This window comes from Antarctobacter sp. (assembly GCF_034670325.1).
Taxonomy (GTDB): domain Bacteria; phylum Pseudomonadota; class Alphaproteobacteria; order Rhodobacterales; family Rhodobacteraceae; genus Antarctobacter.
In genome coordinates this window covers 112,424-224,658 of record NZ_JAXMNR010000007.1, presented here as the reverse complement: position 1 = coordinate 224,658, position 112,235 = coordinate 112,424, and the positions used below count along the sequence as shown (strand labels likewise).

Below are 112,235 nucleotides of genomic sequence, written 5' to 3'. Positions count from 1 at the left end.
ATGGCACCGGTCCGCGGCTTGTCTGGGATGCCGAGACCAAGGCGTTGGAACTGCGGCTGGACGCCAGCACGGCACCGCTTTACGGCGAGGTCGGTGAGGTCCGGCTGAAGTCGCTGGCAGATGCCTTGGGGGCGGACAGCCGTGAGGTCAATATCGGCTGAGGCGGGGCGTTACAGGTCGATCTTGTCGCCCGGCACGTTCTTTGGGTCAGGTTTTGGCACTGGTTTCAGCTTGGGCGCGTCCGGCTCTAGCAGTTCACGGCGGCGAATGATTATGTCGCCGTTTTCCAGCATCTCGGGCGGGTAATAGACCGTCCAGTCCTCGACCTTTTCCAGCAGGTCGGCCAAGGCCGGTCCCATCTCGACCGCGAAATCGCGCAGCAAGGGCTGCATCTCGCGCGTGACCTCATCCAGTTCCTTCAGCGCCGGTTCCATTTCGGTCATCAGCCCGCGCAGGAACAGCCTTGCCCCCTCTTCCATCAGGTTCAGGCCGTCATCCTGATCCTGCGCGGCAACGGGCGCGGCGACCGGCGCAGCAAGGAGCGAAAGCACAAGGGCGGGCATGGCGAGCTGTTTCATAGTCCGAATATAGGCGCACGCGGCCCGTCTGAGAAGATGTCAGAGATCGATATCCAGCGTCACCGGAAAATGGTCAGAGGCCACCAGCAACGCGCCGCGCAATGCCTCATCCTGCCAGCATTCGGCGTCATCGAACGGGTGCCAGATGCGCCAGCCGGGGGAAAGATCGCACAGCGCGGGCGAGATCATGACATAGTCCAGCAGCGCCTGAAGATAGCGTTTCTCTTCATAGAGATAGAACCGCGCCGTGGTCGGCTGCGCGCCCAGACGGCTTTGCAGCGCCTCTGCCGCGTGCGGATCGTACAGCAGCATGTCCGGCCCGTTGCCAGCGCCCAGCAGGATCTCGACCGAACTGCGCCCGAACAGCCCCTCATAGGCGTCAAGGCCCGGACCATCGTTCAGATCCCCCATCAGGATCAGGTCCTCACCCGCTGTCAGATGCGACTCGACCCGGCGGCGCAGCCAGACCGCCTGGGCCAGTTGCTTGCGCCGGTTGGCGATGGCCAGTTTCATGATCGCGTCATGCCCGCGCGCACCATGCGGGGCCTTGGATTTCAGATGCGCGCCGATGATCCGCAATTTGTGCCCGGATGTGGTTTCGACCGACAGTTCCAGCGGCGGCTTGGAAAACTCCACCGTGTCGGCGCGGGCGTCGATGTCGAGGTCGATCTGGAACACGCCGTCAAAGCGCGGCGCGTTTGTGCTGGCTTGCGGGTCGTGGCGCACGCGCAGCACGTCGGGGTCAAACAGCAGCGCGATTTCCTGCTGGGTGTCGTTGACGAACCCAGTCACCACGTCGCGGGTGCGCAGGTCTGCGGCCTCGGCGAAACTGGCAAGCGCGCGGGTGGTGGACCGGCGGCGGCTGGTGTCGGGGGCCTCGATCACCATGATGGCGTCGGCGTTGATGGTGCGAAAAACATGGCCCAGCGCCTCTAGCTGGTCGCCGCGGGTGATCTGGTGCCGCCCGCCCCGCTCACTGTCGATCAGGGGGCGGCCCTTGTTGTCAAACAGGGAATCGAACCATTCGACGTTGTAGCTGGCCAGCCGCACGGGCGGCCTCAGGCGGTTTCGCGCGCGGCGGCAGAGATTTCCTCCCACGCGCGGTTGATGTCGATCAGGCGTTTCTCGGCGATCTTGACCGCCTCCTGCGGCACCCCGCGCGCGATCATCACGTCGGGGTGGCTGTCGCGCACCAGCCGCCGCCACCGGGCACGGATCTGGTCCAGCGGTGTGTCAGGCGCGACGCCCAGCACGCTATAGGGATCGGGGACCGCATCGGGGACAAAGCGCGCCCTTAGCGCGCGGAACTGATGGTCGTCCAGCCCGAAGATCGCCGCCACGTTGGACAGAAAGGCATCCTCGGCGGGATGATAAGTCCCATCCGCCATGGCGATGTGGAACAGCCCCTCCATCAGGTCGCACAGTGTGCCCGCGCTGTCGCCGAACATCTTTTGGATGCGGCGGGCGTATTCCTCATAGCCCGCCACGTCCTGCCGGGCGAGGTTGAAGACCCGCGCGGCACCGGCCTCATCCTCGGCCGCGATCTGGAACACCTCGCGAAAGGCGGTCACCTCGTCGCGGGTCACCAGCCCGTCGGCCTTGGCCATCTTGGCCGACAGCGCGATGACCGCGATGGTAAAGGCGACGCCGCGTTCGGGCGGCGCGCGCAGCCGGTCGAAAACGGCGGCCAGCCCTTCGCCCGAGGCGAGCGCCTGAATGGCCAGTGATATGCGGGACCAGATCGACATGGGATCAGTTTACGCGGTCCGGCCCGGAGTGTCAGGGGCGGATCAGAGAATTTTCTGCAACAGCACAAGGTCCATCCAGCGGTCGAACTTGCGTCCCACCTGCGGCAGGCGGGCGACCTCTGTATAGCCCAGCCGCGCGTGGAAAATCACGCCGCCGGGGTTCTCTCCGCTGACCCCGGCCCAGAGGCTGTGGACCCCTTGCTGGCGCGCGACCTCCTCCAGCGCGGCCAATAGCGCGCGGCCTGCCCCGCGACCGCGCGCCTGCGGCGCAAGCTGGATCGAATGCTCCATAGTGTGGCGATAGCCCGGACCGCCCCGGAACTGGAAATAGGTGGCAAAGCCGATCACGGTGCCGCCTGTTTCGGCGACCTGAAAGGCGGGGCCGCGCGCCGCGATGTCAGTTGCGATACCATCGGGCGTCTTGAGCTGGCTGGTAAAGGTGGCGGCCGTGTGCGCGATCACCTCGTTCCAGATGGCGCAGATCGGCACGGCATCGCACGCCTTTGCGGGGCGAATGGTCAGCCCTGTCACAGGCTCAAAGCGCCGTTTGGTCCGCTCAGACGCGCGGTCAGCCCCGGCTGCGGGGCCGCCTCGAACCGCACTAGAGGCGCGTTCAGGTGCGGGGCCAACGCGGCCTCCAGCGCGGCGGCCTCGGGGTGTGCCACGGTCAGCCGCTCCAGCGTCAGGCCCGTAGGCGGCAGGCTTTGCCCCGGCGGGCTGTCAACGTGCCACTGGATCAGCGCCGGGAACATCCCGTCAAAGGGCAGCGCGCCGCCGTCCGGCACCGCCATCGACCAGCGTAACCCGTCACGTTCCAGATCAACCCGCCGCCCCGCCATGGGCAGGGCCGCAATGGCAGCGTCGATGTCGGGCACGCGGGCAATCCACTTGTCCAGCCGCGCCGGCCCCTCAAAGCTGTCCAGCCCGAACCAGCGCGCATCGGGCGGCGCGGGGGCCTCCGGGTCGATGGCAATGGCCTCAAGGTAGACCTCCGGCGCAAGCCCGATCAGCCGGTTGTGCGTGCCATAGCGTGCGTGACGCCCACCCGGCCCCATCGACAAGCCAAGGGCCGACTCCACATGGGCCACGGCCTGCGCCAGCGTGCCGCCCAGAACGGCGATGTGATCGAGTTCCAACATAATGCGCCCCTCGCTGCGGTCTGACCGGACCCTAGCCGCGCGGCGGGTCGATGAACAGAGCCTCAGAACGCCTGTTGCACGCCCTCGCGCAGCACCAGCAGGGCGGCCAACACCGTGGGATAAAACGTAGCGGCAAAGCCGAAGGCGCGCAGCGGCGGTGAGACGTGATACCCGATCCAGAATCCCAGCCGCGCCAGCACAAACCCGCCCCCAAGGCTCAGCACCGTGCCGCTGCCCAGCACCAGCCCGGCCAAGGGCCAGATGCAGACCGCCAGCAAAGCCTGCTCGACCGTGTTCGACAAGACGCGCGCGTCGATCTCTGCCGCGCCGGTCAGGCCTTGCCCGTCGATGATGGCATCGTCAAAAAACCGCCGCTGCGCCAGCCGTCCGATCATGGCCATCAGCGGCACCCCGATACAAAAGCCCGCCATTGCCAGCGCAAAGACCAGGCCTGTGTGTTTCCACACAGGCCCCAGCCAGATCGCCACGCCCGCCCAGACCGCCCCCAGAGCCATGCCGATCAGGATCTTCACGCGTTTGGACATCAGCGCCCCGCCCTGGCTTCTTCTTGGGACAAATACTCAAACCCGGGGGCGCAGCCCCCGATGCGCGCGCCCGGCACGGGCGCGCGCCGGTCGGCGCGCATCAGCGCGCCGAAACCGCTCAGGCCGCGTCGGCGCTGGCGGCGCGGATCAGGCGCAGGATGTCCTGTGCCGCTTCGGGGATATTGGTGCCCGGACCAAAGATTGCCTTTACCCCGGCGTTGTACAGGAACTCGTAATCCTGATGCGGGATCACCCCGCCGCAGATCACAAGGATATCGCCCGCGCCCTGCTTTTTCAGCTCTTCGACCAGTTGCGGGGCCAGTGTCTTGTGGCCCGCCGCCTGAGACGAAATGCCGATCACATGAACGTCGTTGTCGATGGCGTCCTGCGCCGCCTCTTCCGGAGTCTGGAACAGCGGGCCCACATCGACGTCAAAGCCGATGTCGGCAAAGGCGGTGGCAATCACCTTGGCCCCCCGGTCATGGCCATCCTGCCCCATCTTGACCACCAGCATGCGCGGACGCCGCCCCTCGGCCTCGGCGAAATCCTCGACCGATTTCTGGATCGCGGCAAAGCCTTCGTCGCCTTCGTAGGCGGCACCGTACACCCCGGCGAGCGTCTTGACCTCGGCCCGGTGGCGGCCAAATTCCTTTTCCATCGCCATGCTGATTTCCCCCACGGATGCCCGCGCGCGCGCCGCCTCAACAGCGGCCTCCAACAGATTTCCGCCCGCTTTGCAGCGGCGGGTCAACTCGTCCAGCGCCGCCTGACAGGCGGGCTCATCCCGTGTGGCGCGGATTTTCTCCAGCCGGGCGACCTGCCCGTCGCGCACCTTGGCGTTGTCGATATCAAGGATGTCGAGGTCATCCTGCTTATCCAGCTTGTACTTGTTCACGCCGACAATCACGTCCGTGCCGCGGTCAATCTCGGCCTGCCGCTGGGCGGCGGTTTCCTCGATCCGCAGCTTGGGCATGCCGGATTCCACGGCGCGGGTCATGCCGCCCATCCCGTCGACCTCTTCGATCAGCTTCCACGCCTCTTCCGCCAGATCATGGGTCAGCTTTTCGACGTAATAAGACCCGGCCAGCGGATCGACGACCTTGGTCACCCCCGTCTCTTCTTGCAGGATCAACTGGGTGTTGCGGGCGATGCGGGCCGAAAATTCGGTCGGCAGGGCAATCGCCTCATCCAGCGCGTTGGTGTGCAGCGACTGGGTGCCGCCCAGCACCGCCGACATCGCCTCATAGGCGGTGCGGATGACGTTGTTGTAGGGGTCCTGTTCGGCAAGGCTGACACCGGAAGTCTGGCAGTGGGTGCGCAGCATCTTGGAGCGCGGGTTTTGCGCGCCAAGGTCGGTCATGATCCGGTGCCAGAGCATCCGGGCGGCGCGCAGCTTGGCCACCTCCATGAAGAAATTCTTGCCGATGGCAAAGAAGAACGACAGGCGACCGGCGAATTTGTCGATATCCATGCCCGCCTCGATGGCGGTTTTGACGTATTCCTTGCCGTCGGCCAGCGTAAACGCAAGCTCCTGCACAAGGTTCGCGCCCGCCTCTTGCATGTGATAGCCAGAGATCGAGATCGAGTTGAATTTCGGCATCTCGTTCGACGTGTATTCGATGATGTCCGAGATGATCCGCATCGAAGGTGCGGGAGGGTAAATGTAGGTGTTGCGGACCATGAACTCTTTCAGAATATCGTTCTGAATGGTCCCGGACAGGATGGATTTGTCGTGGCCCTGTTCCTCACCGGTGACGATAAAGCTGGCCAGCACCGGGATCACCGCGCCGTTCATGGTCATCGACACGCTGACCTTGTCCAGCGGGATGCCGTCAAACAGGATCTTCATGTCCTCGACGCTGTCGATGGCGACACCGGCCTTGCCCACGTCGCCGACCACGCGGGGGTGGTCGCTGTCATAGCCCCGGTGGGTGGCCAGATCGAAGGCGACAGAGACACCCTGTTGCCCGGCGGCCAGCGCCTTGCGGTAAAAGGCGTTGGATTCCTCGGCGGTCGAGAACCCGGCATACTGACGGATCGTCCAGGGCCTGCCGGCGTACATGGTGGCCTTGACGCCCCGGGTAAACGGCTCTGCCCCCGGCAGCGTGCCCATGTGCGGCAGGCCCTCGGTGTCGGCAGCGGTATACAGCGGTTTGACCGCGATCCCCTCAAGCGTCTTCCAGGTCAGATCGTCCAGCGGGCGGCCGCGCAGTTCCTTTTCGGCATCAGCGCGCCAGCTTTCGGGCAGGTCCGTCATCGGTGTTTCCTCTCTTCATGGCAGCCGCGGCCAGGTTCAGCCTAGGTCGCGCGGGCTCCGGGTCCTCTGTCAGTCGGGCCAGACCATCCGCCCCGGCGCGCAGCCAGAACAGATCGTCGGCATAGGTCTCACGCAGGCAGGCGGCCTGGGTGTCGCTAAACGGGGTCCACCGCGATTGCGGCGGCGGGGTGGGCAGCGTATCGCCCCGGTCGGCCAGCACCGCGCGCAGGGCGGCGGCGTCCGGGCGGCGGTTCTCGGCAAAACTGCCGGGTCGGGCCGGTGGCACGGCGCGACGGTCGGTCAGCACGCTGAGCAGCAGGTCGGGCCGGTCGCCGAACGCCTCATAGGCGGTGACCTGAAGGTCGGTGCCGGGACAGGCGCAGGCGATGTCGGTGATCACGTCGCGCCAGCTGCGCGGCGCGCGGCTGATCGCCTCAATCGTGTCAGGATCTGGCAGCCCCTCGCCGCGCGGCACCAGCCAGGCGATGGACGAGGCCCACCATGCGTCCAGCGCGCGGATCTGCAAGGTGACGCGGGTCGGCCTGCCAAAGGCCGCCGACAACCGTGCCAGACGCTCGCCAACGCCGGGATAGACGCCGCGCGCCCGCAGGCAGCGACGCGGGGTGCCGGCCATGTTCTCATCGGTGACGACCAGAGCCCCGATCCCCTTGCGGCGCGCCCCTTCGAGGTTCAGCGCGACACGCCCGGTGGCGCGGCGGGTATCCTGGCTGGCCTGTGGCTGGTCGGCGATACCGTTCAGCAGCCCGCCCCGGGTGCGCCAAGGCGCCCAAAAGCCGATCCCCTGCGCCTGCAACTCTGTCCGGTTGGCACGCAGATAGCTTTGGAAACTGGTCGTGGCGGTGCGATGCGCACCGATATGCAAAATGACATCCATCGTGTCGCGGCCCCCATGGCGCAGCCCGCAAACGCGCAGCGCGCGCGGGCGTTCAGACAGCGGAGACCCTGCGCAGGACCGGGTTGGGATGCCGTTAAAGATAAAATTTTTGCCGATGGATTGGCGCGATGGCTGTGCAGCGCGCCGGAGGCGACTTATATCGTATTGTATGAAAATGGTAAAACGACTGATCGCGGCGGCCCTGATGGGCGGCTTTGCCAGCATCTCGGCGGCACAGGGGGCAGAGACCTCGGACGAACCGTTCGAGATGATCCGACCCGCCTCGGAGACCACGCTGGAGGACTGGCTGTGGCTGAAACGCCCTGTGGTGGTCTTTGCCGACAATGCGGCGGACCCCCGGTATGTCGAGCAGATGGCCCTGCTGTCAGAACGGCTGGACGCACTGGATGAGCGGGACGTGGTGATCATCACCGACACCGACCCGGCGGCGCGGACATCGGTGCGGCAAACCCTGCGCCCGCGCGGTTTCATGCTGGCGATCATCGCAAAGGACGGCACCATTGTGGCCCGCAAACCGGCCCCGTGGTCCGAGCGTGAAATTTCACGCTCGATCGACAAACTGCCGCTGCGCCAGCAGGAAGTGCGCACCAAGTAGGGCACACCGGCGGATTCAGTGTCGGGAAAAGGCGTCGGGACACGCCTTTGCCCAGCGGTTTGTCCCGGCGTCAGACGTTGCCGCGCAAGTAAAAGGCGATTTGCGACGGTCGGTGCAGCAGCAGCAGCGCGTTGCGGGACGGATCGTAGATCATCACCGTGTCGGGCGACATCAGCGCAAGGTAAACGTCGTTCTGGAACGCCTCTGTCATGCAGGTCAGTGACGGGCCCACAAAGCTGGAGATCAGGCCAAGCCCCTCGGAGAGATTGACCGACATCAGCGCCTCGGAGACCATGTTGGGGGTCAGCCCCGGCAGTTCGAAGGCCACCGCGCGCCCCTCTGCCAGCAGGCGTTGACCGCTTTGCAGGTCCGCGACCCGGCGCACCGGCCCGCTTCCGCGCAATTCGCCCGAGATCGTGTCGAAGATCGCCGCCGTGCAGGTCGACCGCGAGGTAAAGTGCCGTGTCTGCGCCAGAAACACCCAAGTCTTGATGTGGGCGCGCACACCGGCCTCTGTGTCCAGCCGGGAACAGCCCGTCAGCAACCCGGTCAGCGCCACCAGCGCCATCACCTGTCCGAACCTTCGCGCCAAACCGCCCTGCCCCGTTCCACCCTGCCGTTGACCGCAGCCTAGCGCCAAGGGGTTGAGGATATGTTGCCACCGCACATCTCACGGCGCGTCCTCCACCTCTCCCAGTCCGGCGACCAGCCGGTGCAGCGCGCCGCCGCCGCCCAGATAGAGCAGCGCATAGCCCAGCAGGCTGCCGCTGCCTGCCGCAAGCAGCCCGGAATAGACCGCGCCAAAGACCAACCCCATGACACATAGCACCAGCATTGGCCCGAACAGGTAAAACCCCCAGCCCGGCACCACCCCCAGCAGCGCCGCCACAAGAGTGAGATAGACCGCGTATCCGGTCCCCACCGAGATGATGGAGACCCCAAGTGCGGTGCCGATCAAAAGCGCATTGCCGCCTTGGGTCGGCACCAGAAACCACAGACCCACCGCCACGACCCCCGAGACCACCAGCCCGGCCACAAAGGCAAGGCTGTGCATAAGCCAGATACGGAGGGCGTGGCGCAGCATGGGTTATTCGAACTCCATGATCACTTCGTCGACGGCAAGGCTGTCGCCCGGACCTGCGTTGATCTTGGCCACCACGCCCTTACGCTCGGCCCGCAGGATGTTCTCCATCTTCATGGCCTCGATGGTGCAGAGCGCCTGACCCTCTTGCACCTCTTGCCCCTCTTCGACGTTCACCTTGACCACAAGGCCGGGCATCGGGCAGAGCAGCATCCGCGAAGTATCGGGCGGCAGCTTTTCAGGCATCAGCGCGGCCAGTTCCGCCTGACGCGGCGACCGCACGTTCACCTTGAGATCGGCGCCGCGCGTGCGTAGGCGGAACCCTTGGGTGATCTTGTCGACCTTGAGCACCAGCGGTGCGCCGTCCACGGTCATCCGGGCAAGACTGTCGCCCGGGGTCCAGTCGCCTTCGACACGCAGGGAGGTGCCATCGGAAAAGGATACGGTGGCACCATCGTGGTCGGCGTCTATCGCGGTCTCGAACTGCTCGCCTTGCAGGCTGACCATCCAGTCGGTGCCGACACGGCGTTCGTGATTGCCCAGACGTCCGGTGACACGGGTGCGGCGAATCTCTGCCACGCGGTTCATCGCGGCGGCGGCGGCGGCGACGCGCTTCAGCTCATCCTCGGCCAGCGTCACCCCTTCAAAACCGTCGGGATATTGCTCTTCGATAAAGGCGGTGGTCATCTCGCCGGCAATAAAGATCGGGTGATCCATGACGGCGGCCACGAAAGGCAGGTTGTGACCGATGCCTTCGACCTCAAAGCTGTCGAGCGCGTTGCGCATGACCTCTATCGCGGCTTCGCGGGTGGGGGCCCATGTGCAGAGCTTGGCGATCATCGGGTCGTAATACATGCTGATCTCGCCGCCCTCATAGACGCCGGTATCGTTGCGCACGATCCCCGCGCCCAGCGGGCCCTCGACGGGCGGGCGGTAGCGGGTCAGACGGCCGATGGAGGGCAGAAAGCCGCGATACGGGTCCTCTGCGTAGAGACGGTTTTCAATCGCCCAGCCGTTGATTTTCAGGTCGTCCTGCGTGATCGACAGCGGCTCTCCGTTGGCGACGCGGATCATCTGCTCGACAAGGTCGATGCCGGTGATCAGTTCGGTCACGGGATGTTCCACCTGAAGGCGGGTGTTCATCTCAAGGAAATAGAAATTCCGGTCGCCATCGACGATGAATTCCACCGTGCCCGCGCTGGCATAACCCACCGCCTTGGCCAGCGCGACCGACTGTTCGCCCATCGCCTTGCGGGTCGCCTCGTCAAGGAAGGGGCTGGGGGCCTCTTCGACCACCTTTTGGTTGCGGCGCTGGATCGAGCATTCGCGTTCGTGCAGGTAGACGCCGTTGCCATGGGCATCACACAGCACCTGAATTTCGATGTGGCGCGGCTGTGTGACGAATTTCTCGATAAAGATGCGGTCGTCACCGAAAGAGTTGGCCGCCTCGTTCTTGGACGACTGAAAGCCCTCGCGCGCCTCTTCGTCGTTCCACGCGATGCGCATGCCCTTGCCGCCGCCCCCGGCGCTGGCCTTGATCATCACCGGATAGCCGATCTCACCGGAGATCTTGACCGCCTCATCCGCGTCACCGATCAGGCCCATATAGCCCGGCACGGTGGAGACATTGGCCTCCTGCGCGATTTTCTTGGAGGTGATCTTATCCCCCATCGCCTCGATCGCCTTGACCGGGGGGCCGATAAAGGCAACGCCTGCCGCCTCCAGCGCGAGGGCGAATTTCGGGTTCTCCGACAGGAACCCATAGCCCGGATGCACCGCCTGCGCGCCGGTCTGCTTGATGGCGTCCATGATCTTGTCGATCACGATATAAGACTGGTTCGCGGCGGGCGGGCCGATGTGGACCGCCTCATCCGCCATTTCCACGTGCAGCGCGTTCTTGTCCGCGTCGGAATAGACGGCGACCGTCTTGATGCCCATCTTGCGGGCGGTCTTGATGACCCGGCAGGCGATTTCGCCCCGGTTCGCGATCAGGATCTTGTCGAACATGTCTGTCCCTTCTTCTTGGCGGCGCTTTGGCGCGCATCTGCACATGCAAACGCCGCCCGGACCCTGCGGTCCGGACGGCGTTGATACGGTACGGGGGCGGCGCCGGTCAGGCGCGCGCCGATGATCTGGTTACTTGCACAACTCCGGTGTGACGTCGTCACAGACGACACCTGCCGCGCCGCCGATGGCCGCGCCCGCAGCGACACTGCGCCCGGTTGCTGCGGCACTGGCCGCGCCAATGCCCGCGCCCATGACGCCGCGTTCAAGGTCTGTGCCTTCGCAGGCCGCAAGGCCAAGGGTTGCAGCGAGAGCGGCGGAAAGGGTGATGATACGCATGAGGAAGCCTCCTTGTCCCATGTCAGAACGACAGGATGATGGAGGGCAAACGTGTCAGGTGAAAGATCGTTCCGCGCTGCAACTTTCCGGTTGGCAGGTTCCAGCGCATGATGCGCGGCAACCCGCCGGAGCGCCGCGTCAACAGCGCGAGGGGTAGGTGCTGCAATAGGCGATGTTGGTCGCGACACCGACGGCCGCGCCGGTGAGGACATTGGTGTCCAACGCAACAGCAGAGGCCGCGCCAGCCCCCGCGCCATAGGCTGCTTGCTCGCCAAGGTTGTCGCCGCAGGCCGCCAGCACAGAGGCCGCGCCAAGGCAGAGGGCAAGGTGGTAACGGGTCGTGGTGTGTCTGCACATGTGAGGTTCTCCTCATCTCTGGTCGACTGCTCGGAGACGACACAACACCATTGGGACGGGAATTGCCAGCGCCATTCCCCTGCTCCGCAACCAAGGCGCGAAAATCCGCCAACCCCTTGGCAGAAGACAGGTTTTTCAGACGTGGAAAGAAGATGGGGCGACCGGGCCGGGGACAGACCCGGCCGCCCCGAGGGGGGTTGGGATGCGCGGGGACGAAGGGACTGTATGGGACCCGGGCCGCGACCCAAGGTCACGCTTACAGAATCTTGCGGCCCTGCAAAGCCCGCAATGCGCGGAAAGAATCCATCGGCAACGCCCCGCGCAATCTGGCCGGGAACTGGCAAGATTACGCCCAATATCATTCCCAGTCCTCCGACTCGTCGAAGGCCTCGGGAAAGGCGGCGCGGGCGGCCTGTTCGTCGATGACCAGAAGCGCCTCGTAGCTCTCTGGATCGAACGGGTCGTCAACGGGCAAAACCTCACGGCCAAACAGCCACGACAGGCGGCCTGCGTCCAGATTGCCCCGCTCAAACGGTTCGGTCCCGAAGTGACGCCAAAGCGCGGCCATAAAGGCGGTATCGGCGCGGCGGTCCGGCGGACGACGGTCGCGATAGCGTTCGCGGCGCGTGATCGGCGAGACGCCCTTGGGATTGGCGCGGCGGATGACAAACTGATAGTCGGTGCCGCTCAGGCGGCCGGGAAATCCGCGATGCTTCAGCATGTGCCGACCTCCGGCACATGGGCGCGCTCAAGACCGTGGCGCGAGAGAAGACCGATATTCGAAAGGGTTCCGCGCGCCGCCAGGGTCGTGCGGGAAAGCGGGACGGACGCACTGGCCCGCCCCGATAGGTTCTTACTTGTACTTGCCTGTGTAAACCGGCTCGACCGAGATGGGCTCGGGATCGACGACGATATACTCTTCTTCTTCTTGCTGCGCGCAAGCCGAGACGCCTGCGATGACAGCGAACATGGCAAGCAGTTTGATGCTCTTGGACATCGTCTACTCCTGTCTAGTGCAATGAAACATTCAGCGCGCAAGCGCCCTGCCTGTCCCCATTCTGAGGTTTCGATTGCTTGGGTGCAATCACCAGCGAACCTAACCGAGGGTTGTGGAAAAAGATACGCCGCCCGTGGCAACGATTCGCGCTGTGACACAGAAGCCGCAAATACTTGTCCACATGAGAGTCGAGCCGCAAGATATTGTGGAGTCATTAAAAAGCTTCCCAAATGCAGAGGTCGCTTTCGACCATGTAACTTTCGAAAAATTGGGTAACGCCGGGTGTCATGACGCCGAATTCCACCGGGGCGGACATCAGCGTGATCACGATTTGCGACGGCGCGCCGCCTTCTTCGGTGATGCGATGCAGCGCGTCTTGGGTACACAAAAGCTCCATATCCCCGGCCACATCGGCAAACGGCAGATCGTCCCGCGCCAGATTTGGCGCGATGTAGCGCACCCGCCAGACGGGTGGTTGCGCGATGATGTCGTGCAGTTCGATCTCAAGGCCCGAGGTCGGCAAGAGCTGCGGGGCCGCGGCCAGCGGCCCGGCAAACAGACCTGCGATGACGGCAGCGCCCAGCCTTGCAACGTTCGGATATGTGAAATCTAGGCGGCAGCCCCGGTACCAGCGGGTTTTGACACCCGCGGCTCCTCCCACCGGGGCCGCCTTGACCCCGGGCGCGCCCGGGGCTGTATTCCGTGACACCCGCATCAGGCGTCCTCCCCCGCACAGACCATCCAGCGCGCGCGATGCGCAGGACTGTCGAGCAGATCGCGGATGCGGCCCTCTGTGCCCGGCGGGGTCCGCCCCGAGAGGCGACCGCCGGCGCGCACAATTACGCCGTCTTCCGTCGCGGCAACTTCTACCACGGGAGAAAAACCGCGCAAGTGCTGAAATTTGCGCCAGAGATCCTGCCGGATCTGCCGCGCGAGTCTGGAGGCGCGTGCCGGTGGAAATCCGCTGACCGCCGCCACGTCAAAGAGCGGCGGCCAATGGCGGGCCAGCACATAGCAGCCGTCTTGCTCATGGGTATGCCAGCCGTTCCGCCTCATTCGGACACCCGGGCGTTGGGCCCGCACTGGCCCGCTGCAGGCCACGAATCAACGCCCGCCGCCAGCGCGACAGGTGTGACCGTGTGGAACGCCATGATTTGACCGGGGGCCATACCGCCTCTCCCTATGCTGTCAGAGCGGGATGTTGTTGTGCTTTTTCCAAGGCATGCTCTGCTGCTTGTTGCGCAACATCGCAAAGGCCTTGGCCACCCGCCGCCGGGTCGAGCGCGGCTGGATCACCTCGTCGATGAACCCGCGTTCCGCCGCGATGAACGGGTTGGCAAAGCGGTCTTCGTATTGATCCGCATGGGCCTGAATCTTGGCCGGATCGCCCAGATCGGCGCGGTGGATGATTTCTGCCGCGCCCTTCGCCCCCATCACGGCGATCTGCGCCGTTGGCCATGCATAGTTCACATCCGCCTTCATGTGTTTGGAGGCCATGACGTCATAGGCCCCGCCATAGGCCTTGCGGGTGATGACAGTCACCATCGGCACCGTCGCCTCGCCATAGGCGAACAGCAGCTTGGCCCCGTGCTTGATGACGCCGTTGTATTCCTGCGCCGTGCCGGGCAGGAAGCCGGGCACATCGACAAGGGTCAGGATCGGAATCTCAAAGCAGTCGCAGAAGCGGACAAAACGCGCGGCCTTGCGGCTGCTGTCGATGTCCAGCACGCCCGCCAGCACCATCGGCTGGTTTGCGACAACGCCCACGGTCTGCCCTTCGAGGCGGATAAAGCCGGTGATGATGTTGCCCGCGAAATCCTGCTGGATCTCGTAGAAATCGCCCTCATCCGCGACCTTGGTGATCAACTCCTTCATGTCATAGGGCATGTTGGGGTTGCTGGGGATCAGGGTATCAAGGCTGGCCTCGATCCGGTCGACCTCATCGAAGAAGGGGCGAACCGGGGGCTTTTCGCGGTTGTTCAGCGGCAGGAAGTCGACAAGGCGGCGCACCTCTGCCAGCGCCTCGACGTCATTTTCGAACGCGCCGTCCGCGACAGAGCTTTTGCGGGTGTGCGTCGATGCCCCGCCCAGTTCCTCGGCGGTGACGATCTCATTGGTCACGGTCTTGACCACGTCAGGACCGGTGACAAACATGTAGGACGTGTCCTTCACCATGAAGATGAAGTCGGTCATGGCGGGCGAATAGACCGCGCCGCCCGCGCAGGGGCCCATGATGACGGATATCTGCGGGATCACGCCCGAGGCCTCGATGTTTTTCTGGAAGATGTCGGCATAGCCCGCCAGCGCGTCCACGCCTTCCTGGATGCGGGCACCACCGGAATCGTTCAGACCAATGACCGGCGCGCCGTTCTGCATCGCCATATCCATGATCTTGCAGATCTTCTGCGCATGGGTGGCCGAGACCGACCCGCCCAGCACGGTAAAGTCCTGAGAAAAGACATAGACCATACGACCGTTGATCGTGCCCCAGCCGGTCACGACCCCATCGCCATAGGGGCGATTCTGTTCCATGCCGAAATCGGTGCAACGGTGGGCAACGAAGGTGTCGTATTCCTCGAAACTGCCCTCATCGAGCAAAAGCTCGATCCGTTCACGCGCCGTCAGCTTGCCCTTGGCATGCTGCGCATCGATCCGCTTCTGCCCGCCACCGAGACGTGCGTTCTCGCGGCGGTCATGCAATTCCTGGATAATGTCTTTCATCTGCGACCCCTTCCGGTTTGGGCCGAAAATACAGGGGAAACGCTGCGCCTCAAGGGTTTCCTCGCAAATTTGCAAATAGGCAAACCCATTATTGATGCATAGTGCAAATTAGCGAACCGCCTCAAAAAGCCGTGCAAGCATTGGACAATCCCCAAATCGAGGCATACCGATGCAGCCATGCAATCCACAAATCAGGTGCGGTTCCTCGACCGCAGCACCCCGCCTCATATTGTCACACTTGTTCTGCTCGCCGGCATGTCCGCGCTGGTGATGAATGTTTTTGTGCCGTCGCTGCAGATCATGGCCGAATGGTTTGAGACCGATTACGCGGTGATGCAGTTTTCGGTGTCCGGGTATCTGGCCGGGAACGCCCTGCTGCAACTCTTTATCGGCCCGATCTCGGACAAACTGGGGCGCAGGCCGGTGATCCTTGGCGGTCTGGTGATTTTCGCACTGGCCACCGTTGGCTGCCTGCTGGCCACAAATATCACGGTGTTCCTGATCTTCCGGATGCTACAGGCCAGCGTCGTCGTTGCCATGGTCCTCAGCCGCGCCGTGGTCCGCGACCTCTATCCGCCGAACGAGGCCGCCTCGATGATCGGCTATGTGACCATGGGCATGTCACTGGTGCCGATGCTGGCCCCCATCGCGGGCGGCTGGCTGGCGCAAAATTTCGGCTGGCACGCAAATTTCTGGTTGATGCTGGCGCTTGGGCTGGCGCTGATCGCGCTGTGCCTGCGCGATCTGGGTGAGACGACAACCGCCAGCGGGCTGACCCTTGGCCAGCAGTTCCGCGAATACCCCGAACTGTTCCGCAGCCCGCGTTTCTGGGGCTACGCCTTGGCCTGCGCGTTCTCCTCTGGCGCGTTCTTTTCCTATGTAGGTGGCGCGTCCTACGTCGGTATCGAGGTCTTCGGCCTGTCAACCACGGTGCTGGGGTTCTTCTTTGGCGCGCCCGCGGTCGGTTATGCGCTTGGCAACTACCTGTCGGGGCGGTTCTCGTCCCGCTACGGCATCAATTTCATGGTGCTCTGGGGCGGCGCGATCGTGACCGGAGGCATGGCGCTGTCGCTGGCGATCTTTGCGGTGGGGCTGGGCACTGTCTGGGTTTTCTTTGGCTGCATGACCTTCGTTGGGTTGGGCAACGGGTTGACGATCCCCAACGCCACCGCGGGCGCGCTGTCGGTCCGGCCCGGCCTGGCGGGCACCGCCTCTGGTCTGGCGGGGGCCATCATGTTGGGCGGCGGCGCGGCGCTGTCGCAACTGGCCAGCGCGCTCCTGCAACCGGGCAGCGGGGCATGGCCACTGTTGTGGATGATGTTCTTTTCCGGCCTTGCCTCTGTTGTGGCGATTTTGGTGGTGATCCGGCGCGCCCGGCAATTGCGGGGGCTGGACGCCGCCTGACAAAATTTGCATCTTTGCGCGACGAAAAAGCAAAGATGCAAAACCGGGATTCCCGAATGGCCACGCAGAAACTTTACGCCGGCGCCAAGCTGCGCGACATCCGCACCCGTTTGCACCTGACGCAAAAGGATTTCGCCGCCAAGCTGGGGATCTCCCTGCCCTATCTCAACCAGATGGAGAACAACAATCGCCCGGTCAGTACCACGGTGGTGTTGGCCTTGGCGCAAGAGTTTGGTTACGACGTGACCGAACTGGGCCAGGGCGATGCCGAACGGCTGGTCACCGACATGCGCGAGGCGCTGGCCGATCCGGTCTTTGGCGAGACCACGCCACAACTGGCCGACCTGCGCCTGACCGCCTCCAATGCGCCGGTACTGGCGCGCGCCTTTCTTGCCCTGCACCGCGCTTACCGGCAAACCCACGAACGGCTTGCCTCACTGGATGAGGCATTGGGCCGTGAAGGCGCACAGCTACAGCCAAGCCCGTGGGAAGAGGTGCGCGACTTCTTCCACTACTGCGATAATTACATCGACGCGGTGGACCGCGCCGCCGAACATTTCGCCCAGTTGCACGGCGGTGAGACCAATATCCGCAGCGCCTGCATTGATAGGCTTGAGGCGCGCGGCATCACCGTCCGCCTGTCACAGACGGCACCGATGCGCGCCTTTGACGAAGAGCGTCAGGAACTGATGCTGTCCTCGCTATTGCCGGTGGAAACCCAGACCTTTCAACTCTTGGTGCAGGTGGCGCTGTTCCGCCAGAACCAACTGCTGGAGGCGACGCTGGACCTTGCCCGGTTCCAGTCCGAAGAGGCCCGCGCCATCGCCAAGCTGGGCCTTGCCAACTATTTCGCCGGGGCCGCCATGATGCCCTACAAGGCGTTTCTGGCTGCCGCACAGGAAACCCGCCACGATCTGGAACTGCTTGCCGCGCGCTTTGGCGCTTCGGTCGAACAGGTGGCGCACCGGCTGTCGACCCTGCAACGCCCCGGTGCCAAGGGCGTGCCGTTCTTCTTTGTCCGGGTCGATCAGGCGGGGACAATCACCAAACGCCACTCGGCCACGCGGCTGCAATTTGCCCGCTTCGGCGGCGCCTGCCCGCTCTGGAACGTGCACCGAGCGTTTGAAACCCCCGGCCGTTTCCTGCGCCAACTGGCGGAAACGCCGGACGGGGTGCGCTATATCAGCCTTGCGCGCGATGTGTCCAAAACCGGCGGTCACTTTGGCGCGCCGGTGCGCCGCTACGCGATCTCGATCGGCTGCGAGGTGCGACACGCCGCTGCCCTCGTCTACGCCGACGATCTCGATTTCACCCGCGCCAGCGCGTTTGAACCCATCGGCATCAGCTGCCGCATTTGCGAACGCACCCATTGCCACCAACGCTCTGTCCCGCCTTTGGAAAAGCGCCTCACCACCACCCCCAACCGCCGCGACGTGCTGCCTTACGGGCTGGAATAAACCCGCCACGCCGGTCGCGATCTTCGTTCCGGTGAATTCAAAAGCTACGCGCTCTCATCGCCCGAACCGCCGGTGGGACCCATCACCTCGCCAAAGGCGAAATCCAGCGCGCGGTCGCGCTCATCTGGATCACGCCCCCGCCGGAACCCGACAGGGATAGCGTTCGGCGAGATCCGCCATGATCGCACAATCTGTCCCGTCCAACGGCCCTGCCCCACCAGGGCGAAACCGCAGCCGGACGGCGGCCAGAACATCGGCCTTGGTCTCGGGCGTCACATCATAGCCAAACGCCGCGCAATCCTGCCAGAACCGCGCCTCATCCAGCGCCGCGTTCCGCGCCTTTGGCCAGACCGCCAGGCCGCGCCGCGCCAGTCGTTGCCAGTCGAACCGGCCTCCGGGGTCGATCTTGCGGCCCAGCGCGGTGTCGGAATGGCCAACAACCCGCTCCGGCGGGATGGTCCAACGGCTAAAGATGCCTGCAAGCACCGCCTCCAGCACTGCCATCTGCGGCTCGGGGAATGGATGGAATCCGGTGTTCGCCAGTTCGATGCCGATGGACTGCGAATTCACGTCGGCCATTGCGCCCCATGTCCCCTGCCCGGCGTGCCAAGCGCGATCACCTTCCTGCACCAGTTGCCACAGGCGCCCGTCTTCGGCGATCACGTAATGGCAGGACACCTCGCTTTCGGGGGCGCACAGCCAGTCGCGCGCGGCCCCTGCCGAGGTCATGGCAGTGTAATGCAGCAAAACCATATCCGGCACGGTTGGTCCGCGCCGGTCACCGAAGTTCGGCGAAGGATGCCAGATCGCCTCCGGCGTCATGTTAGGTTAACCGCCGCGCACCGCGCGGAAAGGCGCCGGATTCCAGCTACAGGCAAAGCCGTCACCATCCGGGTCCAGCCCCTTGCGGTCTTTCTCGGGGCCGCCCAGCGCCAGAAATTCTTCCTGTGCAAGATCGGCAGAGGCATAGGACGCGCAGGCCCGCTGCGACCGCGAGCCACCGTTGAAGGACGATCGTTTGTACAGCGCCGTGCCCACCGGGTTGGTGGTCCGCAGGGCGTATTCCACGATGTTGGGCGCGTCAGAGCCGGGCCGCTTGGGCAGAGCCTCTGGTTGGATAACAGAGTATTGCGCGCGGTTGCGCTGAATCAGAGCAGCATCCGCCGCGATGTCGCGGGTCGCGGACACGGCGGTAAAGTCGTTCTCGCCGGAAATGCCGCGCGCATTGGCCACAACTGGCGGCGCCGGATTGCCGGGGGCCGCATCGACAGGGGCCACACCGGAATTGAGCGCGCGGGCCGCAGCGGCGGCGACGACGTCACTCTCGTCGATCGGGCCGGATTGCACGGGCGTGGCCGCCGGGATCGATGCCGTCTGCCCGTTCAGCTGCGCCTCGCGGCGCGCCGCGTAATCGTCGTAGCTGCCAAAGCCCACGCCCGCGCCCGGATCGGGCACCTTCGCGCCGCTGTCGGGAACGCTGGGTTCGCAAGCCGCCACCACCAGCGCCGCCAAAATCAGGAATTGGGTCCGCATCATTCGTCCTGTCTGCTCTTTTGCGGCCCGCCCTACCACCATTTGACCGGTTTGGCCACAAATCCTGCGGCCTGCTCCAGCGCATAGGCGCAATTCAGCAGATCGCCCTCTTCCCAAGGCCTGCCGATCAGTTGCAACCCCAGCGGCAGCCCCTGTTTGCTCACCCCCGCAGGCACCGAAATGCCCGGCAGACCGGCAAGGTTCACCGTCACGGTGAACACATCATTGAGGTACATCTGCACCGGGTCCGCCTCTGTCATCTCGCCCAGGCCAAAGGCGGCAGAGGGCGTGGCAGGCGTCAGGATCGCGTCCACGCCTTGGGCAAAGACATCCTCAAAGTCCTTCTTGATCAGCGTCCGCACCTTGCGCGCGCGGTTATAGTAGGCGTCATAAAAGCCCGCCGACAGGACGTAGGTGCCAACCATGATACGGCGCTTGACCTCTTCGCCAAAGCCTTCGGCACGGGTCTTTTCGTACATCTCGGTGATGCCATCGCCCTGGCTTAGCTTGGCCCGGTGGCCATAACGCACCCCGTCATAGCGCGCGAGGTTCGAGGACGCCTCCGCCGGGGCGATCACGTAATAGGCGGGCAGCGCGTATTTGGTGTGCGGCAGGCTGATGTCGACCAGCTTGGCGCCGGCGTCCTGCAACATCCTGCGCCCATCGGCCCAGAGCACGTCAATCTCCTCGGGCATCCCGTCCATATGGTATTCGCGCGGAATGCCGATGGTCTTGCCGTTGATGTCGCCGGTCAGCATCGCCTCGAAATCCGGCACCGCCAGATCCGCGCTGGTGCTGTCCTTGGGGTCATGCCCGCACATCGCCTGCAACATGATCGCCGCGTCGCGCACGTCCTTGGCCATCGGTCCCGCCTGATCCAAGGATGACGCAAAGGCCACGATCCCCCAGCGAGAGCAACGTCCGTAGGTCGGCTTGATGCCGGTGATGCCGGTAAAGGCCGCAGGCTGGCGGATCGACCCGCCAGTATCGGTGCCGGTCGCCCCCAGACACAGGTCCGCCGCCACCGCAGAGGCAGAGCCACCGGACGAGCCGCCCGGCGTCAGCGCCGCGTCATCATTGCCGCGCCGCCACGGGTTCACCGCGTTGCCATAGGTGCTGGTCTCATTCGATGAGCCCATGGCGAATTCGTCCATGTTCAACTTGCCGAGCATGACCGCGCCCGCATCGAACAACTGGGTCGTCACGGTGGATTCGTATTCCGGCTTGAACCCTTCAAGGATGGCAGAGGCCGCCTGCGACGCCACACCCTTGGTGCAGAACAGGTCCTTGATGCCCAGCGGAATACCGCACAGCGACGGCGCATCGCCTGCCTTGATCCGCGCATCGGCGGCGGCGGCCTGTTCCCGCGCAATCTCTGGCGTCTTGTGGACAAAGGCGTTCAGCGCATCGGCCTTGTCGATGGCGCTCAGGCAGGCCTCGGTCAGTTCGACGCTGGTCACGTCGCCCTTGCGCAGCGCATCGCGCGCCTCGGCGATTTTCATCTTCGTGAGATCGGTCATTCCACCACCTTCGGAACCGCAAAGAACCCTTCGCGCGCGTCGGGCGCGTTCGACAGGATCTTGTCCTGCATATTGCCGTCCGTCACCCCGTCCTTGCGCCGCTTGAGCCGCATCGGCGTCACCGACACCATGGGCTCGACGCCCTCGACATCTACCTCGTTCAACTGCTCGATGAACCCGAGGATGTCGTTGAAGGATTGCGCCAGCGCGGGCAGATCTTCGTTTTCCACCTTGATGCGGGCAAGTTTTGCCACGCGCGCCGCTGTCTCGATGTCGATCGACATGGGGGCCTCATTCGTTTCCGGATCAAGGGCAGGCTTTAGCGCCCCGCCTGCCGCGCCGCAAGCACATGGCGCGTCCAGACCGCGATCATCCAGCCCAGCATCACCGCATTCAGCAGATGCCACAGGAAATGCGTGCCGATTGGCAGTGCGGCACACAATGGCCCATCAAGGATGCGGGCCGACATGGACACCAGCAGGATCGCCACGCCAATGGCCAATCCACGCGCCGTTTCCGGCGCGCGGCGGCGCAGCAGCAGGGCATAGATGGCAATCAACAGCGGAACCGGCGCATAGCTGGCCGTGCTGCCCAGTCCGGGGAGCAGACCAAACAGCGGTGCCGTGACCGCGGCAAACGGAATGAACAGCACCGTCAGCCCCAGCGCGGGCCAGACCGACAAGCCCCAGAAATCGCGGTTTGCCGCGTAGATGTAGACCAGCACATAGATCAGGATCGGCACCACGTCCGCGATCCCCGCCCAAGGCTGCGCAAAGGTGTGAAACAGGAACGACCCACAGCCGATCACCCCGAGGATCAGGCAAAGCACCCGCCCCAGCCCAAAGGTGCAACGCCATAGGACCACCGCCGCCAGCACAAAGGCGGCGTTGGTCACGGCGTTCAGCGGCTCTGACCAGAACTCTGGCCCCAGCCGCTCGCAATATCCGTCGATGGCCTGCGTCCAGTCCATGTGTCTTCTCTGTCCAAATTCCCTGAGAACAACACCTGCCACAGAGCAAGACCTTCAGCAATCTGGCCTCCCGCTGCTGACATGCTAGGGTTTGCGCCGCAGACAACAGGGAGAGACCCATGCAGATCATCTGGCTAGGCCACGGCAGTTTCCGCATCGAGATCGGCGGCGAGGTGCTGCTGATTGACCCGTGGATCAACGGCAATCCGATGATGGAGGGTCAAGACGCAGAGGCCGCCGTCGCAGGCGCGACCCAGATCCTCGTGACCCACGGCCATTTCGACCACACCAATGATATCGTCGAGATCAGCCAAAAGACCGGCGCGCCGGTGTCGGGCATGTATGAACTGGCAACCGCGCTGACCGGGATGGGCGCGGTTGAGGGCAACGCCTTCAACAAGGGTGGCACGGTGCGGTTTGGCGCGGTGGCGGTGACCATGGTCCCCGCCTCGCACAGCTCCTCGATGGCGGTGGACGGGGTGGCCCGCTACATGGGGATGGAGACGGGGTTCATGATCGCGGGCGAGGGTCACACGATCTATCATTCCTCCGACACCGCCATCATGGCCGACATGGGCTGGATGGGGGCCTATTTCAAACCCGACATCGGCATCCTGTCGGCGGGCGGTTATTACACCATGGACATGAAACAGGCGGCATGGGCGGCCAAGGAATACTTTGATTTCAAGACGGTGATCCCCGGGCACTACCGGACCTTCCCCGCGTTGGAACAATCGGCCGAGGTGCTGGCAGAGGGCCTGCCGGGGGTGGATGTGATCGAGCCGCAGGTCATGCAGCCGATCACGGTCTGACACCCAAGCCTGTTCCTTGGTGAGAGCCGAAGCAAGGGAACCGCGCTAAAGGCGCGGCGCGACAGGGTCGGTGGGCGGGCGATGCGGCCCGCAGGGACGCGAGTCCCGTCCCCGACCCGCTCAGGGAATCATGGCGCCCCGACGGTCAAAGCTGACCTTCTCGGTCGTCAGGTCGTCATAGATCACCTCCACCGTCATGCTCTCGACCGACTTCAGCGGGAAGGCGCGATAGGGCAGCCCGTCGTCGGGCAGCATGGCGTTGGGGGCATTGGTCTCCTCGTGGCAGGCGGGCAGCGGCCAGGGTTCCGGCTCTGCCCCGTTGAGACCCACATGGATCGCCACCAGACCGCAGCGCCACGCCCAAAGGTGGGTGACATAGACAAGGTCCTGCCCGTCGAACTCGCGCACCGCGATCCAGTTGGCGCGGGTCGCCCCCAGAATCGGTTTGACCTCGACCGCAGTGGTAAAGCGGCCCGTGGCGACCTGTTGTTCGGCTGTGTAGGGCAGCACGCGCTCCGGCCCCGGATCGGCTTCGGAACTGGGCGGCGGCGCTTCGTCAGAGTAACTCAGCGCATCGGCGGCCTCGACCTGTGGCGCGGGTGCGGTGTCAACCCGCTCGGCGGCCCCGTCTGGTCCGCCACTGGCGATGGCAATGACGATTAGAATGAGATCAAGCATAAGGCGCGTCCTGTCTGAAATTCCCGGGTCAGGCCGCTTTCGGTGCGGCCCCCGCCCGCCTATAGTGCCGACAAAAGGTCAACTGGCAGGATCACCATGACACGCGAGTGCGGCGCGGCTCAAACTGTAAATATCCTGATCGTCGCACAGGCCGGTCGGCTGTCCTATGAGGCGGTGCTTTTTGCCGCCTCTTTGCAGGCGCAGGGTGAGGACCGCTTTCGCCTGATCGTGGCGGAACCCGCGCCCGGGCCGCTGTGGGAGTCCGATCCCCGCATCCGCCAGCCTGAGGTGCGCGCCCTGCTAGAGGATCTGGGCGCAGACATCCGCCCCTTTGAGGCACAGCACTTTGGCGCATCCTATCCATATGGCAACAAGATCGAGGCGCTGCGCGTCTTGCCAGAGGGAGAGCCGTTTGTCTTTTTCGACACCGACACGCTGATCCTTGACCGCCTGTCGCGGGTGCCCTTCGATTTCGACCGCCCCACCGCGTCGATGCGACGCGAAGGGACATGGCCGCAAATAGAGCTATACGGGCCGGGCTACACGCAGATCTGGAAGGCGCTTTATGACCGGTTCGGACTGGACTTTGACAGCAGCCTCGATCTGAGCTGGCCCGATGAATACTGGCGGCGGTATCTCTATTTCAACGCCGGGTATTTCTTCTACAAATGCCCCCGGCTGTTCGGGGATCGCTTTCTTGAATACGCTCTGACGGTGCGCGACGACCCGCCCGCCGAACTGGTCTGCCAAAGCTTTGACCCATGGCTGGATCAGGTGGTCCTGCCGCTGGTGATCCATGGGCTGGGCGGCGCGCGCGACACCCTGCCCGAGGGCTTGCTGGACGGCGAGGTCAGCTGTCACTACCGGGTGCTGCCCCTGCTCTATGCGCGCGAGGCGGACCGGGTGGTCGAAGTGCTCGAAGAGGTCACAGCCCCCAACCGGGTCAAGAAAGTGCTCAAGGGTTATGACGCGATCAAGCGGATGATCTATCAGGAGCGCGGTCAAAAGGTGCGCGCGCTGTTCGACCGGGACGACCTGCCCCGCCGCGAGCAGGCGATCCGCAACAAGATCAAGCGCGAAGGATTCTGGATGCGCTAGGCGCAGATTTGACGCCGTGTCATTGCCGCCCCGTGGTATGCTGCTACAGCGATCAGGACGAGGTGATTTGATGTCAGATTTTGTCACGGTGCTGGTAGGCACCACCAAGGGTCTGTTCCTGCTGCGCTCTGACGCCGCGCGGTCGGACTGGACGGTCAGCGGGCCGCTTTGCGACGGCTGGTCAATCAATCACGCGATTGGGGACGCGACCAGCGGCGCGCTCTGGGCCGGGGGTGGCAATGAATTTCACGGGGCGGGTGTCTGGCGGTCGACCGATGGCGGCGAAAGCTGGGCTATGACCAAACTTGCCGACGGCACCATGGATGAGTGGATCCGCAACGATCCCGACACCGCCGCCTTTTTCGGGGCGGAACCGCAGCCGCCCGCGCCCTTTTCTGGCCGGGTCCAGTCGATCTGGTCGCTGGGGCGGGTGAATGACAAGCTCTATGCCGGGGCCAAACCGGCGACCCTGTTTGTCAGCGAAAACGGCGGCGAGACGTGGGACGCGGTCGAAAGCCTGACGGATCACCCCTCGTCCGACAGTTGGCAGCCCGGAGGCGCGGGCCTGACGCTGCACACGATTGTCAACAGCCCGGACGATCCGGCGAAACTGTGGCTGGGGATTTCCTCTGCCGGAGTCTTTGCCACCGAGGATGGCGGCGGCAGCTGGGAGCGGCGCAACCGGCTGTCCAATGCCGAGGCCTGCGGCCATCACCATCACCCGGCGGCCCCGAAGGACGGGGAGACCGGGCATTGCGTCCACAATCTGGTGCGGGCGGGCGGTGCGGGCGACCTGTTGTACCAGCAAAATCACCACGGGGTCTGGCGCTCTGCCGATGGCGGGCGCAGTTGGGATGACATCACCGAGGGGCTGCCCTCGACCTTTGGGTTTCCGGTGGCGGTGCATCCCGATCAGGCCGGTACGCTTTGGGTGCTGCCCCTGAACGGGGACAGTGCCGGGCGATATCCGCCCGACGCCTCGGCGGCGGTCTGGCGGTCGCGCGATGGCGGCGATAGCTGGCAGGCGTGCCGCGCTGGTCTGCCGCAGGCGCATTGCTTTTTCACCGTGCTGAGGCAGGCGATGGCCACCGACCGGGCCGCCGCGCCGGGGGTCTATTTCGGGACCAACTCGGGCTCGATCTTTGCCAGCTTTGACGAAGGCGACAACTGGTCCGAGATCGCGCGGCATCTGCCCACGGTGCTGTCTGTGGAGACCGTGACGGCGGTGTAATCCACCCTTGTCCGCGCGTGGACAGAGGTCACCCCTAGAAAAATCAAGGGGTTACAGAGGCACTTTTACCTTTGGGTAACGATTGGCCGGTCCGGGCGCACCGTACGATCCGGCCATTTTCCATGCTTAGTTCAGCGTATAACAGGCCGGGTCCGAGGCACAGCGGCCAATGGCGGCGCGCAGGGCCGGTGACTTGCCGTCTTGATACTGGTTGTACCCGGCAGGCAGCATGTCGTGGCGTTCAAGCTGATGCTGGTAGAGGTCGAACACCCGCGCATTGGCGGAAAAATCGCTGGTGACATTGTCCAGCCGGTCGTAGTGGGACAGCCATACGCGCTCTGCCTCGGCATTGCGGCCCAGCGCCGCCAGCGCCAGACCGCGATAGAAATCGGCCTGATCCATGTAAGAGCTGGTGAACCGCGCCACCTCCAGCAGCGCGTTGTCTGGCTGATCCGCCATCAAGAGCAGGCGCACATACCAATCCCTGTCATAGCTTTGAAATCCCGTCATCCGAAGCGACTCTTGGTAGTCGGCGAGCCGCTTTTGCGGGGCATCCCTATGGGCATCCGACCGGGTGCGATAGGCATTGACGGCTTCGGTTGTCAGCAGCCATCCGGTGTCGATCGCGCGGGTACACTGCTCTATCGTGTCGTCCTGATAATATTCGCACTCTGCCATCGCGGCCTTGGCGTGCTCGCGCCGCGCTGTGTCAAAATATAGCGGCCCCTCGGGCAGATTTACGACATAAGACAGGCCAAACGCCTCACTGTAGTCGTCATAGCCGATCCGACCGGAAATCACGCAGTCGGTGGCGGCGGCGCAGGCCGCAAGGGCGGCGCGTGACCCGGCACCGAACTTGCCGTCAATCGCGCCCGTGTAGAAGCCTGACCTTTGCAGAAAGCCTTGCAGGTCTTTGGCGCTGGTGTCGGTTTCGTCCTGATCCTCTTCGAAGATCGCCCCCATCCATGCCTCGACCGCCTCATCCGCGCGCCCGAGGCGGGCAAGGATATTGCCGTACACCACATCTGTCTCCCGTTGAAAGAAAGAGCGCGACCATTGGCTGGTGACGGCCCGCACCGCCTCCACGTCGTCAAGCGCGCCCGCGTAATCGCCTTTGCGGTAGCGGATGGCGGCGCGATTCTTGAATAGACTGTGGTCCGGGGGCACCGCGTCGATGAGCCGGGTCATGACGACTTCAGCCTCTTCAAACGCCTCGATTGCGGCATATTGCACGGCAAGGAAATTCGCGATTTGCGTGCGCTCCTCAGCGTCGAAATCGCCCTCCTGCAACATCGCCTCACACAGATGGATGTTCATTTCCGGCTGGCCCTGATTGCAACTGCCCTGCCCGTCCGGTTCGCCCAATGCCACCAGAAGACTGCTGGAGGCGCTGCGGCTGAGATCCAGCGAAGTGTCGGAGACCGGCACCGGCAACAGGTCTGGCGCGGCATCCGTGTCCGGCGGCAGGCAGTCGCTTTCATAGCTGCACCGTTGCACGGCGATGCGGGTCAGCGCGGTATAGCGGCCGTCGGCGGCCTGATCGAGATAGCCGGCGCTGGCCAGCGCCTGTTGCCATGCGCGCACCCGGCTGTCGCCCTGTGGCCTGTCGGACAACAGGTCATCCCAGACCTGAAAGGCGGTGTTCACATTGCCCGCCGCGCGTTCGAACAGGCCCAACCGGGCAAGGAACCGTTCGGGGGGCGCGGATGTAGCGTCAATGGCGGCGCGCATGGCCAGCGCCGCGTCCGCGTGCCGCCCCAGCGCGTCCAGCGCCAGCGCGCGGTTTTCCAAAAGCGCCGGAGTGTCCGGGCGCAGCGTCAGCGCGGCCTGAAACGCCTCATGCGCGGCAAAGGCGTCTCCGGTGGCGAAAAACGCGGCCCCCACGGCGTTTTGCAGCGCCGCCGCTTCGGTATCGTCCCACTCGCCAGAGGCCAGCGCGGCGCGGCAGACGCGCAGGATCTGCTCCCACCCGTCGGCCTCGGTGCAGGCGCGCGCGGCCCCTTGCGCGGCGGGGGCCTTGGCGGTGTCTTTGGCGGTCCCGGCGGCGTCGGGGGCCAGCGCGATGGCCAGTTGCCGTTCGGCGGCCTGCGCCGTCGGGCAGTTGGCAAAGCGTTGCAGATGCAGGCGCAGCCCCTCCGCGCCCAGTGCGGTGATCCGGTCCAGATGCGCCTGCGCCCCGGCGCAGGGGGCGGCATTGACGATGCCCAGCGTCGCCAGTTCCTGACCGGTAAAGACATACATGTCGTCCGCCGGGGTCAGCAGCATCTTGTTGACCACGGCCCCGTGGACCCCGAAATCGTCATAAGCGGTCATGATGTCGGCCAGCGCAACCTGCCCGGACCGCAGGCTGTCGCTGTTCGAGGCCAGTTGGTGTACGCCCAGCGCGCCATCAGCGGTGCGGGCGACCCCGGCAAAGAACAGGTAGGAACAGGCGGAAAAACAATCTGCGCCTTCGGGGATCACCGTGCTCAGGCCCGCCTCGCGGACGGTATAGGCCATGGTCAGTGCCGAATGCACCGACCCGCCGCGACTGGACAGCGACAGTTGGCTGACCTGCGGATAGGTGCTGAGGGCGCGGTTTAGCAGAACCGGCGTGCGGATGTCGATGGCATCGACCAGCGACAGGACATGCGGAGTGTCGGTGTCGTAAGTGATTGGATAGAATTCGGTCTTCTGTTCTGCCGCCGCTGTTTGCGCGCCGATCATCAGCGCAACGGTCAAAATGCGGAAATTGGCGGGACAAATCATGCCAGCAAACCTCATGAACGGGTTCCGGACTGGCGCGGGAATTGCGCCGGAACAGGGGCAATCCTGCACGAAACCGGGCCTGATCTCAATGATTTTGCACGGAGGGCGGCCTTGGCGGTTCTTGTCGAAGCCCGCTGGAAGAACCGCTTTCAATCCCCTACTGCTAAACGCACAGGACATTAGGGAGAGACAAATATGACTCAGGAAGAACCCAGCTACGGTTTTGACACGCTTCAGATCCACGCAGGCGCGCGGCCCGATCCGGCCACCGGCGCGCGGCAGGTGCCGATTTATCAGACCACAGCCTATGTGTTCCGCGATGCCGAACACGCCGCCGCGTTGTTCAACCTGCAAGAGGTCGGATACATCTATTCGCGCCTGACCAACCCCACCGTTGCCGCCCTGCAAGAGCGGGTTGCGGTGCTGGAGGGCGGCGTGGGCGCTGTCTGCTGTTCCTCGGGTCACGCGGCGCAGATCATGGCGCTGTTTCCGCTGATGGCGCCCGGGCGCAATGTGGTGGTGTCGACGCGGCTGTACGGTGGCTCGATCACCCAGTTCAGCCAGACCATCAAGCGCTTTGGCTGGTCCGCAACCTTTGTCGATTTTGACGATCTGGATGCGGTGGCGGCGGCGATTGATGACGACACCCGCGCGGTGTTCTGCGAGAGCATCGCCAACCCGGGCGGCTATATCACCGATCTGGATGCAATTTCCGCGATTGCCGACAAGGCGGGTCTGCCGCTGATCGTCGACAACACCTCGGCCACGCCCTACCTCTGCCGCCCGATTGATCATGGCGCGACGCTGGTCGTGCATTCGATGACCAAGTACCTGACCGGTAATGGCACCGTGACCGGCGGTGTGGTGGTGGATTCGGGCAAGTTCGACTGGTCCGCCAGCGACAAGTTCCCGTCCCTGTCGGAGCCGGAACCGGCCTATCACGGGCTGAAGTTCCATGAGACTTTCGGCCCGCTGGCGTTCACTTTTCACGGCATCGCCATCGGGTTGCGCGATCTGGGCATGACGCTGAACCCGCAGGCGGCGCATTACACGCTGATGGGGATCGAGACGCTGAGCCTGCGGATGGAGCGCCACGTCGAGAACGCGATGAAGATCGCCGCATGGCTGGAGGGACATGACGCGGTGGCGGGTGTGACCTATGCCGGGCTACCGTCGTCGCCCTATAACGACCGGGTGGCGCGGATTTGCCCGAAAGGCGCGGGCGGTCTGTTCACCGTGGCGCTGAAGGGCGGCTACGAGTCCTGCATCAAGTTTGTCGACGCGCTGGAGATCTTTAGCCATGTCGCCAACCTTGGCGATACCCGCAGTCTTGTGATCCACTCGGCCTCGACCACGCACCGGCAGTTGTCCGAAGAGCAGCAGGTTGCGGCGGGGGCCGCCCCCAACGTGGTGCGCATCTCCATCGGGATCGAGGATGCGGACGATCTGATCGCCGACCTCAATCAGGCGCTGAACAAGGCCAAGTAAAACGACAAAGGGCGGGGAATTCCCCGCCCTTTCCTGTTACGTTGCCCGGTGTCCCCGGCGTCCCCGGTGACCAAAGCGTCAGTCGGCGATGGTAAAGACCATTGTCACCTCGGCGCGCACCTCCAGTTCGCCCGCCGCGACCGGCACGTCCTTGGCGACAACCGCCTCTTCCATTATCATCGGTTCCGCCCGCGCGATGGAGCGCACCAACGGCTCTGCCGTATCGCGCAGTTCCAGCACCGGGCCAAGCGTCACCCCCGCCGCGTCGGCGTAAAGCTTGGCCTTGGCGATGGCGTCGGCCACCGCGCGGCGACGGGCCTCATCCTCGATCGGGCGCGGCTCTTGCACGCTGAACGACAGGTTTTGCAGTCGGTTGGCGCCATCGTCCAGAACCGCCGACAACAGCGCGCTGATCCCGTCAAGGTCACGCACCCGCACGCTGACCGTGTTGGTGGCGTAAAAGCCCAGAAAGACGTCCTCATTGCGATTGTTGTCCCAGCGGGTCTGTTCATTGACCCGCAATTGGGTGGTCTGGATGTCGCGCGTTTCGACCCCGAGACCGGCAAGCCGGGCAAGAATCGCCTCGACCGCGTCGGAGGTGGCGTTCATCGCCTCGACCGCCGTGGGACCGCGCCCGTCGGCCCCCAGCGTGATCACCGCCATGTCCGGAACGACCGCCAGATGGCCCTCGCCCGAGACGCTCAGGCGGCCCTCTGCCGCCGCGACATGCGGCAGCGAAAGCGCCACTACCGTCAAGAATGCCAAAATTCGCATAAATTGCCTCACAATCTGTAGGATTCTGTAATGACTGTCTCGCGATCGGGTGAAATCGGCAAGGGTGCAACAGCTGCTTTCTTTTCTTCGGCAAAGAGTTGCCTTATATAATTTAGACGCTGCGCAAGGACTCCCGCAGTGATGGCAGGCCTGATAAGAACCGCTCATGACACCAAATTTTGCGCTCTCGCTCTCTTTCGAAGGTATCAGCCTGCTCCGGCGGATGGGTCCACGTTGGGCCCTGATCGACGACGTTGCTCTGGATCATGATGACTTTGACGCGCAGGTCCTGAACCTGCGCGACCATGCCGAACGTCTGGACCCGACCGGCGCGCAAGTCGCGCTGATCATTCCGAACGAGCAGATCCGTTATCTGGATCAGCCCGACCTTGGGGGGGACGAAATCAGCCGCGATGTGGCGATCCGCGCCTCTCTGGACGGGGCGACGCCCTATGCGGTGTCGGACCTTGTTTTCGATTACGTGGTCAGTGGTGGGCGGCTGCAAGTTGCGGCGGTGGCACAGGAAACGCTGGACGAGGCGCAGAGCTTTGCCCGCGAACACGGGTTTGAGCCGGTCTGCTTTCTGGCCAAAGCGGCAAGGGACGCCTTTGACGGGCCGGTGTTCTTTGGCAAGACCGGGAACTGGAACCGCGTTGTCACGCGCCCGTCCCGTGCCATCGACATTGTCCCGGCGGATGAGGCCGCGTTGCGCCCGCTGCCGAAACCGGAACTGGTGACCCCGCCCGCGCCGAAACCCGCCGCAGCGCCCGAGCCTGTGGCCGAGCCAATTGCGCAGCAGTCGCCACAGCCCGAGGCCGCGCCGGAGCCGCTGGTGCAAACGACCCCAGCGCCAAAGCCGGTGCCGCAACCGGCGTTCCACCAGCGACCAGAGCCCGAGGTTGAGGTCCAACCGGACCCGCCCGCGCCGCAGATGCCGGTGACCCCGCCTGTCGCCGCGCCAAAGGCCCCGGCCCAAGCAGCGCCAAAGGCCCCTCCAAAAGCACCGGCAGCGGCGAAACCGCTGGCCGCACCGACCGCCTCCGCAGCACCGGTGGCGACGAAACCTGTGCCCTCTCCGGTCGCCGCCAAGGCAAAAACGCCAGAGACGCCGCGCGCAGACAGCGCCCCGGTGGCCCCGGCCCCCACGACAGAGACGGACACACCCCCGGCCTTTTCGACCATCCGTGCCGGGCGCGGTCTGCCGGACGGCGCCGCCCCTGCCCTGACCGGCGCATTGAAATCGCGGTTCACGCCCGTCACCCCTCACGGCTCTGACGTACCCGCAGCCGATCCCACGCCGGAAGAGAAGAAAGCCTCTGGCAAGACAGGGTTTTTCGCCACGCCTGCGGCCTCGGCGCTGCTCGCGCAGGCGGCTGCCGCCGTCGAGGCGACAGAGATCGCCCAGCGAGACAAACCCGCAAAACCGGACGCGCCGAAGCGCCCGGAGCTGCCACCCAGGCTGAAAGCCAAGACCAAGGCAAAGGCCCCGGCAAAGGCCGGCCTGAAAGCCCTGCCCAAGATGGCCGCCGCGCGCGTCGCCGGTCTGGCGGCGGCCCCGCCGCGCGCCGCAAAGATGGATGAGACCATCGCCCCGCCGGTGGCGGCGCGTCAGGCAACGCCCGCACCCACCCGCGCCGCGCGCCCCAATCCTCTGGCCAAGCTGGCCGCCCTGCGGGGACCGCGTCCGAACGCCGAAATCGGCGGTCCGGCCTTTGCCACCGGCGGGGCCGCAACGGCCACCGCAAGCCCCGCCCATGCGATGTTCGGGTCGTCGAACGAGCGGGACCGGATGACCGTCTTTGGCGCGCGCGACCGCGGCGAGACCGGCGGCAAGCCCCGCTACCTTGGCCTCTTGCTGACCGCACTGCTGTTACTGTTCCTCGCCGGGGTTGCGGCATGGGCCTCGGTCTTTCTGGAGGACGGGCTTGCGCGGCTCTTCCGTTCTGGGGATGAGCCCCCGGCCAGCGCGGTTGCATCGCTTCCCGATGGCGCGGATGCGCCGGATGCGCTCGACAACGGGGTTGTTCTTGAATCCGCGTCGCCCGCCGCCATCTCTCCTCCGGCGGTGTCGTTGCGGCCCGTGGCCCGGCCCGCCGAGGACATTCGTCTGGCCGCCTTCGATACCCCCGATGTCGTTCCTGACGCGCCGGTGCCGCCCTTGTCGGTTCCGCTTGACCCGCGCCAGTTGACCGCCGAAGAGGCCGCCGCCACCTATGCCGCCACCGGCATCTGGCAGCGCGCGCCGGTCAAGCCGATGACACCGCCCGCAGATGGCGTCGATGACATCTACGCCGCCTCGATCGACCCCAGCATCCAGATTTTCGACGCCGTGGCCCTGCCCGACGCCAAGGAACTGGAGCGGGAGCCGAGCCTGCAAGACCCCGGCCTGCCGCCGCCTGCGGGTCTGACCTTTGACTTTGACCAGCGCGATGTTGTGCGCGCCACCCCCGAGGGCGCGCTGACCCCGGATGGTTTGCGCATTTTCACCGGCCGCCCGCCGGTCATCCCGCCGCTGCGCGGCGAAAGCACCTCGGCCGGGCCGGTTGTCCCGGAGACGCCGGATGGCACAACCACGGTGCCGCGCCTGCGCCCGCAAGCCCGCCCGAGCGACATCATCGAACAGCGTGAGCGTAGCCAGTTGCGCGGCATCACCCGCACCGAACTGGCCAGCATCCGCCCGACCATGCGCCCCGTCACCGTACAGGAGCAGGCCGAGGTGGACGCACCCGACGCCACCGATCAGGCGGTGGCGCGGTCCTTGGTGCCGGTCGGTCGCCCGCGCAACATGGAGGCCATCGTGGATCGGGCCGACCGCAGCATTGCGCCCAGCCCGGTACAGACCGCCGCCGTCGCCGCTGTTGCGCCCCGCACCGTCGCGCCCAAGATCCCGTCAAGCACCAGCGTCGCCCGCTCTGCCACGCTGGAAAACGCGATAAACCTGAAGAAGATCAACCTGATTGGGGTTTATGGCGCTTCCGACAACCGCCGCGCCTTGGTGCGTCTGGCCAATGGCAAATACCAGAAGGTCAAGGTTGGCGATCGGCTGGATGGTGGTCAGGTGACGGCCATCGGCGATGAGGACCTGCGCTATTCCAAGGGCAGCCGGAACGTGACGTTGACGATTCCGCGCGGCTGACCGGCTATCGAAACATTGGAACGCAAAAGCCCCGCCAGAGACTGACGGGGCTTTTTTCGTCCTGTGTTGCGGTGGTCAGGCGACGTCGCCCAACTCTCCGCTTTCGATCTGCTCGCGTTCGATGGATTCGAAGAGCGCCTTGAAGTTGCCCTCACCGAAACCGTCATCGCCCTTGCGCTCGATGAATTCAAAGAAGATCGGCCCGATCACGGTCTTTGAGAAGATTTGCAGCAGGATTCGGGTTTCACCGCCGTCCACCACGCCTTCGCCGTCGATCAGGATACCGTGCTTCTTCATACGGTCCAGCGGCTCATCATGGCCTTTCACGCGGTCAAACGACATGTCGTAGTAGGCGTCCGGCGGGCCGGGCATGAACTTGACCCCCAGTTCGGCGATCTGGTCGGTGGCGTCATAGATGTCACGCGCGCCGACGGCGATGTGCTGGATGCCTTCGCCATTGTACTTTTTCAGATAGGCGACGATCTGGCCCTTCTCGCCCCGGTCTTCGTTGATCGGGATGCGGATACGGCCACAGGGAGAGGTCAGCGCGCGGCTGAACAGCCCGGTGAATTTGCCCTCGATGTCGAAAAAGCGGATTTCGCGGAAGTTGAACAGGTCCCCGTAGAAGTGGAACCACTTGTCCATATTGCCCTTGAAAACGTTGTGGGTCAGGTGATCGAGGTAATAGAACCCCACGCCGCGCGGCTTGGACTGTTCGATCCAGTCAAACTCGGCGTTGTAGGGCGAGGTGTCATAATACTGATCGGTGAAATAGATCAGGCTGCCGCCGATGCCCTTGATCGCGGGCCAGTCGACGGTTTTGTCGGCACCCTCGTAAGGCTCTGCCCCCTTGGCGATGGCATGGTCATAGGCGTGCTGCGCATCGACCACGCGCCACGCCATTGCGGGGGCGCAGGGGCCGTGTTCGGCAACAAACTTGGCCGCAAAGCTGTCGGGTTCGGCGTTCAGCACGTAGGTGATGTCCCCCTGCTGCCAAAGCTCGATCTGTTTGGTCTTGTGGTTGGCGACATGGGCATAGCCCATGCGGGCAAAGAGATCGCGCAGGTCCTGCGGCTCCGGGCTTGCGAATTCGACAAATTCGAATCCGTCGGTGCCAGCGGGGTTCTCTGCGGTGATGGCGGCCTGCGGGGCGTCGTGCGGGAAGGGTCCCATGCGTCTCTCCTGCTGTGAATGTCCTACAAGCAATGTATCTTTACCGGGGCGCGGGTTTTGCGCATAATTGGCCAATATGGCAGACAGGGTGCGCGGAATGCGCCTGAAAGGCAGGTTTCATGCAGGAAAAGCGCGCGACTCTGGATGCGACGGATATTGCCCTGCTGGATGCGGTTCAGCGGGATGGTCAGACCACCGCGCAGGATCTCAGCGCCGCCTTGAACCTGTCGCCCAGTCAGGCGGGGCGGCGGCGGCAGCGTCTGGAAGAGGCGGGCGTCATTCGCGGCTATCGCGCACGGCTGGACCCGGAACGTCTGGGCCTTGATGTGCAGGCCTTTGTTCAGGTGCAACTGGCGCGGCACGGGGCCAAGGAAGGCGCGGAATTCGCGCGGTTGCTGCGCGTCCGGCCTGAAATCATCTCTGCCTGGACCATGACGGGCGAGGCCGACTACCTGCTGCGGGTCTATTGCCCGGACCTGACATCGCTCAACCGCCTGATTCACGAGGTTCTGCTGGCGCACCCGGTGGTGGCGCGGGTGCATTCACAGATCGTGATGGACCAGCCCAAGGCGGATGCGCCCCTGCCCATAGGTTGACGTGCCGCGCTAGAACGGCACGTCGTCGGCGGTGTGAATGAACCGGGCGACCACCTTTTTGATGCCCGCCTTTTCAAACTCGATTTCCAGCTTGTCGCCTTCGATGCCAAGGATCGCGCCGTAGCCGAATTTCTGGTGAAACACCCGGTCACCGACCGTATGGGCCGAGACGGCCTCTAGATCGATGACCTGTGACCGGCTTTCGCGGGGTTGGCTGACCGGGCGCTGGTTTTGCCGTTCCTGAAGGCGTTTCCAGCCGGGAGAGTTGTAGACATTCGCCTCTGCCGCGCGTTGTTCGACGCCCGAGGAATAGCCCCCCATGCCACCGCTTGCCGCCGCCCCGTAGCCGCCACCATAGAGGCCGGGCGGTGTCAGCACCTCGACATGCTCCTCTGGCAATTCATCGACAAAGCGCGAGGGCATTTGCGATTGCCACTGGCCAAAGACACGGCGGTTGCCCGCAAAGCTGATGGTACAGACCTCTTCGGCGCGGGTGATGCCCACGTAGGCCAGCCGCCGTTCCTCTTCGAGGCCTTTGACGCCGCTTTCGTCCATGCTGCGCTGCGACGGGAACAGCCCATCCTCCCAGCCCGGCAGGAAGACCACGGGAAACTCCAGCCCCTTGGCCGCGTGCAGCGTCATGATCGACACCTTGGCCCCGGCCTCGTCCTTTTCGTTGTCCATGACCAGCGCGACGTGCTCGAGGAACCCCTGAAGATTTTCAAAGCTTTCCAGCGCCTTGACCAGTTCCTTGAGGTTTTCCAGACGTCCGGGGGCCTCTGGCGTCTTGTCGTTCTGCCACATGCCGGTGTAGCCGCTTTCGTCCAGCACGATCTCAGCCAGCTCCATATGGCTGACGTCCTTGTCGCCGGTCATGCGGCCCCAACGGGCAAGGCCCACGATCAGTTCCCCCAGCGCCTTGGCGCCCTTGCCCTTGATCGCGCCCTGTTCGACCGCCAGCGCGGCCCCGTCCACAAGGCTGACGCCGTTTTCGCGGGCGATGCGCTGGATGGTCTGCTGCGCCTTGTCGCCAAGGCCGCGCTTGGGCGTGTTGACGACGCGCTCAAACGCAAGATCATCGGTGGGGGACACGACGAGGCGGAAATAGGCCATCGCATCGCGGATCTCCATCCGCTCATAGAATCGCGGGCCGCCGATGACGCGGTAGGGCAGACCGATGGTCAGAAAGCGGTCCTCAAAGGCGCGCATCTGGTGGCTGGCGCGCACGAGGATCGCCATGTCGTCCAGCGAATAGGGCCGCATCCCGCGGGTGCCGCCCTGCATCGATTCGATTTCCTCACCGATCCAGCGCGCCTCTTCCTCACCGTCCCAATGGCCGATCAGGCGCACCTTTTCGCCGTCCTGCGCTTCGGTCCACAGTTCCTTGCCCAGACGCCCGGTGTTGCCCCGGATCACGCCGGAGGCGGCGGCAAGGATATGCGGCGTGGAGCGATAGTTCTGTTCCAGCCGCACCACATGCGCGCCGGGAAAATCCTTTTCGAACCGCAGGATATTGCCCACCTCGGCGCCGCGCCAGCCATAGATCGACTGGTCATCGTCGCCGACGCAGCAGATGTTCTTGTGCTGTGACGCCAGCAGGCGCAGCCAGAGATACTGCGCCACGTTGGTATCCTGATACTCGTCCACGAGGATGTACCGGAACCAGCGTTGGTACTGCGCAAGGATGTCCGGGTGCGTCTGGAAGATGGTGACCATGTGCATCAGCAGGTCACCGAAATCGACGGCATTGAGTTCCAACAGGCGACGCTGGTAGGCGGCGTAGAGTTCCGGGCCGCGATGGTTGAAAGCCCCGCCGTCCGCCGCCGGCACCTTGTCCGGGGTCAGGGCGCGGTTTTTCCAGCCGTCGATGATATTGGCCAGTTGCCGCGCGGGCCAGCGTTTGTCGTCGATGCCCGCCGCCTGCACCAGTTGCTTGAGCAGGCGCAACTGGTCGTCGGTGTCGAGGATGGTGAAGTTCGATTTCAGGTGCAGGGCGGGCTGCGAATCGGCCCCCTCGACCACCTGATCGGAGTCGGCCCCGGCGGTGATCAGTTCGGCGTGGCGGCGCAATTGTTTCACGCAGATCGAGTGGAAGGTGCCCAGCCACGGCATCCCCTCGACCGTCTGGCCCAGCATCCGCGAGATGCGGTTCTTCATCTCGCGCGCGGCCTTGTTGGTGAAGGTGACAGAGAGAATCTCGTTCGGGCGGGCGCGTCCGGTGTTCAGCAGGTGGACGACGCGCGCGGTCAGCGCCTTGGTCTTGCCCGTCCCGGCCCCCGCCAGCATCAGCACCGGGCCATCCAGCACCTCGACCGCCTCCCGCTGGGCCGGGTTCAGCTCATCCAGATAGGGGGCGGGGCGCGCCGCTATGGCGCGCGCCGAAAGCGAGGACGCCTCAAACGCGTCGAATTCATCGAAACTGCTCATGGCGCCAATCTAGCGCCAACGCGCGCTCAGGGGAAGGGCATGTTCGCCCTATGTTCGCCCCGTGCGCGACGATTTTTCAAAGGTCAGGCGTGGACGGCCAAACCGGGCTGCACAACGGGTTTGCGGCGCGTTGTGGAAAAGACAGGGTTCGGCATCGGCGGCTCTGCCGGGGTTGGCGGCGCAGTGTCCGCGCGGGCGGGCGTCAGCTTGCACGCGGCGCGACCGGCCAGTGAGGCCTGCGCCATGCGCGCGACCACGCGGGGTGCGACCCGCCCGTCCAGCACGCAGTGCAACGTGGTCACCGCGTCCGAGTACAAATCCGTGATCTCAGCCACATCGCGGGCCAGCAGTATCGTGACCAGCCGGGGATTGCGCCGTTCGGCCAGCGCGGTCAGGCTGACAATCCGCTCTGACCCGCAATCGGCGTCGATCACCAGCACATCGACCACCGCGCGGCGCAGACAGGTTTCGGCCACCGCGAAACTGCCGGACCCGGTGACATGGATGCCGGATTCCAGAAAGGCAATCTGGCTGCGTTCAAGGCGTATGGGATCAAGGTCGACAATCATCGCGTGCATGGGATTTCCTTTCCTACCGCTTGCGACCAACTTCCGCCAAGGCGCTTAAAATATGTTGAAGATTTGTCGAGAATGCCTCTGAGCCCGCTTGCACCCCGTCGCGATCCCGCGCCAGATAGCGCCATGGATCTTCACAGCCGCTTCATGACTGTCGCCGATCTGCGCCGCGCGGCGCGCAAGCGGGTCCCGCATTTTGCATGGTCGTATCTGGACACGGCCACCGGGACAGAAGCCACGGCGCGACGCAATCGCGATGCACTGGACGCGGTGCTGTTCACACCGTCGATTCTGGACGGTGAGGTGGTGCCGGACCTGTCGGTCAACCTGTTCGGCCAAACCCACCCCCTGCCCTTTGGCGTGGCCCCGGTGGGCCAATCCGGGTTGCTCTGGCCGGGGGCGGAACGGATGCTGGCGCGCGCCGCCACGCAGGCCGGTTTGCCCTATGCGTTGTCCACCGTAGCCAATGCGACACCAGAGGAGGTCGGCCCGGACACGCAGGGCAAGGGCTGGTTCCAGATGTATCCGCCGCGTGATCTGGAAATGCGCCGGGATCTGCTGGCGCGGGCGCGGGACAGCGGGTTTCATGTGCTGGTGCTGACGGTGGATGTGCCCGTTGCCTCACGCAGGGAACGGCAGGTGAAAGGCGGTCTGGTGCAACCGCCGCGCCTGACCCCGCGCATCGCGCTGCAATGCGCGTTGCGTCCGGCGTGGTCACTGGCGCGGCTGCGCGCCGGGATGCCCCGGATGAAAACGCTGGACCGGTATTCGCAGGATACGGCCAGCCGCGACCCGACCGCCCACATCGGCTATCTGCTGCGCACGGCACCAGACTGGGACTATCTGCGCTGGTTGCGCGCGCATTGGGACGGACCGCTGGTGGTCAAGGGCGTGCTGCGCCCCGAGGACGCGGTGCGGATGCAGGCCGAAGGAGTCGATGCCATCTGGGTGTCGAATCACGGTGGGCGGCAGTTTGACGGTGCACGCGGGGCGGTGGACTATCTGCCCGGCGTGCGGGCGGCGACCACCCTGCCGGTGATTTTCGACAGCGGGATCGACGGCGGACTGGACATCTTGCGCGCCATTTCGCTGGGGGCGGATTTCGTGATGATGGGCCGGGCCTGGCACTATGCGGTCTGCGCATTGGGGGAACGCGGCCCCGCCCACCTGATCGATATCCTGCGGCGAGACCTGGTGGCCTGCATCGGGCAATTGGGCGTGTCGCACCCGAGCGATCTGCGCGGGATGTCGTTGACAGCCGCGCCTGCCGGCTCAGTCCCCGGATAGCGATCCGAGATCGCGAAAAGAGGCAAAGAAGGTGCGCACAAAGATGGCGGCGCGTTTGTCCAGCCTCTCGATCCTTGCGAGATCCTGTTTGACCGCCTCAAAGGCCTTTGCCCCCAGATCGCCGTCCCCCAAGAGCGTGTCCGCCCGGGCAAAGGCCATGGTCCAGTTGGCAAACAACCGTTCGCTGACCTGCGCGGGCGGCAGGCTTTGGATGCCGCGATGCAGTGGGTTCGCTGCGATTCGCGCAAAGACGCGATCGACGGCCACATCCTCCCCCTCAAGCAATTGAAGGAACGTCCCGTCGTGGTACAAAAGCAGGCCGGTAACCCCGTCCAGCCTGTTATTGCGCCGCGCTACGGCAAGAATTTGCGCCAGTTCATCCGGTGTCACCAGCCGGACGGCGGAACTGAGATAGATCAGCCGTTTCACGTCACCCTCCCGAGTTTTGGCCCCGGAATGCAAGGCGTTCCAGCGCGATAACGCTAGGGACATTTGCTGAAGACAAGCTTTCGAAACCCGGCGTTGTCTCAAATTTCAGGCATCCTTTGGGCGCGCCCCCTACTGGAGTTTGCAAACGCGACCGTGGCGACCGAATAATTTGCAAACCCCTCTTGCGCTGCGGCGCGGCACAGCCTCAAAGTAACAAAATTGCGCAAACGCGCGTCTGTGCCGAAAAGGGACCCCTGACTCATGGCTGATTTCGAAAAGATCCTGATTGCCAACCGGGGCGAGATCGCGATCCGCATCATGCGGGCGGCGAACGAGATGGGAAAGAAGACGGTCGCCGTCTTCGCCGAAGAGGACAAGCTGGGGCTGCACCGCTTCAAGGCGGATGAGGCGTACCGCATCGGCGAGGGGCTGGGCCCGGTTCAGGCCTATCTCTCGATCCCCGAGATCATCCGCGTCGCCAAGGCCTGTGGCGCGGACGCGATCCATCCCGGCTATGGGCTGCTGTCCGAGAACCCCGATTTCGTCGATGCCTGCGTCGAGGCGGGCATCACCTTTATCGGTCCCAAGGCCGAGACCATGCGCGCCCTTGGTGACAAGGCCAGCGCCCGCCGGGTGGCGGTTCAGGCCGGTGTGCCGGTGATCCCCGCAACCGAGGTGCTGGGCGACGATTTCGACGCCATCGCCAAGGAGGCCGAAGAGGTCGGCTATCCCCTGATGCTGAAGGCAAGCTGGGGTGGCGGTGGCCGGGGCATGCGTCCGATCGAAAGCGCCAAGGAACTGAAAGACAAGGTGCTGGAGGGCCGACGTGAGGCCGAAGCCGCCTTTGGCAATGGTGAGGGTTATCTGGAAAAGATGATCACCCGCGCCCGCCACGTCGAGGTGCAGATCCTTGGCGACAAACAGGGCAATATCTATCACTTGTATGAGCGCGACTGTTCCGTCCAGCGCCGCAACCAAAAGGTCGTGGAGCGCGCCCCGGCCCCCTATCTGTCCGAGGCCCAGCGCGAGGAAATCTGCGAGCTTGGCCGCAAGATCTGCGCCTTTGTGAACTACGAATGTGCCGGCACCGTCGAGTTCCTGATGGATATGGACACCGGCAAGTTCTACTTCATCGAGGTCAACCCGCGTGTGCAGGTGGAACATACCGTCACCGAAGAGGTGACCGGCATCGACATCGTGCAGGCCCAGATCCTGATCGCCGAGGGCAAATCGCTGGCCGAGGCCACCGGCAAAGCCTCGCAGTATGACGTGCGTCTGACCGGCCACGCCTTGCAGACCCGGATCACGACTGAGGACCCGTCCAACAACTTTATTCCCGACTACGGGCGCATCACGGCGTTCCGGTCCGCCACGGGCATGGGCATCCGTCTGGACGGCGGCACCGCCTATGCCGGCGGCGTCATCACGCGCTATTACGACTCGTTGCTGGTCAAGGTGACGGCCAAGGCGCAGACCCCGGAAAAAGCAATCAGCCGGATGGACCGCGCGCTGCGGGAGTTCCGTATCCGGGGCGTGACCACCAACATCGAGTTTGTGATCAACCTGCTGAAACACCCGGTCTTTCTGAACAATCAGTACACGACCAAATTCATCGACACGACGCCGGAACTGTTCGATTTCAAAAAGCGCCGGGACCGGGGCACCAAGGTGCTGACCTATATCGCCGACATCACGGTGAACGGTCACCCCGAGGTGCAGGGCCGCGCCATGCCGCACCCCGACCTGAAACCGGCGCGCGCGCCCAGAGTGCCGCTGGAGACGCCGCCCGCAGGCACCAAGACCCTGCTGGACGAAAAAGGCCCGCAGGCGGTGGCGGATTGGCTGTCGGCGCAAAAGCAGGTGCTGATCACCGACACCACCATGCGCGATGGCCACCAGTCGCTGCTGGCGACGCGGATGCGCAGCCATGACATGATCAAGGTCGCCCCCGCCTACGCCCACAAACTGCCGCAACTGTTCAGCGTGGAATGCTGGGGCGGGGCCACCTTTGACGTGGCCTACCGCTTTTTGCAGGAATGCCCGTGGCAACGCCTGCGCGACCTGCGCGCCGCGATGCCCAACCTGATGACCCAGATGCTGCTGCGCGGCGCCAACGGGGTGGGCTACACCAACTACCCCGACAACGTGGTGCAGTTCTTTGTCAAACAGGCGGCAGAGACTGGCGTCGATGTGTTCCGCGTGTTCGACAGCCTCAACTGGGTCGAGAACATGCGCGTCGCGATGGATGCGGTGCTGGAGAACAACAAGGTGCTGGAAGGCACGGTTTGCTACACCGGCGATATCCTTGACCCCGACCGCGCCAAGTATGACCTGAAATACTATGTCGCCATGGGCAAGGACCTGCGCGACGCGGGCGCGCATCTGCTGGGCCTCAAGGACATGGCCGGGCTGCTGAAACCCAACGCGGCGGCAATGCTGGTCAAGACGCTGAAAGAAGAGGTCGGCCTGCCGATCCACTTCCACACGCATGACACATCCGGCGCGGCCATCGCCACCATCATGGAGGCGGTGCGCGCAGGCGTGGATGCGGTCGATGCGGCGATGGACGCGTTGTCGGGCAACACCTCGCAGCCGACTCTGGGGTCGGTTGTCGAAGGCTTGCGGTTCACCGAGCGCGACACCGGGCTGGACATCGCCGCGATCCGCGAGATTTCCAACTACTGGGAGGCGGTGCGCGGTCAATACGCCGCCTTTGAATCAGGGATGCAGGCCCCTGCGTCCGAGGTGTATCTGCACGAGATGCCGGGCGGCCAGTTCACCAACCTCAAGGCACAGGCGCGCAGTCTTGGCCTTGAGGAACGCTGGCACGAGGTGGCGCAGACCTATGCCGACGTGAACCAGATGTTCGGCGATATCGTCAAGGTGACGCCCTCCTCCAAGGTGGTGGGGGACATGGCGCTGATGATGGTCAGTCAGGGCCTGAGCCGCGCCGATGTTGAAGACCCGAAACGGGACGTCAGCTTTCCCGACTCGGTCATCGACATGATGAAGGGCAACCTTGGCCAGCCTCCGGGCGGGTGGCCGAAGAAGATCCAGAAAAAGATCCTCAAGGACGAAAAAGGCTTTACCGAGCGTCCAGGGCTCAAGGCCGCGCCTGTTGACATCGATCAGGCGCGCAAGGATCTGGCCGCCAAGTTTGAGGATACCGTTTTTGATGACGAGGATCTGAACGGCTACCTGATGTATCCCAAGGTCTTTACCGACTACGCGGCACGTCATGAAACCTATGGGCCGGTGCGGGTTCTGCCGACGCGGACCTTCTTTTACGGCATGGAACCTGCCGAAGAGATCACCGCCGAGATCGACCCCGGCAAGACGCTGGAAATCCGCCTTCAGGCGGTAGGTGAGACGCAGGAAGATGGCGACGTAAAGGTGTTCTTCGAGCTGAACGGCCAGCCGCGCACCATCCGCGTGCCCAACCGCGATGCCAAGGCCAAGACCGTTGCCCGCCCCAAGGCGGAACTGGGCAACGCCAATCACATCGGCGCGCCGATGCCCGGGGTTGTGGCCACCGTGGCGGTCACTGTCGGGCAGGAGATCAAGGACGGCGATCTGCTGCTGACCATCGAGGCGATGAAGATGGAAACCGGCCTGCACGCCGAACGGGACGGCACCGTCAAGGCGGTGCATGTGACACCGGGCGCGCAGATCGACGCCAAGGACCTGCTGGTCGAACTGGAATGATACTTGCGGGCGGCCCCGGCATGAACCCGGGCCGCCCATCCCCGCTCAGGGGCCTCTTTCCTCAAATTTGACAGGGCGTTGCCGGGCGTGGCGCGGGCCGATATGATGCGGCTCGCTGCCATTCCAGAATCGGGAAGGATTCCCGGATGCTCATTCGTCGTGTCATAGCCGTGCTCTGCGCCTTGGGTGCCGTGGCGACATTGGCCGTTAGCGAACCTCTGACCGAGGAAGAAGAAGAGCTGCTGGCGCGCATCTACGACACCCCCGGCCCGGTCAATATCATCCCGCCGGACGCCCTGCCGCCCGGCCTGCTGCCGACGCTGCATGTGCGCAGCAGCGATCCGGCGATGAACCGCGCCTTCACGCAGGCGCGCGCGTCCTTGCCCGCCGCGCTGGCCGCCACCGAAAAGCGCAATGGCTGGTTCTCGCCCTCTCTGGCGCTGTACGTCGCGGTCTTTGTGAACGCACCCGGCCAGCCGATCGAATTTGTCTGGGTCGACACTATCCGCCGTGACGGCAAAGGCTATCGTGGCAAGCTGGCGGGCCATGCACGGTTCCTGAAGGACAACCGCCTGCGCACGCCGATCAGTTTTCTGAACCCGCAGATCGCCGATTGGGCGGTACAGGCTGAGGATGGCCGTTACTACGGGTACTTTACCACCCGCGCGCGCCTGCCCGATCTGGATGACCCGCTTGCCAGCGAGTTGCGCGCCCTGCTGGTTGGCAATCCTGTCCCCGCACTCTGGAAGTGACCCCATGCACCTTGCCCTGATTTCGATCCTCGTGCCCTCATACGAGGAAGGGCTGGCGTTTTTCGTCGGTCAACTGGGGTTCGAGGTGATTGAGAATAGCGACCACGGTAGCGGCAAGCGCTGGGTCCGCGTCGCTCCGCGCGGTGCGCAGACGCAATTCCTGCTGGCCCGAGCCGTGAACGAGCAGCGCGAATACATCGGACAGCAGGGCGGCGGGCGTGTCTGGCTGTTTCTGCAGACCGACGATTTCGCCCGCGACCACGCCGCGATGTGCGCCGCAGGCGTGTTATTTGCCGAGCCCCCCCGCCATGAGCCCTATGGCACCGTCGCCGTTTTTACCGATCCGTTCGGCAACCGCTGGGACCTGATAGAGCCGGCCAAGGCGGGCTGACGCGCGCGCCCTCGCCCGTTGCATCTAATCCGCTCACAAGGCGCATTTTCCTCTTGCCCCCCTCGGCGACAGAGGCTAAATCCCCGCTCACCATTTGGCACGCGGGCGTAGCTCAGGGGTAGAGCATAACCTTGCCAAGGTTAGGGTCGGGCGTTCGAATCGCCTCGCCCGCTCCAAATGGCCGGTCTTTCCGGACGGTTACCCACCGTCCTTACCCAAGGGACCGGGACGACAGGATGGATATGCGGGCGTAGCTCAGGGGTAGAGCATAACCTTGCCAAGGTTAGGGTCGGGCGTTCGAATCGCCTCGCCCGCTCCATCTGTCACTCTTCTCTCCGATTTACATGAATTCAGTTGGGCGATAGCGTTAAATTAAATTCAATGCCTGAAGGCGTTTTTTTTCAATGCACCGAATTTTCCTATCTCTGTTCCTTACTTGCGCCACTCCTTCAGTCGCCGCCCCTATGACCTTTGAACTGCAGGGCAATGGTGGCAATTGCAACGGCTGCGAATGGATTGCTGCAAGCGGCGAAATCACTGCTGACACACCGGACGCTTTCCGCGCCTTTCTCGCAGATCATGGACAGCTTTTCTTGTATCAAGCTATTACGTTCGACAGTCCCGGTGGTAATCTCGGTGCTGCGATCGAGCTCGGTCGACTACTACGCTCCGCCCGTGCATCGACGGCAATAGGTCGCAGCCACCCCATACCTGATCGTCCACGGTTCTACGAAGAAGTCGCAGGCGGACGATGTGAGTCCGCTTGCGTATTTGCCTTTCTTGGCGGAGAGGCCCGCTGGGTCTATGAGGAAAAGATGGGGATCCATCAGTTTTACACCCCTGACGAAAGCAATGTCCCGACTAGCGCTACGCAGCAGTTAATGGGACAACTCGTACTTTTCCTTATAGAGATGGGCATCTCACCCGAGTTGTTGACCCTCGCAAGCCGTGTTCCCGGCGACCGGATGCACTACCTGACCAAAGACGAGATTTCTCGGCTAGGAATTGCCACAACGACATCTGTTACCGACATGCGGATTGAGGTTGATCACGGCGGCCTCGCCCTTCGCTGGGAGGCGAGAAACAACGATGGCAGTGTCGACCGATACCAAGAACTGCGCTGCTCGCAACAGCATAATGCATGGTTATTGCGCATAGTTGACACCGGGATTGCTTGGCAGAATGTTGTGTTGAGCCCCGACAACGATAGCAATATGGCCATAGACGTCGCTGGCGACACCGTGCCAATGAGATGGAGTGACGTACTAGACATTGGACCGCAAGGGTCGGATTTCGGACTGACCGTGCGCCTGCCTCTGGACATTCGCGACGTGGCAGGACGAAACTTCTATTTCCGTACCACGGACGCCCGCAACTTCGAAATCGTCTTGTCGGCTAGAGCAACTCTTCCTGACCAAACCACGCTTAAACAGTTGACCCGCGCCTGCGGGGACTGAGCGCCACGGCATCCGCAAATCACGCCGCCGCCCCTTTGCCTGACCTGCGCCCGCCCCTATAAGGCGCGGACCACAGGGGAATACACCATGCGCACCGCCAAGATCACCCGCAAGACCGCCGAAACCGACATCAGTGTCGAATTGAACCTCGACGGCACTGGTATTTACGACAACAAAACCGGCGTTGGCTTTTTCGACCACATGCTGGACCAGCTCTCGCGCCACGCGCTGATCGACATGACGGTGCGCGCGACGGGCGATCTGCACATCGACGACCACCACACGGTCGAGGATGTTGGCATCGCCATCGGTCAGGCGCTGACGCAGGCGATGGGCGACAAGACGGGCATCGTGCGCTATGGGTCTTGCCATCTGGCGATGGATGACGCGCTGGTGCGCGCGGCGCTGGACCTGTCGGCGCGGCCGTTTCTGGTCTGGAACGTGACGATGCCGACGCAAAAGATCGGCACTTTCGACACAGAACTGGTGCGCGAGTTCTTTCAGGCGCTCAGCACCCATGGCGGCATCACCCTGCATGTCGACCAATTGCACGGGGTCAACAGTCACCACATCGCCGAGGCGGCGTTCAAGGCCGTCGCACGCGCCCTGCGCGACGCGCTGGAAACCGACCCGCGCAAGGCGGATGCGGTGCCCTCGACCAAAGGCGCGCTTTAGCCCGCCTTGACCCGCCCTGCCCTTTGCGCGACCAAACGCACGCCTTACCACGGGAGCCCGCGATGCTGACGGCAATCATCGACTACGAAAGCGGCAATCTGCATTCCGCCGAAAAGGCGTTCCAGAAGATGGCGCTTGAGACCGGAGCCGGAGAGGTGCGCGTCACCGACGACCCCGATGTCGTCGCCAATGCCGACCGTCTTGTGCTGCCCGGAGACGGTGCCTTTCCGGCCTGCGCCAGCGCCCTGCGCGCCTCGGGCTGTTTTCAGGCCATGGTCGAGGCGGTCGAGACCCGCGGCCGCCCGTTCCTTGGCATCTGCGTCGGCATGCAACTGATGGCGCGCATGGGCCACGAATACGCGGAAACACCCGGCCTTGGCTGGATCGACGGTGAGGTCGAGCGGATTGCCCCCACCGACACCTCTTTGAAAGTGCCGCATATGGGCTGGAACGATCTGGTGATCGACCGCGCGCACCCGGTGCTGGAGGGCATCGGGACCGGCGAACACGCCTATTTTGTGCATTCCTACCAGATGCGCGTGAGCGACCCGGGCCAGCGCGTGGCGCATGTCGACTATGGCGGCGATGTCACCGCCATTGTCGCTCATGACAACATGATCGGGTTTCAGTTCCACCCGGAAAAAAGCGCCACCGCGGGGCTGCGCATGATCGCCAATTTCCTGACCTGGCGGCCCTGACGCACAGGGCCAGAACCCGCGAACCCGATCCCGGTTTCTTCTCTGTCGAAATACCTAAATCCGGCGAGGCCGCGGGCTGAGCCGGTCATGCCAAACCCCTTTGGCATGACCGGCTCTGTTATTGCTCAGTTCACCCGGGTCCAGGTCTGTCCATCGCAGACCAGACCCTTGCAGCCGGTCACGCGCAGCGTGTTGCCCGAAAGCTTGGCCTTGGCGTTCGCCTTGACGTTCAGCAGCGGGACAAAGACCGTGCCGCCGTCATAGATCCCGGCGCTGGCGGGTTTGAGATCCCAGAACAACTGCTTGCCGACGTTGGCGGTTTTCACTTCCTTGCCCTGCGCGTCATAGGCCTTCATCACGGTTCCGCAGAGCGATGCGCCGCAAAGGGCGATCTGGACATGACTTGTCAGGTTCTTGCGGTCCGGTTCCGTCCGCCAGAGGCCAACCGCCGGATCGGCAAAAGCCGGGGCCGCCAAACTGACAAACACCAGAGGTGCGAGCAGGCGAAAGCGAGTCATGTCGTGCGTTCCTTTGCACTGGAGTGAAACTCGCTCGGATATGGCCCCGCCGGGGCCGATTTCCAGTGGTTGCAAGCCCGCCCCGGAAAATAATCCTGGGCGGGCCGAAGGGGTGTTTATTGCACCCGGCTCCATGTCTGGGCCGAACAGATCAGCCCGCCTGCCACGCAGCCGCGCAGCTTGAGGCTGTTGCCGTTCAGGGTCATCTTGCCGATGTAGATCTTGTTGTTCGACGGACGCCAGACGTTGCCCGCGTATTTGCCGCCACCGCTGGGTGCCATGTCGATCACAAGCTTCTTGCCCTTGTTTGCCGAATTGTATTCGCCCTGCGCATTGAAGGTGCGCGAGATCACTCCGCACAGCTTGGCGCCACAGGGGGCCATGGTGACATGCGCATAGCTGCCGTCGTCGGGCTGGGTCTTCCATACACCCTCGATCGGGTCGGCGGCGGCGGCCCCCGCGATCACGCTCAGCAGTGCTGCAATCCGTAAAATCTTCATCCCTGTCTCCTCCCAATGGACAGACCGGAGTGTGACGGCTCTGTGACGCGCCGATCAAGCATGACGCAAGGTCGGCTTGCGTCTGTCGTGGCGTCATAATAAGGCGCGGGAAAAGACTGTAAGGGCCAAAGACATGATCCTCTATCCCGCGATTGACCTGAAAGACGGCAAGGCCGTGCGCCTGCTGCGCGGCGACATGAACAAGGCCACCGTCTTTAACGACGATCCGGCGGCGCAGGCGCTGGAGTTTGTCGCCAAGGGCTGTGAGTGGCTGCATCTGGTGGATCTGAACGGCGCGTTTGCCGGAGCGCCGGTAAATGCCGCCGCTGTCGAAGCGATTTTGGAACAGTGCAAGACACCCACGCAACTGGGCGGCGGCATCCGCGACATGGCCACCATCGAGATGTGGCTGGGCAAAGGTCTGGCGCGCGTGATCCTTGGCACCGTGGCGGTCGAACGCCCCGAACTGGTGCGCGAGGCGGCCCGCGCCTTTCCCGGTCAGGTGGCCGTGGGCATCGACGCCAAGGATGGCCGCGTCGCGACCAAAGGCTGGGCCGAGGTGACACAGGTCGACGCCGTCGATCTGGCGCGCAGCTATGAGGACGCGGGCGTCGCCGCGATCATCTACACCGACATCAACCGCGACGGCGCGATGCAAGGCCCGAATGTCGAAGCGACGGCGGCGCTGGCCAATGCCGTGACCATCCCGGTCATCGCCTCGGGCGGGGTGTCGTCCATCGCCGACCTCAAGGCGCTGCGCAATTGCGGCGCGCCGCTGAACGGGGCCATTTCGGGCCGCGCGCTTTATGATGGCGCGATTGACCTCAAAGAGGCGCTGGACGCGCTCAAGGGCTGACCACGGACCCTCTGCCCCCTCGGGTCTGCGTGGGGTTCACACATTCCATCAGAGGTGAGACCGCAGGCCAAAGGGGCGTAGCCCCTTCCCAACCCGGCAGTTTCGCGCTACGCCGCTGCCATGCTGAAGACCCGTATCATCCCCTGCCTCGATGTCGCTGATGGCCGTGTGGTCAAGGGCGTCAATTTTGTCGATCTGCGCGACGCCGGTGATCCGGTGGACGCCGCCCGCGCCTATGACGCCGCCGGCGCGGATGAGATCTGTTTTCTCGACATCCACGCCACCCATGAAAACCGCGGCACCATGTTTGACGTGGTCACGCGCACCGCTGAGCAATGCTTTATCCCGCTGACCGTGGGTGGTGGCGTGCGCACGGTGGCCGATGTCCGCGCCTTGCTGCTCGCCGGTGCGGACAAGGTGTCATTCAACTCTGCCGCCGTCGCCAACCCGGACGTGGTGGCAGAGGCCGCCGACCAGTTCGGGAGCCAGTGCATCGTCTGCGCCATCGACGCCAAGACGGTGGAGCCGGGACGCTGGGAGATCTTTACCCACGGCGGGCGCAAGTCCACCGGCATCGACGCGGTGGAATTTGCACGCATGATCGCCGCCAAAGGCGCGGGTGAAATCCTGCTGACCTCGATGGACCGCGATGGCACCAAGGCGGGCTTTAACCTGCCGCTGACCCGCGCCATTGCCGACGCGGTGGACATACCCGTCATCGCCAGCGGCGGTGTCGGCACGCTGGATCACCTTGTCGAAGGCGTGACCGAAGGCCATGCCAGCGCCGTGCTTGCCGCCTCGATCTTTCACTTTGGCACCTTTACCGTGGGTGAGGCCAAGGCCCATATGGCCGCCGCCGGTATTCCGGTGCGGATATGAGCGCGCGCAGATGATCAGCGACGGCTCTGATGTCACCCTGCGCGAGGGCGAGACCGAAGAGACCGCCTGCAAGTGCTGCGGCGCGCCCACGACGGTTGTCACCGGCTATCTAGAGGTCGGCGACCTGTCCGCCGGGTGGTACACGGTCGGCGTCACACTGGGCAAACCCGATCACCTGCCGCTGGTGCGGCTCTATATCGGCGACTGGACAGAAGGGGCCGGACCGGATGAACGCTGGGCCCTGCGCATCGGCATCGCGCGCGATGGCCCCACCTTGCTGGACTGGCCCGAAACCGACACCGCAGAGGTGCGTCCGGTGTTCACGCCTCTCAACCGCGCGCAGGTGCTTGGCACGCCGATGGAGGGCCAGCTCTGGTCGCTTCTCGACACCATCCTGACCTGCGACAGCCGCCTCTGAAGGACCCGCCATGACCCTCGAAGACCTTGAGCAGACCATCGCCGACCGCGCCGCCGCCTCACCCGATGACAGCTGGACCGCGAAACTGCTGGCCAAGGGGCCCGAGAAATGCGCCGAGAAATTCGGCGAAGAGGCGGTCGAGGCGATCATCGAAGCGGTCAGGAACGACCGCGAGAAACTGACCTCGGAGGCGGCGGATGTGCTGTTTCACCTGTTGGTCATGCTGAAATCCCGCGATGTGGCGCTGGCCGATGTCATGGCCGAACTGGCCCGCCGCCAAGGCACATCGGGCATTGCCGAAAAGGCAGCCCGCTAAAGGAGGCACTGATGGCCGACCTGAGTTTCACCGGCACGGTTTCCGGGCTGAACCACGCCCGTATCTGCGGCCGTCTGCGCAAAAGGCATCAGCCGTGGCTGATGCGCTGGGGCGTTCTGGCCTGCCTTGGCATCTACATCGTCCTGATGTTCCTGCTGGTCCTTGTCGCCAATCTGACCGCCCTGCGCCTGCCGGACTGGTCGTCCTATCTGCCGTTGCTGGTTCTCTTTGCCGCGCTGGTCTGGCTGTCCCTTTGGCGTCGCCGCCATGTCTGGGACTCTGTCCGCGATGCGCCGGTCCGCCGCGCGCCGCAACAGTTTGACCTGACGCCCGAGGGCCTGCATATTCGCGGCGATCTGATCGACAGCCTGATCCGCTGGCCCGCCGTGCTGGACGTGATCGAAGACCCCGAGGGGCTTTTGTTGCTGACCGGTCAGATGGAATACATCGCCATCCCGATAGAGGCCTTTGCCGACCCCGACGCGATGCGTGCGGCAAAAGCCGCCTGTGAGGACTGGATCAAGGCGGCCCGCGCCCCCATTTGATCAAAAAGATCAGGACGCGAGGCAACCGCAACGCGTTGTCACGCGTTGCCCGCCAAACCGCCTTGAAAGGTCCCCGATGCAAATCTTCAAATGCCCGGCCTGCGCCACGCCGCTTTACTTCGAAAACGACCGCTGCGCCTGCGGCCAACAGGTCGCGTTTGACCCCGAGGCGCAGACTATGGTTGTCGCGACGGACCGTTGCGCAAACCACCGGTCCATCGGCTGTAACTGGCTCCCCGAAGAAGACCCCGAGGCCGAGGGACTGTGCCGTTCCTGCGTGATGACAGAGGTCGTGCCCGACCTGCGTGAGACCGACAACCTGCCGCTCTGGACGCGCACCGAAGAGGCCAAACGCTGGATGCTGGCCAATCTTGCGCGCTGGGGATGGTTCACCAACACAGACCCCGGCGACCGCCCGGTGTTCCGGATGCTGTCCGAAGAGACCGCGCATGGCGACGCAGAGGTGACCATGGGCCATGCCGATGGTGTCATCACCATCAACGTGACCGAGGCCAACGAGGCGCTGCGCGCCGAACGTCAGGACCAATTGGGAGAAATGTACCGCACCATGCTGGGCCACATGCGGCACGAATGCGCACATTTCCTGTTTGAACGGCTGGCAAAGGACAAGGGCTTTCTCCACGGGTTCCGGGACCTGTTTGGCGACGAACGGGCCGATTATGCCGAGGCGCTGGAACGCCACTACGCAGACCCGCGCGATCCCGGCGACACCCATGTGACCCCCTATGCCACCGCCCACCCGCATGAGGACTGGGCAGAGACGGTCGCGCACCTGCTGCATCTGGTGGACATCGCCGACAGCGCCGCGGCTGTCGGACTGGCCGTACCCGGCGGGCCGGTGGCTGGATACGACGCCTATGCCGATCCCGACACCAATGCCGTGCTCAACCATGCAATCCAGTTGTCGATGGCCGTGACCCATGTGAACCGGGCGCTGGAACTGCCGGACCTCTATCCCTTTGTGCTGACATCGCCGGTGCGCAAGAAGATGGGCTTTACCCACAGCCAGCTGCGCCGTCCCGCCGGGCAATAGCGCGGGCCAAGGGACGGCGGGCGGGGCGTCTTTCGCGCGGCGCGCGCGGAACAGCGTCCGTCCGGCGTTTCCTATAGTTTTGACGAAATGATCCCGGTGTTAAAGCCGCCCATGCGCAACTCGCCGAACAGGCGCTGGTATTCGATCTTGGGGCAGCGGTCCATGACCACCTCCACGCCGCGCGCTTCGGCCATGGCGGCGGCCTCTTCGTTCACGACGCCGATCTGCATCCAGATCGTCCTGAGCGCGGGCAAGACTTCCAACGCCTCTTCGACGATGGGCGGCACATGGTCGGGGCGGCGAAAGATGTCGACCATGTCGACCTCTTTCGGACAGTCGGCAAGCGTGGCCCGCACCTCTTGTCCGAACAGCACCTTGCCGGCATGGCCCGGGTTTACCGGAATGACCGTGTAGCCCTTCAGCGACAGATAGCGGGCGACATAGTAGCTGGGCCGCACCGGGTTCATCGACACCCCTACAACCGCGACCACTTTGGTCCGGTTGAGAATCTCTTTCAGCTTGTCGTCGGAATACTGCATGGTCCAGCCATAGCCTGCCCGGAGCAAAAGAAAAAGCGCCCGGGGCAGAACCCGGGCGCAAGTCACGGAACGAGGGACAGTGAAGGTCTCGCAGGGGTTCCGACCCCGCGGCCTGTTAAAGAGATAGGCGAGAATGCCACAGTTCCAAGCCCTGTAAAGAAACTGTGAACATTTTTCTTGACGCCCCTATTCGGCCACCTGCGGCGCGGCGGGGGCAAGGCTGCGCACCAGGCTGGGGTGCAGGCTTTCCGACGGATCGCGGCCAACGGTCCGCCCGCCGCGCAGGACAAACAGTTTGCCCAGACCCATCCAGGTGCCCACCGAGGGCGCCTCTGCGTCACAGGGGAACCGCGTCCGCCAGCCCGCGGGCAGATCGACGCCGCAGCCTTCCAGCTTTTCCAGCATCCAGACCAGCGGGATGTTGGCCAAAGGGCGCGCTGCCTCGAAGTCGCCCAGTTGGCCGCCGATATCCCCGTGGGTGCCGCGAAACCAGACCTGCTCGACCTTGCCCGCCCAACCGGGCGGGCATTCCCACAGCACCGGCGCAAATGCGGCGCGGGTCTCATCATAGGCCAGCGCGTGATAGCCGTGCCGGATCGACGCGCCTAGCGCGTGGTTGTGGAACATGTGCTCGGGTTCCGTCAGCCGCCAGAGCAGCGGCAGCCGCAGGCCCAGCGCCTTGACCGAATCCCACACCCCGATCATCTCGATCGGCGCGCTGTCATGGCAGGTCTTCGCGGCAAAGGCCGCCGCCGCCTCGCCCTTTGGGGCGTATTGATACAGGCGGTAAATCTGCCGGATATTGCGCTCTGTCGCGCTCTCGGCGCGCAGCAGCCCCACCATGTCGATGATCCCGGCAAGCGACCGCGCCGCAAAAGCGCCGCGCGAATAGCCCATCAGAAAGATGCGGTCGCCCGGACGATACCGCGAGGCAAGATAGCCATAGGCCCGCCGGATCTGACGGTTGATGCCGCGCCCCAGCGCCACGTCGGGCGTGGTGGCCCAGTCCGTCCACTGCACACCCGCCTCGTAGAAAAGTGAGGCATGCCCGGTTTCCTTGAGCAGAAGATAGGTCAGCCCGGCATTGGTCTCAGTGCCGGGCTTGAGCGAGGACATGGTGCCGTCAAGGATGATGACATGATCAACCGGCCCGCGCCGCCGCGCATAGGCCGAGTGGTCCGCCGCAGGACGGCGGCGGAACCAGCCGAAAACAGTGTTACTCAGCCGCGATCGCATCGCCTTCCAGCATGGCCCAAACGCGCTGCGGCGTGAAGGGCATGTCCACTTGTCTGACCCCGCGCTCCCACAGCGCGTCCTGCATCGCGTTCGACACCGCCGCCAGCGCGCCCACGGTCCCGGCCTCACCACAGCCTTTCATGCCCATGGGGTTGGCGGTCGATGGCACCGGCTCAAATTCGAACCCGATCATCGGAACACTGTCGGCCCGTGGCATCGCATAGTCCATGAACGAGGCCGTGAGCAACTGCCCGTCCGCGTCATAGACCACCCGTTCCGTCAGCGCCTGACCGATACCCTGCACGACACCGCCATGCACCTGCCCCTCGGCCAGCATCGGGTTGATCAGGTTGCCGAAGTCATCCACGACGTTGAAGCGGTCACAGACCACCTCACCGGTCTCCGGGTCGATCTCAACCTCGGCCACGTGACAGCCATTGGGGTAGGACCGCCCCGGCAGGGTTGCCGTTTCCTGCCAGCTTAGCAGGTCGTCGCGGCCCGCCTCACGCGCCATCTGCGCCACCTCCAGCATGGTGGGCGTCACGTTCGACCCCTCCGCGCGGAAGGTTTCATCGTCAAACCGCACGTCAGAAGCATCCACCCCCAGTTCCCCGGCGAGGAATTCAGAGAACCCTTCGACAATCGAGGCCACCGCCTGCAGCGTCACGTTGGTCTGCACAGTGACAGAGCGCGATCCGCCGGTGCCACCACCGCTGGCGATCAGGTCGCTGTCGCCCTGCACCACCTCGATCAACTCTGCCGGGATGCCGGTCTGATCCGACAGGAACTGGCGGAACACGGTTTCATGCCCCTGACCGTTCGACTGGGTGCCGACATAGATCTTTGCGCCGCCGTCTTCGGTGAATTCCACCTTCACGTCCTCGTTCGGAGCGCCCAGGATAGACTCGATATAATAACAAGTTCCCAAGCCGCGCAGCTTTCCCGCCGCTTCGGACGCCGCCTTGCGCGCCGCAAACCCCGCAAGATCCGCAGAGCGTTCGGCATGGCCCATGACCCGAACGAAATCGCCCACGTCATAGTTTTCACCGGTGACCGTCTTGTAGGGGAATTGCGCGGGCTTGATAAAGTTGATCCGGCGCAGCTCCAGCGGGTCCAGACCCAATTCGCGTGCGGCACGGTCCATGACCCGCTCCAGCACATAGATCGCCTCGGGGCGACCCGCGCCGCGATAGGCATCGACCTGCACGGTGTTGGTATAGAACCCTTCGCAGCGGTAATAGGCGGTCTGGATATCATAAGTGCCAGTCAGCACGCGGGCAAAGAGGTTCGACTGGATCATCTGACCGAAATGCCCGTTGTAGGCACCCAAGTTCGACCGCGTGTGCAAACGGTAGCCAGTGATCCGGTTGTCCTTGTCAAAGGCCAGTTCGGCCAGCGTCACCAGATCGCGCCCGCCGTTGTCCGACAGCATCGCCTCTGTCCGGTCCGACATCCAGCGCACCGGGCGTCCGGTCTCACGCGCCGCAAAGGGCAGCACGAAGTATTCCGGATAGGGAAAGCCCTTCATCCCGAAACCGCCGCCGACATCTGGGTTGGTGATGCGGATCTGCTCCGGCTCCAAGTGGTAGGTGCGGGCCAGTTCGCCCTTCATCCCCCAGACGCCCTGCCCGCCAAAGGCCAGATGCACCCGCCCGTCCTGCCATTCCGCATAGGCGCCGCGCGGTTCCATCGAGTTCACGATGATGCGGTTGTCACCGACTTCCAGCGACACGGTTTTCGCAGCCGCCGCAAAGGCCGCGTTGGTGGCCTCCTCATCGCCGATCCCGAAATCAAAGGCACGGTTGTCGGGGGCCTCGGGGTGGACCGTGTTGTCCCCCGCCGCCGTGTCCATCGCCACCGGCAGTTCGTCATAGTCGAACTCGATCAACTCCGCCGCGTCGCGCGCCTGTTCCAGCGTCTCTGCGACGACCACGGCCACCGGCTCCCCCACATAGCGGACACGGTCCTCGGCCAGCACGGGCCGCTTGGGGTTGGCCCCCTGCGTTCCGTCGCGATTGCCAATCAGCGCCGACGCCATGCTGATGTCGATCCCGGCGGCCAGCATGTCGGCGGAGGTCACGACCAGATGCACCCCCTCTGCCGCGCGCGCATCGCTCACGTCCAGCGTTGTGATCTCTGCATGGGCCACGGGTGAGCGGAACACATAGGCGCGCAGCGACCCGTCCGGCGCAATGTCATCTACATAGCGTCCATGTCCGGTCAGAAAACGAACGTCTTCGACCCGCGTCACTGGTTGGCTCTTGCCGAACTTGTCCATGGGACTCTTCCTCGCGCTGTTTGGCTTTGAGCCGGACATTAGAGGTCATGGCGCGGGTGTCCAGAGGCGCGGGGCCTTCAAAGGCAAACCAAAGGCGGCTTTGCTCCCGGACGCGTCACTGTCTGGCCAAAGTCACGATCTGCCGCGCCCCATATCCATTGAACCGCGTGGCCAGCGCAGAGGAATAGGCCCCGCAGCCGCGAAACAGCAGATAATCCCCCTCTTCCAGCCCAACGGGCAGCCGCAAACCGTCGGGCAGCCGGTCAAGGCTGTCGCAGGTCGGTCCGAACACGGTCATGCGACGGCTTTCGCCCGATCGCGGGACGCCATCGGGGTCAAGGACGGTCACCCGGGTCGACGGCGCAATGTCGCGCCACTCTGCCAATCCGCCATAAATACCGTCGTTCAGAAAGATCGTCTCCCCTTCCCGCGCCTTGATCCTCAACGCCAGATCAAAGGCTTCGGCCACCATGGCCCGCCCGGGCTCACAGACCAACGCCGGGCGGTTTTTGCCAAAGGCCGCTGCCACAGCACGGTCGATGGCGGAAAAGAGCGCCGGCAGATCCGGGGCCGGCTCCTCGCGGTGGGCCGGAAAGCCTCCGCCCACGTTCAACCGGTGCAACCGGATGCCTGCGCACGCGGCAATCCCGGCCGCCGCCCGGATATAGGTTTCCCAGGCCTTCGCCTCTCGGCACTGGGTTCCGGGATGAAAGGTGAGCGACGGCATGCCGCCCTTGGCCACAACCGCACGCAGCAAAGCCCCTGTTTCTTCTGGTCCCGCGCCAAATTTCGACCCGAAATCATAGGCGGCCCCCGCGACGGGCAGTTTCAACCGCACCGCAACCTCGGTGCCCTCCAGCGGCCCCAGCTTGTCCAGTTCCGACCGCCGGTCGACCGACCACGAGGTGATGCCAAAGCGCCGCGCCGCCGCGATCTCGGTCATCGAGCGCACCGGATTGTGGTAATGCAGCCGCGCCTCGGGGGCCGCGCGGCGCACCTGCGCCATCTCTTCGACCGAGGCCACGTCGAAACCCGCCATCCCCGCCGCCGCCAACCCGTCCAGTACCGCCCCTTCGGGATTGGCCTTGACAGCATAGGTCACCTCACCGGGGAAATGCGCCATGAACAGCGCCGCCGTGGCGCGCAACCGCGCCGGATCGAAAAAGAAAACCGGGTCGTCGAGGCGCATCCGCGCCAACCAAAGCGCGGGATCGCGCTGAAATGCCTGTTGCAGCACCATTGCCTGTGCCTCCTGTTCGCCTGCCGCTTCAGCCTGCCGCTTGTGGCTGGCGAACTCACCTGTCAAAATATACGAACCTTATCGACATTTCAGACGGATCGACGGAATGGATGTGCAAATTGACGAAACGGACCGCGCCCTGATCGCTGCCTTGGCCGAAAACGCCCGCCTGCCGGTGGCCGATCTCGCCCGACGCCTTGGGCTGGCCCGCACCACGGTGCAAGCGCGGCTGGATCGGCTGGAGGCACGCGGCGCCATCGCAGGCTACACCCTGAAACGCGGCCCCGGATTGCACCCCGCCCTGCGCGCCACGGTGCTGATCTCGGTGGAACCGCGCGCCACCGCCGCGGTGCTGTCGCGCCTCAAATCGCTGACGGCGGTGGAAACGGTCCATACCACCTCGGGCCGGTTCGACATGATCGCCACGCTCAGCGCCGCCACCACAGAGGCACTCGACCAAACGCTGGACACCATAGGCGAGGCCAAAGGCGTCCGGGCCTCCGAAAGCCTGATCCACCTCAGCACCCGGATCGACCGGGGCGCATGACACTTGTCACCACCAGACCGTGAGCCTGTTCCCCGGAGCCATCTCTCGCTTGATGCCCATCAGAGCCGGGGACGCGCGCCGTGCAAGGGGGCGCAGCCCCGCGCTTGCGCGGCTTGCCCTTGCAGGGCGCGCGGCTCTGGCTCAGGCAGCAAGAAAGCGAGCGATGGGTTCGGGGAACAGGCGGGTCTGTTCACGGGTGAATCGCAAAGCGGCAAACGCGCCGCAAGGCGCGACTCGGCAGGGTCGGCGGGCGGGCGATGTTGCGGCCCCCAGGGGCCGTGACGAGTCCCGTCCGGCGACCTGCTTTTTCAGCTCAGACGCAACAAACGACCTCAGTCGCCTTCCGCCTCTTCGGTTCCATAGGCCTTGAACAGCCCACCCTGGAACATGAAGAACACAAACACCGCCAGCGGAAGACCGGGAAACTTGAACAATACCCATGTTTCCGTGCTTAGGGTGCGCCAGATCACTTCATTCAGAACCGCCAGCGCCAGAAACAGCGCCGTCACCCGGCGGGTCAGGATCATCCAGCCCTCGTGTTTGAGCGGGATCAACCCCTCCATCACCAGCTGCAACCAGCTTTCGCCGCGCATCAGCCCAACCGCAAGGGCCCCGCCGAACAGCACATAGATCAACGTCGGCTTCATCTTGAAGAATCGGTCGTCATTCAGCCAGACGCTCAACCCGCCAAAGACCACAATCAGCACCGCCGTGACCACCTGCATGCGGCTCAGATGCCCGGTCAGCCACCACAGCGCGCCCATACCGATCAGAAAGACCGGAATGAACCCGGCGGTGACCACGATAAACCCCTCGTACTCAGTGCCGCCAATGACAAAGGTCCGGTCTTTGAGCCAAAAGTAGGCGACCAGAAAGCCGATCAGCGGGCCAAATTCCAGCGCCGCCTTCACCATCGGGTTGACCTGCCGTTTTTCCATGCCGCGCGTCTCCATCCTGTTTCAGCGCCCCTTAGGGCCTTCAGCCGCCAAGTTCAACGATCACCGCCCCCGCCGCGATCAGGGTCATCAGCGCAATCCGCCGTGGCCCCACCGTCTCCCGCAGCACCAGCCAGCCGATGACCGCGGCAAAAACTGTCGAGGTTTCGCGCAGCACCGCCGCCTCGCCGACCTTGTCCAGCCGGGTGGCCATCATCACCGATCCGAAACTGCCATAGGCCACCAGCGCCCCGGCCAGCCCCCGCGTCAGCAGCGGTTTCAGCGGCACACCTGCCAGCCGGTGCCGCATCGGCGTCACCAGCATCATCAGCGGGAAATCCAGCGAGGCGAGGAAAAAGAACCACGCCAGAAAGGTGAACGGGTTCGCCGTGGCCCGGATGCCGTAGGCGTCATAGGTGGTGTAGAGCGCCACGAACAGCCCCGTCGCAAGGGCATACCCCAGCGCCGGAACCAGCGTCTCACGCGCGGTCTGCAAAAAGATCAGGTTGTAGACCGCCAGACCAAAGATCCCGGCCAGCAACACGCCCAGCCCCATCCACTGCACAGCGGAAAAGGTCTCGCCAAAGATCAGCCATGCGCCGATGACGGCAAACAGCGGTCCGGTGCCGCGCACCACCGGGTAGACCACAGTATAGGCGCCGCGCATATAGGCCATCGCCTGCAGAAACTTGTATCCAAAGTGGATCGCGACCATCCCGACAAACAGCGGCCACATGTGCGGCTCGGGCCATGGCACGAGAAAAATCATCGGAAAGGTCAGCACCACCAGCCAGCCGTCGATCGCCGTGCGCGAGACCCATGGATCGTGCCGCCCCTTTTGCAACGCGCCAAAGACCGCGTGCAAAAAAGCCGCCAGCAGAGCAAGCCACAGCGCCGCGACATGCCCGGCCTCAGTCCCTTCGAGCGAGAGCAGCCACGCGCTCATGCGGGGCGCTCACGGCGAATGGATTTAATCATTCCACCTCCAGCCCGGTCAGGGCGGCGGCGAACTCCTCGGGATCAAAGGGAGCAAGGTCGTCGATCTGTTCGCCCACGCCGATGGCGTGGATCGGCAGGCCGAACTTGTCCGCCAGCGCCACCAGCACACCGCCCCGCGCGGTGCCGTCCAGTTTGGTCATCACCAGCCCGGTGACATCGGCCAGTTTGCGAAAGGTCTCGACCTGGCTGAGCGCGTTCTGCCCGGTGGTGGCGTCCAGCACCAGCAGTGTGTTGTGTGGCGCATCCGGGTCTTTCTTGCGGATCACGCGGACGATCTTGGCCAGTTCTTCCATCAGGTCGGCGCGATTCTGCAACCGACCGGCGGTGTCGATCAAGAGCAGGTCCGCGCCTTCGGTCTGCGCCTTTGTCATTGCGTCAAAGGCAAGGCTTGCCGGGTCGCTGCCCTCGGGGGCGGTCAAAACCGGCACACCGGCGCGGTCGCCCCAGACCTGCAACTGCTCGACGGCGGCGGCGCGAAAGGTGTCGCCAGCGGCGATCACCACCTGCTTGCCGGCGGCCTTGAACTGGCTGGCCAGCTTGCCAATCGTCGTTGTCTTGCCCGACCCGTTCACGCCGACAACCAGAACCACCTGCGGTTTCTTCGGGTACAGAGGCAACGGGCGCGCAACCGGGTCCATCACGCGGGCAATCTCTGACGCAAGCGCCTGTTTGATCTCATCCACCGACAGACGTTTGCCAAACCGCCCCTCAGCGATGTTGGCGGTCACGCGCAACGCAGTGTCCACCCCCATGTCAGAGGCGATCAGCAGTTCCTCAAGCTGTTCCAGCATGTCGTCGTCAAGCACCCGGCGCACCACCGGCGCGGCTTCGGGTTGGCGTCCCATGAGGCGACCAAGGATGCCGCCCTTTTGTTTCGCAGGCTCAGGTTTGGTTTCGGGCGGTGTTGGTGCCTCAGCCTCAGGGGCCGGACGCTCGGGGGCTATTCTTTCCGGCGGGCTTTCCGGCGGGCTATCGGTCACAGGCGCGCTCATTGGCGCAGGGGGTGCAGCGGCCGGAACCGGTGGGCCAGCAGGAGAGGGCGGGGCAGCAGGAGAGGATGCCACTTCAGAGGCGGCGTCCTCTCACCCGTCCTGAACAATCGCGTCGAGACCCTCGTCCAGCTTGGACGAGGTTTTTAACAACCGGTTCTTGAGCTTGCCGAAAAAGGACATGGGGGTCGCCTGATGCTGCGGTTTCCCCCACCTAATACGCCTGAGCGTGCAATGAAAGGTGGCTTTGCGGCCTTCTCCCCTCTACCGGGCCCCTATCGGGGCGGTCGCAGCGCGCGCAGGAACAAGAGCGGCTTGTACAAACCCGGCAGAAAACTTGTCCACATATGCCTGTGGACAAGTTTCTTTGTCAAAAACCGATCAAACCTCGTCCGGGAAGTGTTTGATGGTCATACGGATCGGGTTCGGCGCGGCCTGCCCCAGTCCGCAGATCGAGGCATCCGCCATGGCCACGCAGAGTTCCTCCAGCAGGGGCTGATTCCAGCTTTCGGCGCTCATCAGTTTGACCGCTTTTTCGCAGCCCACCCGGCACGGCGTACACTGGCCACAGCTTTCATCCTCGAAGAACCGCAACATGTTCAGCGCAGCGTCGCGAGCGCTGTCCTTGTCCGACAGGACAACCACCGCCGCCGACCCGATAAAGGTGCCATGCGGCTGCAACGTGTCGAAATCCAGCGGAATATCATCCATGGAGGCAGGCAACAGACCAGACGACGGGCCGCCCGGCTGATAGGCCTTGAAGCTATGCCCCTCGGCCATGCCACCAGCGGCTGCGATCACGTCAAGGATGGTGGACCCGGCGGGCAGCAGATGGACACCCGGTTGCGCCACGCGCCCGGAAACCGAGTAAGACCGCAGCCCCTTGCGACCGTTCTTTTCAACACTCGACAGGATTTCGGGGCCATCGCGGCAGACCTTCGCCACCCAGTACAGCGTCTCGATATTGTGGACGAGAGTCGGGCGGTCAAACAGCCCGACCTGCGCGACATAGGGCGGACGATGGCGCGGCAACCCGCGCTTGCCCTCGATCGACTCGATCATCGCGCTTTCTTCGCCGCAGATGTAGGCACCCGCACCGCGTCGCAGGTCGATATAGCCCTTTTCGACCAGCCCTGCGTCTTCGACTTTAGCGATTTCGACGCGCAGGATCTCCAGCAAGGCGGGGTATTCGTCGCGCATGTAGATATAGCAGCGTTCCGCCTCGACCGCCCAGGCTGCGATCAGCATTCCCTCAAGGAAAACATGAGGTTCCCGCTCAAGGTGAAAGCGATCCTTGAAGGTTCCCGGCTCGCCCTCGTCGCCGTTCACCGCCAGATAGCGCGGACCCGGATTGGCGCGGACAAAGCCCCATTTGCGCCCCGAGGGGAACCCCGCGCCGCCCAACCCGCGCAGGCCAGAGGACAGAACGCTTTCCTGCACCGCTTCCCAGTCACCATTGGCGCGCAGGTCCGTCAGGACGGCATAACCGCCATCTGAGGAATAGGCGTCAAACCCTTGATATTCCGGGATATGCGTGTGTGTGTCTTTGGCCTCGATCGCGGCGCGTACCTTGTCCACGGTGGCGTGGTCGATGTGGTTGTGGCCCAGTTCCAGCACCGGCGCGGTATCGCAACGCCCCATGCAGGGCGCGCGCAGGACGCGGACCTCTGACGGGTCCATGCCGTCCTCCAGAGCGGCGCGCAACTGCTCGGCCCCGGCCAGTTCACATGACAGCGAATCGCAGACCCGTATGGTCAGCGCGGGCGGCGGCGTCTCACCCTCTTTGACGATGTCGAAATGGGCGTAAAAGCTGGCCACCTCGTAAACCTCGGCCATCGACAGGCGCATCTCTTCGGCCAGAGCGCGCAGATGCGCCGCCGACAGGTGGCCATACGCGTCCTGAACCAGATGCAGGAACTCGATCAGCAGGTCTCTGTTGCGCGGGCGTTCGCCCAGCAGCGCCTTGACCTCTTCCCACGCCTGATCCTCGACCTGGCGGCCCTTGGGCGTGACCCGCCCCTTGCCCTTGCCCGATTTCCAGACGCCTTTGCGTTCGTCGAGTGCCATGCATGTCTCCCTTGCCTGCCGCGCACCATATATCCGTTCCTCCGGGCGCCGGGACCGAAAAACGACGCATTCCCGCGTCACTGCGCCCAGAAAAACACCCGGTTTCGTCGCATCAGGAACGGAATGTTCCGATATGTTAAACTCCGGGCCTTACAGGAGCATTCATGCTGCGGTTCATCTTGGCAACGCATGGAATAGTCTTACTTCTGGCGGCGGCGATGCTGTTCGGCGCGCCGTTTCCGACGCTTGCGCTGATCTACATCACGGTCTTTGCCTATGGCATGGACCGGCTGTCTGCCTTGGCCGCGCCGGATCACCCGGGGCAGGAATTTCCGGCCGGTGACGGGCTGTCGGTCTGTTTGGCGCTGGCCCATTTCCCGCTGCTGTATGGCGGTGTCTGGACGCTGACGGGAAACGCCGCAACAACGCTGGACAAGCTACTGATTTTCATCGCACTTTCCCTGTTCATTGGGCAGGTTGGAAACTCCAACGCGCATGAGCTGATCCATCGCGGATCGCGCAGTCTGCGGCGGCTGGGCGTGGCGGTTTACGCCTCGATCCTGTTCGGGCACCATGCCTCGGCCCACGTGCGCGTCCACCATGTTCACGCCGCGACGCGCCGCGATCCGAACTCTGCCCGCGCCGGTGAAAGCTTTTACGCCTTCGCGCTGCGGGCCTGGGTTGGGGCCTTTCGTGAGGGATACCGGGCCGAATCGCGGTTGCGACGGGGCAGCGGGCTGCACCCTTACGTGGGCTATCTGTCTGTCGCGGCCTTGTCGCTGGCGATTGCACTGCTTCTGGCGGGTCCCAAAGGCGTTGCCGCATTGATCGCCATTTCGGCCTATGCGCAGGCGCAACTACTCTTGTCGGACTACGTGCAGCACTACGGCTTGCAACGGCGCGACATCGCCCCGGGCAAGGCGGAACCCGTGGGACCGCAGCACAGCTGGAACGCACCGCAGAGCTTTACCTCGGCCCTGATGCTCAACGCGCCGCGCCATTCCGACCACCACGTGCATCCCGCGCGTCCTTATCCCGGTCTGGACCTTGACCGGCAGGCCATGCCGATCCTGCCCTATGCCCTGCCCACGATGGCGGTCATCGCGCTGATTCCGCCGGTCTGGCACCGGATAATGGACCCTCGCGCCCGCCGCTGGGCCGCCTCAAAACACCGGCCAGCGACCGCTTACGGTTAACCATTCATGAATACCCCACTTCCGGGCGCGGGCGGATTCTGGCAATTTGAGCCTTATGAAACACATTTTCGCCCTAGCCCTGACCTGCCTGACCGCTCTGCCCGCGCTGGCGGCAGAGCCTATGTCGGCCTCCGATTTTGAACGCTACGTGACCGGGAAAACCCTGTATTTCGGCCTCAACGGTGAGGCTTACGGGGTCGAGAAATACCTGCCCGACCGGCAAGTGACCTGGTCCTTTCTTGACGGCAAATGCAAGGAGGGCTTCTGGTATGAAGAGGCCAGCCAGATCTGCTTTGTCTATGAAGACAATCCGGACCCGCAATGCTGGAGCTTTTTCAAAGAGGGCGCCGGGCTGCGCGCGGTGTTCGAAAACGACCCCGCCAGCACCGTGCTGTACGAAGCCCAACAGAATGACAAGCCGATGCTGTGCCACGGCCCCGACGTCGGCGTGTGACGCCTAGGCCAGCGCGGACATGCTCTGCCGGATCTCATCGCTGAGGGCGTGGGTGATGGCAGGCTGACCGCTGCCCACATACAGGTTGATTTTCTGCATCCCGAGTTCCGGCAACCCGCAGCCATCAATCGGGATCAGGTAGGAGGCGGAATGCCCCTCTAGCCGGGCCGTGACCGCCAGATCGGCGCTGACCGTGGCGTCGATGGTGGTTTCGCTGTCGGAATCCACCGCCAGTTCCCAATCCAGCCCCGCCGCGTCCAGCCTGCGCATCGTTTCCTCGCGAAACCCGCAGGTGCGGGCAAAGGCGATGCGCAGGGGCCGCTGCCGCACGGCCTGCCCGTTCGGAGCCCCGAACCAGCGCATGGGCACCTCAAGCAGCGTCTCGCCACCCGCCTCGACCCCGGTTTCCGTGGTCATGATCACATCCATTTCCCCACGGGCAAACTGCGCCTTCAACACCCGTGTGAAAGAACTGACCAACTGGATCTTCACCCGAGGATGGGTGCGCCCCATGCGCTGCAACACCTGCGGAATCGCCGGATAAACGATGTCGACAGGGACACCGAGGCGGATCTCGCCTTCCCACCCTTTGTCGGTCAACCGGCCATAAGCCTCATCGTTCAACTCGACCATCTTTTGCGCGTAGGTCAGCAGTTGCGCCCCCGCCGGAGTCAGCGTCACCCCGCGCCCGGAGCGGTCCAGCAATTGCAGGTCCAGCATCTCTTCCAGCCGCTTGATCTGCATCGAGACCGCCGATTGCGTGAGGTTGAGAAAGCCCGCCGCCCGGGTCACCCCACCCGACTGCGCCACCGCCGCGAAAGAGCGCAGCGTGGTCAGATCCAGATTTCGCATACATCACCCCTTGTGATGGGTTTCGTCACATACATTCACTTTCAATATCAACCACGGAACGCCACATTGATCAACGTCAAACATGGGTCACCCATGAGTTATCAATTTTCGTGAAGGACCTCATCATGATCCGCTCAATAGATCCGCTGTTTCCCGCGATCCTGTTCCGTATCGGCGGGAAATTCCGGGCCAATCAGGTCGCTGCGCGTATCGACACCACCCCCACAGCCGCCTCCAAAGTCCGCACCGACGACCGACCAGAATGGGACGCACCGGCGCATTGGATCGAACCGGAGCGCCATTGGTGACAATAACGCACATATTAAGCCACCCATTGGACGTGAAGTTCTTGAAAATCCGCTCCGTTCCGCCAATATCTACCGCAACTCCGGGCGCGCGCGCGAGCAGTGTCCGAGGGAACATCAGGGATCATTCGGAGGCTTAAATGGCAGATTATCAAACGGTCCGGGCAGCTGGCGTCTCCGGCGCACGCGCTGCTCAGATTGACGAGGGGCTGCGCGCCCACATGAACAAGGTCTACGGCACCATGTCCGTGGGCACTTTCATCACTTTTCTGGCCGCATGGGCCATCTCCGGCTTGGCCGTGACCACCGATCCCGCAGGGGCGACGGTCATGATCCGCGACGGCCAGTTCCTGACCGGACTGGGTGAGGCGCTGTACATGTCGCCACTGAAATGGGTGGTGATGTTTGCCCCGCTGGCGTTCATCTTCTTCGGTTTCGGCGCGGCGGTGAACCGCCTGAACGCCGCAGGCGTGCAACTGGTGTTTTACGCGTTCGCCGTGCTCATGGGCCTCTCGCTCAGCTCGATCTTTCTGGTCTACACGGGCCTGTCGATCATTCAGGTCTTCCTGACCACCTCGGTCGCCTTTGCCGGTTTGTCGCTTTGGGGCTACACCACGAAAAAGGACATCTCCGGGTGGGGATCGTTCCTGATCATGGGCGTGATCGGCTTGCTGGTCGCTTCGATCATCAACATCTTTCTGGGCAGCCCGGCGATTCAGTTCGCCGTGTCGATCCTGGGTGTGTTGATCTTCGCCGGCCTGACCGCCTACGACACGCAGAACATCAAGAACACCTACATTCAGCATGCCGCGCATGGGGATAAGGAATGGCTGGGCAAGGCCGCCATCATGGGCGCGCTGAACCTCTACCTCGACTTTATCAACATGTTCATGTTCCTGCTGCAGCTTCTCGGCAACCGCGAGTAACACATCGCAATATTCGTGCTATAGGGAAAGGGCCGGTCGGTTGACCGGCCCTTTTTCGTGTTGGGCCTTGGGCGGCCGTGGGAGACAACATGCCGATCATTACCGAAGACACCGTGCAGCGAAAGTCCGGCGACGGGACGCTGGGAACCTATGAATCGCTCTTGTTCAGCGACTCCGGCGGGCTGACGCAATTCGGCGCAGTGGTGGAAATTCTGTCACCCGGGGCAAGGTCCTCCTATCCCCACTGGCACGAATCAGAGGATGAGATGGTCTATGTGCTGGACGGCACGCTGACCCTGATCGAGGGCGACCGCGAAGAGGTGATATCCGCCGGGTCTGCCGCCACCTTTATCGCCGGAACAGAGACGCCCCACAGCTTTGTGAATCGTTCGGACGCGCCTGCACGTATCCTTGTGGTTGGCACTCGCGCCCCGCGCGACCGGGTGCATTATCCTGGTGAGGATCGCGTGCAACTGATCGAACGCACCAGCGATGAGCGCCGTTGGACGCATCTCAACGGCGCGCCCGCCGACCCGCTGCCCTGAGGGTCACAAACGCCGGATCATGAACACCGCCGGAAAGCCGATCCCGCCGCGCAGCGGCACGGTGATGCTGCCTTGCGGCTCAAACCCCATCGACCGGTAAAAAGGCTCGGCGGTCAGGGTGCTCTGACAGTACAGGATAGAGACACCACTGCCGCGCGCCGCCTGAACGATATGATCCAGCAACAGTCGCCCCACCCCGCGCCGGACCGAATCCGGATCAGTTGCGACATGGCGCACGTGTCCCGTCCCGCTGGTCGCGGGGTGCCCGCCCGGCGCTTGCAGGGACCACCCGCCAGCGCCCAGAATCCGGCCCTCGCCGTCCTCGACCACATAGAACTGCCCTGACGCCACCAACGCGGGCTGCGCGCGGCCGATCACCGGCACAGCCGTCACCAGCACCGAGGGTGGGTAGTCCGCCGCCAGCAGGCGGCTGTAGCTGCGCTGGAACAGTCGGTCCAGCGCGCCGATGTCAGCCTGCCGGGCGATGCGCAATGTGATGTTGTCGGCCACGGCCCGACCTTTCCCGATCGTGTCACTGGGTTTACGGGCCACGGCACCGGCAACGCAAAGGGCCGCGCAGGATCACTCCTGCCCGGCCCCGAAAACGCGTTCAGCCAAAGTGGCTTACTTGATCTTGCCTTCTTTGTACTCCACGTGCTTGCGCACAACGGGGTCGTACTTCTTGACAGACATCTTCTCGGTCATGGTCCGAGCGTTCTTCTTGGTCACGTAGAAGTGGCCGGTGCCCGCAGTGGAGTTCAGGCGGATCTTGATTGTTGTCGGCTTCGCCATGGGTCGTCTCCTGCAACACGCGGGAGCCCGCGCGTGAAATCCGTATGAAGCCCGCCTTTTACCTCTTGGTGGCCCCGAGTCAACCACTTCTTGACCAAGACCGGACAGGCGGGATTTCAGAGCCTGAATTTGCGCGGAAGGCCTGTAAGCCGGATTCTGTTCTTGGGCCGGTTTCCCGGCCCTCAGACGACCATTCCTCTGGACCGCGCGTTGCCGCGCGGCTCTAGCTGCCAACCCGGATCACCAAGGCCGAAGCGGCCCTGCACCCGAAGGCGCGTGTGATCCCTATTCGGCATTGCTCCCCGGTGGGGCTTGCCATGCGGGCGCTGTTGCCAGCCCCCCGGTGGGCTCTTACCCCACCTTTTCACCCTGTCCTGCACGCAAGCGCGCAGGCGGTCTGTTTTCTGTGGCGCTTTCCGTCAGGTTACCCTGCCCGGGCGTTACCCGGCACCGGTGCTTCGGTGAGTCCGGACTTTCCTCTCGTGTCTCCACAAGCGGCCGTCCGGCCTTCCGCGCCCGTGTCCCTTAGGCAAAGCCCGCGTTCAGCGCAAGAGCAAGGGTTGCGCCAGCCAGTCGCGCAGGGCGTCTGTCACCGCACCGGGCTGTTCCAGCGTCGGCATGTGGCCCGCATCCTCGATCACCCGCAGGTCGGCCTTGGGGATCATCTCGGCCATGAAACTGTGCCGCTTGACCGGATACAGCGCATCCTCGGCCCCGCACAGCACCAGCGTCGGTACGTTGATCCGCCGCAACGTGCCCTGCTGATCGCGCCGCCGTTGCATCGCCCGCGACTGGCGGACAAAGACCTCTGGCCCCAGACCGCGCGCCATCTCCAGCACAAGGGCCAGCACCTCGCGTTGATGGGGACCGGGGGCCAGATCGGCAAGCCGGAACTCCTCTGCCAACACCGCGTCGAACCGTCCGGCGCGGGCGCGAATCATCTGGGGATCGCGCATCGCCGCCATCTGCGGCGTTTCGGCCAGCGGCGTGGTGCCTATCAGCGCCAGCCGCGTCACACGGTCAGGCGCACGGCGATACACCTCCATCGCGACGATCCCGCCCATCCCGTGCCCCACAAGCGCAAAGCGCGACGGCACAAGATCCAGCAGGGTCGAGGCAATTTCCTCGATCCGGTCCCCTTGGGTGATGGGCGCGATCATCACCGCCTGATCGCGCGACAACTCCGCAATCTGCGGGCCGAACAGACGGGCATCGGACATCTGCTCTGGCAGAAAGACCAGTGTTTCGGTCATGGGATCCGGCGCACCCGATCACTGGTGCTTGTCTTGCCTGCCACTCCGCTTACTCCGCACACGCCTGTTGTCTCGCGGCACCCTAACAGATGGCGCGACGAGCGAAAGTGGGCCCAGTGGTCAGGAACGGTTGACGGGATTTGTGGCCCGGATTTGTGGCCGGGGACGGTGGGCGGGGCGATGTTCCGGCCAAAGGCCGGATCGAGCGCCGTCCCCCGTCCCCGGCAAAGGGTCAGTTCGTCTTGATCTGGTCCCAGAACACCCCCAGATGCCGCGACACGATCTGGCTATAACGGTCGGTCTTTTTCAACTCCGCCAGCCCGGCATTGATCCGGTACAGATGCGTCGTGCCGCGCCAGTGCTTTTTCGAGATGATCACATGTAACCCCTCGACCGACAGCGGTTTGTCCATCGGCACCACCTGCCCGCGCAGTCCCATGTCGTCGATGGTCTTGGCGCCCAGAAAGACGTTGACCGTCACCGCATCCACCCTGCCCGCCATCAGTTCGCGGAAACAGGCCTGCGGGTCCTCTGCCTGCACCAGCGTGATCAGCCCCCGGCTCAGCCATTCACGGCCCGGACGGTCAAGATCATGGGTGAAGTACCCCTTGGGCCGGCACAGCCGCTTGCCGATCACATCCGCGTCGCTGTCAAAGGTGAACCCCGATCCGGGGCGGGTGAACAACAACACCAGAATCTCGACCAGCGGGTCGGAGAAATGAAAATTGGCACAGCGTTCATTGTCTGGCGTCTGGTCGCAATTGGGCTTGAGCCACGGAAAGCCCATGTCCGCCTCTTTGCTGTCGAGGATCGGGAACAGGTGTTTGGACCAGTCATCCTGCCATGTGATCGAATAGGTCACCGGATTCGGTGTCGCCTCCAGTGCGGCATTCACCAGTTCCGTTACCATTCCCTGCCCCGGCCATTCGCGGTCCGTGAAGGGCGCGTAGTTGGACCCGGTGATCAGCTTCATCTCGGCATTGTCCGGCCCCTGCCGCAGCGGGGTGGCGTCCGCGCGCACCTCGCCTTTCTGACAGGGTAGGTCCAGCACGTCACCGGGCGAGACCTGAAACACGCTGGACCGCAGCCTGTCCTCGTTGGCGTAATAGATCAGCGTCCATTTCTCGGGATCGCCATAGCGCGCCTCTGCGATGGTAAAGACCGTGTCGCCGGTCTGAACCGTATAGGCCTCTGGCGCGCATTGGGCCAAACTTCCCGACGCCCATACCGACGCCATAACCACCAGCGCGGCGGCCACCGCCGCCGCCCGGTTCCGTCCGCCAAGGGCCATGGCTCAGAGCCCCGCCCAGATGCTTGACATATGCTTGTCCAGCACGGTCAGGTATTCGCCACTGTCACGCAGAACACCCAGCCCCTCGTCAAAGGCGGCGATCATCTCTGCCGCCCGTGGGTTGGCCTTGTGTGCCACCACATGCAGCCCCTCGATGGCCAAGGGCCGAGAAAGCTGCAATTCAACCCGGTCCGCCAGCCCCATGTCCTTGAGCACGACGCGTCCGGTGAACTCATTCATCGCCACCGCATCGACCGACCCGTCGACCAGCCGCGCGAAACACTCTTCGCTGCTGGGCGGTTGCTGCAACCGCGCGCCCGCTTGCACCAGATAACTGGCCCCCAGCCCGCCCCGTCCAGCGGCGTTGAATCCCAGCGGACTACAGACCCGCAGACCGGCCAGATCGCCCTCGCCACTGTAAGTCACACCGCTGCCTTTGGCGGTGAACAACACCACCAGCATCTCGAACATCGGCTCGGAATAGACGTAATCGGTGCACAGATCCGTTGTGGCCGCCGCGCCCTCGCAATCCGGTTTCTTCCACGGAAAGGCCAGATCGGCCATGCCTTCCTTCAGCATCGGGTCCAGATGCACGGCGCGGTCGTTGACCCAGTAGAACTTGTGCAGGCCCACCTTGTCGGTGGACACAAAGGCACGATTCACAAGGTCGGTGATCAGCCCCGAGGACATCAGCAGCCGGTTGGTAAAGGGCCGAAAGTCATCCGCCGCCAGCAGCCGCACATCGACACCGCGCGCCTGCCGCGCCGTTGCCTCGATCCGCGACTTTTGAAGCCGCTCGGGTGAGACCGTCGCGGCCGCGACAGCGGGCGCCACCGCCGCAGGATTGACCGGGTCAATCTGCGTCCCCCCCGGCAGGCCAACCGGCATCCCTGCAATGCAGGGCAGCCGATAGGTCTGGCCAACGCGGATCTTGTCCGGGCTGGGAATCATGTCGCGGTTGTTGCGATAGATCACCGTCCACTGGCTGGCATCACGGTAGTGCGTGTCAGCAATCGCCGACAGCGAATCCCCCGGTCGCACCTTGTAGTTTCCACCACATGTTTCTGCGGAAAGCGTCGTGGCCCCCGCTATGGCCATAGCCATAGCCGCCGCGCATACGCGTTTCATCATCTGCCTATCCCCCAATAAACGTGGCGAAAGCTTCCCCCATCTAGTGCCGTGGGTCAACGCTCGCTCTAGGGAATGTGCGCTTGTCCATATCTATCAGGAGCTTCGCAGCCGTAATTCCCCCAGCCGTGACGGGCGATCAGGAAATGGTTGTTATGCAGCCATAGGAATAGCTACAGAATCGGCCGACTCGCCAGCAGCAAAGAGTGTCCCCGGCAGCCGGCGTCTTCGGGCACAAAGGCCTCGACCGGGGTGCCCGCCGCCAAGAGCACCTCGGCATAGTCCTCTGGCGACAGGGACGCGTGGTATACTTTTTCGCCCGCGACGGTCCCCCAGACCTCTCCCGCCCCCGGCCCCACCGTCAGCAACAGACGCCCCCCGGGTGCAAGGTGGCGCGCGATATTCGGCAGGGCGGCGCGTTGGTCTTCCTGCGTGAGGTGAAAGAAACTGCCCCAGCCGATGATCGCGTCAAAGTGCCGGTCCAGCGACAGCGACCGCATATCGGCCTCGATCACCCGCGCATCCGGCAGATTGCGGGCATATAGCGCCAGCATCGCGGGCGCGTAATCCACCCCGGTCACGTCATAGCCCTGTTCGGCGAGGTAAAGACCAATCGGTGCGCCCGCACCACAGCCAAGGTCCAGCACCGCACCGCCCTTTGGCACGTCCGCCAGCACCCGCTCCAGCCAGGGCCGTTCAAAAAGCGAGGTGTCACGCCCAGCGGCATAGGCCTTTGCCTGCCGCTGATAGACCTCGCGGTTGCTCATCCGGTCTGCGCCACGATCTGTGTCCAGACCGCCGCCTCGTCATACAAGGTCCATTCCCGGCGCAGCCCGCGCGGCCCGAACTCTGCATGGCTGATCCCCATGACATAGAGGTCCGCGCCAGAGGGCCGCCCAAACGCGCCCCAGCCTTCGTGACGTCCCTTCAAGGACCAGCGCAGCGCCGCCCGCGCGGGCATCAAAGGCTCTTCCATGCCGATCCGGTGGTGCACCTCGAACCGGGCCGAGGGCATTGCCGCCCGCAGCCCCAACCAGAACCGGTCCGCCGCCTCGACGCCATGCGCCTCGACCCCGCCGGGGTAAAACAGGTGGCAGGCGCGGTCGTACTGGTCCGGGATGACCGACAGGTCACCGTCCATCACCCGCATCAGAAGCGCGGCAAAGCCTTCGCCCCATTGGTCGGTGTTGCCCAGCCCGGTATACGGCCCGGTGACATCCACCCGTGGCGTAAAGGGCTGCGAGTCCGGGTCCAGATCGGGCAACCGGGTGCGCGCCCAGCCCTCGGCCGTTTGCCCCAACTGGCGCAGCACCGCGCCAGTGTCCGTCACCCGCCAGACATCGCTGATCTGGTCCCGCTTGGCATAGCTGTCGACGATTTCTCGATACAGCAGCGCCCGCCCCGTAGCCGGGCCCAGCGCGCCGTCGCCAGTGTGGGTCGCCTGCGTCAGGATTCGCTGAGAGCCCAGCATCCCGACCCGTGCATGGCCCGACCAGATCACATCCTCGCCCAGCAACCGCCGATCCGGCAGGCTGACCAGCGTTGCCATCGCGTCCTCTGCCATCGCACGCGCGCCGAACTGGATGCCTTCGGCACCGCGCAGGATGACCTCGGGGTGGTAATGCGCCTGCACCCGCGTCGTCAGGCCGCGTCCCTCCCAGATGTCGCTGGTCGCCTCCAGCAGGAAATCGGGGAAATCATGGGCCTCTGGATCGAAACCGTCCATCACAGGGCGTCCCGGTCAGGGGCTTGGGGGGTGCAGTCTCGACGGGTCAACGCTTGGGAACCTCACTCTGTGGTTGTGTCAGTCGCAGGCTAGCCCTCCGCATTCCGGGTGTCCAGCGCCGCTCAGACCGGAAAGGCGATGCCCCGAAAGGGTGGAAAATCCGCATAGCGCGCGGCGCGGGTTTCCAACGGCTCGTCCGGGTCCGCCCCCGGTTTCAGCAGCGTGCCTTTGGGCGCGATATAGCTATCGATGCGCCGCAGAGGCACAGGTCGCCACGCGAGGTTGAAGGCGCAGAGCTTGGGAAAGAACCAGATGTCGGAATAGTCCAGATGGTCGTGTAACCACCACGCCAGATCGCGCCAGTCGCGCCCCTGCGCGTACCGCTCCGCAAACCACGGGATCACGACAGAGGCCCCCGCCACGGGCCGATCCGGCAAATCCCAGATGTGGCATTCCAGTGGATAATCGTTGCGTGCGCAGTTCAGCTTGTTGGCATTGCCAAAGGCATTGAGCCGCGCCGACCGATACCCAGACCGCACAAAGACCCGGCCAAAGGTGTCTTCCAGCGGGTCCAAAAGCGCGGTCGCGAAGGCGCGCCCCCGTTCAAGCGACAGATCAGGATCGTCCGGTATATTGCTGATTTCGTGAAAGTTTCCGATCTCGGAATACAGGAATTCCCGCATCCAGAAATGCCGCGACAGGCGCACCCGCCCCAGCGTCTCCAGCGACCACATAGAGCGCGGGCGTCTCATCCCTCAGTCATCGCCATACCCACCCCAGCGAAACGCCCCGTCCGGTCCAAGCGTTGAGAATGGGTTATAAGCCACCTCCCAAACATGGCCTTCGGGATCGGCGAAATACCCGATGTGCCCGCCCCAGAACACGTCATGCGCGGGTTTCAGGATCTTGGCGCCGGCGGCCTCTGCGGCGGTCAGTACCTCGGCCACCTCTTCGCGGGTCCGCGTGTTGCAGGCCAGCGTGGCCGCCCCGGTCCCAAGGTCCTCTGCCGCGCAGCCCATATCGCGGGCCAGATCCTCCAGCGGATACAGGCCCAGCGCCTGCCCAATGAGGTCAAAGACCACAATCCCCTCCGGTGTCTCGACCCGCTTCCAGCCCAGCGCCTCATAAAACGCCTGCGCGCGTGCCATGTCGCGGCATCCCAGCGTGATCAGGCTTACTCTCTGGTCCATTCCATCCTCCTTAGGGTCACAAACGCCGCACCCAATTCAGCATCACCTCGGCCAATGGCGCGGACATGCCCGGCGACAGCACCTCACCGGCCACAAGATGCCGCGACGGGTCATCCTGCGGCCCGAGGTCAACCTCATGCAGGTCCGCGCCTGCCCCCCAGCGTGCCGCGATCTTGCGGCTGGCGCTGTGGTCAACGATCTGATCACCCGGATCGAAAACAAACAGCGCGGGCACAGCGACATCCTCATGCCGCCGCCGATGCACTTCGCGCACCGCCGCCCCCATCGGCAGGACGGCCAGACTGGGATAGCGTGTGGTCCACAGCCGGGCATGCGCCTCGCTGCGCGGCTCAAACCCGATGTCGCGCCCCGCCAGCAGCGGCAGCCACCAGCGCGCACCGGGCCAGGTGATCAGCGCCGCCTTGGGATCGGCCACCTTATAGTTGGGTGAGACCATCACCGCCCCCGCAACGCCCGCACCCATCCCCTCGTGCAGCGCCAGCGTCGCCAAAGTGGCCCCGGTCGAGGTTCCCATGACCAGCACCCGCCGCCCCACGCGATGCCCGATGGCCAAAGCCTCGGCAACATCCTGCATCCAGCCCTCGACCGTGGCCTCTGCCATCGCCGGACCGTCACGCCCGTGGCCCTTGAGACGGGTAAAGACAAGGTTCGCCCCCAGACCCCGCGCCACATGATCCGGCACCGGGCGTATCTCATCCGGGGCCGCCGAAAAGCCGTGGATATAGACCACCGCCCAATCGGTCTGCGCCTCGGGCGTAGCAGACCAGTGAACACGCTTTTCAGCGCCCGCTCGGATGCCCGGCACCCGCGCCTCCGAGGCCGCAAGGTACGGGTCGATCCCGCCATCCAGCAGAGCCGTGTCAAACGCCACATCGGTCTTGACCGGCTCACGCGGCGCCAGCGCCGCATAAGACCCGCCCGCAGCGGCCAGCGCCCCCAATCCCCAGAGCAGCAGGCTCATCCCAGCACCTCGACCAGCGCCGCCTCGATCTGGGCAAGGCAATCGGGCGTGGAAAACCGGTGATCCGCGCCTTTTACAAAGGTCAGACGCACATCCGGCCCGTCGATATGATCCAGCAACCGCAACGCCGTCTTGCGTGTGACCGCCTCATCCTCGGTCCCCTGCAACAGCCGTACGGGCCAGCCCATGACCAAAGGGCTGCGCAAGACCAACTGATCACGCCCGTCCTCGATCAGCTTGGCAGTCACAAAGTAAGGGTCTTCATAGGCCGACGGCACCAATAGCTGTCCCTCTTCCATAACTTGCCGCCGCTGGTCTTCGGAAAACCCCGCCCAGAAGCCGTCTTCGGTGAAATCCGGCGCGGCGGCGATGCCGATGAACCCCGCAATCTCCGGCAGCCGTTTGGCCAGGATCGCAGCGATCCAACCGCCCATGGACGACCCGACCATCACAACCGGCCCCGGCGCGGCATGGGCGATCACCGCCTCGGCATCCGCCGCCCAGTCACCGATACACCCCTCTTCGAACACGCCGCCGGACTGGCCGTGCCCGGCATAATCAAACCGCAAAAAGGCGCGCCCACGCGCCGCGGCCCAGGCCTCCAAATGCACCGCCTTGGTCCCCGCCATGTCCGACCGATATCCGGACAGGAACACCACACAAGGCCCCGTCCCTTCGGTCTTGGCATAGGCCAACCGCGTGCCGCGCGGCCCTTGAACATGCGCAATCGCTGCCATCGCGCGCCCCCCTTCTCTTATGGCTTGACCATAGCGCCGCCCCGAAACGGTCGAAAACGCTCTTCCAGCTACTTCTTTGTCAAAATACAATTGGAGGGTCGACCGAAGGGAGACGCGGGGAGCGCCCACTCACCCGTCGATGCTTTGCGCCAACACGCGGCTTATCACCGTCAGGCTCTCGCCGCTCTCTGCCTTCCAAGTATTGAACGCATCCTGCACAGCCGCCATGGCCTTTTTCGAAGTCGGTTCCTTGTCGATCACGCCCTCGGCTTCCAGACGCGCGATCACCGACGGTGACAGAACATAGCTTTCCTTGCCCAGATACCGCAGCGCATAGGCCCCCGTCGCGCCGCCCAGCCGTGATCCGTTCTTTTTAAGCCACTCCAGCAGCCCGGCGAAATCCTCGGCGGGCCAGTCACCGATCTTGCGCCCGAAACTGCCCGCTTCGGCGGCGACCTCCTGAATAAAGGCGGCGTTTTGCTGGATCGCCTCCACCTTGGGCGGGCTGCGCACGATGCGCGGGTCGTCCAGAAGCTCGTCGAACCAATCCTCTGACATCATCGCCACGCGGCCAACGTCAAAGTTGTAAAACGCCTCTTCGATGCCCGCCCACTTGTTTTCGACAACCTGCCAGCTGATCCCGGCCTGAAAGATGCCGCGCGCCAGTTGCGCCAGCCAGCGGCTGTCCGGGATCGCGGCCAGTTCATCCGCGCTCAGCACCTTGGGCATATCCGCCAGCACCGAGTCGCGCCCGCCCTTGCGGTCCGCCGCGATGGTCAGGATCTCTTCGTAGGTCCGCATGGCGCTCTCCTTCATGTTGCGCGCCAGCCTGCGCCGCGGGGGCTGCGGGTGCAAGGCCTAGTCCTCGACCTCTTTCAGGCCATAGGCCAGCCAGCCACCGATCAGGCTGAGACCCGCAAAGCCGATCAGCGCCGACTGTGGTCCCAGCACTGCCAAAAGGCCCCCCAGCGCGCCGACCATCATCAGCAACAGGCCGATAGAGGTGTTCGCCAAGGCCGCATAGGTCGACCGCGCGTGCTCTGGCGCCATGTCCACTAGGTAGATCGACCGCCCCTGCCGCACGCCATGATAGGCCAGCATCAGACCGAACAGCAGCAGCGGGATCACAAAAGGCGTATCGGACCAGCCAAACCGATCCGCCAGCACCGCCAGCGCCATGAAAACGGCGGCCACCACGCCGGACAGCGCCAACACCCGCCGGGACGAATGATCCGCCAGCCGCCCCCACAGATAGGACGACAGGAAAGAGGCCGCCGAAGAGGCCAGCATCAGCGCGCCAAGAGCACCAAGCGCGCTCTGCCCGCCGCCCAGCAGGACATAGTAAGGCGGTGCCAGCGCGGTCACGGTCAGCGCCCCCCGCGCCGCGATGAACCGGCGAAACTGCGCATCCTCGCGCAGCGGCGTCAGGTCGATGCCTTTGCGGCGCTGCGGGTCTGACGGCGCTTCTTCAAGCCGTGCAAACACCAGCGCCGCGCCCAGCCACAGGACCGCCGCCACGGAAATCGCGACCAGAACCGGCCAGATCGCCTGCCCCGGGCCAAAGATCAGCAGCACCGCAAAGCCCAGCACCGCCAAAGCAGAGACCGACCCGGCGATGCCCGTCACCGCGCCGCGCCGGGTCTTGGCGATGGTCTTGCCAAGAATATCCTTGAAACTGACCGAACACAGCGACCGGCTGACCGCCAGCCCGGCCAGAGCACAGGCCATGGCGACCCCGGCGGCCCAGCCAGACAGCGTCAGGGCGGCCAGCACGATCAGCGCGGCAAAGACCCCCTGCCCCGCCGACCCGGCCACCCACGCCCATTTGCGGTGCCGCATCGCCTCGACCCGGCCCGCCAGCACGATCTGCGGCACCAGCGCCCCCGCCTCGCGGATCGGCACAAACAGACCGACCAGCGCCGCCGGCGCACCCAGCGCGCCGCCCAGCCAGCTGAGCACCAGCTTGGGGTCGATCAACCCGTCTGCCAGTTTGGTCATCGTCAGGCTGATCGCGTGACGCAGCCCGTTGCGGGCCTCGACATCCTCGACCTTTTTGGCCCCGGTCAGCCGTTCGAAAACCTGTGTCGCCGTCTCGCTCATCCGTCACCGTCCCGCCCCAAGTTGCTTGACAACCGACCTGTCGGGGGCCATTTCCGCCTCCACAATCCTATACCCGCAACCGGGCGTTCCGTGGGCGCCAAACCGACGAGGAGTTAAGGCCGATGGCCCAGATTTCCCTGACCTTTCCAGATGGCTCAAAGCGTGACTTCGACAAGGGCGTGACCCCTGCCGAGGTGGCGGCGAGCATTTCCAAATCGCTTGGCAAGAAAGCGATCTCTGCCACCGTAGGCGACGCGCATTGGGACCTGCAATGGCCCATCGAGGACGACGCCGACATCGCCATCAACACGCTGGCCGACGACGCCCCCGCGCTGGAACTGATCCGGCACGACCTCGCGCACATCATGGCGCGCGCGGTGCAGGAACTGTGGCCGGGTGTCAAAGTCACCATCGGCCCGGTGATCGACAACGGCTGGTACTACGACTTTGACCGCGCTGAGCCGTTCACCCCCGAAGACCTCGGCGCGATCGAAAAGAAGATGAAAGAGATCATCAACCGCCGCGATCCGGTCACCACCGAGATCTGGGAACGCGCCCGCGCGGTGGCCTTCTACGAGGCCAACAATGAGCCCTATAAGGTCGAGTTAATCGAGGCGATCCCCGGCGATGAGCCGCTGCGCATGTATTGGCACGGCCATTGGCAGGACCTGTGCCGTGGCCCGCACCTGCAACACACCGGACAGGTGCCCGGCGACGCCTTCAAACTGATGAGCGTGGCGGGCGCCTATTGGCGCGGCGACAGCAAACGCCAGATGCTGCAACGCATCTACGGCGTCGCCTTCAAAAACAAGGAAGACCTCAAAAAGCACCTGCACATGCTGGAGGAAGCCGCCAAGCGAGACCACCGCAAGCTGGGCCGCGAGATGGACCTGTTCCACATGCAGGAAGAGGCGCCCGGTCAGGTCTTTTGGCATCCCAACGGCTGGACCATTTATACCCAGCTACAGGACTACATGCGCCGCAAGCAGCGCGCCGGTGGCTACCGTGAAATCAACACCCCGCAGGTTGTCGACCGCAAGCTGTGGGAGGCATCGGGCCACTGGGACAAGTACCAGCACCACATGTTCATCGTCGAGGTGGACGAGAGCCGCGACGGTGAAAACGACGACGCCGTGGTCAAGGACAAGGGCCAGACCCGCATCAACGCGCTGAAGCCGATGAACTGTCCCTGCCACGTGCAGGTGTTCAATCAGGGTCTGAAATCCTACCGCGACCTGCCCCTGCGGCTGGCCGAGTTTGGATCATGCTCGCGGTTCGAACCCTCGGGCGCGCTGCATGGCATCATGCGGGTGCGCGGGTTCACACAGGACGACGCGCATATCTTCTGCACCGAGGACCAAATTCAGGAGGAATGCGCGCGCTTCATCGACTTCCTCGCCGATATCTACCGCGAACTGGGCTTCCCCGAGTTCGAGATCCGCTTTGCCACGCGGCCTGAAAAGCGCGTCGGCACTGAGGAAAGCTGGGACTGTGTCGAGAACGCGCTGGAAAACGCGATCAAGGCGGTGGGCCGCGATTATGTGCTGGAGCCGGGCGACGGGGCCTTCTACGGGCCCAAGCTGGACTTCTACCTGACCGACGCCATTGGCCGGGTCTGGCAATGCGGCACCTTTCAGGTCGACCCGAACCTGCCGGAGCGTCTGGGCGCGTCTTACATCGCGCAAAGCGGCGACAAGACGCGGCCCTTCATGCTGCACCGCGCGACGCTGGGATCGTTCGAACGCTTCATCGGCATCCTGATCGAGGAACACGCCGGCAAACTGCCGTTCTGGCTGGCCCCGCGTCAGGTCGTTGTCGCCTCGATCACGTCCGAGGCGGATGACTATGTGGCAGAGGTGGTCGCCCAACTGACCGCCGCCGGTGTCCGCGCCGAGGCGGATGTGCGCAACGAAAAGATCAACTACAAGGTGCGTGAGCATTCGGTCGGCAAGGTGCCGGTGATCCTCGCCGTCGGCCACCGCGAGGTCGAGGAACGCACCGTGACCGTGCGCCGGCTGGGCGAAAAGCAGACGCAGGTGGCGGCGCTGGACGAGATTGCCGCGCTGTTGGCAGAAGACGCAACCGCGCCCGACCTGCGCGGCTGAGACACCACCCCTGATCGCGACACTTCGGGCCGCCCTGCACTGGGGCGGCCCGAATTTTTTGCCAAAACCGCGACGGAAACGCCGATCTGGCGCGTTACAAGCCTGACAGATTGCGTGATATGCCCTGCCCGGAGCCCCGGACCGGACCGATCCCCTGTAACATTCTGCCCCGCAGCATGGGTGAAAACGCAAGAACCGTTACAGAACCACCCCCCGCCCCCCTGAAATCGCACCATCCAGCGCTGGAAGGTTCACGCCCCCGACACGCGCCCTGACGCCCCCGTGATGCACAGGCCCGTGAATGGTTTGAGGACGTGTCTCGGGTCACTCTGGTGTCACCGCAGGGCAGATCGCCCTCGGACAAGTTTCAAAATCAGAAACCCGGAGGAAATTCCACATGTCCACCACGCTCAAAACTGCCGCCCTCGTAGGCATCGTCGCCGCTGCCGTGTCCGCCTCGGGCGCACAGGCCATGGATCAGGAAAAATGCTACGGCGTCAGCCTTGCCGGTGAAAACGACTGCGCCGCAGGCCCCGGCACCACCTGCGCCGGGACATCGAAGGTCGATTATCAGGGCAACGCATGGACGCTGGTCGATGCAGGGACCTGCGCCGAAATCGAACTGCCCGATGGCCGCATGGGCATGTCGGCAGAAGCCCTGAAAGACAAGGGCTTTGAAGGTATCAAGCGCGACCTGCCCGAAGGTCTGGCCGAAGAGGTTCAGGCCAAGTATTACGACCCGTCCATGATGTCCGACAGCTGATCACCAAGCTCTGACATACCGGGATGGGCCCCACGGGCCCGTCCCCCCACCGCAACAGCGGAAACCCCATGTTCGATACATCCAGTTCCCTCCCCCCCTTGCCCGGTGTCGGCTACAAGCCGCAGCACTATGCGGCCATCCTGAACGATCCCGCCCCCGTGGGCTGGTTTGAGGTCCATGCCGAGAATTACATGGGCGATGGCGGCAGGCCGCTGGCCCAACTGCGCGCCCTGGCCGACCGCTTTCCTCTCTCTGTCCACGGTGTCGGTCTGTCCATCGGCGGGCCTGAGCGGCTGGACCCGGACCATTTGGCGCGGCTGAAACATCTGGTCGGCTGGCTGAACCCGGCAAGTTTTTCCGAACATCTGGCGTGGTCGACCCATGACAGCCATTTCCTGAACGACCTGCTGCCCCTGCCCTATACGCCCGCCACGCTGGACCGCATCTGCGATCACGTCGATGAGGTGCAAGAGGTATTGGGACGGCGGATGCTGCTGGAAAACCCGTCCAGCTATCTGGCCTTTGCGGAAAGCACGATTTCGGAGACCGATTTCCTGCGCGACGTTGCCCGCCGCACCGGCTGTGGCCTGCTGCTGGACGTCAACAATGTCTTCGTCTCGGCGGTGAACCTTGGTTATAGCCCGCAGGCGTATATCGTGGATTTTCCGATGGATGCGGTTGGCGAGATCCATATGGCCGGGCACGACGAGGATGAAGATGATCACGGCGCGCCGCTGCTGATCGATAGCCACGGACGCGAGGTGGCCGAGCCGGTCTGGGCGCTGCTGGATCAGGTGCTGGACCTGTCCGGGCCGCGCCCGGTGTTGATCGAATGGGACAATGACGTGCCCGAGTGGTCCGTTCTGGCGGCCGAGGCCCGGCGCGCGCAAGTGGCCCTGTCGCGGGGGGCGCTGCCCCCGTCTCCCTGCGGGAGCCTCCCCCGGAGGTATTTGGACCAAGAAGAAGCCGGGGGTATGCGCTCATGACCGGGGCCAGCACTTCCGAGACGGCGTTTCGCACCGGCTTGCTGCGCGCCGATGTGGCGATCCCCGGCGGTTTGACCGACGGCGCGGGCCGACCCGCCGCGCGGCGCTACGACGTCTATCGCAACAACATAGCGGTGGCGCTGCGCGAGGCGCTGGAGGCGGGCTTTCCGGCGGTGGCCAAGCTGATCGGGCCGGAGAATTTTGCGCGCGCAGCGGGCATGTATTTGCGCGCTCAGCCGCCGGTCTCACCTTTGATGATGCACTATGGCGCGGGGTTCCCCGCTTTCCTTGAGGGGATCGAGGCGCTGCGCGGCATTGGCTATCTGGGCGATGTCGCACGGTTGGAACTGGCGCTGCGACGCAGCTATCACGCGGCGGACGCGCCTTTATTTGACGCCGGGCGCCTGTCCACGCTGGACGAAGCGGCGTTGAACACCGCGCGGCTGGTGCTGGCCCCGTCCGTCCAGGTGCTGCGGTCGCGCTGGCCGGTTCTGTCGGTCTACCGTTTTACCATGATGCCGGATCAGCCCAAGCCGCAGCCGCGCGCCGAGGATGTGCTGATCACCCGCGCAGAGTTCGACCCGGCCCCGCACCTGCTGCCCCAAGGCGGTGCTGCCTTTGTCGATGCGCTGTCGCGCGGCCTGCCCTTTGGCGCGGCGGTCGAAGCCGCCAGTGCCGCGTTTGACCTCTCCGCGACCCTGACGCTGTTGTTGCAGCAGGGCGCGCTTTCCGACCTTCTGCCTGCCTGAGGAGACCCGCCATGGACCGCCTTCTTTCCCTGCATCACGCGATCTTTGCCCCCGTCGAGCGGCTGGGTGCCCCCCTGATCCCGCTGCTGACACGGCTGGTCTTTGCCGCCACCCTGTTGCGCTATTATTGGAACTCTGCCGGGACCAAGGTCTGGGACCGCAAGGGCGAAGAAGGCCTCTTTGACTTCTTCACGCTGGAATCCGGCACCTATGCGCAGATGTTCCCCAAGGCGTTTGAGGCGGCGGGCTACAATCCGGCCAAGTTGGGGTTTGCCTACGATATCGTCGCCTACGCCGGGACCTATGCGGAATGGCTGCTGCCGCTGCTGATCGTCGTCGGGCTGTTCACCCGACTGGCGGCACTGGGGATGATCGGCTTTGTCGTCGTGCAGACCTTTGTCGACGTGACCGGCCATGGCGCGGCTTTGGGCAGGCTGTTCGACACGGGGTATGCGCTGATTGACGAGCGTACGCTGTGGATCTTCGGCCTGACCATTCTGGTGATCAGGGGCGCGGGCGCTGTGTCCCTCGACCGGCTGCTGGGGTTGAACACGGCACCCCGCGCCGTCGCCGCCTGAGACCCGTGGGACGGTGGGACGGTGGGCGGGGCGATGTTGCCGCAGGCAACCAGCGGCGCCCCCGTCCCCATCCAGCCTCAGAAATGCGCCTTGGGTTCATCCGGTTTGCCTGCGGCCAGCGCCAGCACCCCGGCCAGACCGGCAAAGGCAATCGGGAACATGGTAAAGACGTTGAATCCAAAGGCATGGTACATCGCCGCCGCCGAGGCCAGCAGCAGGATGCCCCCCCAGAGCGCCCGCGCCTTGGCCATGGCCCCGCCCGCGATCGCCAGAATCGGCCCAAGGATCGAGACGGTCCGCACCGTCGCCGGATCGTCGAACATGCCGAACATCTCTTCGACCTCGCCCATGTTCTTGACCAGTTCGGTGTAGCCGAAGCCGAAAAAGCCGACGATCATGCCGATCACCCCGGCGATGATCCCCAATGTCAGGGCCGCGTTTCTCATGCCCCGCCCCCCTGCCCGGTTGTCGCCTGCCCGGTTGTCGACTGCCCGGTCACGCCAAGAGCCGCCTGCGCCGCCTTGTCCCAGCCCAGCACCATCCGCGCGCCATCGACCACCAAGGGCCGCTTCATCACCGTCGGATGCCGGGCAATCAGCGTGGCGGGCGCAAGCGACCGCGCCGCGTCATCCAGTTCGCGCCATGTCGTCGACCGGGTGTTGAGCAGTTTTTCGCCGAACTGGGCCAGCGCGACTTCCAGCACATCCCCGGGCAGTCCCTCTTCGCGGACGTCGACAAAAGCCGCCCCCGGCAAGGCTTTGCGCGCCTTGCGGCAGGTGTCGCAGGTCTTCAGTCCGTAGATAATCATGCACAATCCCTTGGCAGTTTGTCGCAGTACGCGGTGAGATAGGCCAACTTTCCGTGAATTACGAGGGCAGGACTCTTGTATTTCGCCCATCCACGCTAAACTCGGCCTTGTGACCTTTGGCGATCATCTGTCGAACCCGCCCGCTGTTGGCGAGCGTCGTTCGCGGCCCTGAACGCCGGATGTGACCGTCCCGGCTGACATGGCGGGATGCTTGGACAGACTGAAATAGGAGCACGGGGATTATGCCAACCGGCACCGTGAAGTGGTTCAATACCACAAAGGGATTTGGGTTCATCGCACCGGACGAAGGGGGCAAAGACGTCTTTGTCCATATTTCAGCGGTGGAAAGGTCCGGGCTGACCGGGCTGGCGGACAATCAGAAAGTCAGTTTTGAGTTGCGCGAAGGCCGCGACGGACGATCGATGGCGGCGGACCTGCAACTTCTCTGATCCGCGCGGGTTTTTCGCCACGTCGATGCCTTGCCCCCCGGTTCTTTGGCCGGTGGCCCACTGCACGTCACGACGAACGCGTCGGGACGTAACAGGCTGAATTTGGCCCGTGGTCTCAGGCATTTGCGATAAATCCAATAGACTTGGTGCTTCGCTGCCGGGCGTCTGCCCTGTATCCTGACGGCAGGGCTGCATATCGCACAGGCCCGACCCGGAGGCGTTCATGCCTGTCAAGTGGATCACCTATGCCGCCATTCTTGGCACCGTTGCCATTCTGGTCGCGGGTGTCAGCACACTGCCCCCCCTGACCGAAGGCGGATTGCCCCGCAGCGGCCCGCCGCCCTACGGCGCGGCCTCGGCCCCCGCAGACCCAGAAGCGTATTGCCGGGACACGCTGGAGGGCGTCAATTGCGCCTGCTTTGCCCAAAAGGCCAGTGAGGTCATGAGCGCGCCGCACAAGCCGGTTCAGGGTCTGGCCTATGCCAACCGCTGGGATCTTGCCCGCGCGCAGGCGGGCGAAAGCTGCTGATCATGTGTTCTGCAAGCGCCGTGCCTCTTCGCCCGCCAGACGGACCAGCAACTGCATATAGGGTTTTTCAAGGTCTTCCGTCCGCACTGCCGCGTACAAACTGCGGGTCAGTCCCTCTTTCGTCAGCGGCCGCGTGATGTAGTCTGAGCTGTACTTCACCTCGCGCACCACCCAATCCGGCAGCACTGACACCCCCCGGTTGGAGGCGACCAACAGCAGGATCACCGCCGTCAGTTCCACCTGCCGGATCGACGCCGGTTCCACCTTGGCGGGGGTCAAAAGCTGGCTGAAGATATCCAGCCGCGACCGGTCCACCGGGTAGGTGATCAGGGTCTGTCCGCGAAAATCCTCCGCCTCGATAAACGGCTTGTCCGCCAGCGGGTGCGAGGATGAGGCGACAAACACCGGGCTATAGTCAAACAGCGGCACAAAGGTCACGCCCGCCAGATCCTCGGGGTCCGAGGAGATCACCACATCCACCTCTTCCTTCATCAGCGCGGGCAGCGCGTCAAAGGCAAGGCCGGGGCGGATGTCCACGTCCACATCGCCAAATTTCTTGCGGAACCCTTCGAGCACCGGGAACAGCCATTCGAAACAGGCATGGCATTCGATGGCGATATGCAGCCGCCCCGCCTTGCCGGACCGCAGACCTTCGAACTCGTCCTGCAAGGCCTCGACCTGCGGCAAGACCTGTTCGGCCAGCCGCAACAGGCGCATCCCCGCCGCCGACAGCTTCATCGGTTTTGAGCGCCGCACAAACAGCTCCACCCCTGCCTGATCCTCCAAACCCTTGATCTGGTGGCTCAACGCGGATTGCGTGATGTTCAACTGCTCCGCCGCGCGCGCGACCCCGCCCGCGTCGTGAATGGCCTTGATCGTCCGGAGGTGGCGAAATTCTATGTGCATCGGTTTACTGGTGTCCGCCTCATGTTGATCTTGAGATTTATGAGTTTGTCTCACAATGCTGCATGTGCGACAAGAGCGGCAACTCAACACAGGACTTATGCATCATGCAGCGCCCCGCGATCTCATTCGAATTCTTTCCGCCGAAAAACATCGAGGCCACCTTTCGCCTCTGGGACGCGGTGCAGGTTCTGTCGCCGCTAGCGCCGCGCTTTGTCTCTGTCACCTATGGCGCGGGCGGCACAACCCGCGACCTGACCCGCGACGTGGTCGCCACGCTGCACAAACATTCCGGCCTGCGCACCGCCGCGCATCTGACCTGTGTGAACGCCACGCGCGCGGAAACGCTGGCGATTGCCGACGCCTTTGCCGAGGCCGGTGTGACCGACATCGTCTCGCTGCGCGGTGACCCGCCCAAAGGCTCCAACGGGTTTGAACCCCACCCCGAAGGCTTTGCCAATTCCATCGAACTGATCGAGGCATTGGCCGAAACCGGCAAGTTCACCCAGCGCGTCGGCGCCTATCCCGACCGCCACCCGGAGGCCGCCAGCCAGCAGGCCAGCATCGAGTGGCTCAAGCGCAAGCTGGACGCAGGCGCGACAGAGGCGCTGACCCAGTTCTTCTTTGAGGCGGACACGTTTTTCCGCTTCCGCGACGACTGCGCCAAGGCGGGCATCGACACCACGAAACTGGTGCCGGGAATCCTGCCGATCGAAAACTGGAACGGCGCGCGCCGCTTTGCCGAAAGCTGCGGCACCCATATCCCGGCATGGGTTTCGGACGCGTTCGAAAAGGCCCAGCGCGACGGGCGTGAGGATCTGCTGGCCACCGCGATCTGCTCGGAACTCTGCACCGACCTGATCGAGGGCGGCGTGGACAAGCTGCACTTCTACACCCTGAACCGCCCGGAACTGACCCGCGATGTCTGTTTCGCGCTGGGTATCACCCCCGAGGTCAACCTCGAACAGGTCGCCTGAGCGCAGACCGCGCCGCAGGACGCCCCCCCGCCCCGGGCCTGACCCGGGGCCTCCTCACTCCCTACCGGAACATCGGCGGCCGCGCGTCCATCCAGACGCCATTGCCCTTGCCGCTTTGCGCCACCGCAAACACCGCCGCCATCGACCGCAGCCCGTCCTCGGCGCGCGGATACAGATCCGCCGCCGGGTCCATATCGCGCCCCTCTTTGCGGGCGCGGATGGCCTCGGCCAGATCGGAATAGATATTGGCAAAGGCCAGCGGCATCCCCTCGGCATGGCCCATGGTCACCCGGCTGGCGCGATCCGCCTCGGGCGACAGGCCCGGCCCGCCCCGTTCCATCACCTCCAGCCGACCTCCCAAAGGCATCCAGTACAGTTGGTTCGGCTGCTCCTGCGCCCAGCGCAGCCCGCCTTTTTCGCCAAACACCTGCAAGGTCAGCCCGTGTTGCCGCCCCAAGGCAATCGAAGAGGTCCACAACCGCCCCGCCGCACCGCCGTCAAACCGCAGGTTCACCTGCGCGTCATCCTCCAGAACCCGGCTCTCGATACAGGACACCGTATCCGCCGACAGTCGGTCCAGTTCCTGCCCGATCACAAAGCTCGCCATGTGCAGCGCGTGGATGCCACAATCGGCAAACTGCGCCGACACCCCCGCCTGCGCCGGGTCATAGCGCCAGCGCACCCGCGGGTTGTCCGCATCCGCCGCATCGGCGTGATGGCCGTGGGCGAACTCCGCCACCACCATGCGCACCCGGCCCAGATCACCGCGCGCCACCATCGCCCGCATGTGCCGCACCAGCGCATACCCAGAGTAGCCGTAGTTCACAGCGCAGATCCGCCCGGTTTCCCACGCAAGGCTAACGATCTCTTCGCCTTCTGCCACCGTCATGGTCATCGGCTTTTCACACAGCACGTGAAAACCGCTCTGCAAGAACGCCTTGGTGATCTCAAAATGGGTGGCATTCGGCGTCGCTACCGTCACCAGATCAATCCGGTCGTCGCGCGCCTGCTCGCCTTCCAGCATCTCACGCCAGTCGCCATAGGCCCGGTCCGGGGCCAATCCCAAACGCTGACCATAGTCGCGCCCCGCCTCGGCCCGGTGATCCAGCGCGCCCGCGACAAAATCAAACGCCCCGTCCAGCCCCGCGCCCAGACGGTGCGCCGGTCCGATCTGGCTGCCTTCTCCGCCGCCGATCATGCCCCACATCAGTTTTGCCATTGTCTCTCCTCCCACAGATCCCGTGCATGGTCTGTGCATGCGTTGTGCATATGTTGTGCCTGCTCAGAAATCGCTGACCCGCGCCCAAGTCCCCGTAGCCGCCGAGGCGCGCGCCGCCGCAATCACCCGATGCACCTCGACCCCGTCGGCGAATGTCGGCCAGACGGTGCGGCCTTCGTCGATGGCGGTCAGGAAATCCTTTGCCTCGATGATGATCTGGTCCTGATAGCCGGTGCCATGACCGGGACCGAGGCAGAAGGGTTTGTAATCCGGATGCGCCGGGCCGGTCAGCACCTTGGTAAACCCCGCCCGCTCTGCCGGGGCCTCGCCATCACAAACCCAGAGCGCGTTCTGATCCTCCTGATCGAACCGGACTGCGCCCTTTTCCCCCGTAACTTCATAGGCATAACCCATCTTCTTGCCCGTCGCGACGCGGCTGGCAAACAGATGCCCGGTCGCCCCGCTGGCAAAGCGCAGGGTCATCAGAACCTGATCGTCATTGGTCACCGTGACGCCGTTGCGTTCGGGAAAGACCGTCTCGATCACCGCAAAAACCTGCGCAATCGGCCCGCCCAGTGCGAGGGCGGCATTCACAGGATGCGGCACCAGATCACCAAGACAGCCGTTCGCCACGCCTTTTGAGCGCCAAGGCGGCAGGATCGAGGTCAGGTGGAAATCCTCGGTATGTTCGATCCGCAGATGATGCACCCGGCCCAACGCGCCCTCGCCGATCAACTGCCGCGCAAACTGTGTCGCAGGCGTGCGGCTGTAATTATACGCGACCGAATGCGCCACACCTGCGCGCTCTGCCGCCGCCAACATCGCCCGCGCCTCTGCCGCGTCCAACCCCATGGGCTTTTCGCAGAGCACAGGCTTGCCAGCCTCAAAGGCCGCCAGCGCAATCTCAAGATGGGTGGACTGGGGCGAGGCGATCACCACCGCCTCCACCTCGGGATCATCGACCAAGGCCCGCCAGTCGCGCGCGCCCCGCTCAAACCCATAAGCTTCGGCATAACGCGCGCCGCTTTCAGGCGTGGACCCGGCAATCGCCACCAATCGCGGTTTCAGACGTGTCTCGAACACCGTTCCCACGGCAGCAAAAGCGGCGGAATGCGCTTTGCCCATATAGCCGCCGCCGACAATGCCTATCCCGATCCGGGCCATGCGATCCCCTCCCCGTTAGCGCCGGACAACCCTTGCGCCCGTGCCGACAGGGGACAAGACCTATTTCGGCGCGCGCTTCACCAAGCCCAGCTTTTCTCTCACCGCTGAGGGGCCGATCACCTTGGCCCCCATGTTTTCGATGATGCCCACGGCCCGGTCCACCAGTTGCGCGTTGGTCGCCAGCACGCCCTTGTCCAGCCACAGGTTGTCCTCCAACCCGACCCGCACATTGCCCCCTGCCAGCACGCTTGCCGCCACATAGGCCATCTGGTTCCGGCCCAGCCCGAAGGCGCTAAAGCACCAATCCTCCGGCACATTATTGACCATCGCCATAAAGGTGTTCAGATCATCCGGCGCACCCCAAGGCACCCCCATACACAGTTGCACCAGCGCGGGCCCCTCCAAAACGCCCTCTTTGACCAGTTGCTTGGCAAACCACAGGTGCCCGGTATCAAAGGCCTCGATCTCTGGCTTGACGCCCAGCGCCGTCATCCGCGCGCCCATGTCGCGCAACATGCCGGGCGTGTTGGTCATGACATAATCCGCCTCGGCAAAGTTCATCGTGCCGCAATCCAGCGTGCAGATCTCTGGCAGGCACTCGGCAACATGGGCCACACGCTCTGCCGCGCCCACCATGTCCGTGCCCTCCGCGTTGACCGGCATCGGCGCATCGGTCGACCCAAAGGTGATGTCACCGCCCATGCCAGCGGTCAGGTTCAGCACCACATCCACCTCGGCGTCACGGATGCGGTCCGTCACCTCGCGGTAATAGGCCAGATCGCGCGAGGGCGCGCCGCTCTCGGGGTCGCGCACATGGCAATGAACCACCGCCGCCCCCGCCTTGGCGGCATCAATCGCGCTCTCGGCGATCTGCTGCGGGGAACGCGGCACATGCTGGCTGCGATCCTGCGTCCCGCCCGATCCGGTCACCGCGCAGGTGATAAAGACCTCTTTGTTCATCTCAAGCGGCATCTTCGCCTCCCTCTGTTCCAATATCCCGCAAACGGATCAAAGCATCCGCCGCCACCGCCCGGTCAGGCGTGCACAGCAGCGGGTTGATCTCAACCTCTTCGACCAAGTCGACTTGCGCCACAACCAAAGCCTGCACCGCCAGAACCGCTCCGGCAATGGCCTCCAAATCCGCCGCCGCCGCCCCGCGATACCCAGCCAGCAATGGCGCAATCCGCAACCGGCCCAGCGCTCCGCGCACCTCCTCCGCGGTCACCGGCAACATCAAACACTGCGTATCGCTTAGAATTTCGGTCCAGACGCCGCCCGCTGCCAGCGTCAGCACAAACCCATGCGCCGGGTCGCGCACAACCCCCACCAGCAGCTCGGCAACCGCCCCGGCAATCATCTCCTCGACCAGATAGCCAGAGGCCTGCATCGCCTCCGCAGCCACCCGCACCTCCTCCGCAGAAGCCAGGTTCAACCGCACCGCCCCGGCCTCGCTCTTGTGGACAAACCCCTCGCCCTTCAGCACCACCGGAAAGCCAATCCGCGCCGTCGCTTCCCCCGCCGCCACAGGTGTCAATGCCCGCTCGAACCCCGGCACCGACACCCCCGCGCGCGCCAAAGCCTTCTTTGCGACACTCTCGTTTAACACGCCACCTTGCGCTTCTTCTGTCCGAAAATATCCCGGGGGAGGCGCCGCAGGCGACGGGGGCAGCGCCCCCTCCGCGCTCTCCAAAAGCACCGGCATAGGATTAATGTCCCGCCCCAGAAACGCCGCCGCCGCCACCGCCTCCAGGGCCGAGGGCACATCGCACAACGGCACGATGCCCAGCGCCACCAACCGCTCCGCCACGTCCTCAGGCAGGGTCTCGACCAAACTCGACAAGACCGCCAAAGGCACCTCGCCGCGCAGCCCCGCCAAGGCTTCGATCACCAGATCCCAGTCCGCCATCGAACAGCGATCCCCGCGCGGAAAATCCAACACCACGACACCAAGACCCAGATCGTCCCCCCGCATCATCGCCGTGAAACAGGCCCGCATGGCGGCTACGTCTCCCCAGATATAGGTATGGTAATCCAACGGGTTGGCCAGCGCCACCTTGGGACCCAGCGCATCGCGCAACCCCTCGCGCTGCGCCGCGACCAGCGGCGGAAACTCGACGTCATAGCCCAACGCGGAATCCGCCATCAGGCTCGCCTCACCGCCCGAACACGACGCCGACACCATACGGTTCGACCGCAACGGCCCCGCCACATGCAGGATCTTCAACACCTCCAGCAAGGCCGACAGCGATGAGACCTGCGCCACCCCGATCCGCCGCAGAAACGCCCGCGCGCCCGCATCGCTGCCGGTCAGTGACGCGGTGTGCGACACCGCCGCAGCACCCGCCTGCTCGCTTGCACCCAGCTTCAGAGCCACAATCCGCTTGCCCAACGCCCGCGCCCGCGCTGCCAGCGCCTCAAACCCCCGGACATCCTTGATGCCTTCGATATACAGCCCCAGCGCGGTGATGCGCGGATCTTCCAAAAGCGCCATGCCCAGCGCGCTCAGGTCCACCTGCGCCTGATTGCCCACCGTGCCCAGAAACCCAATCGGCAGGCCCCGCCGCTGCATCGTCAGGTTCAGCGCCACGTTTGAGCTTTGCGACAGGATCGCCACGCCGCGCGCCACCGGCACCATCCCATGCTGGTCCGGCCACATGGCAACCCGGTCCAAGGCATTGAGAAAGCCGTAGCAGTTTGGCCCCAGCACCGGCATATCCCCTGCCGCCGCCAGCAAAGCCGCCTGCAAATCCGCGCCATCGGCCAGTTCCGCCTGCGCCTCGGCAAAGCCGGAGGCAAAACAGATCGCCCCGCCCGCGCCAATCGCGGACAGGACCCCCACCGCCTCCACCGTCGCCGCGCGGTTGATGCCGATATAGACCGCGTCCGGCGGCTCCGGCAGGTCCTCGATCCGGGCAAAGGCAGGCATCCCGCCCACCTCGGCCCGCGCGGGATGGACCGGCCAGACCGGCCCGTCGAACCCCAACTTGCGGCACTCGCGGATCACGTTTTCGCACCACGCGCCGCCACCGATCACTGCGATGCTGCGCGGTCGCAACAGGCGCGACATGTCAGGCATGACCCTGCCCTCCAGACCCGCGTAGGGTGGGGTTCCAACCCACCATCCCCGCCGCCGTCACGCGCCCAACGGGCGGAACAATTCCCGACCGATGATGTGACGCTGAATCTCACTGGTCCCGTCCCAGATCCGCTCGACCCGCGCATCGCGCCAGAACCGCTCGATCGGGAAATCGTCCATCAGACCCATGCCGCCAAAGATCTGCAACGTGGTGTCCGTCACCCGCGCCAGCATCTCTGTTGCATACAGTTTGGCGCTGGCAATCTCGCGGTTCGCGGGCAGGTCCTGATCCAGCCGCCATGCCCCCGCCAGCGTTAGCCAGTCGGCGGCGTCGATTTCTGTCACCATATCGGCGACCTGAAACGACACGCCCTGAAACTTGGCAATCGCCTGCCCGAATTGCTTGCGCTGCGCAGCGTACTCCACCGCCATGTCGAAACAGCGCCGCGCCCGCCCGACGCTGAACGCCGCAACAGTCAGGCGCGTGGCGTAGAGCCACTCGTTCATCACGTCAAAGCCACCGTCGACCGCGCCCAGCACCTGCGCATCCGGCAGGCGGCAATCGGTGAACTCCAGGATGCAGTTCTTGTAGCCACGATGCGACACCGACCGGTATCCCTCACGCACCACGAACCCCGGATGCCCGCGATCCACCAGAAAACAGGTGATCCGTTTCTTGGGCCCCTTCGGCGTCTCATCCACCCCCGTGGCGATAAAAACGATAAAGAAATCCGCATGTTCCGCGCCCGAGATAAAGTGCTTGGACCCGTTCACCACCCAGTCGCCGCCATTCCGCACCGCCGCGCATTTCATGCCGCGTACGTCTGATCCGGCATCGGGTTCGGTCATCGCCAGAGCATCCATCCGCTCGCCCCGCACGGCGGGCAGCAAATAGCGTTCCTTCTGCGCGCCTTCGCAGGCCATCAGGATATTCTGTGGACGGCCAAAGAAATGCGTCAGCGCCATGCTGCCGCGCCCCAACTCCCGCTCGACCAGCGTGAAATCCAGATGGCTCAGCCCCGCGCCGCCCACTTCTTCGGGGAAATTGCAGGCGTAGAACCCCAGATCCAGAACCTTGCGCTTGATCTCTTCGCCCAGTTCCTGGGGCACCTCGCCGGTGCGCTCCACCTCGGCCTCATGCGGGTAAATCTCGTTCTCGACAAAGCTCCGCACGGTAGAGACGATCATCTCCTGCTCATCGCTCAACCCGAACTGCATCGCGCGCTCCCTTGCCTGATGGCGTCACTAGACTGTAGATCGGCGGGGATGGATATGCAGAACACAGCCCAAACCCGGCAGGAAGCGACACGCACCGTGGCCGTTTTGCTGTTTCCCAACTTCTCGAACCACTGCCTTGCCAACGCGGTAGAGCCGCTGCGCGCCGCCAATACGCTGGCGCGGCGGTCGCTCTATCGCTGGCAATACATCGGTCTGACACGGGAGACGCTGACCTCCTCCTCCGGCTTGCCGGTGACGCCAGAGGAAACGCTGGCCCGCCACCCCGGCGGCGACTACCTGCTGCTGCTGCCCAGCTATGATTTTCAGGCGCAGGCCACGCCGGACACCTTGCGCGCCCTGCGCGCGGCGCGGCGGCGGTTCACCACGCTGGCCGGGCTGGACATGGGCAGTTGGCTGCTGGCGGCTGCGGGCCTGCTGGACGGACGTCGCGCCACGCTGCACTGGGACGAGTTGGACAATTTCGCCGAAACCTTTCCAGAGGTTGAGGCCCGCACCGAACGCACCGTCAATGACGGCGATATCCTCAGTTGTGGCGGCGGCACCACCGCGTTCGAGTTGATGCTGGACCTGATCGCGCGTCACCACGGCCCGATGCTGCGGCTGGAGGTGGCGGCCCTGTTCATGCACGGCGAACGCCCCGCTCCCGCTGACCTGCCACCGCGCCTCAGCGACGATCATCTGGTCGAGGCGGCGGTGTCGATCATGCGCCGCAATGTCGAGGCGCCCTTGCCCGTCGCCGCCGTCGCCCGCCGCCTGAACGTCACGCCCCGCGCGCTGGAACGCCGCTTTCGCGCCGTCCTTGGCCGTGGCCCCGGGGCCACCTACCGCGCCCTGCGCCTGAACGCGGCGCGGCGGCTGGTCGAACAAACCACCCTGTCGGTGAATGAGATCGCCACCCGCTGCGGCTATGAGGATGCCTCGGCCCTGACCCGCGCCTTTCGCGGCACCTTCGGCACAACGCCCAGAGCGCTGCGCAAAGCGACCTGACGTCACCTTGGCCCTTGCTCTTGCATCGGTTCGCGGTATGACAGTTCTGAAACACTAATATATAAGACGGGAGGGGCTTCATGAGTGTCCACGACGGCTCGAACACGAGCCTTGCGCGCCGCGCATGGTCGATCCGGCGGCTGGCGCTGCGTATGGCCGAGGTGCAGGGACAAGGGTACATCGGGCAGGCGCTTGGCGTCGCCGACGTACTGGCCGTCAGCTATTTTCACGCGCTGACCTACCGCCCCGAAGACCCCGACTGGGAGGGGCGCGACCGGTTTTACCTATCCATCGGCCACTACGCCATTGCGCTCTATTCCGCGATGATCGAGGCCGGCATCCTGCCCGAGGATGAGCTGGACACTTACGGCATGGACGACAGCCGCATGCCCATGTCCGGCATGGCCGCCTACACACCGGGGATGGAGATTACCGGCGGATCGCTGGGTCACGGCCTTGGCATCGCCGTGGGCGCGGCGCTGGGTCTCAAACGCAAGAACAACCCCGCCTTCGTCTACAACCTCATGTCCGACGGCGAGTTGGGCGAAGGATCGACCTGGGAGGCCGTCATGGCCGCCCGATCCCACCAGTTGGACAACCTGATCTGCGTGGTCGATTTCAACGACCAGCAGGCCGACGGCCCCACGACACAGGCTCTGGCCAAGGGCGATGAGGCCCCGAAATGGGCCGCCTTCGGATGGCACGCACAAGAGGTCGACGGCAACGATATGGACGCGCTGGTCGCGGCCTTCGACACCGCCCGCACCCTGTCGGACCCGCGCCCCCGCGTCATCATCTGCCGCACCCAGATGTGCAAAGGCGTGCCCTTCCTTGAGGACCGCGAGATCACCCACTTTGTCCGCGTCGCGCCCGAGGAATGGGCCGCCGCCATTGCCCATCTCGACGCCCAAGTCCCCGCCTGAACAGGAGCACCGCCATGACCAATGCCCCCATCGGCGCGCACTCCCGCCGCAAATCCAAAACCACCCCGCGCACCCTGCCCGTCTCAGCCACGGGTGAGCGCCTGACCACCTCCGCCATGATCGCCTCGCTGGATGCCGAAGGGCGCAATACCGTCGCCGCCCCCTTTGGCAACGCGCTCTGCGATCTGGCCAAGACGCGGCAGGACATCGTCGGCCTGACGGCAGACCTGTCGAAATACACCGACCTGCATGTCTTCGCCAAGGAATACCCCGATCGCTTCTACCAGATGGGCATGGCCGAACAGGTGATGATCTCAACCGCCGCCGGACTGGCACGTGAGGGGTTCACCCCTTTCGCTACCACCTACGCGGTCTTTGCCTCGCGCCGCGCCTATGACTTCATCATCATGGCGATTGCCGAGGAGAACCTGCCGGTCAAGATCGTCTGCGCCCTGCCCGGCCTGACCACCGGCTATGGGCCCAGCCATCAGGCGACCGAAGACCTTGCGATCTTTCGCGGCATGCCGAACCTGACCATCGTCGATCCCTGCGACGCTACGGAAATCACCCAGGCCACCCACGCCATCGCCGATCATCCCGGCCCGGTCTACATGCGCCTGCTGCGCGGACAGGTGCCAGATGTGCTGGGCGAATACGGCTATAAATTCCAACTGGGCAAGGCGCAGGTCATCCACGGCGGCAGCGACGTGCTGTTTATCTCCACCGGCTTCATGACCATGCGCGCACTGGACGCCGCCCGCGCGCTGAAGGCCGACGGCACCGATTGCGCCGTCCTGCACGTGCCCACCCTGAAACCGCTGGACACCCAAACCATCCGCGCCGAGGCCGCCAAAACCGGCCGCCTTGTCGTCACGCTGGAAAACCACACCATCGTTGGCGGGCTGGGAGAGGCGGTGGCCGCAGACCTCATGCGCGCGGGCATCCATCCGGCGTTCCACAGCATCGCGCTGCCGGATGAGTTTCTGGACGCGGGCGCCCTGCCCACGCTGCACGATCAATACGGACTGTCGGTCAACGCCATCACCACACGCGTGAAATCATGGCTCTGACCCCGCCGACCACGCACGCGAAGGACATCACATGCTTCTGAAAGACAAGACCGCCGTCATCACCGGGGCCGCCAGCGCGCGCGGCCTTGGCAAAGCCACGGCGCGGCTGTTCGCCGAAAACGGCGCGCGCATCGCCATTCTGGACCTGAATGCCGAGGCCGCCCGCGCCGCCGCCGCCGACCTGCCGGGCGAAGGCCACATCGGCCTGCCTTGCGACGTGACCATCAAACCGCAGTGTGAGGCCGCAGCAAAGACGGCCATCGAGGCATTCGGTCAGATCGACATCCTCGTCAACAACGCCGGGATCACCCAGCCGCTGAAACTGATGCAGATCGAGCCGCAGAACTACGATGCGGTGACAGACGTCAACCTGCGCGGCACGCTCTACATGTCTCAGGCGCTGATCCCGCACATGCGCGACCGCAACAGCGGGGCCATCGTCAACATCTCGTCCGTCTCCGCCCAGCGCGGTGGCGGCATCTTTGGCGGGCCGCATTACTCGGCGGCCAAGGCGGGGATTCTGGGTCTGACCAAGGCGATGGCACGCGAACTGGCTCCTGATGGCATCCGCGCCAACGCCGTTTGTCCCGGCTTCATCGCCACCGACATCACCGAAGGCAAGCTGACCGAAGAGATGATGGAACAGATCCTTGCCGGTATCCCCATGGGACGCGCAGGCGCGGCCAGCGATGTGGCGGGCTGCTGCCTGTTCCTTGCCTCTGACCTGTCGGCCTATGTCACCGGGTCAGAGGTCGACGTGAACGGCGGCTCGCTGATCCACTGACCAAAACGCAAGCGGCGGACCAATGGCCCGCCGCACATTTCAAAAGTGAGACGGATTTTCGACGAAAATTCGTCTCGCGTAAATCAAGACGCTGCAACCGTTGTCTGGCGCTGCTCACCCAGCCCCTCGACGCGGACAACCATCTCGTCCCCCGGACGCAGGAACCGCTGCGGTTTCATGCCCATGCCAACGCCCGATGGCGTGCCGGTGGCGATGATATCCCCCGGCTGCAACTCCATGAATTGCGACATGTAGCTGATGATCTCGGCCACGCCAAAGATCATGTCAGAGGTATCGCTGTCCTGCACGGTCTCGCCGTTCAGATCGAGGCTCACCTTCAGGTTCTGCGGATCGGTAACTTCATCCGCCGTCACCAACCACGGACCGGTCGGGCCAAAGGTCGGGGCCGACTTGCCCTTGATCCACTGACCGCCCTTCTCGATCTGGAATTCCCGCTCGGACACATCGTTGATGACGCAGTAGCCCGCTACGTAGGACAGCGCCTCCGCCTCAGAGACGTAAGAGGCGGTCTTGCCGATCACCACGCCCAGTTCGACCTCCCAGTCGCCCTTGACCGAATTGCGCGGAATCACCACCGGATCAAATGGCCCGGACAGCGCCGATGTCGCCTTGGAAAAGATGATCGGCTCTTTCGGCGGCTCCGCCCCGGTTTCCGCCGCGTGCTTGGCATAGTTCAGACCGATGCAGAAGAAGTTCGGCACCGAGGCGACGCAGGACCCGATCCGGCCCGGATCGGCCACCACCGGAAGGCTGGCAGGGTCGATGGCACGCAAGCGATCCAGTGCCTCCAGCGACACGGATTCGCCTGCAAAATCCGTCACATGGCCCGAAAGATCCCGCACCTGTCCGTCGCTGTCCAACATGCCGGGCTTCTCGCTGCCCGCCGGGCCAAATCGCAATAGTTTCATCTCTGTCCCATTCCTTGTTTCTGGGGTCCGTGATTGTCCGTTCCGGGGTCACTCCACCGCCGGTGTGTTCTCTGTGTCGTCGGCGTCGAAGACATCGACGATATTGACCAGCAGATGGTCCAGATGCGCCTGCACATGGGCCTGCGCCGCAACGGCGTCGCGGGCGCGCAGGGCGGCCACGATATCCGCATGTTGGCGCAGCACCCTTTCGCGCGCCCGTTTGCGGCTGGCCGACAGATACCGCGCGCGCCACAGCCGCGCCAGCAGCGCCGCATGGGTTTCGGCCAGAACCGGGTTGTTGGCTGCCCGCGCAATCGCCCGGTGAAAGCTCATGTCGAGTTCGAACAGGTCCAGCCGGTCAAACGTGTCATAGTCGCGTTCCATGCGGTCCGCCACTTCGGCGATCTCGTCGATTTCCGCATCGCTGGCGCGCTGACAGGCCAACCGAGCCGAGAGTACCTCAAGCGCGGCCATCACCTCGATGTTGTTGGCGACTTCCTCAAAACTTGGCTTGGCGACGATGGGCGACCGTGCGGGGCGCAACTGCACCAGCCCCTCTTTCGCCAAAATCCGAATCGCCTCTCGCATGGGGGTGCGGCTCACGCCGAGGTCCGCCGCGTGGTCGCGTTCCTTGACCGGTGTCCCGGGGGGCAGCAACCCGCGCAAAATGTCCCTTCGGAGCCGAGTCGCGATCTGTTCCGGCAGCGTACCTTCTCCCATGGCGCAGCCCACCTCCCTGATTCCGCACCTCTTTTGCGCCCGCCACGGCACATTCGCATGAAGAGAATTTGGTATACCAAATTTCCTTGCCTGTCGATAAGGCTTTGGTTAGCGTGGCGTTACCGGATGGTATACCATCCCGTGCAGGGGCGTTGCCCCGGAATTCAAAACAGGCGGGGGGGAGCCCGCCGCAGGGAGGAATACATGAAAAATCTTCTGACGACGGCAGCCGCCGTTGCCATTGCCGCATCCGCGGCTTCCGCGCAGGACGTAACCTTGCGCATTCAAACACACTACGCGACTGAACACCCCACCGGCCAAATGCTGGCAAAGTTCATCGACGACGTTCAGGTGATGTCTGATGGCGGAATTGCCATCGAGATGTTCTATTCTTCGTCCGTGGTTGCCACGACCGAGACCTTCGATGCGGCCATCAACGGCATCCTCGATTGCGACGCGACAGGCGGTGCCTACCAGACCGGCAAGAACCCCGCGTTCCAGTTCGTCGGCGACATCATGGGCGGCTATGAGACCCCGTGGCAGCAGTATTCCTGGCTCTATTTCGGTGGCGGTTACGACGCCGCGCAGGAACTGTACAACGCCAACAACATGCAGCTGATCGGCTGGTCGATCTACGGCCAGGAATCGCTGTCCTCGTCCAAGCCGATTGCCGGCTTTGAAGACGTCAAAGGATGGAAATTCCGTTCGCCCCCGGGCATGGAAACCGAGATCTTTCAGGAACTGGGCGCATCGCCCATCGTGATGGACTTCACCGAGATCTTCACCGCGCTGGAAACCGGCATCATCGACGGCGCAGACGCCTCGGGTCTGGCCAACAACGTCGGTCTGGGCCTCTATGACATCGTCAAGCACGCGACCTATCCCGGCTTCCACTCGATGCCGTCCGACCACCTTGCGTGCAACAAGGACGTCTGGGACGGTCTGACCGATCAGCAGCGCCGCATCATCGACACCGCGTGGCAAAAGCTGGCCTTCCAGATCGCTCTGGCGAACGAAAAGCTGAACGCCGAGGCCGCTGCCAAGTTGGTGGCCGAAGGTGTGACGCTGTACGACTGGTCGCCGGAAGATCGCGCAACCTTCCGCAAGGCGGCTCAGACCGCATGGGCGGATTGGGGCACACGGTCCCCCGAGGCTGCGGCACTGCTCGCCAGCCACAAGGAATACATGACCCAGTTGGGCCTGATCGAATAATCCGCAGGGCCTAACACAAAGTCTGAACGGGCTTATGGCGGGTCCCTTACGGGGCTCGCCTTTTTAACCATAATGGCGGGGGCACATTCCCATGCAGGACAACAGCCTGTGGCTGGGCTCGATGAGACGGCCGATGAAACTGGCGATGGTCGGCTTCACGACACTGACCGTTCTGATCTATGCTTGGCTGGTCGTGAACAAAATCTTCTCAACGGATGCCATCGGCATGCACGAGATGATCCGCCCCTCAGAGGGGGGCTTTGTCGTTATCCTGATGCTGATCTGCGTGGCGGGCAGCCTGGTGACGGCATCACTGTATCTGTCAGATTTCAAAGGCCAGATCGAACCGGACAAGGACGGCTTTTTCGACATCGTGTCGCTGGTCTGTTCACGACTGGCGATGATCAGTGTCGCGCTGATCGTTCTGGTGATGTTCTACGAGGTGGTGTCGCGCTACGTCTTTTCGCGCCCGACCCTCTGGGCCAATGAACTCAGCCTGTGGATCGCGGCCTTCGTGTTTCTGCTGGCCGGGCAATACGCCATGCAGCAGCGCAGCCATATCCGGATCTACGTGATCTACGACATCATGCCCCGCTGGATGCAAAAGACCGCTGACGTGATCTCTGTCGCGCTGATCGTCGGGTTCTTTTTCGCGCTGGTCTACGGTGGCTACAACGACGCCATGCGCCGGATGCTGCGTATGGAAACCTTTGGCACCGCATGGGATCCCCCCATTCCCGGCACCGTAAAACCGGCCATCCTCTTCATCATCGGCCTGGTCACGATCCAAGCGGTTTCGAACCTGATCGCCGATTGGAACAAGATGCCAGAGCATCACAACCCGGCTGACGAGATCGACGAAACCGAGATCGAGAACATCCGCCGTACGCTGGAAGAGGACACCAAGTAATGGTCGATATCGGCACACTTTCGATGATCATCCTGCTGTCGATGTTCATATTGCTGGCGATCGGGATGCCTCTGGGCTTTGCCTCGGCCTTTCTGGCCGTTGTCACGCTGGTATTGAAGTTCGACACCGACATCCTGTTCCGCACCTTTGGACAGGGTCCCTTGTCGGTTCTGGGTCAGGCGGTCTACCGACAGATGACGAACTACGTCCTCATATCGGTGCCGCTCTTCATCTTCATGGCGGCACTGCTGGAACGATCCGGCATCGCGCGCGACATGTACAACTCGTTGAACGTCTGGCTCAGCCGGACGCGCGGCGGCATCGCCATCGTGACCTCGATCATGGCTGTCATCATGGCCGCCATGTCGGGCATCATCGGCGGCGAAGTGGTGCTGCTGGGCCTGATCGCCCTGCCGCAGATGTTGCGACTGAAATACGACCAGAACCTTGCCATCGGCACGATCTGCGCCTCCGGCTCGCTGGGGACAATGATCCCGCCCTCGATCGTGCTGATCTTCTACGGGCTGGTGACGGAAACCTCGATCAAGGCGCTGTTCACCGCGTCCTTCCTGCCCGGCTTCATGCTCGCCTCGTTCTTTCTGATCTACATCGTGGTGCGCACCCAGATTAACCCGTCTCTGGCCCCTCTTCCGCCAGAGGTTCCGGGCCAGCCCAAAGGGCGCGAAAAAGGCCTGATGTTCCTCGGTTTCCTGGCAAAGTTCACCATGTACTTTACCGGTTTCCTGCTGGCGCGGGCGCTGTTCTTTACCGCTCTGGGTGAAAACAAGGTGACCGAAGGCGTCGATCCTATCGTGCTTGGCATGGTTTCGGACATGCCGTGGATCATCGGAGCCTTCGCCATCTCCGCGCTGGTGGTGCTCTTCGTGGTGGGACGCGAACGCACCGCACAAGGCTGGGACATGGGCAAAGGCCTGATCGCCCCGATCATCGTGATCGGCGTGGTTCTGGGCTCTATCTACATGGGCATCACCGGCATCACCGAAGCGGCGGGAATGGGCGTTGTCGCGGTCTTTGTGATCGGTCTGATCCGGCGTGAGATGACTTTCGACATCGTCTGGGACTCGCTTATCCGGACGCTGCGCTCAACCGGCACAATCATCTGGGTGACCATCGGTGCCGCAGCACTCGCGGCGGCCTATACGCTGGCGGGCGGTCCCACCTATGTGGCCAACATGATCGTCGGCTCGGACCTGCCCACAATGGGTGTGATCCTCGTGATGATGGTGATCTTCCTGATCATGGGCATGTTCATGGACTGGATTGGCATCGTGCTGCTGATCATGCCGGTGTTCCTGCCCATCGTGGTGCGCTTGCCCGCAGAGGAAATCGGCTGGCTGGGCAGTGTGGACGCGCGTTACGTTCCGATCTGGTTCGGCGTGGTGTTCTGTATGAACATGCAGGTCAGTTTCCTGTCGCCGCCCTTTGGCCCGGCTGCCTTCTACCTCAAATCGGTGGCGCCGGCGCATATCTCGCTGACCGACATCTTCCGCGGCTTCCTGCCCTTCATCGCGCTGCAACTGCTGGCGTTGACGGTGCTGCTGGCCTGGCCGCCGATCGTCACGATCTTCCTGTGACCCCTGCCGGACCGGGGGTCGCCCCGGTCCGGCCTGCCACCCGCCGGGTATTTCGTCGGCGGTCTTTACCCCAAGCGGTCAGGCGTTGCCCGCCATCCCCCGCATCGACGACTGCACACGACCCAAGCAAGCCCCCAAGGGTTCCTCAAGGGAGATGAGACCATGCCCCTCATGCTGACCCCGGACCAGATCGAATTTTTCAACACCCAAGGTTACCTCGTCGTCGACGATGTGCTGGACACCGCCACGCTGGGCGCGGTCCAATCGGAATACGCCGATCTGCTCGACAGGCTCTATGCGGGCTGGCAGGCCGAGGGCCGCGTGCCCGCCGATGCCACCGGCCTCGATTTCTGGCAAAAGCTGCTGATCTCCTACAAGGCCGGTTGCGACTGGTTCCAGCCGATGGATATCTCCCTGCCCGGAGGCGAGATCGCCGCCGACACGCCCTTTCACTTTGGTCCCGCCGTCTTTGACATGCTGACCAACCCGCGCCTGCTGGACATGGTCGAGGATCTGATCGGCCCCGAGCTGACGTCGAACCCGATCCAGCACGTCCGCCTGAAACCGCCCGCCGTGACGCTGCATTCGGACGAGCTGCGTGCCCATGTCACCACCACCGACTGGCATCAAGACCGCGCTGTGGCCCATGAGACCGGCGACAAAACGCAGATGGTCACCGTCTGGCTGGCGATCTCCGACGCCACGGTGGAAAACGGCTGCCTGCAGGTCGTCCCCGGCAAACCGCAGATGTACCCGCACTGCCCGCAGAAACAGACCGCCATCGCGCCGGGCTGTCTGGATGAGGACGCCGCCCTGCCCCTGCCCGTCAAGGCCGGCGGCGCGGTGCTGTTCCACCCGCTCACGCCCCATGCCTCGCTCGCCAACCGATCTGATCACTTCCGGTGGAGCTTTGACATCCGCTTCAACGTGACTGGCCAGCCGACGGGGCGCGCACATTTCCCCGCGTTCGTCGCCCGCTCGCGTAGCGCCCCCGACACCGAACTGCGCGACTGGCGCGTCTGGCAGGCGATGTGGCACGACACCCGCGCCCACCTGTCAGGCCAGCCGCATATCCCGATCCACCGCTGGAGCGCCGACAGCCCGGTCTGCGCCTGACCGCGACACGATTTTTCGTCGAAAAATCGCCTCACCGACCCGACCAAGCCCGTAAAGGAAGACCATGACCACCGTTCGCCTGTCCGACGCCGACAATGTCGTCACCGCCGTTCTCCCTCTCGAAATCGGACAGGAGGGCGCCACGCAACTGATCCCGCGCGGGCACAAGCTGGCCACGCAGGACATCGCCAAAGGCGCGCCGGTGATCAAATACGCCCAAGTCATCGGCTACGCGGCAGAGGACATCGCCGCAGGTGCCCATGTCCACACCCACAATCTGGACTTTCGCAACGTCGACACCGCCTATGAGTTCGGCACCAACCTGCGCCCCGTAACCCCCGCCACCACCCAAGACACCTTCAAGGGCTACCGCCGCGACACCGGCCGCACCGGCACCCGCAACTACATCGCCGTCCTGACCAGCGTAAACTGCTCGGCCACCGCCGCCCGCATGATCGCGCAGCATTTCACCCCCGACAGGCTGGCCGACTACCCCAACGTCGACGGCGTGGTCGCCTTTGTCCACGGCACCGGCTGCGGCATGGCCGGTCAGGGCTCTGAGGGGTTCGAGGCGCTGCAACGGGTCATGTGGGGCTATGCCCGCAACCCCAATGTCGGCGGCGTGCTGATGGCGGGCCTTGGCTGCGAGATGAACCAGATCGACTGGCTGGTCGAGGCCTACGGCCTGAAACCCGGCCCCTTGTTCCAGTCGATGAACATCCAGGACGTGGGCGGCCTGCGCAAATCCATCGACCTCGGCATCGCCAAGATCGAAAAGATGCTGCCCGTGGTCAATGAGGCCACGCGCACCGACTGCCCCGCCTCAGAGCTGATGGTCGCCCTGCAATGCGGCGGCTCTGACGCGTGGTCCGGCATCACCGCCAACCCCGCCGTCGGCTACGCCTGTGACCTGCTGGTCGCCCAAGGCGGCACCGGCGTCTTGGCCGAAACGCCCGAGATCTACGGCGCCGAACACCTGCTGACCGCCCGCGCCGTCGACCGCGCCACCGGCGAAAAACTCATCGACCTGATCCGCTGGTGGGAGGATTACACCGCCCGCAACAAGGGCAGCATGGACAACAACCCCTCCCCCGGCAACAAGAAGGGCGGCCTCACTACCATCCTGGAGAAAAGCCTGGGGGCGGCAGCCAAGGGCGGCACCACGCCCCTCACAGGCGTCTACAAATACGCCGAACCGGTGACGGCAAAGGGCTTTACCTTCATGGACAGCCCCGGCTACGACCCGGCCAGCGTCACGGGACAGATCGCCTCGGGCTGCAACCTTGTCTGTTTCACCACCGGGCGCGGATCGGCCTTTGGCGCGAAACCCAGCCCGTCGATGAAGGTCGCCACCAACACCCAGATGTTCAACCGCATGACCGACGACATGGACATCAACGCCGGCAGCATCCTCAGCGATGGCCGCAGCGTCGAAGAGGTGGGCCGCGAAATCTATGAGATGTGGCTGCGCATGGCCTCTGGCGAACAGTCCAAGTCAGAGGCGCAGGGCCTTGGCGACTATGAATTTGTCCCGTGGCAGATCGGCGCGGTGATGTGATGACCGCCCCCCTGCCCCTTTGCGTGATCGGCGCAGGCAGCATCGGGCGACGCCATATAGAGGTCGCCACCCTGTCCCCCGCCATCCACCTCACGGCGGTGGTCGAACCGCAGGCCGAAACCCGCGAAAAGCTGGCGCAACAGGGCCTGCCCGTGGTCGCCGCCCTTGACGAGGTGCCAAAGGAAACCCGCGCCTGCGTCATCGCCACGCCGACGCCCGACCACATGCCCTCGACCCTCGCCGCGCTGTCGCGCGGCTGGGCGGTGCTGGTGGAAAAACCTTTTGCCGATACGCTCGACAATGCCCGCACCATGATGCAGACCGCCGACACCGCAGGTCTGCCGCTGATCGTCGGGCACCACCGCCGCTGCCATCCCTATGCGATGGCGATGCGCGACGCCCTGCCCAAGATCGGGCAGCTTGTCGGCCTTCAGGGCTTTTGGTCGGTGCGCAAGCACAACACCTATTACGATGTGCCGTGGCGCCGCCTGCCCGGCGCCGGGCCGCTGGCCAGCAACCTCAGCCATGAGATTGACCTGCTGGGCTTTATGACCGGCATCCCGACCGAGGTCACGGCCCTCACCTCCTCCGCCACGCGCGGCTTGGTGATCGAAGATACCGCAGCACTTGCCTTTCGGTTTGAAAACGGCGCGCTTGGGTCATTCCTCATGTCGGACGCCGGGGCCTCACCTTGGTCGTTTGAGGCCACATCGGGAGAGAACCCCGAGATTGCCGGATCGGATCAGGATTACCTGCGCTTTACCGGCACCCTTGGCGCGCTGGCCTTTCCGTCGCTGACCCTCTGGGGCGCTAGCGGTCCGGGTGAGGTTGAATGGTCCAAACCCTTGGCGCGCACCCCCGGCCCGCAGTTTGACAGGATCGACCCGATCCGCGCCCAGATCGACCGCTTTGCCGCGCTTCTCGACGGCGGAACAGATGACGTTCTTTGCCGCCCCGAAAACGGGTTCGCCGCATTGGAAATGACACTGGCCACGGCGCTGTCCGGCCAAACCCACCGCCCGGTCAAACGCGGCGAGGTGCCCGGAGATTTCACAGGAGTTCTGACATGAGACTTCAGGGCAAACGCGCCTTCATCACCGCCGCCGGTCAGGGCATCGGCCGCGCCATCGCCGAAGGCTACGCCCGAGAAGGCGCGGATGTGACCGCCACCGACCTGAATCCCGACCTGCTGGACGGACTGACCGGCACCAGTTTTGCGCTGGACGTGACCGACAAAGCCGCGCTGACCCGCGCGATAGAGGCGGCAGCCCCGGATATCCTTGTGAACTGCGCGGGAGTTGTCCACTCAGGCACGCTGCTGGACGCGACGGATGAAGACTTTGACTTTGCCATGACACTCAACGTCCGGTCGCAATTTCACGCGATGCAGGCAGCAGTTCCCGGCATGATAGAGCGCGGCGGCGGCAGCATCATCAACATCGCCAGCGTGGCAAGCAGTGTCATCGCCGCGCCGGGCCGATGCGTCTATGGCGCATCCAAGGCCGCGGTGATCGGCCTGACAAAATCCGTGGCGCTGGACTATGTGACCAAGGGTGTCCGGGTAAACTGTATCTGCCCCGGCACCGTCGACAGCCCGTCCTTGCACGACCGGCTGCGCGCCATGGGCGACTACGACGAGGCCCGCCGCGCCTTTGAGGCACGCCAGCCCATGGGCCGCATCGGCACACCGCAGGAAATCGCCCATCTGGCGGTCTATCTGGGCTCGGATGAGGCCGCCTTTACCACCGGGCAGGCGCATGTGATCGACGGCGGCTGGGCCACCGGCTGACGGGGGGCATGTCCTAACACTTCGTAAAAACGCCTCTGTAACCCATTGATTTTACGTCTCCTGAAATCTGTCCACACGTGGACACCCTATTGACGCCCCTCCGCAAGCGGCCCAGAAATCCCCATGTCCGAAGCAAAACCCCGCGAAGACCGCACCGCCTCCGGCGTGCTGATGATGATGCTGGCCGTGGTCGGCTTCACCTGTATCGACAGCGCCGCCAAATGGCTGATCCTCGCGGGCCTGCCTGCCCTTCAGGTCGTCTTTGCCCGCTATGCCGGGCATTTCGTCGTGGCCGTGGCGCTCTATGGCACGCAAGAGGGCCGGGCCGCCTTCGTCTCCAACGCCCCCCTCCGCCAACTCCTGCGCAGCTTTTTTCTGCTCGGCAGCACCGTGTGCAATTTCACCGCGCTGAAATACCTGCCGATCACCGTGACCACCACGATCATGTTCGCCGGCCCCATCGTCGTCACCCTGCTGGCCATCCCGATCCTCGGCGAAAAGGTCGGCATCCGACGGATCGCCGCGGTCTGCGTCGGCTTTCTAGGGGTGATCGTGGTGATGCAGCCATGGGGCGTCTCGTTCCACCCCGCGATGTTTCTGTCCCTCGCCGCGCTGACCATGGCCGCCTTCTACTTCATCATGACCCGGCTTCTGGCCGGGATCGAAGGCAACGCCACGCAACAGATCTGGTCCAGCGGCGTCGCCATGCTGTCCCTGCTCCCCTTCGTGCTGGACGGCTGGGTCTGGCCGCAGGGCAGCACATGGGTCGCCTTTATCGTCATCGGCATCTTCGGCGCGGGCGGCCATATCGCCGCCGTGATCGCTCACCGATGGGCCGATGCCTCGATCCTCGCGCCGGTGATCTATATCCAGATCTTCCTCGCCGCGCTGGCGGGTATCCTCCTGTTCGACACATGGCCGACAGTCTGGACGCTGGGCGGCGGCGCGATCATCATCGCCTCCGGCCTCTACATCTGGCAGCGTGAGCGCAAGATCCGGGGCCGCGTCCGCCGCCCCGTTCCCAGTACGCGCTGATCATCACAGGGTGACACGAATTTTCGTCGAAAATTCGCCTCTCACCCCCGTCCGATATAGGGCATCGCCGTCGCCATCACGGTCATGAACTGCACGTTCGCCTCCAACGGCAAGGACGCCATGTGCAGCACGCTGGACGCGACGTTCGACACGTCCATGACCGGCTCGACCGCGATGGAGCCATCCGCCTGCGGCACGCCCTTGGTCATCTTGGCCGCCATATCGGTCAACGTATTGCCAATGTCGATCTGCCCGCAGGCGATCCCATAGGGCCGCCCGTCCAGAGAAATCGACCGCGTCAGCCCAGTGATCGCATGTTTCGACGCGGTATAGGGCGTCGACCCCCAACGCGGCACATAGGCGGACACCGACCCGTTATTGATGATCCGCCCGCCCTGCGGGTCCTGCGCCCGCATCCGGGCAAAAGCCGCCCGCGCACAGATGAACGACCCGGTCAGATTGATGTCGATGCAGCGCCGAAAATCGTCAACGCTGATCTCATCCACCGATCCGCCCATGACCGAGACGCCCGCATTGTTGAACAGAGCGTCGATCCGCCCCCATTGCGCCAATGCCGTGTCAAAGGCCGCATCCACCGCCGCCTCATCCACCACGTCGCAAACCATCGCCAGCGCGTTCTCATGGCTGTCCGCCATGGCCTCCACGCTCTCCGCCGTGCGCCCGACGATCCCCACGCGCCAACCCGCGCCCAGAAATGCCTCGGCGCAGGCTTTGCCGATCCCGCGCGCGCCCCCGGTGATAATGATCGTCTTGGACATACGCCCCTCCTTGTATTTCTTCTGTCTGAAAATATCCCGGGGGGCCGAAGGCGGGGGGCAGCGCCCCCCTCCCGGCCTCACCGCCCATCCCGATCAGTGATTGTCGCGCGGCAGGTCCTTTGCGATGCGCTGATAGGCTGTCGCCAGTTCCAGACAGCCGCCCTCGGCCAACTGCCCCACATGGGTGCGATAGATCTCTTCCCACGGCGTCTGGTGGAGGATCTCCGGCGCCTCCCATGCGTCGATGCGCGCCTGCCACTCTGCCTCCTCGACCAGCGCGTCCATGCGACCCGCCTTCAGGTCCAGCCGCACCCGGTCGCCGGTCTTCAGATGCGCCAATCCGCCGCCTACCACCGACTCCGGTGAGGCGTTCAGGATCGACGGAGATTCGGACGTGCCCGATTGCCGCCCGTCGCCCACCGTCGGCAGGTGATTGATCCCCGCCCGGATCAGGGCATCGGGCGGCTGCATATTGACCACCTCGGCAGAGCCGGGATAGCCGACGCAGCCGACACCGCGAATGAACAGGATGGTTTTTTCGTCGATCTCCAAAGCGGCATCGTTGATCCGGTCGTGGTAATCTTCGGGTCCTTCGAACACCACGGCCTTGGCCTCGAACACGCCCTCATTGCCCGGCTCCGACAGGAACCGCGCGCGGAAATCCGGTGAGATCACGCTGGTCTTCATCAACGCACTGTCAAAGAGGTTGCCCGACAGCACCTTGAACCCGGCCTTTTCGCGCATCGGCGCATCGTAGCGGCGGATCACATCGGTATCCAGACTGTCGACCCCGGCAAGGTTGGCCGCCATTGTATTGCCCGTGGCGGTCATCGCCTCACCGTGCAAACGTCCCGCGCTCATCAATTCGCCCATGACCGCAGGCACGCCGCCCGCGCGGAAAAAGCTCTCGCCCAGATACTCGCCCGCAGGCTGCATGTTGACCAGCAGCGGCACGTCAAAGCCGACCGTCTCCCAGTCCTTGACGTTCAGATCGACCCCGGCATGGCGGGCCACCGCCTGCAAATGCGGCGGAGCATTGGTCGAGCCGCCAATGGCGGTGTTCACCACGATGGCGTTCTCGAACGCCTCACGCGTCAGAATGTCCGAGGGCTTCAGATCCTCAAAGACCATCTCGACAATGCGCTGGCCGGTCTCATAGGCCATGGTCATCCGCTCACGGAACGGCGCGGGGATGGCGCTGTTGCCGGTCAGGGACATACCCAGCGCCTCTGCCATGGCGTTCATGGTGCTGGCCGTGCCCATGGTGTTGCAATGGCCAAGGCTGGGCGCGGACGAGCAGACCCGCGCCATGAATTCCTCATAGTCAATCTTGCCCTCGGCCAGCAAACGGCGCGATTCCCAGACGATGGTGCCGGAGCCGGCGCGCTTGCCCTGCCACCAGCCGTCCAGCATCGGACCGCCGTTCAGCGCAATGGCGGGCAGGTCCACTGTGGCCGCCCCCATCAGCATTGCCGGCGTGGTCTTGTCACAGCCGGTTGTCAGCACCACCCCGTCGATCGGATAGCCATGCAGCACCTCGACCAAGGACAGATAGGCAAGGTTACGGTCCAGCGCGGCGGTGGGCCGCTTGCCGGTTTC

The 112,235-nt window shown here is 64.2% G+C and carries 114 protein-coding genes, 2 tRNA genes, 1 other RNA gene and 1 pseudogene (2 of these 118 running past the window's edge); 51 read left to right on the top strand and 67 right to left on the bottom strand.

Going from position 1 to position 112,235, the window contains the following annotated elements:
- Positions 1-161 carry the end of a Ppx/GppA family phosphatase gene (locus tag VOI21_RS18335; RefSeq protein ID WP_323771402.1) on the top strand. Its footprint begins 1,387 nt before the window's first position, so only the last 161 of its 1,548 coding nucleotides appear in the window; its start codon lies beyond the left edge, outside the window; it ends in the stop codon at positions 159-161.
- A gap of 9 nt (positions 162-170) precedes the next feature.
- Here VOI21_RS18335 and VOI21_RS18330 read toward each other — a convergent pair whose 3' ends face one another.
- The 8 genes from VOI21_RS18330 to VOI21_RS18295 all read right to left on the bottom strand — a co-directional run bounded on the left by VOI21_RS18330 (position 171) and on the right by VOI21_RS18295 (position 7,162).
- The gene (locus VOI21_RS18330; protein WP_323771401.1) at positions 171-578 is read right to left on the bottom strand and encodes a hypothetical protein; all 408 of its coding nucleotides are present in this window, start codon (positions 576-578) and stop codon (positions 171-173) included.
- 39 nt (positions 579-617) lie between these two features.
- Positions 618-1,628: an endonuclease/exonuclease/phosphatase family protein gene (locus tag VOI21_RS18325; protein ID WP_323771400.1), complete on the bottom strand. Its 1,011-nt coding sequence runs from the start codon at positions 1,626-1,628 to the stop codon at positions 618-620.
- 8 nt (positions 1,629-1,636) lie between these two features.
- Entirely contained in the window at positions 1,637-2,326 is a 690-nt protein-coding gene (locus tag VOI21_RS18320; RefSeq protein ID WP_323771399.1) for a molecular chaperone DjiA, read from the bottom strand.
- Positions 2,327-2,368: 42 nt separating this feature from the next.
- Positions 2,369-2,848 carry a GNAT family N-acetyltransferase gene (locus VOI21_RS18315; RefSeq protein WP_323771444.1) on the bottom strand — a complete coding sequence of 160 codons (480 nt, stop codon included), beginning with the start codon at positions 2,846-2,848 and terminating at the stop codon, positions 2,369-2,371.
- A 5-nt stretch (positions 2,849-2,853) separates the two neighbouring features.
- Positions 2,854-3,465: a VOC family protein gene (locus VOI21_RS18310; RefSeq protein ID WP_323771398.1), complete on the bottom strand. Its 612-nt coding sequence runs from the start codon at positions 3,463-3,465 to the stop codon at positions 2,854-2,856.
- A 62-nt stretch (positions 3,466-3,527) separates the two neighbouring features.
- Positions 3,528-4,010, bottom strand: coding sequence for an MAPEG family protein (locus VOI21_RS18305; RefSeq protein ID WP_323771397.1), 483 nt, complete (start codon positions 4,008-4,010; stop codon positions 3,528-3,530).
- Between the two features lie 118 nt (positions 4,011-4,128).
- On the bottom strand, positions 4,129-6,267 hold the full coding sequence (gene scpA / locus VOI21_RS18300; RefSeq protein WP_323771396.1) for a methylmalonyl-CoA mutase: 2,139 nt from the start codon (positions 6,265-6,267) through the stop codon (positions 4,129-4,131).
- Positions 6,236-7,162: a hypothetical protein gene (locus VOI21_RS18295; protein WP_323771395.1), complete on the bottom strand. Its 927-nt coding sequence runs from the start codon at positions 7,160-7,162 to the stop codon at positions 6,236-6,238. The genes scpA and VOI21_RS18295 overlap by 32 nt, the downstream gene beginning before the upstream one ends.
- Before the next feature lie 169 nt (positions 7,163-7,331).
- On the opposite strand from VOI21_RS18295, the gene VOI21_RS18290 reads away from it, so the two are divergent.
- Entirely contained in the window at positions 7,332-7,778 is a 447-nt protein-coding gene (locus VOI21_RS18290) for a DUF4174 domain-containing protein (protein WP_416358986.1), read from the top strand.
- Between the two features lie 70 nt (positions 7,779-7,848).
- Here VOI21_RS18290 and VOI21_RS18285 read toward each other — a convergent pair whose 3' ends face one another.
- From VOI21_RS18285 to VOI21_RS18240, 10 genes are all read right to left on the bottom strand, one after another.
- Positions 7,849-8,370, bottom strand: coding sequence for a hypothetical protein (locus VOI21_RS18285; protein WP_323771394.1), 522 nt, complete (start codon positions 8,368-8,370; stop codon positions 7,849-7,851).
- A 78-nt stretch (positions 8,371-8,448) separates the two neighbouring features.
- Positions 8,449-8,862, bottom strand: coding sequence for a hypothetical protein (locus VOI21_RS18280; RefSeq protein WP_323771393.1), 414 nt, complete (start codon positions 8,860-8,862; stop codon positions 8,449-8,451).
- 3 nt (positions 8,863-8,865) lie between these two features.
- The gene (locus VOI21_RS18275; RefSeq protein ID WP_323771392.1) at positions 8,866-10,866 is read right to left on the bottom strand and encodes an acetyl/propionyl/methylcrotonyl-CoA carboxylase subunit alpha; all 2,001 of its coding nucleotides are present in this window, start codon (positions 10,864-10,866) and stop codon (positions 8,866-8,868) included.
- 129 nt (positions 10,867-10,995) lie between these two features.
- Positions 10,996-11,202 carry a hypothetical protein gene (locus tag VOI21_RS18270; protein ID WP_323771391.1) on the bottom strand — a complete coding sequence of 69 codons (207 nt, stop codon included), beginning with the start codon at positions 11,200-11,202 and terminating at the stop codon, positions 10,996-10,998.
- A 138-nt stretch (positions 11,203-11,340) separates the two neighbouring features.
- Positions 11,341-11,559 carry a hypothetical protein gene (locus VOI21_RS18265; protein ID WP_323771390.1) on the bottom strand — a complete coding sequence of 73 codons (219 nt, stop codon included), beginning with the start codon at positions 11,557-11,559 and terminating at the stop codon, positions 11,341-11,343.
- Positions 11,560-11,917: 358 nt separating this feature from the next.
- Entirely contained in the window at positions 11,918-12,280 is a 363-nt protein-coding gene (locus tag VOI21_RS18260; RefSeq protein WP_323771389.1) for a hypothetical protein, read from the bottom strand.
- 132 nt (positions 12,281-12,412) lie between these two features.
- The gene (locus VOI21_RS18255; RefSeq protein WP_162846276.1) at positions 12,413-12,556 is read right to left on the bottom strand and encodes a hypothetical protein; all 144 of its coding nucleotides are present in this window, start codon (positions 12,554-12,556) and stop codon (positions 12,413-12,415) included.
- Between the two features lie 214 nt (positions 12,557-12,770).
- Positions 12,771-13,271 carry a DUF6497 family protein gene (locus VOI21_RS18250; RefSeq protein WP_323771388.1) on the bottom strand — a complete coding sequence of 167 codons (501 nt, stop codon included), beginning with the start codon at positions 13,269-13,271 and terminating at the stop codon, positions 12,771-12,773.
- On the bottom strand, positions 13,271-13,612 hold the full coding sequence (locus tag VOI21_RS18245; RefSeq protein ID WP_323771387.1) for a hypothetical protein: 342 nt from the start codon (positions 13,610-13,612) through the stop codon (positions 13,271-13,273). Before VOI21_RS18245 ends, VOI21_RS18250 begins: the two co-directional genes overlap by 1 nt.
- Before the next feature lie 132 nt (positions 13,613-13,744).
- Positions 13,745-15,277, bottom strand: coding sequence for an acyl-CoA carboxylase subunit beta (locus tag VOI21_RS18240; protein ID WP_323771386.1), 1,533 nt, complete (start codon positions 15,275-15,277; stop codon positions 13,745-13,747).
- A gap of 177 nt (positions 15,278-15,454) precedes the next feature.
- Between VOI21_RS18240 and VOI21_RS18235 the strand changes: the two genes are divergently transcribed.
- Together VOI21_RS18235 and VOI21_RS18230 are read left to right on the top strand one after the other, a co-directional pair.
- The gene (locus VOI21_RS18235; protein ID WP_323771385.1) at positions 15,455-16,681 is read left to right on the top strand and encodes a multidrug effflux MFS transporter; all 1,227 of its coding nucleotides are present in this window, start codon (positions 15,455-15,457) and stop codon (positions 16,679-16,681) included.
- Positions 16,682-16,737: 56 nt separating this feature from the next.
- Positions 16,738-18,138 carry a helix-turn-helix domain-containing protein gene (locus tag VOI21_RS18230; RefSeq protein ID WP_323771384.1) on the top strand — a complete coding sequence of 467 codons (1,401 nt, stop codon included), beginning with the start codon at positions 16,738-16,740 and terminating at the stop codon, positions 18,136-18,138.
- A 129-nt stretch (positions 18,139-18,267) separates the two neighbouring features.
- Here the strand turns inward: VOI21_RS18230 and VOI21_RS18225 are convergent, their stop codons facing one another.
- Genes VOI21_RS18225 through VOI21_RS18205 form a run of 5 tightly spaced genes read right to left on the bottom strand, consistent with a single transcriptional unit; the run spans position 18,268 to position 22,161 of the window.
- Complete coding sequence (locus VOI21_RS18225; RefSeq protein WP_323771383.1) at positions 18,268-18,960, bottom strand: N-acetylmuramoyl-L-alanine amidase; 693 nt, start codon at positions 18,958-18,960, stop codon at positions 18,268-18,270.
- A 6-nt stretch (positions 18,961-18,966) separates the two neighbouring features.
- Entirely contained in the window at positions 18,967-19,674 is a 708-nt protein-coding gene (locus VOI21_RS18220) for a hypothetical protein (RefSeq protein WP_323771382.1), read from the bottom strand.
- A 29-nt stretch (positions 19,675-19,703) separates the two neighbouring features.
- On the bottom strand, positions 19,704-21,191 hold the full coding sequence (gene gatA / locus VOI21_RS18215; protein WP_323771381.1) for an Asp-tRNA(Asn)/Glu-tRNA(Gln) amidotransferase subunit GatA: 1,488 nt from the start codon (positions 21,189-21,191) through the stop codon (positions 19,704-19,706).
- Positions 21,188-21,475, bottom strand: coding sequence for an Asp-tRNA(Asn)/Glu-tRNA(Gln) amidotransferase subunit GatC (gene gatC, locus VOI21_RS18210; protein ID WP_323771380.1), 288 nt, complete (start codon positions 21,473-21,475; stop codon positions 21,188-21,190). The genes gatA and gatC overlap by 4 nt, the downstream gene beginning before the upstream one ends.
- Positions 21,476-21,510: 35 nt before the next feature.
- Positions 21,511-22,161 (bottom strand): ceramidase domain-containing protein, encoded by a 651-nt coding sequence (locus tag VOI21_RS18205; RefSeq protein ID WP_323771379.1) that lies wholly within the window; start codon positions 22,159-22,161, stop codon positions 21,511-21,513.
- Between the two features lie 119 nt (positions 22,162-22,280).
- Between VOI21_RS18205 and VOI21_RS18200 the strand changes: the two genes are divergently transcribed.
- A complete protein-coding gene (locus VOI21_RS18200) occupies positions 22,281-22,973 on the top strand; it encodes a metal-dependent hydrolase (protein ID WP_323771378.1) in 693 nt (230 codons plus the stop codon).
- Between the two features lie 120 nt (positions 22,974-23,093).
- Here VOI21_RS18200 and VOI21_RS18195 read toward each other — a convergent pair whose 3' ends face one another.
- On the bottom strand, positions 23,094-23,651 hold the full coding sequence (locus VOI21_RS18195) for a hypothetical protein (protein ID WP_323771377.1): 558 nt from the start codon (positions 23,649-23,651) through the stop codon (positions 23,094-23,096).
- A 96-nt stretch (positions 23,652-23,747) separates the two neighbouring features.
- On the opposite strand from VOI21_RS18195, the gene VOI21_RS18190 reads away from it, so the two are divergent.
- The gene (locus tag VOI21_RS18190) at positions 23,748-24,749 is read left to right on the top strand and encodes a hypothetical protein (protein ID WP_323771376.1); all 1,002 of its coding nucleotides are present in this window, start codon (positions 23,748-23,750) and stop codon (positions 24,747-24,749) included.
- Positions 24,750-24,819: 70 nt separating this feature from the next.
- Positions 24,820-25,980: a sialidase family protein gene (locus VOI21_RS18185; protein WP_323771375.1), complete on the top strand. Its 1,161-nt coding sequence runs from the start codon at positions 24,820-24,822 to the stop codon at positions 25,978-25,980.
- Positions 25,981-26,106: 126 nt separating this feature from the next.
- Here VOI21_RS18185 and VOI21_RS18180 read toward each other — a convergent pair whose 3' ends face one another.
- Complete coding sequence (locus VOI21_RS18180) at positions 26,107-28,743, bottom strand: hypothetical protein (protein WP_323771374.1); 2,637 nt, start codon at positions 28,741-28,743, stop codon at positions 26,107-26,109.
- A gap of 180 nt (positions 28,744-28,923) precedes the next feature.
- Here VOI21_RS18180 and VOI21_RS18175 point away from each other — a divergent pair, with 180 nt between their 5' ends.
- Positions 28,924-30,216, top strand: coding sequence for an O-acetylhomoserine aminocarboxypropyltransferase/cysteine synthase family protein (locus tag VOI21_RS18175; RefSeq protein WP_323771373.1), 1,293 nt, complete (start codon positions 28,924-28,926; stop codon positions 30,214-30,216).
- 78 nt (positions 30,217-30,294) lie between these two features.
- Here the strand turns inward: VOI21_RS18175 and VOI21_RS18170 are convergent, their stop codons facing one another.
- Positions 30,295-30,990 (bottom strand): SIMPL domain-containing protein, encoded by a 696-nt coding sequence (locus tag VOI21_RS18170; protein WP_323771372.1) that lies wholly within the window; start codon positions 30,988-30,990, stop codon positions 30,295-30,297.
- 166 nt (positions 30,991-31,156) lie between these two features.
- Between VOI21_RS18170 and VOI21_RS18165 the strand changes: the two genes are divergently transcribed.
- Positions 31,157-34,126: a hypothetical protein gene (locus tag VOI21_RS18165; protein WP_323771371.1), complete on the top strand. Its 2,970-nt coding sequence runs from the start codon at positions 31,157-31,159 to the stop codon at positions 34,124-34,126.
- Positions 34,127-34,201: 75 nt separating this feature from the next.
- On the opposite strand, the gene hppD is transcribed toward VOI21_RS18165, so the two are convergent.
- The gene (hppD, locus tag VOI21_RS18160; protein WP_323771370.1) at positions 34,202-35,299 is read right to left on the bottom strand and encodes a 4-hydroxyphenylpyruvate dioxygenase; all 1,098 of its coding nucleotides are present in this window, start codon (positions 35,297-35,299) and stop codon (positions 34,202-34,204) included.
- Between the two features lie 119 nt (positions 35,300-35,418).
- Here hppD and VOI21_RS18155 point away from each other — a divergent pair, with 119 nt between their 5' ends.
- Entirely contained in the window at positions 35,419-35,895 is a 477-nt protein-coding gene (locus VOI21_RS18155) for an Lrp/AsnC family transcriptional regulator (protein WP_323771369.1), read from the top strand.
- 9 nt (positions 35,896-35,904) lie between these two features.
- Here the strand turns inward: VOI21_RS18155 and VOI21_RS18150 are convergent, their stop codons facing one another.
- Positions 35,905-38,322, bottom strand: a complete 2,418-nt coding sequence (locus tag VOI21_RS18150) for an ATP-dependent helicase (RefSeq protein ID WP_323771368.1) — start codon at positions 38,320-38,322, stop codon at positions 35,905-35,907.
- Between the two features lie 83 nt (positions 38,323-38,405).
- A complete protein-coding gene (locus VOI21_RS18145; RefSeq protein WP_323771367.1) occupies positions 38,406-38,900 on the bottom strand; it encodes a hypothetical protein in 495 nt (164 codons plus the stop codon).
- A 123-nt stretch (positions 38,901-39,023) separates the two neighbouring features.
- Here VOI21_RS18145 and VOI21_RS18140 point away from each other — a divergent pair, with 123 nt between their 5' ends.
- Entirely contained in the window at positions 39,024-40,184 is a 1,161-nt protein-coding gene (locus VOI21_RS18140; protein ID WP_323771366.1) for an alpha-hydroxy acid oxidase, read from the top strand.
- On the opposite strand, the gene VOI21_RS18135 is transcribed toward VOI21_RS18140, so the two are convergent.
- Positions 40,170-40,613: a BLUF domain-containing protein gene (locus VOI21_RS18135; RefSeq protein ID WP_323771365.1), complete on the bottom strand. Its 444-nt coding sequence runs from the start codon at positions 40,611-40,613 to the stop codon at positions 40,170-40,172. The genes VOI21_RS18140 and VOI21_RS18135 overlap by 15 nt on opposite strands.
- A 261-nt stretch (positions 40,614-40,874) precedes the next feature.
- On the opposite strand from VOI21_RS18135, the gene pyc reads away from it, so the two are divergent.
- The 8 genes from pyc (at position 40,875) to hisH (ending at position 48,291) form a co-directional block, all read left to right on the top strand.
- Complete coding sequence (gene pyc / locus VOI21_RS18130) at positions 40,875-44,318, top strand: pyruvate carboxylase (RefSeq protein WP_323771364.1); 3,444 nt, start codon at positions 40,875-40,877, stop codon at positions 44,316-44,318.
- A 146-nt stretch (positions 44,319-44,464) separates the two neighbouring features.
- Positions 44,465-45,070 (top strand): YegJ family protein, encoded by a 606-nt coding sequence (locus VOI21_RS18125; protein WP_323771363.1) that lies wholly within the window; start codon positions 44,465-44,467, stop codon positions 45,068-45,070.
- 4 nt (positions 45,071-45,074) lie between these two features.
- Positions 45,075-45,461 (top strand): VOC family protein, encoded by a 387-nt coding sequence (locus VOI21_RS18120; RefSeq protein WP_323771362.1) that lies wholly within the window; start codon positions 45,075-45,077, stop codon positions 45,459-45,461.
- Positions 45,462-45,562: 101 nt separating this feature from the next.
- Positions 45,563-45,637, top strand: a tRNA-Gly gene (locus VOI21_RS18115).
- Between the two features lie 68 nt (positions 45,638-45,705).
- A tRNA-Gly gene (locus VOI21_RS18110) sits at positions 45,706-45,780 on the top strand.
- A gap of 145 nt (positions 45,781-45,925) precedes the next feature.
- Complete coding sequence (locus VOI21_RS18105) at positions 45,926-46,918, top strand: hypothetical protein (RefSeq protein ID WP_323771361.1); 993 nt, start codon at positions 45,926-45,928, stop codon at positions 46,916-46,918.
- Positions 46,919-47,005: 87 nt separating this feature from the next.
- Entirely contained in the window at positions 47,006-47,593 is a 588-nt protein-coding gene (gene hisB, locus VOI21_RS18100) for an imidazoleglycerol-phosphate dehydratase HisB (protein WP_323771360.1), read from the top strand.
- 62 nt (positions 47,594-47,655) lie between these two features.
- Complete coding sequence (gene hisH, locus VOI21_RS18095) at positions 47,656-48,291, top strand: imidazole glycerol phosphate synthase subunit HisH (RefSeq protein ID WP_323771359.1); 636 nt, start codon at positions 47,656-47,658, stop codon at positions 48,289-48,291.
- Between the two features lie 125 nt (positions 48,292-48,416).
- Here hisH and VOI21_RS18090 read toward each other — a convergent pair whose 3' ends face one another.
- A complete protein-coding gene (locus VOI21_RS18090; protein WP_323771358.1) occupies positions 48,417-48,809 on the bottom strand; it encodes a DUF2147 domain-containing protein in 393 nt (130 codons plus the stop codon).
- 116 nt (positions 48,810-48,925) lie between these two features.
- On the bottom strand, positions 48,926-49,309 hold the full coding sequence (locus VOI21_RS18085) for a DUF2147 domain-containing protein (RefSeq protein WP_323771357.1): 384 nt from the start codon (positions 49,307-49,309) through the stop codon (positions 48,926-48,928).
- 133 nt (positions 49,310-49,442) lie between these two features.
- Between VOI21_RS18085 and hisA the strand changes: the two genes are divergently transcribed.
- The 6 genes from hisA to VOI21_RS18055 all read left to right on the top strand — a co-directional run bounded on the left by hisA (position 49,443) and on the right by VOI21_RS18055 (position 53,377).
- Entirely contained in the window at positions 49,443-50,165 is a 723-nt protein-coding gene (gene hisA / locus VOI21_RS18080) for a 1-(5-phosphoribosyl)-5-[(5-phosphoribosylamino)methylideneamino]imidazole-4-carboxamide isomerase (protein ID WP_323771356.1), read from the top strand.
- Between the two features lie 120 nt (positions 50,166-50,285).
- Positions 50,286-51,044 (top strand): imidazole glycerol phosphate synthase subunit HisF, encoded by a 759-nt coding sequence (gene hisF / locus VOI21_RS18075; protein WP_323771355.1) that lies wholly within the window; start codon positions 50,286-50,288, stop codon positions 51,042-51,044.
- 10 nt (positions 51,045-51,054) lie between these two features.
- On the top strand, positions 51,055-51,462 hold the full coding sequence (locus tag VOI21_RS18070; protein ID WP_323771354.1) for a hypothetical protein: 408 nt from the start codon (positions 51,055-51,057) through the stop codon (positions 51,460-51,462).
- Positions 51,463-51,472: 10 nt separating this feature from the next.
- Complete coding sequence (locus tag VOI21_RS18065; RefSeq protein ID WP_323771353.1) at positions 51,473-51,778, top strand: phosphoribosyl-ATP diphosphatase; 306 nt, start codon at positions 51,473-51,475, stop codon at positions 51,776-51,778.
- 11 nt (positions 51,779-51,789) lie between these two features.
- A complete protein-coding gene (locus VOI21_RS18060) occupies positions 51,790-52,323 on the top strand; it encodes a YcxB family protein (protein WP_323771352.1) in 534 nt (177 codons plus the stop codon).
- 76 nt (positions 52,324-52,399) lie between these two features.
- Positions 52,400-53,377 (top strand): zinc-binding metallopeptidase family protein, encoded by a 978-nt coding sequence (locus VOI21_RS18055; protein ID WP_323771351.1) that lies wholly within the window; start codon positions 52,400-52,402, stop codon positions 53,375-53,377.
- Positions 53,378-53,448: 71 nt separating this feature from the next.
- Here the strand turns inward: VOI21_RS18055 and VOI21_RS18050 are convergent, their stop codons facing one another.
- The 4 genes from VOI21_RS18050 to VOI21_RS18035 all read right to left on the bottom strand — a co-directional run bounded on the left by VOI21_RS18050 (position 53,449) and on the right by VOI21_RS18035 (position 58,736).
- The gene (locus VOI21_RS18050; protein WP_323771350.1) at positions 53,449-53,916 is read right to left on the bottom strand and encodes a CoA-binding protein; all 468 of its coding nucleotides are present in this window, start codon (positions 53,914-53,916) and stop codon (positions 53,449-53,451) included.
- 186 nt (positions 53,917-54,102) lie between these two features.
- Entirely contained in the window at positions 54,103-55,152 is a 1,050-nt protein-coding gene (locus tag VOI21_RS18045; protein WP_323771349.1) for a DUF2235 domain-containing protein, read from the bottom strand.
- The gene (locus tag VOI21_RS18040; protein ID WP_323771348.1) at positions 55,133-57,430 is read right to left on the bottom strand and encodes a xanthine dehydrogenase family protein molybdopterin-binding subunit; all 2,298 of its coding nucleotides are present in this window, start codon (positions 57,428-57,430) and stop codon (positions 55,133-55,135) included. Before VOI21_RS18040 ends, VOI21_RS18045 begins: the two co-directional genes overlap by 20 nt.
- A gap of 115 nt (positions 57,431-57,545) precedes the next feature.
- Positions 57,546-58,736 carry a type III PLP-dependent enzyme gene (locus VOI21_RS18035; protein ID WP_323771347.1) on the bottom strand — a complete coding sequence of 397 codons (1,191 nt, stop codon included), beginning with the start codon at positions 58,734-58,736 and terminating at the stop codon, positions 57,546-57,548.
- 46 nt (positions 58,737-58,782) lie between these two features.
- Here VOI21_RS18035 and VOI21_RS18030 point away from each other — a divergent pair, with 46 nt between their 5' ends.
- A complete protein-coding gene (locus VOI21_RS18030) occupies positions 58,783-59,217 on the top strand; it encodes an Lrp/AsnC family transcriptional regulator (RefSeq protein ID WP_323771442.1) in 435 nt (144 codons plus the stop codon).
- 332 nt (positions 59,218-59,549) lie between these two features.
- Here the strand turns inward: VOI21_RS18030 and VOI21_RS18025 are convergent, their stop codons facing one another.
- The 4 genes and pseudogenes from VOI21_RS18025 to VOI21_RS18010 form a co-directional block, all read right to left on the bottom strand.
- Positions 59,550-60,155 carry an inner membrane-spanning protein YciB gene (locus VOI21_RS18025; protein WP_323771346.1) on the bottom strand — a complete coding sequence of 202 codons (606 nt, stop codon included), beginning with the start codon at positions 60,153-60,155 and terminating at the stop codon, positions 59,550-59,552.
- Positions 60,156-60,195: 40 nt separating this feature from the next.
- Positions 60,196-61,098, bottom strand: coding sequence for an EamA family transporter (locus VOI21_RS18020; protein ID WP_323771345.1), 903 nt, complete (start codon positions 61,096-61,098; stop codon positions 60,196-60,198).
- Between the two features lie 28 nt (positions 61,099-61,126).
- Positions 61,127-62,323, bottom strand: a pseudogene (ftsY, locus tag VOI21_RS18015) (signal recognition particle-docking protein FtsY).
- A 198-nt stretch (positions 62,324-62,521) separates the two neighbouring features.
- Positions 62,522-64,207, bottom strand: a complete 1,686-nt coding sequence (locus tag VOI21_RS18010; protein WP_323771343.1) for an NAD(P)H-dependent oxidoreductase subunit E — start codon at positions 64,205-64,207, stop codon at positions 62,522-62,524.
- A gap of 164 nt (positions 64,208-64,371) precedes the next feature.
- Here VOI21_RS18010 and VOI21_RS18005 point away from each other — a divergent pair, with 164 nt between their 5' ends.
- A complete protein-coding gene (locus tag VOI21_RS18005; RefSeq protein ID WP_323771342.1) occupies positions 64,372-65,403 on the top strand; it encodes an alkane 1-monooxygenase in 1,032 nt (343 codons plus the stop codon).
- A gap of 55 nt (positions 65,404-65,458) precedes the next feature.
- Complete coding sequence (locus VOI21_RS18000) at positions 65,459-65,857, top strand: hypothetical protein (RefSeq protein WP_323771341.1); 399 nt, start codon at positions 65,459-65,461, stop codon at positions 65,855-65,857.
- Positions 65,858-65,860: 3 nt separating this feature from the next.
- On the opposite strand, the gene VOI21_RS17995 is transcribed toward VOI21_RS18000, so the two are convergent.
- The gene (locus VOI21_RS17995) at positions 65,861-66,709 is read right to left on the bottom strand and encodes a LysR family transcriptional regulator (RefSeq protein WP_323771340.1); all 849 of its coding nucleotides are present in this window, start codon (positions 66,707-66,709) and stop codon (positions 65,861-65,863) included.
- A 125-nt stretch (positions 66,710-66,834) separates the two neighbouring features.
- Between VOI21_RS17995 and VOI21_RS17990 the strand changes: the two genes are divergently transcribed.
- The 3 genes from VOI21_RS17990 (at position 66,835) to VOI21_RS17980 (ending at position 68,485) form a co-directional block, all read left to right on the top strand.
- On the top strand, positions 66,835-67,017 hold the full coding sequence (locus VOI21_RS17990; protein ID WP_323771339.1) for a hypothetical protein: 183 nt from the start codon (positions 66,835-66,837) through the stop codon (positions 67,015-67,017).
- Positions 67,018-67,154: 137 nt separating this feature from the next.
- Positions 67,155-67,940, top strand: a complete 786-nt coding sequence (locus tag VOI21_RS17985) for a Bax inhibitor-1/YccA family protein (RefSeq protein ID WP_323771338.1) — start codon at positions 67,155-67,157, stop codon at positions 67,938-67,940.
- Between the two features lie 89 nt (positions 67,941-68,029).
- Complete coding sequence (locus VOI21_RS17980) at positions 68,030-68,485, top strand: cupin domain-containing protein (protein WP_323771337.1); 456 nt, start codon at positions 68,030-68,032, stop codon at positions 68,483-68,485.
- A 3-nt stretch (positions 68,486-68,488) separates the two neighbouring features.
- On the opposite strand, the gene VOI21_RS17975 is transcribed toward VOI21_RS17980, so the two are convergent.
- From VOI21_RS17975 to VOI21_RS17910, 14 genes are all read right to left on the bottom strand, one after another.
- Positions 68,489-68,995 carry a GNAT family N-acetyltransferase gene (locus VOI21_RS17975; RefSeq protein WP_323771336.1) on the bottom strand — a complete coding sequence of 169 codons (507 nt, stop codon included), beginning with the start codon at positions 68,993-68,995 and terminating at the stop codon, positions 68,489-68,491.
- A gap of 114 nt (positions 68,996-69,109) precedes the next feature.
- On the bottom strand, positions 69,110-69,277 hold the full coding sequence (gene rpmG, locus VOI21_RS17970) for a 50S ribosomal protein L33 (RefSeq protein ID WP_114512614.1): 168 nt from the start codon (positions 69,275-69,277) through the stop codon (positions 69,110-69,112).
- A gap of 129 nt (positions 69,278-69,406) precedes the next feature.
- Positions 69,407-69,791, bottom strand: an RNA gene (gene rnpB, locus VOI21_RS17965) — RNase P RNA component class A.
- Between the two features lie 28 nt (positions 69,792-69,819).
- Positions 69,820-70,530 carry an alpha/beta fold hydrolase gene (locus VOI21_RS17960; RefSeq protein WP_323771335.1) on the bottom strand — a complete coding sequence of 237 codons (711 nt, stop codon included), beginning with the start codon at positions 70,528-70,530 and terminating at the stop codon, positions 69,820-69,822.
- Positions 70,531-70,762: 232 nt separating this feature from the next.
- Positions 70,763-71,821, bottom strand: a complete 1,059-nt coding sequence (locus VOI21_RS17955) for a transporter substrate-binding domain-containing protein (protein WP_323771334.1) — start codon at positions 71,819-71,821, stop codon at positions 70,763-70,765.
- 3 nt (positions 71,822-71,824) lie between these two features.
- On the bottom strand, positions 71,825-72,952 hold the full coding sequence (locus VOI21_RS17950; RefSeq protein ID WP_323771333.1) for a LysM peptidoglycan-binding domain-containing protein: 1,128 nt from the start codon (positions 72,950-72,952) through the stop codon (positions 71,825-71,827).
- Between the two features lie 170 nt (positions 72,953-73,122).
- Positions 73,123-73,716, bottom strand: coding sequence for a class I SAM-dependent methyltransferase (locus VOI21_RS17945; protein WP_323771332.1), 594 nt, complete (start codon positions 73,714-73,716; stop codon positions 73,123-73,125).
- Positions 73,713-74,675, bottom strand: a complete 963-nt coding sequence (locus tag VOI21_RS17940; protein ID WP_323771331.1) for a nuclear transport factor 2 family protein — start codon at positions 74,673-74,675, stop codon at positions 73,713-73,715. The genes VOI21_RS17945 and VOI21_RS17940 overlap by 4 nt, the downstream gene beginning before the upstream one ends.
- 122 nt (positions 74,676-74,797) lie before the next feature.
- A complete protein-coding gene (locus VOI21_RS17935; RefSeq protein ID WP_323771441.1) occupies positions 74,798-75,409 on the bottom strand; it encodes a hypothetical protein in 612 nt (203 codons plus the stop codon).
- 21 nt (positions 75,410-75,430) lie between these two features.
- Entirely contained in the window at positions 75,431-75,865 is a 435-nt protein-coding gene (locus tag VOI21_RS17930) for a VOC family protein (RefSeq protein ID WP_323771330.1), read from the bottom strand.
- A 16-nt stretch (positions 75,866-75,881) separates the two neighbouring features.
- Positions 75,882-76,847, bottom strand: coding sequence for an alpha/beta hydrolase (locus tag VOI21_RS17925; RefSeq protein ID WP_323771329.1), 966 nt, complete (start codon positions 76,845-76,847; stop codon positions 75,882-75,884).
- On the bottom strand, positions 76,844-77,584 hold the full coding sequence (locus tag VOI21_RS17920) for an alpha/beta hydrolase (protein ID WP_323771328.1): 741 nt from the start codon (positions 77,582-77,584) through the stop codon (positions 76,844-76,846). Before VOI21_RS17920 ends, VOI21_RS17925 begins: the two co-directional genes overlap by 4 nt.
- 129 nt (positions 77,585-77,713) lie before the next feature.
- Complete coding sequence (locus tag VOI21_RS17915) at positions 77,714-78,385, bottom strand: DNA-3-methyladenine glycosylase I (RefSeq protein ID WP_323771327.1); 672 nt, start codon at positions 78,383-78,385, stop codon at positions 77,714-77,716.
- Between the two features lie 57 nt (positions 78,386-78,442).
- On the bottom strand, positions 78,443-79,684 hold the full coding sequence (locus tag VOI21_RS17910; protein ID WP_323771326.1) for an MFS transporter: 1,242 nt from the start codon (positions 79,682-79,684) through the stop codon (positions 78,443-78,445).
- A 122-nt stretch (positions 79,685-79,806) separates the two neighbouring features.
- Between VOI21_RS17910 and thrS the strand changes: the two genes are divergently transcribed.
- From thrS to VOI21_RS17885, 5 genes are all read left to right on the top strand, one after another.
- A complete protein-coding gene (gene thrS, locus VOI21_RS17905) occupies positions 79,807-81,789 on the top strand; it encodes a threonine--tRNA ligase (protein ID WP_323771325.1) in 1,983 nt (660 codons plus the stop codon).
- A 397-nt stretch (positions 81,790-82,186) separates the two neighbouring features.
- Positions 82,187-82,552, top strand: coding sequence for a DUF2282 domain-containing protein (locus tag VOI21_RS17900; RefSeq protein ID WP_323771324.1), 366 nt, complete (start codon positions 82,187-82,189; stop codon positions 82,550-82,552).
- Between the two features lie 68 nt (positions 82,553-82,620).
- Positions 82,621-83,538 (top strand): DUF692 domain-containing protein, encoded by a 918-nt coding sequence (locus VOI21_RS17895; RefSeq protein WP_323771323.1) that lies wholly within the window; start codon positions 82,621-82,623, stop codon positions 83,536-83,538.
- The gene (locus VOI21_RS17890; protein WP_323771322.1) at positions 83,535-84,287 is read left to right on the top strand and encodes a DNA-binding domain-containing protein; all 753 of its coding nucleotides are present in this window, start codon (positions 83,535-83,537) and stop codon (positions 84,285-84,287) included. Before VOI21_RS17895 ends, VOI21_RS17890 begins: the two co-directional genes overlap by 4 nt.
- Positions 84,288-84,298: 11 nt before the next feature.
- Positions 84,299-84,865 carry a DoxX family protein gene (locus VOI21_RS17885; RefSeq protein ID WP_323771321.1) on the top strand — a complete coding sequence of 189 codons (567 nt, stop codon included), beginning with the start codon at positions 84,299-84,301 and terminating at the stop codon, positions 84,863-84,865.
- A gap of 77 nt (positions 84,866-84,942) precedes the next feature.
- Here VOI21_RS17885 and VOI21_RS17880 read toward each other — a convergent pair whose 3' ends face one another.
- Both VOI21_RS17880 and VOI21_RS17875 read right to left on the bottom strand, forming a co-directional pair.
- Positions 84,943-85,311 carry a hypothetical protein gene (locus VOI21_RS17880; protein WP_323771320.1) on the bottom strand — a complete coding sequence of 123 codons (369 nt, stop codon included), beginning with the start codon at positions 85,309-85,311 and terminating at the stop codon, positions 84,943-84,945.
- Positions 85,308-85,673, bottom strand: a complete 366-nt coding sequence (locus VOI21_RS17875; RefSeq protein ID WP_323771319.1) for an arsenate reductase family protein — start codon at positions 85,671-85,673, stop codon at positions 85,308-85,310. The genes VOI21_RS17880 and VOI21_RS17875 overlap by 4 nt, the downstream gene beginning before the upstream one ends.
- A gap of 242 nt (positions 85,674-85,915) precedes the next feature.
- Between VOI21_RS17875 and VOI21_RS17870 the strand changes: the two genes are divergently transcribed.
- Both VOI21_RS17870 and VOI21_RS17865 read left to right on the top strand, forming a co-directional pair.
- Positions 85,916-86,122: a cold-shock protein gene (locus tag VOI21_RS17870; RefSeq protein ID WP_323771318.1), complete on the top strand. Its 207-nt coding sequence runs from the start codon at positions 85,916-85,918 to the stop codon at positions 86,120-86,122.
- A gap of 223 nt (positions 86,123-86,345) precedes the next feature.
- Positions 86,346-86,651, top strand: coding sequence for a hypothetical protein (locus tag VOI21_RS17865; protein ID WP_323771317.1), 306 nt, complete (start codon positions 86,346-86,348; stop codon positions 86,649-86,651).
- Here VOI21_RS17865 and VOI21_RS17860 read toward each other — a convergent pair whose 3' ends face one another.
- Complete coding sequence (locus tag VOI21_RS17860; protein ID WP_323771316.1) at positions 86,652-87,557, bottom strand: LysR family transcriptional regulator; 906 nt, start codon at positions 87,555-87,557, stop codon at positions 86,652-86,654.
- Positions 87,558-87,661: 104 nt separating this feature from the next.
- Here VOI21_RS17860 and metF point away from each other — a divergent pair, with 104 nt between their 5' ends.
- Complete coding sequence (gene metF, locus VOI21_RS17855) at positions 87,662-88,531, top strand: methylenetetrahydrofolate reductase [NAD(P)H] (protein ID WP_323771315.1); 870 nt, start codon at positions 87,662-87,664, stop codon at positions 88,529-88,531.
- Positions 88,532-88,592: 61 nt separating this feature from the next.
- On the opposite strand, the gene VOI21_RS17850 is transcribed toward metF, so the two are convergent.
- The 5 genes from VOI21_RS17850 to VOI21_RS17830 form a co-directional block, all read right to left on the bottom strand.
- Positions 88,593-89,750: a Gfo/Idh/MocA family oxidoreductase gene (locus tag VOI21_RS17850; protein WP_323771314.1), complete on the bottom strand. Its 1,158-nt coding sequence runs from the start codon at positions 89,748-89,750 to the stop codon at positions 88,593-88,595.
- A gap of 63 nt (positions 89,751-89,813) precedes the next feature.
- The gene (locus tag VOI21_RS17845) at positions 89,814-90,914 is read right to left on the bottom strand and encodes a Gfo/Idh/MocA family oxidoreductase (protein WP_323771313.1); all 1,101 of its coding nucleotides are present in this window, start codon (positions 90,912-90,914) and stop codon (positions 89,814-89,816) included.
- A gap of 60 nt (positions 90,915-90,974) precedes the next feature.
- Entirely contained in the window at positions 90,975-91,886 is a 912-nt protein-coding gene (locus VOI21_RS17840; RefSeq protein WP_323771312.1) for a 3-keto-5-aminohexanoate cleavage protein, read from the bottom strand.
- A complete protein-coding gene (locus VOI21_RS17835; protein ID WP_323771311.1) occupies positions 91,876-93,990 on the bottom strand; it encodes an acetate--CoA ligase family protein in 2,115 nt (704 codons plus the stop codon). The genes VOI21_RS17840 and VOI21_RS17835 overlap by 11 nt, the downstream gene beginning before the upstream one ends.
- A 57-nt stretch (positions 93,991-94,047) precedes the next feature.
- Entirely contained in the window at positions 94,048-95,208 is a 1,161-nt protein-coding gene (locus tag VOI21_RS17830) for an acyl-CoA dehydrogenase family protein (protein ID WP_323771310.1), read from the bottom strand.
- Positions 95,209-95,262: 54 nt separating this feature from the next.
- Here VOI21_RS17830 and VOI21_RS17825 point away from each other — a divergent pair, with 54 nt between their 5' ends.
- The 4 genes from VOI21_RS17825 to VOI21_RS17810 all read left to right on the top strand — a co-directional run bounded on the left by VOI21_RS17825 (position 95,263) and on the right by VOI21_RS17810 (position 98,993).
- Complete coding sequence (locus tag VOI21_RS17825; protein WP_323771309.1) at positions 95,263-96,216, top strand: GlxA family transcriptional regulator; 954 nt, start codon at positions 95,263-95,265, stop codon at positions 96,214-96,216.
- 80 nt (positions 96,217-96,296) lie between these two features.
- The gene (locus VOI21_RS17820) at positions 96,297-97,139 is read left to right on the top strand and encodes a transketolase (protein ID WP_323771308.1); all 843 of its coding nucleotides are present in this window, start codon (positions 96,297-96,299) and stop codon (positions 97,137-97,139) included.
- 14 nt (positions 97,140-97,153) lie between these two features.
- The gene (locus VOI21_RS17815) at positions 97,154-98,209 is read left to right on the top strand and encodes a transketolase family protein (protein ID WP_323771307.1); all 1,056 of its coding nucleotides are present in this window, start codon (positions 97,154-97,156) and stop codon (positions 98,207-98,209) included.
- A 31-nt stretch (positions 98,210-98,240) separates the two neighbouring features.
- Positions 98,241-98,993, top strand: coding sequence for a glucose 1-dehydrogenase (locus tag VOI21_RS17810; protein WP_323771306.1), 753 nt, complete (start codon positions 98,241-98,243; stop codon positions 98,991-98,993).
- A gap of 83 nt (positions 98,994-99,076) precedes the next feature.
- Here the strand turns inward: VOI21_RS17810 and VOI21_RS17805 are convergent, their stop codons facing one another.
- Positions 99,077-99,922, bottom strand: coding sequence for a fumarylacetoacetate hydrolase family protein (locus VOI21_RS17805; RefSeq protein WP_323771305.1), 846 nt, complete (start codon positions 99,920-99,922; stop codon positions 99,077-99,079).
- Between the two features lie 48 nt (positions 99,923-99,970).
- Positions 99,971-100,642: a GntR family transcriptional regulator gene (locus VOI21_RS17800; protein ID WP_323771304.1), complete on the bottom strand. Its 672-nt coding sequence runs from the start codon at positions 100,640-100,642 to the stop codon at positions 99,971-99,973.
- Between the two features lie 204 nt (positions 100,643-100,846).
- Here VOI21_RS17800 and VOI21_RS17795 point away from each other — a divergent pair, with 204 nt between their 5' ends.
- The 8 genes from VOI21_RS17795 to VOI21_RS17760 all read left to right on the top strand — a co-directional run bounded on the left by VOI21_RS17795 (position 100,847) and on the right by VOI21_RS17760 (position 109,857).
- The gene (locus VOI21_RS17795; protein WP_323771303.1) at positions 100,847-101,854 is read left to right on the top strand and encodes a TRAP transporter substrate-binding protein; all 1,008 of its coding nucleotides are present in this window, start codon (positions 100,847-100,849) and stop codon (positions 101,852-101,854) included.
- Between the two features lie 91 nt (positions 101,855-101,945).
- Complete coding sequence (locus VOI21_RS17790) at positions 101,946-102,764, top strand: TRAP transporter small permease (RefSeq protein ID WP_323771302.1); 819 nt, start codon at positions 101,946-101,948, stop codon at positions 102,762-102,764.
- Positions 102,764-104,359: a TRAP transporter large permease gene (locus VOI21_RS17785; protein ID WP_323771301.1), complete on the top strand. Its 1,596-nt coding sequence runs from the start codon at positions 102,764-102,766 to the stop codon at positions 104,357-104,359. The genes VOI21_RS17790 and VOI21_RS17785 overlap by 1 nt, the downstream gene beginning before the upstream one ends.
- 162 nt (positions 104,360-104,521) lie before the next feature.
- Positions 104,522-105,475: a phytanoyl-CoA dioxygenase family protein gene (locus VOI21_RS17780; RefSeq protein ID WP_323771299.1), complete on the top strand. Its 954-nt coding sequence runs from the start codon at positions 104,522-104,524 to the stop codon at positions 105,473-105,475.
- Between the two features lie 64 nt (positions 105,476-105,539).
- The gene (locus tag VOI21_RS17775; protein WP_323771298.1) at positions 105,540-107,033 is read left to right on the top strand and encodes an altronate dehydratase family protein; all 1,494 of its coding nucleotides are present in this window, start codon (positions 105,540-105,542) and stop codon (positions 107,031-107,033) included.
- Positions 107,033-108,103 (top strand): Gfo/Idh/MocA family oxidoreductase, encoded by a 1,071-nt coding sequence (locus VOI21_RS17770; RefSeq protein WP_323771297.1) that lies wholly within the window; start codon positions 107,033-107,035, stop codon positions 108,101-108,103. Before VOI21_RS17775 ends, VOI21_RS17770 begins: the two co-directional genes overlap by 1 nt.
- Positions 108,100-108,822, top strand: a complete 723-nt coding sequence (locus tag VOI21_RS17765; RefSeq protein WP_323771296.1) for an SDR family oxidoreductase — start codon at positions 108,100-108,102, stop codon at positions 108,820-108,822. Before VOI21_RS17770 ends, VOI21_RS17765 begins: the two co-directional genes overlap by 4 nt.
- 123 nt (positions 108,823-108,945) lie before the next feature.
- Complete coding sequence (locus VOI21_RS17760; RefSeq protein WP_323771295.1) at positions 108,946-109,857, top strand: DMT family transporter; 912 nt, start codon at positions 108,946-108,948, stop codon at positions 109,855-109,857.
- A 41-nt stretch (positions 109,858-109,898) separates the two neighbouring features.
- On the opposite strand, the gene VOI21_RS17755 is transcribed toward VOI21_RS17760, so the two are convergent.
- Entirely contained in the window at positions 109,899-110,636 is a 738-nt protein-coding gene (locus VOI21_RS17755) for an SDR family oxidoreductase (RefSeq protein ID WP_323771294.1), read from the bottom strand.
- 93 nt (positions 110,637-110,729) lie between these two features.
- Positions 110,730-112,235 carry the 3' portion of an IlvD/Edd family dehydratase gene (locus VOI21_RS17750; protein ID WP_323771293.1) on the bottom strand. 276 nt of this gene lie beyond the right edge of the window, so 1,506 of the gene's 1,782 nt are visible here — the last part of the coding sequence; its start codon lies off the right edge, out of view; the stop codon is at positions 110,730-110,732.

Coding starts and splice junctions, on each gene's coding strand:
- VOI21_RS18330 (WP_323771401.1), bottom strand. CDS start 578: ATGAAACAGCTCGCCATGCCCGCCCTTGTGCTTTCGCTCCTTGCTGCG.
- VOI21_RS18320 (WP_323771399.1), bottom strand. CDS start 2,326: ATGTCGATCTGGTCCCGCATATCACTGGCCATTCAGGCGCTCGCCTCG.
- VOI21_RS18310 (WP_323771398.1), bottom strand. CDS start 3,465: ATGTTGGAACTCGATCACATCGCCGTTCTGGGCGGCACGCTGGCGCAG.
- VOI21_RS18305 (WP_323771397.1), bottom strand. CDS start 4,010: ATGTCCAAACGCGTGAAGATCCTGATCGGCATGGCTCTGGGGGCGGTC.
- scpA (WP_323771396.1), bottom strand. CDS start 6,267: ATGACGGACCTGCCCGAAAGCTGGCGCGCTGATGCCGAAAAGGAACTG.
- VOI21_RS18295 (WP_323771395.1), bottom strand. CDS start 7,162: ATGGATGTCATTTTGCATATCGGTGCGCATCGCACCGCCACGACCAGT.
- VOI21_RS18290 (WP_416358986.1), top strand. CDS start 7,332: ATGAAAATGGTAAAACGACTGATCGCGGCGGCCCTGATGGGCGGCTTT.
- VOI21_RS18280 (WP_323771393.1), bottom strand. CDS start 8,862: ATGCTGCGCCACGCCCTCCGTATCTGGCTTATGCACAGCCTTGCCTTT.
- VOI21_RS18275 (WP_323771392.1), bottom strand. CDS start 10,866: ATGTTCGACAAGATCCTGATCGCGAACCGGGGCGAAATCGCCTGCCGG.
- VOI21_RS18270 (WP_323771391.1), bottom strand. CDS start 11,202: ATGCGTATCATCACCCTTTCCGCCGCTCTCGCTGCAACCCTTGGCCTT.
- VOI21_RS18265 (WP_323771390.1), bottom strand. CDS start 11,559: ATGTGCAGACACACCACGACCCGTTACCACCTTGCCCTCTGCCTTGGC.
- VOI21_RS18260 (WP_323771389.1), bottom strand. CDS start 12,280: ATGCTGAAGCATCGCGGATTTCCCGGCCGCCTGAGCGGCACCGACTAT.
- VOI21_RS18255 (WP_162846276.1), bottom strand. CDS start 12,556: ATGTCCAAGAGCATCAAACTGCTTGCCATGTTCGCTGTCATCGCAGGC.
- VOI21_RS18250 (WP_323771388.1), bottom strand. CDS start 13,271: ATGCGGGTGTCACGGAATACAGCCCCGGGCGCGCCCGGGGTCAAGGCG.
- VOI21_RS18245 (WP_323771387.1), bottom strand. CDS start 13,612: ATGAGGCGGAACGGCTGGCATACCCATGAGCAAGACGGCTGCTATGTG.
- VOI21_RS18240 (WP_323771386.1), bottom strand. CDS start 15,277: ATGAAAGACATTATCCAGGAATTGCATGACCGCCGCGAGAACGCACGT.
- VOI21_RS18235 (WP_323771385.1), top strand. CDS start 15,455: ATGCAATCCACAAATCAGGTGCGGTTCCTCGACCGCAGCACCCCGCCT.
- VOI21_RS18230 (WP_323771384.1), top strand. CDS start 16,738: ATGGCCACGCAGAAACTTTACGCCGGCGCCAAGCTGCGCGACATCCGC.
- VOI21_RS18225 (WP_323771383.1), bottom strand. CDS start 18,960: ATGACGCCGGAGGCGATCTGGCATCCTTCGCCGAACTTCGGTGACCGG.
- VOI21_RS18220 (WP_323771382.1), bottom strand. CDS start 19,674: ATGATGCGGACCCAATTCCTGATTTTGGCGGCGCTGGTGGTGGCGGCT.
- gatA (WP_323771381.1), bottom strand. CDS start 21,191: ATGACCGATCTCACGAAGATGAAAATCGCCGAGGCGCGCGATGCGCTG.
- gatC (WP_323771380.1), bottom strand. CDS start 21,475: ATGTCGATCGACATCGAGACAGCGGCGCGCGTGGCAAAACTTGCCCGC.
- VOI21_RS18205 (WP_323771379.1), bottom strand. CDS start 22,161: ATGGACTGGACGCAGGCCATCGACGGATATTGCGAGCGGCTGGGGCCA.
- VOI21_RS18200 (WP_323771378.1), top strand. CDS start 22,281: ATGCAGATCATCTGGCTAGGCCACGGCAGTTTCCGCATCGAGATCGGC.
- VOI21_RS18195 (WP_323771377.1), bottom strand. CDS start 23,651: ATGCTTGATCTCATTCTAATCGTCATTGCCATCGCCAGTGGCGGACCA.
- VOI21_RS18190 (WP_323771376.1), top strand. CDS start 23,748: ATGACACGCGAGTGCGGCGCGGCTCAAACTGTAAATATCCTGATCGTC.
- VOI21_RS18185 (WP_323771375.1), top strand. CDS start 24,820: ATGTCAGATTTTGTCACGGTGCTGGTAGGCACCACCAAGGGTCTGTTC.
- VOI21_RS18180 (WP_323771374.1), bottom strand. CDS start 28,743: ATGAGGTTTGCTGGCATGATTTGTCCCGCCAATTTCCGCATTTTGACC.
- VOI21_RS18175 (WP_323771373.1), top strand. CDS start 28,924: ATGACTCAGGAAGAACCCAGCTACGGTTTTGACACGCTTCAGATCCAC.
- VOI21_RS18170 (WP_323771372.1), bottom strand. CDS start 30,990: ATGCGAATTTTGGCATTCTTGACGGTAGTGGCGCTTTCGCTGCCGCAT.
- VOI21_RS18165 (WP_323771371.1), top strand. CDS start 31,157: ATGACACCAAATTTTGCGCTCTCGCTCTCTTTCGAAGGTATCAGCCTG.
- hppD (WP_323771370.1), bottom strand. CDS start 35,299: ATGGGACCCTTCCCGCACGACGCCCCGCAGGCCGCCATCACCGCAGAG.
- VOI21_RS18155 (WP_323771369.1), top strand. CDS start 35,419: ATGCAGGAAAAGCGCGCGACTCTGGATGCGACGGATATTGCCCTGCTG.
- VOI21_RS18150 (WP_323771368.1), bottom strand. CDS start 38,322: ATGAGCAGTTTCGATGAATTCGACGCGTTTGAGGCGTCCTCGCTTTCG.
- VOI21_RS18145 (WP_323771367.1), bottom strand. CDS start 38,900: ATGCACGCGATGATTGTCGACCTTGATCCCATACGCCTTGAACGCAGC.
- VOI21_RS18140 (WP_323771366.1), top strand. CDS start 39,024: ATGGATCTTCACAGCCGCTTCATGACTGTCGCCGATCTGCGCCGCGCG.
- pyc (WP_323771364.1), top strand. CDS start 40,875: ATGGCTGATTTCGAAAAGATCCTGATTGCCAACCGGGGCGAGATCGCG.
- VOI21_RS18125 (WP_323771363.1), top strand. CDS start 44,465: ATGCTCATTCGTCGTGTCATAGCCGTGCTCTGCGCCTTGGGTGCCGTG.
- VOI21_RS18120 (WP_323771362.1), top strand. CDS start 45,075: ATGCACCTTGCCCTGATTTCGATCCTCGTGCCCTCATACGAGGAAGGG.
- VOI21_RS18105 (WP_323771361.1), top strand. CDS start 45,926: ATGACCTTTGAACTGCAGGGCAATGGTGGCAATTGCAACGGCTGCGAA.
- hisB (WP_323771360.1), top strand. CDS start 47,006: ATGCGCACCGCCAAGATCACCCGCAAGACCGCCGAAACCGACATCAGT.
- hisH (WP_323771359.1), top strand. CDS start 47,656: ATGCTGACGGCAATCATCGACTACGAAAGCGGCAATCTGCATTCCGCC.
- VOI21_RS18090 (WP_323771358.1), bottom strand. CDS start 48,809: ATGACTCGCTTTCGCCTGCTCGCACCTCTGGTGTTTGTCAGTTTGGCG.
- VOI21_RS18085 (WP_323771357.1), bottom strand. CDS start 49,309: ATGAAGATTTTACGGATTGCAGCACTGCTGAGCGTGATCGCGGGGGCC.
- hisA (WP_323771356.1), top strand. CDS start 49,443: ATGATCCTCTATCCCGCGATTGACCTGAAAGACGGCAAGGCCGTGCGC.
- hisF (WP_323771355.1), top strand. CDS start 50,286: ATGCTGAAGACCCGTATCATCCCCTGCCTCGATGTCGCTGATGGCCGT.
- VOI21_RS18070 (WP_323771354.1), top strand. CDS start 51,055: ATGATCAGCGACGGCTCTGATGTCACCCTGCGCGAGGGCGAGACCGAA.
- VOI21_RS18065 (WP_323771353.1), top strand. CDS start 51,473: ATGACCCTCGAAGACCTTGAGCAGACCATCGCCGACCGCGCCGCCGCC.
- VOI21_RS18060 (WP_323771352.1), top strand. CDS start 51,790: ATGGCCGACCTGAGTTTCACCGGCACGGTTTCCGGGCTGAACCACGCC.
- VOI21_RS18055 (WP_323771351.1), top strand. CDS start 52,400: ATGCAAATCTTCAAATGCCCGGCCTGCGCCACGCCGCTTTACTTCGAA.
- VOI21_RS18050 (WP_323771350.1), bottom strand. CDS start 53,916: ATGCAGTATTCCGACGACAAGCTGAAAGAGATTCTCAACCGGACCAAA.
- VOI21_RS18045 (WP_323771349.1), bottom strand. CDS start 55,152: ATGCGATCGCGGCTGAGTAACACTGTTTTCGGCTGGTTCCGCCGCCGT.
- VOI21_RS18040 (WP_323771348.1), bottom strand. CDS start 57,430: ATGGACAAGTTCGGCAAGAGCCAACCAGTGACGCGGGTCGAAGACGTT.
- VOI21_RS18025 (WP_323771346.1), bottom strand. CDS start 60,155: ATGGAAAAACGGCAGGTCAACCCGATGGTGAAGGCGGCGCTGGAATTT.
- VOI21_RS18020 (WP_323771345.1), bottom strand. CDS start 61,098: ATGAGCGCGTGGCTGCTCTCGCTCGAAGGGACTGAGGCCGGGCATGTC.
- VOI21_RS18010 (WP_323771343.1), bottom strand. CDS start 64,207: ATGGCACTCGACGAACGCAAAGGCGTCTGGAAATCGGGCAAGGGCAAG.
- VOI21_RS18005 (WP_323771342.1), top strand. CDS start 64,372: ATGCTGCGGTTCATCTTGGCAACGCATGGAATAGTCTTACTTCTGGCG.
- VOI21_RS18000 (WP_323771341.1), top strand. CDS start 65,459: ATGAAACACATTTTCGCCCTAGCCCTGACCTGCCTGACCGCTCTGCCC.
- VOI21_RS17995 (WP_323771340.1), bottom strand. CDS start 66,709: ATGCGAAATCTGGATCTGACCACGCTGCGCTCTTTCGCGGCGGTGGCG.
- VOI21_RS17990 (WP_323771339.1), top strand. CDS start 66,835: ATGATCCGCTCAATAGATCCGCTGTTTCCCGCGATCCTGTTCCGTATC.
- VOI21_RS17985 (WP_323771338.1), top strand. CDS start 67,155: ATGGCAGATTATCAAACGGTCCGGGCAGCTGGCGTCTCCGGCGCACGC.
- VOI21_RS17980 (WP_323771337.1), top strand. CDS start 68,030: ATGCCGATCATTACCGAAGACACCGTGCAGCGAAAGTCCGGCGACGGG.
- rpmG (WP_114512614.1), bottom strand. CDS start 69,277: ATGGCGAAGCCGACAACAATCAAGATCCGCCTGAACTCCACTGCGGGC.
- VOI21_RS17960 (WP_323771335.1), bottom strand. CDS start 70,530: ATGACCGAAACACTGGTCTTTCTGCCAGAGCAGATGTCCGATGCCCGT.
- VOI21_RS17955 (WP_323771334.1), bottom strand. CDS start 71,821: ATGGCCCTTGGCGGACGGAACCGGGCGGCGGCGGTGGCCGCCGCGCTG.
- VOI21_RS17950 (WP_323771333.1), bottom strand. CDS start 72,952: ATGATGAAACGCGTATGCGCGGCGGCTATGGCTATGGCCATAGCGGGG.
- VOI21_RS17945 (WP_323771332.1), bottom strand. CDS start 73,716: ATGAGCAACCGCGAGGTCTATCAGCGGCAGGCAAAGGCCTATGCCGCT.
- VOI21_RS17940 (WP_323771331.1), bottom strand. CDS start 74,675: ATGGACGGTTTCGATCCAGAGGCCCATGATTTCCCCGATTTCCTGCTG.
- VOI21_RS17935 (WP_323771441.1), bottom strand. CDS start 75,409: ATGTGGTCGCTGGAGACGCTGGGGCGGGTGCGCCTGTCGCGGCATTTC.
- VOI21_RS17930 (WP_323771330.1), bottom strand. CDS start 75,865: ATGGACCAGAGAGTAAGCCTGATCACGCTGGGATGCCGCGACATGGCA.
- VOI21_RS17925 (WP_323771329.1), bottom strand. CDS start 76,847: ATGAGCCTGCTGCTCTGGGGATTGGGGGCGCTGGCCGCTGCGGGCGGG.
- VOI21_RS17920 (WP_323771328.1), bottom strand. CDS start 77,584: ATGGCAGCGATTGCGCATGTTCAAGGGCCGCGCGGCACGCGGTTGGCC.
- VOI21_RS17915 (WP_323771327.1), bottom strand. CDS start 78,385: ATGCGGACCTACGAAGAGATCCTGACCATCGCGGCGGACCGCAAGGGC.
- VOI21_RS17910 (WP_323771326.1), bottom strand. CDS start 79,684: ATGAGCGAGACGGCGACACAGGTTTTCGAACGGCTGACCGGGGCCAAA.
- thrS (WP_323771325.1), top strand. CDS start 79,807: ATGGCCCAGATTTCCCTGACCTTTCCAGATGGCTCAAAGCGTGACTTC.
- VOI21_RS17900 (WP_323771324.1), top strand. CDS start 82,187: ATGTCCACCACGCTCAAAACTGCCGCCCTCGTAGGCATCGTCGCCGCT.
- VOI21_RS17895 (WP_323771323.1), top strand. CDS start 82,621: ATGTTCGATACATCCAGTTCCCTCCCCCCCTTGCCCGGTGTCGGCTAC.
- VOI21_RS17890 (WP_323771322.1), top strand. CDS start 83,535: ATGACCGGGGCCAGCACTTCCGAGACGGCGTTTCGCACCGGCTTGCTG.
- VOI21_RS17885 (WP_323771321.1), top strand. CDS start 84,299: ATGGACCGCCTTCTTTCCCTGCATCACGCGATCTTTGCCCCCGTCGAG.
- VOI21_RS17880 (WP_323771320.1), bottom strand. CDS start 85,311: ATGAGAAACGCGGCCCTGACATTGGGGATCATCGCCGGGGTGATCGGC.
- VOI21_RS17875 (WP_323771319.1), bottom strand. CDS start 85,673: ATGATTATCTACGGACTGAAGACCTGCGACACCTGCCGCAAGGCGCGC.
- VOI21_RS17870 (WP_323771318.1), top strand. CDS start 85,916: ATGCCAACCGGCACCGTGAAGTGGTTCAATACCACAAAGGGATTTGGG.
- VOI21_RS17865 (WP_323771317.1), top strand. CDS start 86,346: ATGCCTGTCAAGTGGATCACCTATGCCGCCATTCTTGGCACCGTTGCC.
- VOI21_RS17860 (WP_323771316.1), bottom strand. CDS start 87,557: ATGCACATAGAATTTCGCCACCTCCGGACGATCAAGGCCATTCACGAC.
- metF (WP_323771315.1), top strand. CDS start 87,662: ATGCAGCGCCCCGCGATCTCATTCGAATTCTTTCCGCCGAAAAACATC.
- VOI21_RS17850 (WP_323771314.1), bottom strand. CDS start 89,750: ATGGCAAAACTGATGTGGGGCATGATCGGCGGCGGAGAAGGCAGCCAG.
- VOI21_RS17845 (WP_323771313.1), bottom strand. CDS start 90,914: ATGGCCCGGATCGGGATAGGCATTGTCGGCGGCGGCTATATGGGCAAA.
- VOI21_RS17840 (WP_323771312.1), bottom strand. CDS start 91,886: ATGCCGCTTGAGATGAACAAAGAGGTCTTTATCACCTGCGCGGTGACC.
- VOI21_RS17835 (WP_323771311.1), bottom strand. CDS start 93,990: ATGCCTGACATGTCGCGCCTGTTGCGACCGCGCAGCATCGCAGTGATC.
- VOI21_RS17830 (WP_323771310.1), bottom strand. CDS start 95,208: ATGCAGTTCGGGTTGAGCGATGAGCAGGAGATGATCGTCTCTACCGTG.
- VOI21_RS17825 (WP_323771309.1), top strand. CDS start 95,263: ATGCAGAACACAGCCCAAACCCGGCAGGAAGCGACACGCACCGTGGCC.
- VOI21_RS17820 (WP_323771308.1), top strand. CDS start 96,297: ATGAGTGTCCACGACGGCTCGAACACGAGCCTTGCGCGCCGCGCATGG.
- VOI21_RS17815 (WP_323771307.1), top strand. CDS start 97,154: ATGACCAATGCCCCCATCGGCGCGCACTCCCGCCGCAAATCCAAAACC.
- VOI21_RS17810 (WP_323771306.1), top strand. CDS start 98,241: ATGCTTCTGAAAGACAAGACCGCCGTCATCACCGGGGCCGCCAGCGCG.
- VOI21_RS17805 (WP_323771305.1), bottom strand. CDS start 99,922: ATGAAACTATTGCGATTTGGCCCGGCGGGCAGCGAGAAGCCCGGCATG.
- VOI21_RS17800 (WP_323771304.1), bottom strand. CDS start 100,642: ATGGGAGAAGGTACGCTGCCGGAACAGATCGCGACTCGGCTCCGAAGG.
- VOI21_RS17795 (WP_323771303.1), top strand. CDS start 100,847: ATGAAAAATCTTCTGACGACGGCAGCCGCCGTTGCCATTGCCGCATCC.
- VOI21_RS17790 (WP_323771302.1), top strand. CDS start 101,946: ATGCAGGACAACAGCCTGTGGCTGGGCTCGATGAGACGGCCGATGAAA.
- VOI21_RS17785 (WP_323771301.1), top strand. CDS start 102,764: ATGGTCGATATCGGCACACTTTCGATGATCATCCTGCTGTCGATGTTC.
- VOI21_RS17780 (WP_323771299.1), top strand. CDS start 104,522: ATGCCCCTCATGCTGACCCCGGACCAGATCGAATTTTTCAACACCCAA.
- VOI21_RS17775 (WP_323771298.1), top strand. CDS start 105,540: ATGACCACCGTTCGCCTGTCCGACGCCGACAATGTCGTCACCGCCGTT.
- VOI21_RS17770 (WP_323771297.1), top strand. CDS start 107,033: ATGACCGCCCCCCTGCCCCTTTGCGTGATCGGCGCAGGCAGCATCGGG.
- VOI21_RS17765 (WP_323771296.1), top strand. CDS start 108,100: ATGAGACTTCAGGGCAAACGCGCCTTCATCACCGCCGCCGGTCAGGGC.
- VOI21_RS17760 (WP_323771295.1), top strand. CDS start 108,946: ATGTCCGAAGCAAAACCCCGCGAAGACCGCACCGCCTCCGGCGTGCTG.
- VOI21_RS17755 (WP_323771294.1), bottom strand. CDS start 110,636: ATGTCCAAGACGATCATTATCACCGGGGGCGCGCGCGGGATCGGCAAA.